The sequence below is a fragment of the Ideonella benzenivorans genome, assembly GCF_020387415.1.
In the GTDB taxonomy this organism is placed as follows: domain Bacteria; phylum Pseudomonadota; class Gammaproteobacteria; order Burkholderiales; family Burkholderiaceae_C; genus Ideonella; species Ideonella benzenivorans.
Genome location: NZ_JAGWCB010000010.1, coordinates 1 through 109,497, shown reverse-complemented (window position 1 = coordinate 109,497; position 109,497 = coordinate 1). Strand labels below are relative to the sequence as shown.

At 68.8% G+C, this 109,497-nt stretch carries 110 protein-coding genes, 3 tRNA genes and 1 riboswitch (1 of these 114 only partly in view); of the genes, 60 read left to right on the top strand and 53 right to left on the bottom strand.

Translation table 11 applies throughout. The features are described from left to right. The 3 genes from KGA65_RS09120 to KGA65_RS09110 form a co-directional block, all read right to left on the bottom strand. Window positions 1-2,334 carry the 5' portion of a GspE/PulE family protein gene (locus KGA65_RS09120; RefSeq protein WP_225862835.1) on the bottom strand. The gene continues 198 nt to the left of window position 1, outside the view, so only the first 2,334 of its 2,532 coding nucleotides appear in the window; its start codon is at window positions 2,332-2,334; the stop codon falls past the left edge of the window. A gap of 140 nt (window positions 2,335-2,474) precedes the next feature. Beyond that, window positions 2,475-2,699, bottom strand: a complete 225-nt coding sequence (locus KGA65_RS09115; protein ID WP_225862834.1) for an anti-sigma factor family protein — start codon at window positions 2,697-2,699, stop codon at window positions 2,475-2,477. Window positions 2,700-2,722: 23 nt separating this feature from the next. Next, window positions 2,723-3,289 carry a sigma-70 family RNA polymerase sigma factor gene (locus KGA65_RS09110; protein WP_225862833.1) on the bottom strand — a complete coding sequence of 189 codons (567 nt, stop codon included), beginning with the start codon at window positions 3,287-3,289 and terminating at the stop codon, window positions 2,723-2,725. Window positions 3,290-3,407: 118 nt separating this feature from the next. Between KGA65_RS09110 and KGA65_RS09105 the strand changes: the two genes are divergently transcribed. From KGA65_RS09105 to KGA65_RS09090, 4 genes are read left to right on the top strand one after another with little or no spacing between them, the layout of a single operon-like run. Continuing rightward, window positions 3,408-3,686 carry a BufA1 family periplasmic bufferin-type metallophore gene (locus tag KGA65_RS09105; RefSeq protein ID WP_225862832.1) on the top strand — a complete coding sequence of 93 codons (279 nt, stop codon included), beginning with the start codon at window positions 3,408-3,410 and terminating at the stop codon, window positions 3,684-3,686. Continuing rightward, window positions 3,683-4,582, top strand: a complete 900-nt coding sequence (locus KGA65_RS09100; protein ID WP_225862831.1) for an MbnB/TglH/ChrH family RiPP precursor modification enzyme — start codon at window positions 3,683-3,685, stop codon at window positions 4,580-4,582. Before KGA65_RS09105 ends, KGA65_RS09100 begins: the two co-directional genes overlap by 4 nt. After that, on the top strand, window positions 4,558-5,394 hold the full coding sequence (locus KGA65_RS09095) for a hypothetical protein (protein ID WP_225862830.1): 837 nt from the start codon (window positions 4,558-4,560) through the stop codon (window positions 5,392-5,394). Before KGA65_RS09100 ends, KGA65_RS09095 begins: the two co-directional genes overlap by 25 nt. Before the next feature lie 2 nt (window positions 5,395-5,396). Further along, window positions 5,397-5,861 carry a DoxX family protein gene (locus KGA65_RS09090; protein WP_225862829.1) on the top strand — a complete coding sequence of 155 codons (465 nt, stop codon included), beginning with the start codon at window positions 5,397-5,399 and terminating at the stop codon, window positions 5,859-5,861. Here KGA65_RS09090 and tolA read toward each other — a convergent pair. From tolA to ribD, 10 genes are all read right to left on the bottom strand, one after another. After that, on the bottom strand, window positions 5,845-6,996 hold the full coding sequence (tolA, locus tag KGA65_RS09085; RefSeq protein ID WP_225862828.1) for a cell envelope integrity protein TolA: 1,152 nt from the start codon (window positions 6,994-6,996) through the stop codon (window positions 5,845-5,847). The genes KGA65_RS09090 and tolA overlap by 17 nt on opposite strands. Window positions 6,997-7,000: 4 nt before the next feature. Then, a complete protein-coding gene (locus tag KGA65_RS09080; protein WP_225862827.1) occupies window positions 7,001-7,429 on the bottom strand; it encodes a biopolymer transporter ExbD in 429 nt (142 codons plus the stop codon). A 15-nt stretch (window positions 7,430-7,444) separates the two neighbouring features. Then, window positions 7,445-8,131, bottom strand: a complete 687-nt coding sequence (gene tolQ, locus KGA65_RS09075) for a protein TolQ (RefSeq protein ID WP_225862826.1) — start codon at window positions 8,129-8,131, stop codon at window positions 7,445-7,447. Next, window positions 8,128-8,544: a tol-pal system-associated acyl-CoA thioesterase gene (ybgC, locus tag KGA65_RS09070; RefSeq protein WP_225862825.1), complete on the bottom strand. Its 417-nt coding sequence runs from the start codon at window positions 8,542-8,544 to the stop codon at window positions 8,128-8,130. The genes tolQ and ybgC overlap by 4 nt, the downstream gene beginning before the upstream one ends. A 57-nt stretch (window positions 8,545-8,601) precedes the next feature. Further along, the gene (locus KGA65_RS09065; protein ID WP_225862824.1) at window positions 8,602-9,645 is read right to left on the bottom strand and encodes a serine/threonine-protein kinase; all 1,044 of its coding nucleotides are present in this window, start codon (window positions 9,643-9,645) and stop codon (window positions 8,602-8,604) included. Between the two features lie 71 nt (window positions 9,646-9,716). Further along, window positions 9,717-10,901, bottom strand: coding sequence for a pyridoxal phosphate-dependent aminotransferase (locus tag KGA65_RS09060; RefSeq protein ID WP_225862823.1), 1,185 nt, complete (start codon window positions 10,899-10,901; stop codon window positions 9,717-9,719). A 57-nt stretch (window positions 10,902-10,958) separates the two neighbouring features. Beyond that, window positions 10,959-11,441 (bottom strand): transcription antitermination factor NusB, encoded by a 483-nt coding sequence (gene nusB / locus KGA65_RS09055; protein WP_225862822.1) that lies wholly within the window; start codon window positions 11,439-11,441, stop codon window positions 10,959-10,961. Further along, complete coding sequence (ribH, locus tag KGA65_RS09050) at window positions 11,438-11,902, bottom strand: 6,7-dimethyl-8-ribityllumazine synthase (protein ID WP_225862821.1); 465 nt, start codon at window positions 11,900-11,902, stop codon at window positions 11,438-11,440. The genes nusB and ribH overlap by 4 nt, the downstream gene beginning before the upstream one ends. Window positions 11,903-11,919: 17 nt before the next feature. Continuing rightward, window positions 11,920-13,020, bottom strand: a complete 1,101-nt coding sequence (gene ribBA, locus KGA65_RS09045; RefSeq protein ID WP_225862820.1) for a bifunctional 3,4-dihydroxy-2-butanone-4-phosphate synthase/GTP cyclohydrolase II — start codon at window positions 13,018-13,020, stop codon at window positions 11,920-11,922. 20 nt (window positions 13,021-13,040) lie between these two features. Then, window positions 13,041-14,180 carry a bifunctional diaminohydroxyphosphoribosylaminopyrimidine deaminase/5-amino-6-(5-phosphoribosylamino)uracil reductase RibD gene (gene ribD / locus KGA65_RS09040; RefSeq protein ID WP_225862819.1) on the bottom strand — a complete coding sequence of 380 codons (1,140 nt, stop codon included), beginning with the start codon at window positions 14,178-14,180 and terminating at the stop codon, window positions 13,041-13,043. 156 nt (window positions 14,181-14,336) lie between these two features. Between ribD and KGA65_RS09035 the strand changes: the two genes are divergently transcribed. The 7 genes from KGA65_RS09035 to KGA65_RS09005 all read left to right on the top strand — a co-directional run bounded on the left by KGA65_RS09035 (window position 14,337) and on the right by KGA65_RS09005 (window position 21,875). Beyond that, window positions 14,337-14,915 carry a GspH/FimT family pseudopilin gene (locus tag KGA65_RS09035; RefSeq protein ID WP_225862818.1) on the top strand — a complete coding sequence of 193 codons (579 nt, stop codon included), beginning with the start codon at window positions 14,337-14,339 and terminating at the stop codon, window positions 14,913-14,915. 85 nt (window positions 14,916-15,000) lie between these two features. Continuing rightward, window positions 15,001-15,585: a GspH/FimT family pseudopilin gene (locus KGA65_RS09030; protein ID WP_225862817.1), complete on the top strand. Its 585-nt coding sequence runs from the start codon at window positions 15,001-15,003 to the stop codon at window positions 15,583-15,585. A gap of 35 nt (window positions 15,586-15,620) precedes the next feature. Further along, on the top strand, window positions 15,621-16,127 hold the full coding sequence (gene pilV / locus KGA65_RS09025; RefSeq protein WP_255650495.1) for a type IV pilus modification protein PilV: 507 nt from the start codon (window positions 15,621-15,623) through the stop codon (window positions 16,125-16,127). 10 nt (window positions 16,128-16,137) lie between these two features. Then, window positions 16,138-16,989, top strand: coding sequence for a PilW family protein (locus tag KGA65_RS09020; protein ID WP_225862815.1), 852 nt, complete (start codon window positions 16,138-16,140; stop codon window positions 16,987-16,989). A 23-nt stretch (window positions 16,990-17,012) separates the two neighbouring features. Continuing rightward, a complete protein-coding gene (locus KGA65_RS09015) occupies window positions 17,013-17,564 on the top strand; it encodes a pilus assembly PilX family protein (RefSeq protein WP_225862814.1) in 552 nt (183 codons plus the stop codon). A gap of 40 nt (window positions 17,565-17,604) precedes the next feature. Further along, entirely contained in the window at window positions 17,605-21,417 is a 3,813-nt protein-coding gene (locus tag KGA65_RS09010; protein WP_225862813.1) for a pilus assembly protein, read from the top strand. Window positions 21,418-21,437: 20 nt separating this feature from the next. Beyond that, window positions 21,438-21,875: a type IV pilin protein gene (locus KGA65_RS09005; protein ID WP_225862812.1), complete on the top strand. Its 438-nt coding sequence runs from the start codon at window positions 21,438-21,440 to the stop codon at window positions 21,873-21,875. 30 nt (window positions 21,876-21,905) lie between these two features. On the opposite strand, the gene nrdR is transcribed toward KGA65_RS09005, so the two are convergent. From nrdR to KGA65_RS08990, 3 genes are all read right to left on the bottom strand, one after another. Then, on the bottom strand, window positions 21,906-22,349 hold the full coding sequence (nrdR, locus tag KGA65_RS09000) for a transcriptional regulator NrdR (protein WP_225862811.1): 444 nt from the start codon (window positions 22,347-22,349) through the stop codon (window positions 21,906-21,908). A 122-nt stretch (window positions 22,350-22,471) separates the two neighbouring features. Then, entirely contained in the window at window positions 22,472-23,722 is a 1,251-nt protein-coding gene (glyA, locus tag KGA65_RS08995; protein WP_225862810.1) for a serine hydroxymethyltransferase, read from the bottom strand. A gap of 62 nt (window positions 23,723-23,784) precedes the next feature. After that, window positions 23,785-23,940, bottom strand: a riboswitch (ZMP/ZTP riboswitch). A gap of 11 nt (window positions 23,941-23,951) precedes the next feature. Then, window positions 23,952-24,887: a lytic transglycosylase domain-containing protein gene (locus KGA65_RS08990; protein ID WP_225862809.1), complete on the bottom strand. Its 936-nt coding sequence runs from the start codon at window positions 24,885-24,887 to the stop codon at window positions 23,952-23,954. A 266-nt stretch (window positions 24,888-25,153) separates the two neighbouring features. Here KGA65_RS08990 and KGA65_RS08985 point away from each other — a divergent pair, with 266 nt between their 5' ends. The 3 genes from KGA65_RS08985 (at window position 25,154) to msrA (ending at window position 31,372) form a co-directional block, all read left to right on the top strand. Further along, the gene (locus tag KGA65_RS08985; protein ID WP_225862808.1) at window positions 25,154-26,710 is read left to right on the top strand and encodes a UbiD family decarboxylase; all 1,557 of its coding nucleotides are present in this window, start codon (window positions 25,154-25,156) and stop codon (window positions 26,708-26,710) included. Window positions 26,711-27,011: 301 nt separating this feature from the next. Then, complete coding sequence (locus KGA65_RS08980) at window positions 27,012-30,800, top strand: DUF748 domain-containing protein (RefSeq protein ID WP_225862807.1); 3,789 nt, start codon at window positions 27,012-27,014, stop codon at window positions 30,798-30,800. A 26-nt stretch (window positions 30,801-30,826) separates the two neighbouring features. Further along, window positions 30,827-31,372, top strand: coding sequence for a peptide-methionine (S)-S-oxide reductase MsrA (gene msrA / locus KGA65_RS08975; protein ID WP_225862806.1), 546 nt, complete (start codon window positions 30,827-30,829; stop codon window positions 31,370-31,372). A 20-nt stretch (window positions 31,373-31,392) separates the two neighbouring features. On the opposite strand, the gene pdxH is transcribed toward msrA, so the two are convergent. After that, a complete protein-coding gene (pdxH, locus tag KGA65_RS08970) occupies window positions 31,393-32,031 on the bottom strand; it encodes a pyridoxamine 5'-phosphate oxidase (protein WP_225862805.1) in 639 nt (212 codons plus the stop codon). A gap of 110 nt (window positions 32,032-32,141) precedes the next feature. On the opposite strand from pdxH, the gene KGA65_RS08965 reads away from it, so the two are divergent. The 3 genes from KGA65_RS08965 to KGA65_RS08955 all read left to right on the top strand — a co-directional run bounded on the left by KGA65_RS08965 (window position 32,142) and on the right by KGA65_RS08955 (window position 35,296). Further along, window positions 32,142-32,690 carry an NTP transferase domain-containing protein gene (locus KGA65_RS08965; RefSeq protein ID WP_225862804.1) on the top strand — a complete coding sequence of 183 codons (549 nt, stop codon included), beginning with the start codon at window positions 32,142-32,144 and terminating at the stop codon, window positions 32,688-32,690. Window positions 32,691-32,779: 89 nt separating this feature from the next. Continuing rightward, complete coding sequence (edd, locus tag KGA65_RS08960) at window positions 32,780-34,621, top strand: phosphogluconate dehydratase (protein ID WP_225862803.1); 1,842 nt, start codon at window positions 32,780-32,782, stop codon at window positions 34,619-34,621. 42 nt (window positions 34,622-34,663) lie between these two features. After that, window positions 34,664-35,296, top strand: coding sequence for a bifunctional 4-hydroxy-2-oxoglutarate aldolase/2-dehydro-3-deoxy-phosphogluconate aldolase (locus tag KGA65_RS08955; protein ID WP_225862802.1), 633 nt, complete (start codon window positions 34,664-34,666; stop codon window positions 35,294-35,296). An 8-nt stretch (window positions 35,297-35,304) separates the two neighbouring features. On the opposite strand, the gene KGA65_RS08950 is transcribed toward KGA65_RS08955, so the two are convergent. The 26 genes from KGA65_RS08950 to KGA65_RS08815 form a co-directional block, all read right to left on the bottom strand. Then, a complete protein-coding gene (locus tag KGA65_RS08950) occupies window positions 35,305-36,279 on the bottom strand; it encodes an MBL fold metallo-hydrolase (RefSeq protein WP_225862801.1) in 975 nt (324 codons plus the stop codon). Window positions 36,280-36,287: 8 nt separating this feature from the next. Further along, window positions 36,288-37,484, bottom strand: coding sequence for a hypothetical protein (locus tag KGA65_RS08945; protein ID WP_225862800.1), 1,197 nt, complete (start codon window positions 37,482-37,484; stop codon window positions 36,288-36,290). Between the two features lie 137 nt (window positions 37,485-37,621). After that, window positions 37,622-38,044 (bottom strand): ExbD/TolR family protein, encoded by a 423-nt coding sequence (locus tag KGA65_RS08940; RefSeq protein WP_225862799.1) that lies wholly within the window; start codon window positions 38,042-38,044, stop codon window positions 37,622-37,624. Between the two features lie 11 nt (window positions 38,045-38,055). Beyond that, window positions 38,056-38,484, bottom strand: a complete 429-nt coding sequence (locus KGA65_RS08935) for an ExbD/TolR family protein (RefSeq protein ID WP_225862798.1) — start codon at window positions 38,482-38,484, stop codon at window positions 38,056-38,058. A 108-nt stretch (window positions 38,485-38,592) separates the two neighbouring features. Beyond that, window positions 38,593-39,429, bottom strand: a complete 837-nt coding sequence (locus KGA65_RS08930; RefSeq protein ID WP_225862797.1) for a MotA/TolQ/ExbB proton channel family protein — start codon at window positions 39,427-39,429, stop codon at window positions 38,593-38,595. Between the two features lie 84 nt (window positions 39,430-39,513). After that, the gene (locus KGA65_RS21050; protein ID WP_310740950.1) at window positions 39,514-40,200 is read right to left on the bottom strand and encodes an energy transducer TonB; all 687 of its coding nucleotides are present in this window, start codon (window positions 40,198-40,200) and stop codon (window positions 39,514-39,516) included. Window positions 40,201-40,563: 363 nt separating this feature from the next. After that, complete coding sequence (locus KGA65_RS08910; RefSeq protein WP_225862796.1) at window positions 40,564-41,667, bottom strand: acyltransferase family protein; 1,104 nt, start codon at window positions 41,665-41,667, stop codon at window positions 40,564-40,566. Between the two features lie 66 nt (window positions 41,668-41,733). Next, window positions 41,734-43,527 carry a glutamine--tRNA ligase/YqeY domain fusion protein gene (locus tag KGA65_RS08905; protein ID WP_225862795.1) on the bottom strand — a complete coding sequence of 598 codons (1,794 nt, stop codon included), beginning with the start codon at window positions 43,525-43,527 and terminating at the stop codon, window positions 41,734-41,736. 167 nt (window positions 43,528-43,694) lie between these two features. Then, window positions 43,695-44,150, bottom strand: coding sequence for an acyl-CoA thioesterase (locus KGA65_RS08900; RefSeq protein ID WP_225862794.1), 456 nt, complete (start codon window positions 44,148-44,150; stop codon window positions 43,695-43,697). Window positions 44,151-44,196: 46 nt separating this feature from the next. Continuing rightward, window positions 44,197-44,952: a glycosyltransferase family 2 protein gene (locus KGA65_RS08895; protein ID WP_225862793.1), complete on the bottom strand. Its 756-nt coding sequence runs from the start codon at window positions 44,950-44,952 to the stop codon at window positions 44,197-44,199. Between the two features lie 19 nt (window positions 44,953-44,971). Beyond that, window positions 44,972-45,742 (bottom strand): lysophospholipid acyltransferase family protein, encoded by a 771-nt coding sequence (locus KGA65_RS08890; RefSeq protein WP_225862792.1) that lies wholly within the window; start codon window positions 45,740-45,742, stop codon window positions 44,972-44,974. Beyond that, window positions 45,732-46,760 (bottom strand): chorismate transformation FkbO/Hyg5 family protein, encoded by a 1,029-nt coding sequence (locus KGA65_RS08885; protein WP_225862791.1) that lies wholly within the window; start codon window positions 46,758-46,760, stop codon window positions 45,732-45,734. The genes KGA65_RS08890 and KGA65_RS08885 overlap by 11 nt, the downstream gene beginning before the upstream one ends. A 4-nt stretch (window positions 46,761-46,764) precedes the next feature. After that, window positions 46,765-47,505 carry a 3-oxoacyl-ACP reductase FabG gene (gene fabG / locus KGA65_RS08880; protein WP_225862790.1) on the bottom strand — a complete coding sequence of 247 codons (741 nt, stop codon included), beginning with the start codon at window positions 47,503-47,505 and terminating at the stop codon, window positions 46,765-46,767. A gap of 8 nt (window positions 47,506-47,513) precedes the next feature. Further along, entirely contained in the window at window positions 47,514-47,951 is a 438-nt protein-coding gene (locus KGA65_RS08875; RefSeq protein WP_225862789.1) for a hotdog family protein, read from the bottom strand. After that, window positions 47,948-48,742: a beta-ketoacyl synthase chain length factor gene (locus KGA65_RS08870; protein ID WP_225862788.1), complete on the bottom strand. Its 795-nt coding sequence runs from the start codon at window positions 48,740-48,742 to the stop codon at window positions 47,948-47,950. Before KGA65_RS08870 ends, KGA65_RS08875 begins: the two co-directional genes overlap by 4 nt. Continuing rightward, window positions 48,739-49,932, bottom strand: coding sequence for a beta-ketoacyl-[acyl-carrier-protein] synthase family protein (locus KGA65_RS08865; RefSeq protein WP_225862787.1), 1,194 nt, complete (start codon window positions 49,930-49,932; stop codon window positions 48,739-48,741). Before KGA65_RS08865 ends, KGA65_RS08870 begins: the two co-directional genes overlap by 4 nt. Before the next feature lie 218 nt (window positions 49,933-50,150). Next, complete coding sequence (locus tag KGA65_RS08860) at window positions 50,151-50,981, bottom strand: polysaccharide deacetylase family protein (protein WP_225862786.1); 831 nt, start codon at window positions 50,979-50,981, stop codon at window positions 50,151-50,153. Next, on the bottom strand, window positions 50,971-53,322 hold the full coding sequence (locus KGA65_RS08855) for an MMPL family transporter (RefSeq protein WP_310740949.1): 2,352 nt from the start codon (window positions 53,320-53,322) through the stop codon (window positions 50,971-50,973). The genes KGA65_RS08860 and KGA65_RS08855 overlap by 11 nt, the downstream gene beginning before the upstream one ends. Beyond that, window positions 53,319-53,945 (bottom strand): outer membrane lipoprotein carrier protein LolA, encoded by a 627-nt coding sequence (locus KGA65_RS08850; protein WP_225862785.1) that lies wholly within the window; start codon window positions 53,943-53,945, stop codon window positions 53,319-53,321. Before KGA65_RS08850 ends, KGA65_RS08855 begins: the two co-directional genes overlap by 4 nt. Continuing rightward, window positions 53,908-54,834 carry a lysophospholipid acyltransferase family protein gene (locus tag KGA65_RS08845; protein WP_225862784.1) on the bottom strand — a complete coding sequence of 309 codons (927 nt, stop codon included), beginning with the start codon at window positions 54,832-54,834 and terminating at the stop codon, window positions 53,908-53,910. The genes KGA65_RS08850 and KGA65_RS08845 overlap by 38 nt, the downstream gene beginning before the upstream one ends. A gap of 4 nt (window positions 54,835-54,838) precedes the next feature. Next, window positions 54,839-55,144 carry an ApeI family dehydratase gene (locus KGA65_RS08840; protein WP_225862783.1) on the bottom strand — a complete coding sequence of 102 codons (306 nt, stop codon included), beginning with the start codon at window positions 55,142-55,144 and terminating at the stop codon, window positions 54,839-54,841. A 3-nt stretch (window positions 55,145-55,147) separates the two neighbouring features. Further along, on the bottom strand, window positions 55,148-56,506 hold the full coding sequence (locus KGA65_RS08835; RefSeq protein ID WP_225862782.1) for an AMP-binding protein: 1,359 nt from the start codon (window positions 56,504-56,506) through the stop codon (window positions 55,148-55,150). 13 nt (window positions 56,507-56,519) lie between these two features. After that, window positions 56,520-57,176 carry a COG4648 family protein gene (locus KGA65_RS08830; protein WP_225862781.1) on the bottom strand — a complete coding sequence of 219 codons (657 nt, stop codon included), beginning with the start codon at window positions 57,174-57,176 and terminating at the stop codon, window positions 56,520-56,522. Beyond that, the gene (locus KGA65_RS08825; protein ID WP_225862780.1) at window positions 57,173-57,463 is read right to left on the bottom strand and encodes a phosphopantetheine-binding protein; all 291 of its coding nucleotides are present in this window, start codon (window positions 57,461-57,463) and stop codon (window positions 57,173-57,175) included. The genes KGA65_RS08830 and KGA65_RS08825 overlap by 4 nt, the downstream gene beginning before the upstream one ends. A 78-nt stretch (window positions 57,464-57,541) precedes the next feature. Continuing rightward, a complete protein-coding gene (locus tag KGA65_RS08820; RefSeq protein ID WP_225862779.1) occupies window positions 57,542-58,141 on the bottom strand; it encodes a phosphatase PAP2 family protein in 600 nt (199 codons plus the stop codon). A gap of 120 nt (window positions 58,142-58,261) precedes the next feature. Beyond that, window positions 58,262-59,860, bottom strand: coding sequence for a helicase HerA-like C-terminal domain-containing protein (locus KGA65_RS08815; protein ID WP_225862778.1), 1,599 nt, complete (start codon window positions 59,858-59,860; stop codon window positions 58,262-58,264). Between the two features lie 131 nt (window positions 59,861-59,991). On the opposite strand from KGA65_RS08815, the gene KGA65_RS08810 reads away from it, so the two are divergent. The 28 genes from KGA65_RS08810 to KGA65_RS08675 all read left to right on the top strand — a co-directional run bounded on the left by KGA65_RS08810 (window position 59,992) and on the right by KGA65_RS08675 (window position 84,999). Further along, entirely contained in the window at window positions 59,992-60,714 is a 723-nt protein-coding gene (locus KGA65_RS08810) for a YebC/PmpR family DNA-binding transcriptional regulator (protein WP_225862777.1), read from the top strand. A gap of 3 nt (window positions 60,715-60,717) precedes the next feature. Continuing rightward, complete coding sequence (purD, locus tag KGA65_RS08805) at window positions 60,718-62,007, top strand: phosphoribosylamine--glycine ligase (protein WP_225862776.1); 1,290 nt, start codon at window positions 60,718-60,720, stop codon at window positions 62,005-62,007. Between the two features lie 57 nt (window positions 62,008-62,064). After that, the gene (gene hemF / locus KGA65_RS08800; RefSeq protein ID WP_225862775.1) at window positions 62,065-62,985 is read left to right on the top strand and encodes an oxygen-dependent coproporphyrinogen oxidase; all 921 of its coding nucleotides are present in this window, start codon (window positions 62,065-62,067) and stop codon (window positions 62,983-62,985) included. Window positions 62,986-62,996: 11 nt separating this feature from the next. Continuing rightward, window positions 62,997-63,599, top strand: a complete 603-nt coding sequence (gene nadD, locus KGA65_RS08795; RefSeq protein ID WP_225862774.1) for a nicotinate-nucleotide adenylyltransferase — start codon at window positions 62,997-62,999, stop codon at window positions 63,597-63,599. Next, window positions 63,600-64,328 carry a ribosome silencing factor gene (gene rsfS / locus KGA65_RS08790; protein ID WP_225862773.1) on the top strand — a complete coding sequence of 243 codons (729 nt, stop codon included), beginning with the start codon at window positions 63,600-63,602 and terminating at the stop codon, window positions 64,326-64,328. A 20-nt stretch (window positions 64,329-64,348) separates the two neighbouring features. Then, on the top strand, window positions 64,349-64,816 hold the full coding sequence (gene rlmH / locus KGA65_RS08785; RefSeq protein WP_225862772.1) for a 23S rRNA (pseudouridine(1915)-N(3))-methyltransferase RlmH: 468 nt from the start codon (window positions 64,349-64,351) through the stop codon (window positions 64,814-64,816). 8 nt (window positions 64,817-64,824) lie between these two features. After that, complete coding sequence (locus KGA65_RS08780) at window positions 64,825-65,430, top strand: Maf family protein (RefSeq protein ID WP_225862771.1); 606 nt, start codon at window positions 64,825-64,827, stop codon at window positions 65,428-65,430. A gap of 49 nt (window positions 65,431-65,479) precedes the next feature. Further along, window positions 65,480-66,961 (top strand): ribonuclease G, encoded by a 1,482-nt coding sequence (gene rng / locus KGA65_RS08775; protein WP_225862770.1) that lies wholly within the window; start codon window positions 65,480-65,482, stop codon window positions 66,959-66,961. 56 nt (window positions 66,962-67,017) lie between these two features. Next, window positions 67,018-67,980, top strand: coding sequence for a cation diffusion facilitator family transporter (locus tag KGA65_RS08770; RefSeq protein WP_225862769.1), 963 nt, complete (start codon window positions 67,018-67,020; stop codon window positions 67,978-67,980). 9 nt (window positions 67,981-67,989) lie between these two features. After that, entirely contained in the window at window positions 67,990-70,524 is a 2,535-nt protein-coding gene (locus KGA65_RS08765; RefSeq protein ID WP_225862768.1) for a cation-translocating P-type ATPase, read from the top strand. A gap of 268 nt (window positions 70,525-70,792) precedes the next feature. Beyond that, window positions 70,793-72,067 carry a Tol-Pal system beta propeller repeat protein TolB gene (gene tolB, locus KGA65_RS08760; protein ID WP_225862767.1) on the top strand — a complete coding sequence of 425 codons (1,275 nt, stop codon included), beginning with the start codon at window positions 70,793-70,795 and terminating at the stop codon, window positions 72,065-72,067. 87 nt (window positions 72,068-72,154) lie between these two features. After that, on the top strand, window positions 72,155-72,700 hold the full coding sequence (gene pal, locus KGA65_RS08755) for a peptidoglycan-associated lipoprotein Pal (RefSeq protein ID WP_225862766.1): 546 nt from the start codon (window positions 72,155-72,157) through the stop codon (window positions 72,698-72,700). 4 nt (window positions 72,701-72,704) lie between these two features. Next, a complete protein-coding gene (gene ybgF / locus KGA65_RS08750) occupies window positions 72,705-73,475 on the top strand; it encodes a tol-pal system protein YbgF (RefSeq protein ID WP_225862765.1) in 771 nt (256 codons plus the stop codon). Next, window positions 73,472-74,239, top strand: a complete 768-nt coding sequence (locus KGA65_RS08745) for a tRNA threonylcarbamoyladenosine dehydratase (protein WP_225862764.1) — start codon at window positions 73,472-73,474, stop codon at window positions 74,237-74,239. Before ybgF ends, KGA65_RS08745 begins: the two co-directional genes overlap by 4 nt. A 56-nt stretch (window positions 74,240-74,295) precedes the next feature. Next, window positions 74,296-74,371, top strand: a tRNA-Lys gene (locus tag KGA65_RS08740). A gap of 34 nt (window positions 74,372-74,405) precedes the next feature. Then, window positions 74,406-74,481, top strand: a tRNA-Lys gene (locus KGA65_RS08735). A gap of 236 nt (window positions 74,482-74,717) precedes the next feature. Next, the gene (soxC, locus tag KGA65_RS08730; protein WP_225862763.1) at window positions 74,718-76,097 is read left to right on the top strand and encodes a sulfite dehydrogenase; all 1,380 of its coding nucleotides are present in this window, start codon (window positions 74,718-74,720) and stop codon (window positions 76,095-76,097) included. Further along, on the top strand, window positions 76,081-77,172 hold the full coding sequence (locus tag KGA65_RS08725; RefSeq protein ID WP_225862762.1) for a c-type cytochrome: 1,092 nt from the start codon (window positions 76,081-76,083) through the stop codon (window positions 77,170-77,172). The genes soxC and KGA65_RS08725 overlap by 17 nt, the downstream gene beginning before the upstream one ends. A 70-nt stretch (window positions 77,173-77,242) precedes the next feature. After that, window positions 77,243-77,701, top strand: coding sequence for a thiosulfate oxidation carrier protein SoxY (soxY, locus tag KGA65_RS08720; protein WP_225862761.1), 459 nt, complete (start codon window positions 77,243-77,245; stop codon window positions 77,699-77,701). Between the two features lie 52 nt (window positions 77,702-77,753). After that, entirely contained in the window at window positions 77,754-78,065 is a 312-nt protein-coding gene (gene soxZ / locus KGA65_RS08715) for a thiosulfate oxidation carrier complex protein SoxZ (protein ID WP_225862760.1), read from the top strand. Window positions 78,066-78,132: 67 nt separating this feature from the next. Beyond that, the gene (gene soxA / locus KGA65_RS08710; protein WP_375142633.1) at window positions 78,133-78,933 is read left to right on the top strand and encodes a sulfur oxidation c-type cytochrome SoxA; all 801 of its coding nucleotides are present in this window, start codon (window positions 78,133-78,135) and stop codon (window positions 78,931-78,933) included. A gap of 19 nt (window positions 78,934-78,952) precedes the next feature. Then, window positions 78,953-79,606: a sulfur oxidation c-type cytochrome SoxX gene (gene soxX / locus KGA65_RS08705; RefSeq protein WP_225863442.1), complete on the top strand. Its 654-nt coding sequence runs from the start codon at window positions 78,953-78,955 to the stop codon at window positions 79,604-79,606. A gap of 71 nt (window positions 79,607-79,677) precedes the next feature. Next, a complete protein-coding gene (gene soxB, locus KGA65_RS08700) occupies window positions 79,678-81,414 on the top strand; it encodes a thiosulfohydrolase SoxB (RefSeq protein WP_225862758.1) in 1,737 nt (578 codons plus the stop codon). Between the two features lie 8 nt (window positions 81,415-81,422). Further along, on the top strand, window positions 81,423-81,950 hold the full coding sequence (locus KGA65_RS08695) for a GlcG/HbpS family heme-binding protein (RefSeq protein WP_225862757.1): 528 nt from the start codon (window positions 81,423-81,425) through the stop codon (window positions 81,948-81,950). Window positions 81,951-81,974: 24 nt separating this feature from the next. Then, window positions 81,975-82,388 carry a DsrE family protein gene (locus KGA65_RS08690; protein ID WP_225862756.1) on the top strand — a complete coding sequence of 138 codons (414 nt, stop codon included), beginning with the start codon at window positions 81,975-81,977 and terminating at the stop codon, window positions 82,386-82,388. Window positions 82,389-82,396: 8 nt separating this feature from the next. Beyond that, window positions 82,397-83,521 (top strand): YeeE/YedE family protein, encoded by a 1,125-nt coding sequence (locus tag KGA65_RS08685; RefSeq protein ID WP_225862755.1) that lies wholly within the window; start codon window positions 82,397-82,399, stop codon window positions 83,519-83,521. 3 nt (window positions 83,522-83,524) lie between these two features. Continuing rightward, a complete protein-coding gene (locus KGA65_RS08680; RefSeq protein ID WP_310740948.1) occupies window positions 83,525-84,481 on the top strand; it encodes an MBL fold metallo-hydrolase in 957 nt (318 codons plus the stop codon). Then, complete coding sequence (locus tag KGA65_RS08675) at window positions 84,478-84,999, top strand: TlpA disulfide reductase family protein (RefSeq protein ID WP_225862754.1); 522 nt, start codon at window positions 84,478-84,480, stop codon at window positions 84,997-84,999. The genes KGA65_RS08680 and KGA65_RS08675 overlap by 4 nt, the downstream gene beginning before the upstream one ends. A 30-nt stretch (window positions 85,000-85,029) precedes the next feature. Here KGA65_RS08675 and KGA65_RS08670 read toward each other — a convergent pair whose 3' ends face one another. Continuing rightward, window positions 85,030-86,145: a YeeE/YedE family protein gene (locus tag KGA65_RS08670; RefSeq protein ID WP_225862753.1), complete on the bottom strand. Its 1,116-nt coding sequence runs from the start codon at window positions 86,143-86,145 to the stop codon at window positions 85,030-85,032. A gap of 155 nt (window positions 86,146-86,300) precedes the next feature. Between KGA65_RS08670 and KGA65_RS08665 the strand changes: the two genes are divergently transcribed. Next, window positions 86,301-86,672, top strand: coding sequence for an ArsR/SmtB family transcription factor (locus KGA65_RS08665; RefSeq protein ID WP_310740947.1), 372 nt, complete (start codon window positions 86,301-86,303; stop codon window positions 86,670-86,672). Window positions 86,673-86,709: 37 nt separating this feature from the next. Continuing rightward, window positions 86,710-87,252 carry a TlpA family protein disulfide reductase gene (locus KGA65_RS08660; RefSeq protein ID WP_225862751.1) on the top strand — a complete coding sequence of 181 codons (543 nt, stop codon included), beginning with the start codon at window positions 86,710-86,712 and terminating at the stop codon, window positions 87,250-87,252. Between the two features lie 11 nt (window positions 87,253-87,263). Here KGA65_RS08660 and KGA65_RS08655 read toward each other — a convergent pair whose 3' ends face one another. Beyond that, window positions 87,264-88,463 (bottom strand): porin, encoded by a 1,200-nt coding sequence (locus KGA65_RS08655; protein ID WP_225862750.1) that lies wholly within the window; start codon window positions 88,461-88,463, stop codon window positions 87,264-87,266. Window positions 88,464-88,902: 439 nt separating this feature from the next. Here KGA65_RS08655 and KGA65_RS08650 point away from each other — a divergent pair, with 439 nt between their 5' ends. The 4 genes from KGA65_RS08650 to KGA65_RS08635 all read left to right on the top strand — a co-directional run bounded on the left by KGA65_RS08650 (window position 88,903) and on the right by KGA65_RS08635 (window position 93,206). Next, window positions 88,903-90,606: a cation:proton antiporter gene (locus KGA65_RS08650; RefSeq protein ID WP_225862749.1), complete on the top strand. Its 1,704-nt coding sequence runs from the start codon at window positions 88,903-88,905 to the stop codon at window positions 90,604-90,606. Window positions 90,607-90,680: 74 nt separating this feature from the next. After that, window positions 90,681-90,756: transfer RNA gene (locus KGA65_RS08645), tRNA-Lys, on the top strand. A 246-nt stretch (window positions 90,757-91,002) separates the two neighbouring features. After that, the gene (locus tag KGA65_RS08640; RefSeq protein ID WP_225862748.1) at window positions 91,003-92,820 is read left to right on the top strand and encodes an OPT/YSL family transporter; all 1,818 of its coding nucleotides are present in this window, start codon (window positions 91,003-91,005) and stop codon (window positions 92,818-92,820) included. A gap of 23 nt (window positions 92,821-92,843) precedes the next feature. Beyond that, the gene (locus tag KGA65_RS08635; RefSeq protein ID WP_225862747.1) at window positions 92,844-93,206 is read left to right on the top strand and encodes an ArsC family reductase; all 363 of its coding nucleotides are present in this window, start codon (window positions 92,844-92,846) and stop codon (window positions 93,204-93,206) included. Between the two features lie 6 nt (window positions 93,207-93,212). On the opposite strand, the gene KGA65_RS08630 is transcribed toward KGA65_RS08635, so the two are convergent. Continuing rightward, the gene (locus KGA65_RS08630) at window positions 93,213-94,721 is read right to left on the bottom strand and encodes a Ppx/GppA phosphatase family protein (protein WP_225862746.1); all 1,509 of its coding nucleotides are present in this window, start codon (window positions 94,719-94,721) and stop codon (window positions 93,213-93,215) included. A 113-nt stretch (window positions 94,722-94,834) separates the two neighbouring features. Between KGA65_RS08630 and KGA65_RS08625 the strand changes: the two genes are divergently transcribed. After that, complete coding sequence (locus KGA65_RS08625; protein ID WP_225862745.1) at window positions 94,835-95,740, top strand: dienelactone hydrolase family protein; 906 nt, start codon at window positions 94,835-94,837, stop codon at window positions 95,738-95,740. 42 nt (window positions 95,741-95,782) lie between these two features. Here the strand turns inward: KGA65_RS08625 and KGA65_RS08620 are convergent, their stop codons facing one another. The 3 genes from KGA65_RS08620 to KGA65_RS08610 all read right to left on the bottom strand — a co-directional run bounded on the left by KGA65_RS08620 (window position 95,783) and on the right by KGA65_RS08610 (window position 98,134). Beyond that, on the bottom strand, window positions 95,783-96,217 hold the full coding sequence (locus KGA65_RS08620; RefSeq protein ID WP_225862744.1) for a universal stress protein: 435 nt from the start codon (window positions 96,215-96,217) through the stop codon (window positions 95,783-95,785). A 122-nt stretch (window positions 96,218-96,339) separates the two neighbouring features. Beyond that, on the bottom strand, window positions 96,340-97,194 hold the full coding sequence (locus KGA65_RS08615; protein ID WP_225862743.1) for a sulfurtransferase: 855 nt from the start codon (window positions 97,192-97,194) through the stop codon (window positions 96,340-96,342). A 40-nt stretch (window positions 97,195-97,234) separates the two neighbouring features. Beyond that, a complete protein-coding gene (locus KGA65_RS08610; protein ID WP_225862742.1) occupies window positions 97,235-98,134 on the bottom strand; it encodes a DMT family transporter in 900 nt (299 codons plus the stop codon). Between the two features lie 62 nt (window positions 98,135-98,196). Here KGA65_RS08610 and purN point away from each other — a divergent pair, with 62 nt between their 5' ends. The 3 genes from purN (at window position 98,197) to KGA65_RS08595 (ending at window position 101,542) form a co-directional block, all read left to right on the top strand. Next, window positions 98,197-98,823, top strand: coding sequence for a phosphoribosylglycinamide formyltransferase (gene purN, locus KGA65_RS08605; RefSeq protein ID WP_225862741.1), 627 nt, complete (start codon window positions 98,197-98,199; stop codon window positions 98,821-98,823). A 49-nt stretch (window positions 98,824-98,872) separates the two neighbouring features. Beyond that, a complete protein-coding gene (locus KGA65_RS08600; protein WP_225862740.1) occupies window positions 98,873-100,132 on the top strand; it encodes an RsmB/NOP family class I SAM-dependent RNA methyltransferase in 1,260 nt (419 codons plus the stop codon). A gap of 189 nt (window positions 100,133-100,321) precedes the next feature. Beyond that, window positions 100,322-101,542, top strand: coding sequence for a DesA family fatty acid desaturase (locus KGA65_RS08595; RefSeq protein WP_225862739.1), 1,221 nt, complete (start codon window positions 100,322-100,324; stop codon window positions 101,540-101,542). A gap of 163 nt (window positions 101,543-101,705) precedes the next feature. On the opposite strand, the gene rpmG is transcribed toward KGA65_RS08595, so the two are convergent. The 3 genes from rpmG to trxB all read right to left on the bottom strand — a co-directional run bounded on the left by rpmG (window position 101,706) and on the right by trxB (window position 103,298). After that, window positions 101,706-101,876, bottom strand: a complete 171-nt coding sequence (gene rpmG / locus KGA65_RS08590) for a 50S ribosomal protein L33 (RefSeq protein WP_022979437.1) — start codon at window positions 101,874-101,876, stop codon at window positions 101,706-101,708. Window positions 101,877-101,899: 23 nt separating this feature from the next. After that, the gene (rpmB, locus tag KGA65_RS08585) at window positions 101,900-102,133 is read right to left on the bottom strand and encodes a 50S ribosomal protein L28 (protein ID WP_022979438.1); all 234 of its coding nucleotides are present in this window, start codon (window positions 102,131-102,133) and stop codon (window positions 101,900-101,902) included. 208 nt (window positions 102,134-102,341) lie between these two features. Further along, on the bottom strand, window positions 102,342-103,298 hold the full coding sequence (trxB, locus tag KGA65_RS08580) for a thioredoxin-disulfide reductase (RefSeq protein WP_225862738.1): 957 nt from the start codon (window positions 103,296-103,298) through the stop codon (window positions 102,342-102,344). A 149-nt stretch (window positions 103,299-103,447) separates the two neighbouring features. On the opposite strand from trxB, the gene KGA65_RS08575 reads away from it, so the two are divergent. The 3 genes from KGA65_RS08575 to lolA are packed head-to-tail and all read left to right on the top strand — an operon-like array spanning window position 103,448 to window position 107,166. Next, on the top strand, window positions 103,448-104,110 hold the full coding sequence (locus KGA65_RS08575) for a Crp/Fnr family transcriptional regulator (protein ID WP_225862737.1): 663 nt from the start codon (window positions 103,448-103,450) through the stop codon (window positions 104,108-104,110). A 58-nt stretch (window positions 104,111-104,168) separates the two neighbouring features. After that, on the top strand, window positions 104,169-106,475 hold the full coding sequence (locus KGA65_RS08570) for a DNA translocase FtsK (protein ID WP_225862736.1): 2,307 nt from the start codon (window positions 104,169-104,171) through the stop codon (window positions 106,473-106,475). A 49-nt stretch (window positions 106,476-106,524) separates the two neighbouring features. Further along, window positions 106,525-107,166: an outer membrane lipoprotein periplasmic chaperone LolA gene (gene lolA, locus KGA65_RS08565; protein ID WP_225862735.1), complete on the top strand. Its 642-nt coding sequence runs from the start codon at window positions 106,525-106,527 to the stop codon at window positions 107,164-107,166. Between the two features lie 10 nt (window positions 107,167-107,176). Here the strand turns inward: lolA and KGA65_RS08560 are convergent, their stop codons facing one another. After that, window positions 107,177-107,683: a chemotaxis protein CheW gene (locus KGA65_RS08560; RefSeq protein WP_225863440.1), complete on the bottom strand. Its 507-nt coding sequence runs from the start codon at window positions 107,681-107,683 to the stop codon at window positions 107,177-107,179. Window positions 107,684-107,857: 174 nt separating this feature from the next. On the opposite strand from KGA65_RS08560, the gene KGA65_RS08555 reads away from it, so the two are divergent. Together KGA65_RS08555 and KGA65_RS08550 are read left to right on the top strand one after the other, a co-directional pair. Then, window positions 107,858-109,261, top strand: a complete 1,404-nt coding sequence (locus KGA65_RS08555) for a replication-associated recombination protein A (RefSeq protein ID WP_225862734.1) — start codon at window positions 107,858-107,860, stop codon at window positions 109,259-109,261. Between the two features lie 109 nt (window positions 109,262-109,370). Next, window positions 109,371-109,497: ABC transporter permease subunit (locus tag KGA65_RS08550; RefSeq protein ID WP_445666955.1), on the top strand; the 127-nt coding region annotated here is incomplete at its 3' end.

The window sequence follows — 109,497 nt, the reverse complement described above, 5'->3', positions numbered from 1 at the left end:
GTGCAGGCCGGTCTTGTCACACTTTTCGCAGCCGGGGCTGTGGTAGTGCATCAGCACCCCCTTGGCGCCGTGGCGGCGGATCCAGTCCTGCTTCAGCGCCGCGCGGTCGGGGGCGCCGGTGTGGCCTTCCCAGGCGTGCAGGTAGTCGTCCAGCAGCTCTTCCACCCACTCGTCCGGGGCGGGCTCGGCGCGCCGGCAGTTGCTGCACAGGCGCCGCACCAGCCGCTGGGCCAGCACCGCCAGCAGCGAGTCGGCGAAGTTGAACGGGTCCATGCCCATGTCGAGCAGACGGGTCACGGTCTCGGCGGCGCTGTTGGTGTGCAGCGTCGAGAGCACCAGGTGGCCGGTCAGCGAGGATTCGATCGCGATGCTGGCGGTCTCCTCGTCGCGGATTTCGCCCACCATGATCACGTCCGGGTCGGCGCGCAGGAAGGCGCGCAGCGCCTTGGCGAAGGTCCAGTCGATCTTCGGGTTCACCTGCACCTGGCGCAGGCCGGCCTGGGTGATTTCGACCGGGTCTTCGGCGGTCCAGATCTTGCGCTCGGGCGTGTTGATGTAGCTGAGCGCCGAATGCAGCGTGGTGGTCTTGCCGGAACCGGTGGGGCCTACGCACAGCACCAGGCCGTAGGGACGACCGATCGCGTCCTTCAGGGCCAGCAGGTTCTGCGGTGACAGGCCCAGCTTGTCGATGGGCAGGGCCTTGGCCGAGGCCAGCAGGCGCAGCACCACGTCTTCCAGCCCGTTGTTGGTCGGGATGGTGGCCACGCGCAGCTCAATCGGGCAGGAGGGCACGAAGCGCGCGAAGTTGATCTTGCCGTCCTGCGGCCGCCGGCGCTCGGAGATATCCAGGTCGCACATGATCTTGATGCGGGCGACCAGGGCATTGCGGTAGGTGTGCGGCAGCTCCAGGTAGGGGTGCAGGATGCCGTCGCGGCGAAAGCGGATGCGCAGCTTCTCGCGGCCGGGCTGGGGTTCGATGTGGATGTCGGAGGCACCCTGAGCCTGGGCCTCGACGATCATGGTGTTGATCAGCCGCACCAGCGTGTTGTCCGACTGCTCGATCGGCGGCTCGTCGGGGGTCTCCTGCTCCGACGTGCGGGTCTGCTCCAGGTCGGCCAGCAGGCGCTCGGTGCCGGCCTCGTCGAACGAGAGCCCGGACGGGTCGAAGGCGCTCAGCGAGATCGCCTCCTCGTAGCCGTGCTTCTGGTAGGCGCCGGAGATGAGTTGCTGCAGGTTGTCGCTGGCCGGCAGCACGGGCACCACCTTGCCCTGGGCGAGGAAGGACAGCTCGTCGAGCACGTCGGTGCGCGACGGGTCCTCCAGCGCCACCACCAGACGGCCGGGCAGGGACTGCAGCGGCAGCACGTTGAGGCGGCGTGCCACGCTCAGCGGCACCTGCTTGAGGGCGATCGGGTCGATCGGATAGTCTTCCAGCTGGACCACCGGGTAGCCCATCTTGCGGGCCAGGGCGGAGCGCAGCGCGCTGCGCTGGATGTGGCCGGCCCGCACCAGCAGCTCGCCCAGGGGCACGGCGCGGTTCTCGCGCTGTTCGGACAGCGCAGCATCCAGCTGGCCCTGGGTGATGTAGCCCAGCGCGATCAGCGCCTCGCCGATGCGCACCATCGGCATGCGGGACTGGGTCTCGAGCGCGGATTCCAGCTGCTCGCGGGTGACCACGTTCTGGCCCAGCAGCACATCGCCCAGGCGGCGCTCGCGCAGCTGGTTCTGCTCGGCCAGCACTTCGGCGATCTGGGCCGGGCTGGCGGTGTCCTCGGCCACCAGCATGCTGCCCAGGGCGGCCCCCAGCTGGTAGCGGGCATAGACGCCGCGCGGGCAGAACAGGCGCTGCACGGTGCCGCCATCGTCCAGCGGCGGGAACAGAAACAGGCCTTCCGTAGTTTCCATGTGGCCCACGGTGCGGCCGCTCAGGGTGCTGCCGTCGGCCAGGTCCACCCGGTAGTCGACCGAGGGGTGAAAGTCCATCAGCTCGGCGGGCACCGCGCCGCGGTCCATGAAGGACGGCCGCAGCGGAGTGAGCAGCGTGATGCGGCGGAACTGGCTGGGGCGCAGCGGCATGGCCGTGCGGGCCGGCGGCACCAGCACCTGGATCACGTTCTGGCCTGGCCAGAAGCCCAGCATCGTGGCCTGCATGACCTTGCCGTTCAGCCCTTCGATCTCGCAGGGCTCGGGCTCCTGCTGCGGCAGGCTGGTGGCGTAGATGGCGTAGGGCGGGGTGGGCCAGGCGAACGATTCCTGCGCACCGGTCGACGGCAGCAGGGCCGGGTCGTCGGTGCCCGACGTCACGGAAGGCGGCAGATGCGAAAGGTTGCTCATGGCCTGCATAAAGGGGCAGGCCCGATGAGGCCTGTATGTCGTGTCATCCTAGAAGGGACAGCCGCACGGGCATGGCGCGATAAGGCGTCAGAATGCCTGCCAGCTTGCCCATTCGACGTTCGCAAGTCCTTGTCAAACCGTTATTTTTCTTCAGAAACCGGGCCGTCGTCCGGTGCTGCATCGCGGTAGTGCTTCCAGCGGTCCACGGCGCGGTGCATCACCGTCACCTGGCGCAGGAAACGCGGGCAGGGGTCGCACAAGGTCAGGTGCAGGCGCAGGCGCAGGCGTTCGCCGCGGGTGAGCGTGCGGTCTTCGGCCTGGAGGATCAGGGCGGTGGCCTGACGGCAGGAGATCTGGAACAGCATGGCAGGTCCGTGGCGGGGAGGGGTCAGGCCTGCGCGGCCGGTGGGAACCAGCGCGTCTGCAGACAGTCACGCAGGCGCAGCCGCGCCCGGTGCAGCAGCACCCAGAGGTTGGCAGCGGTGATGGCGAGCTCCTGACAGATCTCCTCGGTGTCCAGCTCCAGCCAGACCCGCATCAGGAAGACCCGGCCCTGCACCGGGGGCAGGTGCTCCATGCAGGCGTCCAGCACCTGCAGGAACTGCTGCTGGCCCAGCAGGGCCTCGGGATGGCCCTGCCAGTCGGCCGGCGTTTCCCGCCAGTGGCCGGTCTCGTCGAACAGCAGCGCGTCCAGATCCTCGGCGTCATCGGCCTGCAGCACGGTGGCTTCGCGCGCATGGCGACGCAGCTGGTCCACCAGCTTGTGTTTGAGGATGCCCACCAGCCAGGTCTTGAGCTGCGACTGGCCGGCAAAGGCCTGGGGCCGCTCGAGCGCCGCCAGCAGGGTGTCCGACACCGCGTCCTCGGCCCAGGCCTCGTTGCGCAGCTGCGAGTGGGCGTAGCGCATCAGCTGCGGGCGCAAGGCCTGCACCGCCTTCTGGAATTCGTCTGGCATGCGCGGGGATCGGGAATGGCAACACCTTCAGTGTAAGGAATGCGCGCCGCCCGCGACCACAGACCTGACAGCTGCGCACAGGGCGTGGCTGCAAACCCCCTTCCTTCCAGGAGCTCCCATGCATTCGCACCACCTGCTCGTCTCCACCGCCCTGACCGCCGTGATGGCCCTTGGCCTGGGCGCGACGGCCCAGGCCGAATCCGGCCCCAAGGAAAAGTGCTTCGGCATCGCCAAGGCCGGCGCCAACGATTGCGCCAATCTGTCGGGCTCGCATTCCTGCGCGGGCCTGGCCAAGACCGACCACGGGGCCGACGAATGGAACTACGTGGCCAAGGGCAGCTGCCATGCGCTGCATGGCCGCACGCTGGACGAGGCCAAGATGGATCTGAAGAAGTGAGCCCGTCCGCTGCCTCGGCTCTGCCGCGGCGCCAGCCGGTGGGCATCGGCTGGCGCACGCCGCACGGGCGTGCCCTGCTGCAGCGCCGCCCGGCGCTGGATTTCATCGAGGTGCACTCGGAGAACTTCTTTGCCGCCGGTGGTGCGGCACGTGCGGCACTGCGGGCCGCGGCGGCGTGCTATCCCCTCAGCCTGCATGGTGTGGGGCTGGGGCTGGGGTCGGCCGCCGGGCTGGATGCCTGGCATCTGGACCGGCTGGCCGACCTGGTGCGGGACGTGGCGCCGCGCCATGTCTCGGACCACGCAGCCTTCACGCAGGTGCGTCGTGGCGGCAAGGCGGTGCATGCGGGTGACCTGCTGCCCATCGGTTTCAACCAAGCCTCGCTGGCGCTGATGGCGCAGCAGGTGGACCAGGTGCAGACCCGACTCGGGCGGGTGCTGGCGGTCGAGAACATCAGCACCTGTCTGTGGCGCGCAGACGACGAGATGGCGGAGCCGGACTTCTTCAACGCCTTGACGCGCTGCACCGGCTGCCATGTGCTGTTGGACCTGAACAACCTGGTGGTGAATGCCCTCAACCGGCGCGAACCCGACCCGGTGCGAGCCGCCTGTGATGGGGTGGATGCGCTGGACCCGGCCAGTGTGGAGGAAATCCACCTGGCCGGTCACGATGCCAGCGGCCCGCTGGTCATCGACGACCACGGCAGCGCGGTGGGCGAGGCGGTCTGGACGGTGTACCGGCATGCGCTGGCCCGGCTGGGGCCAGTGCCCACACTGATCGAGTGGGACACCCGCTTGCCGTCGCTGGACACCTTGCTGCAGGAGGCGGCGCGGGCCGCCGCCTGCCGGCCGGAACACCATGGGGAGGCCCCATGGGCACGGCGGCAGGCCGCCTGACCGCGGCGGCGCGGGCGGAACACCGCCATCAGACAGCGTTGCTGGCGGCGCTGCAGGGCGGGGCACAGGCCTGGCCGACGGGCTGGTGCGGCCCGGCGGCGGCCCTGTCGTCCCACCGGCAGCATGCCCGGGCCACCGCGGCCCGCACGCTGACCGTGGCGTATCCGGTGCTGGCCGGCCAGCTGGCGCCGGCCGATGTGGCTGCCGCGGCCTGGGATCTGTGGCAACGGCATCCGCCGCGCCAAGGGGATCTGGGCACCTGGGGCGGCCACTGGGCCGGTTGGCTGCGCAGCCCGGCAGGGCGGGCGCGGTGCCCGACGGTGGCTGGTTGGGCCGCGGACCTGGCCCGCTTGGAATGGGGGGTGCACCAGGCCAACCGGGCCGAGGACGCGCCAGAGGGCTGGCCGGCGGGGCTGGCCCTCTTGCACACCACGGATCCGGTCCGGCTGGTCCTGCAACCCCGGCCGGGGCTGGCGGTGCTGAGCCTGTCCACCGCGGCGCTGGCCCTGTGGCAGACCCAGACCCAGGGGGATGTCCCAGCGGCCGAGGTTCAGCCGCCACCCCCGGCCGGCCGCGGACGCACGGCGGTGGTGGTCTGCCGCCGCGGCCTGGCGGTGGGCGTGCGGCCGCTGCCCGCGGACCAGGCGCGCTTCACCCGCCACCTGCTGCGTGGCGAGAGCCTGGGGCAGGCCCTGGCCCAGGCCGCCCCACACGATTTCCAGGCCTGGCTGCAGACGGCCCTGACCGACGGCTGGTGGACGGCCGTGGACTGCCTGTCGGCCGTGGACCTTTCGACCCATGAGGAACCTTGACCATGTCACTTCACACCTTTCTGCCCGGCGGCGCCTGGGCCCAGCGCGCCGAGCGGCTGCTGCAGGCCTTGCAGGCCCCGGCCCAGCTGGCGGCGCGTGTCTATGTGGGGGCGGTGTTCTTCCGCTCCGGCCTGACCAAGCTGCGCGACTGGGACATCACGCTGGCGCTGTTCCAGGACGAATACCACGTGCCCCTGCTGCCGCCCGACGTGGCGGCCGTGGCCGGCACCGCGGGGGAGCTGGCCTTGCCGGTGCTGCTGGTGCTGGGGCTGGCCGGGCGTTTCGGCGCAGCCGGGCTGAGCGTGGTGAACGCGGTGGCCGCCATCAGCCTGGCCGAGCTGGCGGACGCGGCGCTGACCCAGCACCAGTTCTGGGGCAGCCTGCTGCTGGCCTTGCTGTTGTGGGGGCCGGGCGCCTGGTCGGTGGATGCCTGGTGGCGCCGGCGCCGCCTCACTCGCGGGGTTTGAAGTGGATTTCCATCGTCGGCGGCACCCGGCCGTCGACGTCACGCGGCAGCTTGCCGGTGCGGTCGATCGCGCGCAGCACGGTGTCGTCCCAGTCCTTGTTGCCGCTGGCATGGGTCAGGCGCCGGCCGATGATGGTGCCGTCCGGCGCGCAGCGCACTTCCACCACCGCTTCCGGGTTGCCGTCGATGCTGTCGATCTGGACGATGTTGGGCTTGATGTAGGCCTTGATGCGGCCGGCGTAGTTGGCCGAGGGGCCGGAACTGCGCTGTGCGGTGCCGGTGCTGCCGGACGGGCCGTTGGCGCCGGCCACGCCGGTCGGGCTGCCCAGCTGGGCGGCCATGCGGCGCAGTTGGTCCTGGCGGGCGGCGGCCGCGGCCTTGGCCTGGCGGGCCTGCTCCTGCGCGGCCTTTTCCTTGGCCGTTTTCTCTGCCTTGTCCTTGGCGGCCTGTTCGGCCTTGTCCTGCGCCGCCTTCTCCTTGGCAGCTTCTTTGGCCGCCTTCTCCTTGGCCGCCTTGTCGGCTTTGTCTTTGGCGTCCTGGGCTTCCTTGGCAGCCTTTTCCTTGGCGGCTTTCTCTTCGGCGGCCTTTTCGGCCTTGTCCGCCTTCTCTTTCGCGGCTTTCTCCTTGGCCGCTTTGTCCTTGGCACGCTGATCCCGCTCGCGGGCCAGCTCGGCATCGCGTTCTTCCTGGGCCTTCTCGGCAGCGGCCTTCTGGGCCGCCTTCTGGGCGGCGGCCTTTTCAGCGGCCTTTTCGGTGGCCTTTTCCGCCGCTTTCTCGGCCGCCTTCTCAGCGGCTTGGGCCGCCGCCTGGGTGGCAGCGCGCTGCTGGGCTGCTTCCACCTGGGCTGCCGGCGGGGTCGGTGGGGTGGGCTCGGCTTGATCGGACGAGGGCGGGGCCGCATCCGGCTGGCCATCGCGTTGGCCCAGCGGTTCGGCGGCGATCTGCGGCACGGCCGACCACAGTTCGGCCGAGACCCCCGCGGGGTCGGAGGTGTGCCACTGCACGCCCAGGGTCAGGGCTAGCACCAGCAGGGCATGGGCCAGCACCGAGATGAGCCAGCCCACGCGCGGGTTGTCCGCACTGGGCGGATGCAGCGCGTCACGGGGCGTGGACCAGGGCTGCAGCGGACTGCTCACGGACTCAGCCTCCCTGTTTGACCGAGAGCCCCACGCGCTGCACGCCATGGCGCTGCAGCGTGTCCATCACCTTCATCACGCTGTCGTAGCGCACCTGCTTGTCGGCCGAGATGATCACCGGCACGTTGTCGCTGCCGTTCTGGGCGCTCAGCACCTGGTCGGCCAGGGCACCCAGCGTGATCGGTTGGGACGGGCCCTGGTCGATCTTCAGTTCGAGCTTGTCATCGCTCTGGACGACCACCTCGACCACGCTCTGCGGCCGGGTCTTGGCCTTACCCACGCTGGGCAGGTCCACCAGGCCGGTGGTGATCATCGGCGCGCTGACCATGAAGATGATCAGCAGCACCATCATCACGTCGATGAACGGGACCATGTTGATCTCGTTCATCGCGCGGCGTCGACGGCCGCCGCTGCGGGAGGCAACTGCAGGCATCTCGCGTCCCCCGCCTCAGTGCAACGAGCCGCCCGCGGTGCCGGCGTTGCGTTGCAGGATGTTCAGGAACTCGTCGACGAAGCTCTCGAGCTGGATCGCGATGCGGTCGATCGTGCGGGCGAAGTGGTTGTAGGCCAGCACCGCGGGGATGGCCGCGAACAGGCCGATGGCGGTGGCCACCAGGGCCTCGGCAATGCCGGGGGCCACGGTGGAGAGCGTGACCTGCTGCAGGTTGGACAGGCCGACGAAGGCGTGCATGATCCCCCACACGGTGCCGAACAGGCCGACGTACGGGCTGATGGAGCCGACCGAGGCCAGCAGGCCAATGCTGCCTTCCAGCGCATCGAGCTCCCGCTGCAGCGTGGCCTTCATGGCGCGGCGCGCACCGTCGAGCTGGCTGCCGGCATCCAGGTGGCGTTCACGCAGCTTCATGAACTCGCGCATGCCGCTGGCGAACAGGCGTTCCATCGGGCCGCTGTCGGGCGTGTTGCTGGCCGAGCGGTAGAGGTCGTTCAGATTGCGGCCGGACCAGAACTCCTGCTCGAAGGCCGCGTCGCGTTCGCGGGTGCGGGAGAGTCCGACCATCTTCGAGAAGATCACGCTCCAGCTGGCCAGCGAGATCAGCAACAGGATGCTGACGACCACCTGGACGATCAGGCTGGCATGCACCAGCAGCGAAACAATGGAGAGGTCCTGGTTCATGGGAGGAGTCGTTCGAGGACTTCGGAAGGAATGCGGCGGGGCCGGAAATCGGCCTGGTCCACGCAGGCGATCTCGATCTCGCCCTCGCAGAGCAGGGTCTCGCCCCGCCAGGCCTGCTGGAACACGGTCATGCGGGCCCGGCCGGTGTCGGCCCGGTCCACGCTGATCTGCAACGCGTCATCGAGCCGGGCGGGGGACAGGTAGCGCAGCCGGGTGGCGGCGACCACGAAGAGGGCGCCGGTGCGCTCGCGCAAGTCCTGCTGGCCGGTGCCGGCGGCGCGCAGCCACTCGGTGCGGGCGCGCTCGAAGAACTTGAGGTAGTTGGCGTAGAACACCACCCCGCCGGCGTCGGTGTCTTCCCAGTACACGCGCACCGGGAGCAGAAAGAGGGGAGCGGTCGAGGCAGCGGACATGAAACCGCCAATGATACGCCGACCCCTGCCCGCCCGCCGGCGGGCGGGGAGACCCGCTCAGCCGCGGTCCCCGCGCAACCAGGCCAACAGGCTGCGCTGGTTGGCGGCTGGCGGGGGCGGTTCGGCCTCGCCAGCGTGCTTCCATTCGCGCAGGGCATTGGCCAGATGGCGGGCCGAGGCAAAGCGCGCGTCGCGATGGCGGGCCATGGCCCGGGCCGCGATGGCAGACAAGCCCTCGGGCGCCTGGGGAGCCCACTGGCAGGCCACCGGCTGGGGGGCCTTCAACACGGCCTGGCTGATCTCGTCCATCGAATGCCCGGTGTAGGGCACCCGCCCGGTCAGCAGTTCGAACAGCACCACGCCCAGGGCATAGACATCGCAGCGGCGGTCGATGAGGCCCTGGGTCAGCTGCTCCGGGGCGAGGTAGTGGGGCGAGCCGACCGAGGCCGCCAGAACCGCGCTGCCATCGCCACGGGCCAGCCGGGCGATGCCGAAATCCAGCACCTTGGGCATGCGCCGGTCCACCATGAAGATGTTGGCGGGCTTCACATCGCAATGGATGACACCCTTGCCGTGGGCGTAGGCCAGGGCCTCGGCCACGCGCCGCACCAGGCTGGCCGCTTCCTGCGGGCTGGGGCGCCAGCCCTGGCGCAGCATCTGCCGCAGGTCCAGGCCGTGCAGCGGCTCCATGGCGATGTAGATGCCCTGCGGGGAGCTGCCCGCGTCAAAGACCGTCACGATGTGCGGGTGTGACAGCCGGGCCGCGGCGCGGGCCTCGTGCAGCGTCAGCTCCTCAGGCGACGGCATGCCCGCCTCCGCGGTCTGTGGCAGGGCCTGGCTTTTCAGCATCTTGACCGCCACCCGGCGCGACAGCAGCGGGTCCCAGGCGCCATAGACGGTGCCCAACCCCCCTTCGCCCAGCACGGTGCGCAGTTCGTAGCGGCCGACGGTGCCCAGCGGCGCGCAGCCCTCTTCCTCCTGGAGAAGGGCATGCAGCGCGTCGAACTGACTACGGGCCCGGTCTTCGATGACCGTGCGCTGAAACGTCGACGAGGCGCCGTCGGTACTGCCTTGACGCGTCTTGAAGGGGTTCCAGGACATGAGGGCGGAGCATAAGCAATTCCGCTCGCGCTGGGCAGCGTGTCAACGCAAATGCCCTGGCCGGTGCTCGCTCAGCTTGCAACGAAATGTGAGAGCCGTCGGGCGGCTTCCTGCAGCTGTTCCAGGCTGCTGGCAAAGGACAGGCGCAGGTAGCGTTCGGCCGCGGCCGGGCCGAAGTCCTTGCCCGGCGTCAGTGCCACATGGGCTTCGCGCATGGCGCGCAGGCAGAAGTCCCAGCTGCTGTCGGTGAAGCGGCTGCAGTCGGCCCAGGCGTAGAAGGCACCATCGGGGGCCACCGGCACCGTCAGACCCATCGCGTTGAGGGCCGGCACGATGAAGTCGCGCCGGGCCCGGAAGGCCTGGCGGCGGCGTTCGAACTCGGCCAGCGTGTCGGGCTCGAAGCAGGCCAGCGCGGCATGCTGGGCCACGGTGGAGGCGCAGATGTAGAGGTTCTGCTGCAGCTTCTCCAGCGCCGGCACCAGGGCCGGCGGCACCACCAGCCAGCCCAGGCGCCATCCGGTCATGCCGAAGTACTTCGAGAAGCTGTTGACCGAGATGATGTCCTCGCCCAGCGCCAGGGCGCTCTGGCCATAGCGCTCGTCGTAGGACAGGCCCAGGTAGATCTCGTCGACCACGGTGACGCCGCCGCGCTGGCGCACCTCGCGGGCGATCGCCGCCAGCTCTTCCGGCATGATCGAGGTGCCGGTCGGGTTGGACGGCGAGGCCAGCAGCACGCCGCGCGTGGCCGGGGTCCAGTGGGCCGCGACGGTGGCGGCATCCAGCTGGAAGCGCTGGGCCGCACTGGCGGGCAGCGAGACGGCGGTGGCACCGGCCGCGGCGACGAAGTGGCGGTTGCAGGGGTAGGCCGGGTCCGGCATCAGCACCTCGTCGCCCGGCTCGAACAGGGCCAGGCTGGCCAGCTGCAGCGCGCCGGAGGCGCCGGCGGTGATCACGAAGCGTTCAGGTGCGATGTCCAGACCGAAGCGCTGCCGGTACCAGCCCGACAGGGCCTCGCGCAATGCCGGCAGGCCGTTGGCGTCGGTGTACTGGGTGCGGCCGGCACGGATCGCGGCCTCGGCCGCAGCCTGCACCGAGGCGGGCGCGGTGAAGTCCGGCTCACCGATGTTCAGGTAGATCATCGGCGTGCCGCCTCGCGCCGGGTCGCATTCGGGCAGGCGGGCGATCTCGTTGGCCGCCTTGGCGCACTCCATGACATAGAACGGGGCGATGTGGTCGAGGCGGCTGGCGAGTTTCATGGCGGAGGAAAGAAACGCGGGGCGCCTGGCGCCCCGCGGTGCTGGGATGGAGAAGGTTCAGCGGCGCGCGGCGCTGGTTTCGGCCGGCCGCAGCACGGCCGCCGATTTGTCGAGCACGCCGTTGACGTACTTGTGGCCGTCGGTGCCGCCAAAGCTCTTGGCCAGTTCCACGGCTTCGTTGATGGCGACCTTGTAGGGCACGTCCAGGCAGTGCTTGAGCTCGTAGGCGCCGATCAACAGCACGCCGTGTTCCACCGGCGAGAGCTCGGTCGTCGGGCGGTCCACATGGGCGGCCAGCACACTGTCCAGGTCGGCGGCTTCGGCGATGCAGCCATGCAGCAGCGCATCGAAATGGGCCTGGTCGCAGCGCTCGAAGTCGCCTTGCTCGCGCATGTGGGCGTCGATGGTGCCAGCCTCGGCACCCGAGATCAGCCATTCGTAGAGGCCCTGCAGGGCCAGCTCGCGCGAGCGGCGGCGCGCGGACTTGGGCGCCGTTCGCTTGTGGGCGGGACGGGCCGGGGAAGAAGAGGTGTCGCTCACGGCAGTTCGTTCAACAGGTTGGCCATCTCGACGGCGACGCGGGCGGCATCACGGCCTTTTTCTTCCGCGCGGGCCCAGGCCTGGGCCTCGTTCTCGACGGTCAGGATGGCATTGGCAATGGGGATCTGGTGGTCCAGGCTGACGCGGGTCACGCCCGCGCCGCTTTCGTTGGACACCAGTTCGAAGTGGTAGGTCTCCCCGCGGATGATGCAACCCAGGGCGATCAGCGCGTCGTAGTCGTCGCTGTCGGCCAGGGCCTGCAGGGCCAGCGGCACCTCCAGCGCGCCGGGGACGGTCACCACCTGGATGTCCTCCTCGCGCACGCCACAGGCCGCCAGCTCGGCCAGACAGGACGCGGCCAACTGGGCGGTGATCGCGTCATTGAAGCGGGCGCGCACGATCCCGATGGCCAGCGTCTGGCCGTCCAGCGAGCCGCTCTGGCCCTTGTCTGCACCTTGCATGGGGTTCCTTCCGGGGGTCAGGGTTGTTCGTTGGGGCGCACGAAGCCGGTCACTTCCAGCCCGTAGCCGGTCATGCTGGGCATGCGGCGCGGGTTGGCCAGCAGCTTCATGCGGGTCACACCCACGCTGCGCAGGATCTGGGCGCCCACGCCGTAGGTCCGCAGGTCGAAGGCGTGCGGCGTGTGGTCGCCTTCACCGGGCAGCAGGCGGTCCAGCAGCAGCTCGCTGCTGTCCTTGGCGCAGTTGAGCAGCACGGCCACGCCCTTGCCGGCCTGTTGCAACGTGGTCAGCGCCTGCGGCAGGGGCCAGGAGTGGGCGCAAGGGCCGGCGTCCAGCAGGTCCAGCACCGACAGGGGCTCGTGCACCCGCACCAGCACCTCTTCGCCCGGCGCCCACTGGCCGCAGGTCAGGGCCAGGTGCACGCCACCGGTGCGGTCGCGGAACACATGGGTGTCGAATTCGCCTTGCGGCGTCTGCAGCACGCGGCGGCCCGCGGGGGCCACCAGCGTCTCGTTGCGGCTGCGGTACTGGATCAGGTCGGCAATGGTGCCGATCTTCAGCCCGTGTTCTTCGGCAAAGCGCTGCAGCTCGGGCAGCCGCGCCATCGTGCCGTCGTCGTTCATCACCTCGCAGATCACGGCGGCTGGGGTCAGGCCCGCCATGCCAGCCAGGTCACAGCCGGCTTCGGTGTGACCGGCGCGCATCAGCACGCCGCCGTCCTGCGCTTGCAGCGGGAAGATGTGCCCGGGTTGCACCAGATCGCTGGGCTTGGCGTCGCGGGCCACGGCGGCCCGCACGGTGCGGGCGCGGTCGGCGGCCGAGATGCCGGTGGTCACGCCTTCGGCCGCCTCGATCGACACGGTGAACGCGGTGCCGTGCGGGGCGCCGTTGTGGGCGGTCATCGGCCGCAGCTGCAGGCGCTCGCAGCGCTCGCGGGTCAGCGTCAGGCAGATCAGCCCACGGCCGTACTTGGCCATGAAGTTGATCGCATCCGGGGTGACATGGTCGGCGGCCAGGATCAGGTCGCCTTCGTTCTCCCGGTCTTCTTCGTCAACCAGGATCACCATGCGACCGGCGGCCAGCTCGGCCACCAGCTCGGGAACAGGGGAGATGGGCATCCCCCGATTGTAGGCGGCCGTCAGTCTGGCGTGCGGGTCCGCCGGCGCAGCCGCAGGCGCAGGTCGGCCCCGATCGGGGTCTGGTCGTGGAAGGCGTAGCACCAGGCGCCGTCGAGGGTCGTCAGCGCGGGCAGGGCGGCCATGCCGCGCCCGGCCCCCAGCAGCATCGGGGCCAGGTAGACCAGACACTCATCGACCAGATCGGCGCTGATCAGGCTGCCGTTCAGGCGGGGGCCCGCTTCCACATGCAGCTCGTTGATCGGCCGGCGCGCCAGGTCGGCGAGCACGGCGGCCAGGTCCACCCGGCCGGCGGTGGCGGGCAGCAAGATGACCTCGGCACCTTGGGCTGTGAGGGCCGCGACCCGCTCCGGGGCGGGCGCGGCGGCATAGAAGACCAGCGGGCCTTCAGCCTCGAACAGGCGGGCGGACGGCGGCGTGTCCAGCCGGGCGTCCACGATGGCGCGCAGCGGCTGACGCGGCGTGGGCACCAGCCGCACATCCAGCCGGGGGTCATCCGCCAGCACCGTGCCCACGCCGGTGAGCAGGGCACCGGCGCGGCGGCGCCAGGCATGGCCGTCGCGCCGGGCGTCCAGGCCGGTGATCCACTGGCTGACGCCGTTGTCCAGCGCCGTGCGGCCGTCCAGCGAGGCGGCGACCTTCAGCCGCACCCAGGGGCGACCGGTGCGCATGCGGTGGAAGAAGCCAATGTTCAATGCCTCGCAGGCTTCGACATGGGGCGCGCTCGCCTGGACCACGGTGGTGCCGGCGGCGCGCAGCCGCGCCAGCCCCTGGCCGTTCACCAGCGGGTTCGGGTCCCCCGCGGCAACCACCACCCGTCCGACGCCGGCGGCGATCAGGGCGTCGCAGCAGGGGGGCGTGCGGCCATGGTGGGCACAGGGCTCCAGCGTCACATAGGCTGTGGCGCCGCGCACGTCCCGACCGGCGGCGGCCGCGGCGCGCAAGGCCATCACTTCCGCGTGGGCCTGGCCAGCCGCCTGGGTGTGGCCCTCGCCCAGCACCGTGCCATCCGCTGCCGTGATGACACAGCCGACCCGTGGGTTGGGCTCCGTCAGGCCCACCGCCTGCTCGGCCAGGGCCTGGGCGCGCGCCATCCAGGCTGCGTCGGCAGGGGAGAACTCGGGGGGCAGGGCGGGGTTCATGGCGGCAGGGATCCGGCGTCGGGCGGCGCATTCTCCCCCCGAAAGTGGGACTACCGCGGAGGGATGACCGAAGCGATCCCTGTTCACACAATGTGTCTCGGAAACCGACAAGGGGGCGCTGTACGGCCCATCAGACACACCGCAAGGGGGGAATTGATGGCTGGCAAGTGGGGGAACAAGGGCGGGCGTCGCGTGGCCCGTGGGGTGACGCTGGTCGAGACGATGGTCACGGCCAGCCTGGCCGCGGTGATCATGGGGATCGCGGTGCCCTCAATGGTGGCGATGCAGCACCGGCAGGCCGTGGCGGCCGAGACGGCATCCTTCCGCCAAGGGGTGCACCGGGCGCGATCAGAGGCGCTGCGGCGCGGGGAGACCGTCACCCTGTGCGCCTTGGCACCTGAATCGGTGCCGACCGGCGAGCCGCAGTGTCTGGAGAGCGGGCGCGACTGGAGCACCGGTTGGCTGGTGTTCATCGACCGGGGCAACACCGGCATCCGAGAGGTCGATGACCCGGTGCTGATGGTGCACCTGCAGCGGGCCGCGGCGGGCAGCGTGGCGGCCACGGTGAAGGCCTTGACCTTCCATGCGCAGGGGTTCTCCAGCAACGCGGCCTCGCATTTCCGCTTTGTGCCGCCAGGGGCTGCGCCGGACAGCCGGGGGGTGCCTGGCAGCCTGCTGGTGTGCGTCAACAAGCCCGGGCGAGTCCGCCAGACCGAGGCCGACGACTGCGCCTGAGTGGCGGTGACCGTTTGTCCGCTGGCGTGTGCCGTTCATCGCCAGCCCGCTGCGCGCGCGGGAACATTTGGGGCACCATGTGAAGATGGTTTGCTTGTCTGTGCCCCATTCGTTCACTCCGGCACGTGTCCGCGTCCGGGGGGTGACCTTGATCGAATTGATGGTCACGGTGGCGGTGGCCGTCATTTTGATGAGCGTGGCCGCACCGGCGATGCAGTCATTCGTGGCCGCACGGGCCGCCTCAGGGGCGGCCGACGATTTGTGGCAGGCCCTGCGGCTGGCCCGTTCAGAGTCGCTCAAGCGTCTGGCACCGGTCACCATCTGTGCGACGAACGATCCCAATGCGGCCAGCCCGAACTGTCATGGATCGGACTGGAAGAGCGGCTGGCTGATCTTTGTCGACAACGACCGGGATGTGGACGTGGGCGCCCATGAGGTGGTGTTGCGGGTGGGCAGCCCCACTTCCAAGGTGGGCGGGCTGGCTGAGGACAGCGCTACCGCGGCGGTGACCTTCGAGGCCAATGGCTTGGCCGGTGGCGTGATGAAGTTCACCGTGACGCCCCGTGTGGCGGACACCAGCAGCAGCACCTACACCTCCAATGTGCGGCACGTCTGCGTGACGGTGGCCGGGCAGATCCAGGTCAAGAAGGGGAGTGGCAACATATGCTGAGGCAGGTGTCCCGCCGGCGGGTTGCCGGTGCGTCCTTGATCGAGGTTCTGGTGGCCATCCTGGTGGTGTCTCTGGGCATCCTCGCGATGGCGGGGCTGCTGGGGGTGGCCACGCGCTTCGGCAAGACCACCGAGTTCCGGTCCGTGGCCACCTTGCTGGCGGCGGATATGGCCGACCGCATGCGGGCCAACTACACCGGGCGGGCCGATTACTTTCTCAACAATGCGACGCTGGCGCTGGGGGCGCCTGCCGAGGCGGCCTGTGCCAATCCGGATGCCTGCACCAAGGATGAGATGGCGGCCGTGGATCTGGCCGCCTGGCAAGCCACGCTCTACAAGTCTCTTCCCAGCGGAACGGGCTACATCAGTCCCTCCGACGCCGACAGCACCTTGTTCGATCTGTGGGTGATCTGGCGGGACCCCGACGCGGAAGGTACCAACGTGGTGGGCAATGCGAGCAATGTGGCCGGTGCATCGGCCTGCCCCCCGAAATTCTCCACCGCAGCGGCGCCGCGCTGCATGCATTTCCGGATCGGCCTGTAGAGGACGCATGATGTCTGGGCATTCCCTGCCGCGCATGCGCGGCTTCACATTGGTCGAGCTGATGGTGTCACTGGCCATCGGTCTGGTGGTGCTGGCGGCGATGTACGCCAGCTACCAGGGCGCCAGCCAGACGACCCAGGTGGGGCGGGCCCTGGCCCAGATCACCGAGGACGCCAGCGCCGCCATGGGCATCTTGCGCACGCAGGTGAGCAATGCGGCCTACAGCGCGCCGACAGGGGGGCCGGTGGGCGCCGGCACCGGGTTCACCCGCAACGCCGTGACCGACAACTGGGTTCGGGGTTGTGATACTGATTTTGCAGACCTGTCCAAAGACATTGACCAGCTCACCTGCGCAGCCACGGGCCGGAATGCGCTGGCCGTGGCCTTCGAGGCCAACGAGTTCAACAGCATCACCAAGACGGTGGCTGGGGTGAAGGTGCCACTGGATTGCCTGGGCAATACGCTGGCGCTGACAAGCGGCTATTACCTGCAATACAGCCGTTTCTACATTTCCAATGGGGCGCTGTTCTGTCGGGGGCCAGGCAATGCCAGTGGGCAGGCCTTGGTGGAGAACATCAGTGACATGCAGGCCACCTACGGGGTGGCGGCCCCTGGTGCCAACGTGGCCAGCACCTACAAGACGGCGACGGAGGTCACAGCAGCCGGCACCTGGCCCCAGGTGGTGTCGGTGCGGGTGTGCCTGATCGTGCGCAGTGCCGACCCGGTGCTGACTGCACCGACGGCTTACCAGGGCTGCGATCCTTTCGCAGCCGCCACCACGCCAGCCGCGGGCGATCGGTACATGTACCGGGCGTTCACCTCCACCTTCCTGATCCAGAACCGCCGGGGGACCGCGCTGTGAACTCGAGGCGATCTGCCACTGCGGTGGCTTCTCAGCGGGGTGCAACCCTGATCGTCGCGCTGGTGATGCTGGTGATCATCGCGCTGATGTCGGTGGCGGTGATGCGTGGGGCGCTGACCTCCGATCTGATCGCGAACAACGCCCGCGCACAAACCCAGGCGCAGCAGTACGCCGAGCTGGCTTTGCGGTACTGCGAACGGTGTTCGGGCCATGTGGTCAATCCAGCCACCTATCCCAATTGCGGTACTGCTGGCTTTGCCATCCTGCCGCCACTGCCGGACGATAACGGTAACCCGGCCGATGGGCTGCCGACGCGTTGGGGCACGTTCTCCAACTGGTTTGGGGTCGGCGCCGTGGCCACCACGGTGCCCAATTCGGTGCTGGTGTCGTCGGACAGCTCGATCAAGCCACCCCCCCCGCAGTGCCTGGCGGAATACACCGTGCTGAACGATGGCACAACCCAGGCCCTGCTGGTGACGGCCCGCGGATTCAGCCCGGATTTCCAACAGGACGCCCAGGGGCGAACGACGGCCGGTTCCGTCGTCTGGCTCCAGTCCATCTCACGCATCAACTGAAGCCGGAATGGCCACCGCGCCGTTCCTGGGGAGACGTCTCATGAGCACGACCCTTCGCCATTTCCTTCTTCAGCGGCCGACGTGGGCAGGCCCCTTGGCCCTGAGCCTGGCGGCCCTTGCCGCGACCGTGGCAGGCGCCACAGAGCCTTCGCAGAGTCCATTGACCAGCAGTGCAGGGGCTGTGCCTCCGCCGAACGTGATGATCACGATCGACGATTCGGGATCGATGCTGTTTGACGCCATGCCGGAAGGGGCCTTCACGCTCAACGGCTATTCGGTGACCGTGTTTGATCAATGGGCTGGGGCCTTTCCGGGTGATCCGCGCAAACGGGTTAGCACTCCCCAGGGTACCTATAACTACGAACCTTGTGTTGCGCCGGCCGAGCCCACTGCGAGATACGTGTATCAGATGCAGTTTCGGTCGCCGGACGTCAACACCATCTACTACAACCCAGACATTCACTACCTGCCTTGGGTGAATCCCACTCCCAACGGCAGTGGGGTCTTCGTCCGCCGGGGCAATATCATCGATGCCACTCGAGCTCCTTGGGATCCTGCGGGGCTGGTTTCTGGGACCTACAACCTGGTCACCACCAAAACGATTACCGGCGGGACGTGGTGCACGGATGCCAGAACCATCGTGAACGATGGGCAGAAGTCAAGGCAATTTGCGCCTGGTCTGGTATATCGGCTGAAGGCCGGTGCGGACCCAACCAAAACTAGCAGCTACACCGCTTATAACGTCAATGCGACAAACGGAAGCCATGCCCCAGCGGTGTCGGCGGCTGGGCGGGATGATTGCCGGGATGCCAGTGGGCAGCAGGTCAAGTGCACGCAGAAGCAGGAGCTGCAGAACTTTGCCAACTGGTTTTCCTACTACCGGATGCGAGAGTTCATGGCCAAGGCGGCCATTTCGGAGTCCTTCACCAATTTCAAGGATCAACTGAGGGCGGGATGGGGGCGAATCAACAAGACTTCTGCCTCTACCGTCGAGGGCGGCGGTTCCGCGTCCTTTAAGGTGATTGAGCTGGGTGTGGCCCAGTTGGATGCCAACTGGTTGGGAAAGGTGCTCACGGGTGTTCAGAGCATCGAATCCACCGGGGGGACGCCGCTGCGCACGGCAGTGGATGCCGTGGGCGGGTATTTCTACAACCGGAAATCCGATGCCTACAGCCCATGGGCCACGGTGCCTGGGGCGACAACGGCGCCTGGGAATGAACGTTTGGCTTGCCGGCGGTCTGTCAATGTGCTGACCACGGATGGTTATTACAACGACGATTACACTGCGGCAGGGGATCTGGACACTTCGACCAATACCTACAGTTATCCCTATAGTTCCACCAATCCTGGACAAAACCCCAACAGCTATACGCCTTATCAGTACGTTCCGGGGCGTCCTTACAGTGACGCGCCAAAAAAATATTCCAATACGCTGGCGGATGCAGCCATGCGATGGTATATCCGGGACTTGGATACCAGTATTGCAAACAACATCACGCCCGTGGATGGTGATATTGCGTTCTGGCAGCATTTGAGCCAATTCACGGTGGGGATCGGCGTCAAGGGGACTTTGGATGCCTCCACGGATGCCGCAAAGGCATCGACGCTGGCGCAGCTGGCCAATGGCACCATTGGTTGGCCAGATCCTCTTCCAGGCCAGAACACTTCAAATCCAGAAAAAATTGACGATCTCTGGCATGCGGCGGTTAATACCGGGGGCGATTTTGCGTCTGCCAAAAATGTGACCGAACTGACAAACGCCTTGTCCAATGCCTTTGGCAAGGCCGTGGGCAATGACGGACGGGAAGCCGGTGTAGCAACCGTGGCCTCCACCCTGGTGCAGGACAACATCAAGTTCGTCCCGACCTATCGCTCCGGGGCGTGGACGGGTGATGTCCTGGCCTATCGCTTGGATACCAATGGCAGCGTGCTGGGCGGGGCCAATGCCGCGCCCGTGTGGCAGGCTTCGAAGGTGCTGCCGGATCTGGCCAGCCGCAATCTTTTCACCTGGAGTGGTTCGTCTCCCGAGGCCTTTTCGGTCAACGGCCTGAGCACGTCTGACAAGAGCCTGATCGTGGGCTCTTCGGGTTTTGACGGTGACGCGTTGGTCAATTACATCCGGGGCGACACCAGCAATGAGGGGGCAGCCAAGACCTTCCGCTCACGTGGCGGCCAGTTGCTCGGCGATTTCATCAATTCACCGCCGGTCTATGTCAAGAACTTGGTGAATCTGGGTTATGACAAGCTGAGCGATACCACTTGGAACGCCGGGTATGCCGGCTATTTGGCCCAAAAGGCGGCCCGGTCCGAGGGGGTGGTTGCGGTGGGGGCCAATGCGGGCATCTTCCATTTGTTCCGCGGCAGCGACGGCAAGGAACTGTTCGGCTATGTGCCGCGGGTCGGCTTCCCGAACCTGTCCTTGGTGGCGTCGAAGACCTATGGCACCACGACGAACTACCATCATTTCTTCGTCGACGGCCCGACGGTGGAGTCCGATGCCTACATCACCCCGCAGGGCGAGAACAGCCCACGCTGGACCAATGTCTTGGTGGGCAGCATGGGGGCGGGCGGACGAGGGGTGTTTGCCTTGAACCTGGCCACCACCGACCCCACCGGTGCTCTGGGCAGCAACACGGTGCAGTGGGAGCTGACCGACAACGACCTGGGCTATGTGCAGGGTGACATGCGGGTCGGTCCCATTCAGGGGGGCAAGTTGGCGGGGCAGTCCGGTTGGTATGCCTTCATTGGCAATGGCCCGTACAGCGCGAATGGCCGTGCGGCGCTGCTGGTTGTCGATGTGCAGACCGGCAGCGTGGTCAAGTCGATCCAGGTGCCGACCGGCACGGGCAATGGGCTGGGTGGGGTGTACCTGCTGCGCAATTCGCACCAGGAGGTGTACGCCGCTTATGCGGGGGATCTGCTGGGGAATCTGTGGCGCTTCGACTTCACTGACGGGACGGACACGTCAACCTGGAAGGTGTCGTTTGGTGGGGCGCCGTTGTTCACGGCCCAGGATGGCGCGAACAATGTGCAGCCCATCACGGCAGCGCCGATTGTGATGGCGCACCCGACCCAGGGCTATGTGGTGCTGTTCGGCACCGGCAAGCTGTTTGATGCGGCCGATGCCACCAGCACCGGCATGCAGTCTTTCTATGGGGTGTGGGATTCCACAGCCCGGGGGGCTGCTGGGGGAACCGTCAGCCCGTTCAACGGGGTGACCGCCCCTCAGCGCAACGTGCTGGTTCAACAGACCATTGACACGGAACATCCCGTGACGGTGGACCAGACAGCGAACGGCAAGACCGTGACCAACACCTACTACAAGTTGTCGTCGAACGCGGTGGACTGGACCGTCAGGAAGGGCTGGTACCTGGACCTGAACATCATGGCCGGTCAGCGGGTGGTTTACGCCCCGCAGAGCATCCTGAGCGTGGTTTATTTCAGCTCCATCGTGCCGGCGGCACCGGCGGCCATGTGCGAAAGCAACGTGGGGACTGGCTACAACTTCATTGTGGACGCCGTGAGCGGTGCGGCGCTGACCTCGCCGGTGTTCGACACCAATGGGGATGGCGTGGTCAACGGTTCCGACACGGTGGTGGCCGGCATGAAGAGTACGGCGGACGGCATCGACAAGCTGCTGTCCAATCAGGAGGGGGTGGTGGGCGATCAGCCAAATGTCACCCAGTGCCTGCCTGATCCGGGCCATAAGTGCGGCGAGGGCTTCTGCTTGACCGTGATCGTCAACACCAGCAATGAGGCCGAGGAGCTCTGCGTGCCCGGGCCGCCGCGGCCCGCCGGGAATGTCATCACCGACCGCGTCTGGCGTCAAATCCTCAACCCGCCCACGCCATGAGCCAGCGAGCCAGGAACCCTATGTCGAACTCTGTCGTTGACCGGCCCTCGGCCCACCGCGGTTTCACCCTGATCGAACTGATGATTGTGGTGGCCGTGGTGGCGATCCTAGCGGCCGTGGCCTACCCGAGCTATGTGAGTCAGGTGCGCAAGGGCCGGCGTGCCGATGCGGAGACGGTGCTGCTGCAAGCCGAGCAGTTCATGCAGCGCTACTACAGCACCAGCCTCCAGGGCTACACCGGCGCGGTGCTGCCGGGCAACCTCACGACTTCGCCGGCGGGGGCCTCGGACAGCGCCAAGTACTACACGATCTCGGTGGAGATCTCGGGCACCGGCCAGGGTTACACGCTGAGCGCCGAGCCGACCCAGTCGGGTGACCCCTGCGGCACCCTGACCCTGACGAGCACCGGCGCCAAGGGGCAGGACACTGACGCCACGACGGCGCAGTGCTGGCAGTGAGCCTGCGCGTCGGGCCGTGACGGCGCGGGTTCAGATTTCCTTGATCAGGCGGCTGAACTCGTCTACGTCCTCGAAGCTGCGGTACACCGAGGCAAAGCGGACGTAGGCCACCTTGTCCAGGCGCTTGAGCTCGCGCATCACCAGTTCGCCGACCCGGGTGGACGGGATCTCGCGCAGGCCGCTGGCCAGCAGCTTGTCCTGGATGCGTTCGATGGCGGCATCCACCTGTTCGATGCTCACCTGCCGCTTGCGCAGCGCCAGGGTCATCGAGGCGCGCAGCTTCGCCGGGTCGAACTCCACCCGGGCACCGCTTCGCTTGACGACCGCGGGCAGCGAGATTTCCGCCCGTTCGTAGGTGGTGAAGCGCTTGTCGCACTTGGTGCAGCGCCGGCGCCGGCGCACCACATCGCCTTCATCCGATTCGCGGGTTTCGACGACCTGGGTTTCGTCGTGGGCACAGTAGGGGCAGCGCATGGGAGGCTCCGACTCAAATGAGGATGACTGGCGCCGGATAGGCGACGGGCCCGCCAACGTCTGGCGTTGGCGGGCCCGCGTTCATGCTGGGGAGGGCAGCGCCTGCCGCTCCCTGGCACAACTCAGCGATAGACCGGGAAGTCGCGCGTGAGGGCCGCCACCTGCTCGCGCACGCGGGCGATGTTGGCTTCGTCATGCGGGTTGTCCAGCACATCGGCGATCAGGTTGGCGGTGGCGCGCACCTGCTCTTCCTTGAAGCCGCGGGTGGTCATGGCTGGCGTGCCCAGACGGATGCCGCTGGTCACCATCGGCTTTTGCGGGTCGTTGGGGATGCCGTTCTTGTTGCAGGTCATGTGGGCGGCGCCCAGGATGGCTTCGGCTTCCTTGCCAGTCAGACCCTTGGGACGCAGGTCCACCAGCATCACATGGCTTTCCGTGCGGCCGGACACGATGCGCAGGCCGCGCGAGATCAGGGTCTCGGCCAGCACCTTGGCGTTCTTGACCACCTGTTCCTGGTAGGCCTTGAACTCGGGGCTCAGCGCTTCCTTGAAGGCCACGGCCTTGCCAGCGATGACGTGCATCAGCGGGCCACCCTGGATGCCTGGGAAGATCGCCGAGTTGATCTTCTTGGCGATGTCCTCGTGGTTCATCAGGATGATGCCGCCACGCGGGCCGCGCAGGCTCTTGTGGGTGGTGGAGGTCACCACGTCGGCATGCGGCACCGGGTTCGGGTAGACGCCCGCAGCCACCAGGCCGGCGTAGTGGGCCATGTCCACCATGAAGTAGGCGCCGATTTCCTTGGCCACCTTGGCAAAGCGCGCGAAATCAATGCGCAGCGCGAAGGCCGAGGCGCCGGCGATGATCAGCTTGGGCTTGTGCTCACGCGCCAGGGCTTCCATGGCGGCGTAGTCGATGTCCTCGTTGGCGTCCAGGCCGTAGCTCACGACCTTGAACCACTTGCCCGACATGTTCAGCGGCATGCCGTGGGTCAGGTGGCCGCCTTCGGCCAGGCTCATGCCCATGATGGTGTCGCCGGGCTGCAGCAGGCCGAAGAACACGGCCTGGTTCGCTTGCGAACCGGAGTTGGGCTGCACGTTGGCGAAGTTGGCGCCGAACAGCTGCTTGACGCGGTCGATGGCCAGTTGCTCAACCACGTCCACGTTCTCGCAGCCACCGTAATAGCGCTTGCCGGGGTAGCCTTCAGCGTACTTGTTGGTCAGCTGGCTGCCCTGGGCCTGCATCACGGCGGGCGAGGTGTAGTTTTCCGAGGCGATGAGCTCGATGTGCTCTTCCTGGCGTTGGTTCTCGGCCTGGATCGCGGCCCACAGCTCGGGGTCGACGTTGGCGATCGTCGATTGGGTACGGTCGAACATGGAAGCTTCCTTCAAGTCGGGGCGAGTTCACCCGGCGGCCTGCGTGTCAACGAAAAGCAGGTGCGGGTTGCCCAGGCGAACGGCAGATCGATCACCCCGTGGGCCGCATCCGCGGCGCCCGGGGGCTTCACGCTTCCCGGTGGTGATCCACCTCGCAGGCGGGGCGGTGAGCATCGGTGCCCGCCGACCACCTTCTATCGCCAGTTGCGTGAAGGCTGCTAGTGTAACTTCAGCCCGTCACCAGCGCGACATGGTCGTTCTTGTCCTGCAGGTGGCCCACCGGCGGCTCGCTCTTGGCCGGCGCGGGGGCGGCGTTCAGGTCGGCGTGGGACGCTGGTGCGGGCGGTGCGGTTGCGGCCGCCACGGCATTCTGGGCGTTCACCGAGATCTTCTGTCCAGCCGCCACCCGGCGCAGCTTGTCCTGCTCGGCCAGCACGCGCCCGGCGTAGCCACCATCGTTGTCGGCGTTGGCCGCTCCCACGTAGTAGCGCAAACCGGCCTCGACGCCGCCGGCACGGGAGATGCACTCGCGCAGCACCTGGACACCCACCCGCAGGTTGGTCACCGGGTCGAAGGCCGTCAAGGCACCGCCAAAGGCCTGGTACTTCTGGTTGTGCACGCGGGTCATCACCTGCATCAGCCCCTGGGCGCCCACAGCACTCTGGGCGAAGGGGTTGAAGCTGGACTCGACGGCCACCACGGCCAGGATCAGGGTCGGGTCCATGCCCGTGCGCTGACCGACGTGCCAGGCTTCCTGCACCAGGCGCGCCACGGGCTCTGGCGCCACCTTGTAGCGGCGGGCCAGCCAGTTGGTCACCACCACCTGTTGCCGGCTGAGAGTCTTGGGGTCGATGGCCATGGCGTTGGCCAGGCTGGTCGTGCCGGGGTCTTCCGGCATCTGGACGTCTTCGGTGTCGTCGCCGGCATCGGCCCCATCTTGCGGCGCCAAGCGCGCCTGCAGCCAGCCATAGGCCTGCTGCTCAATGGACGCGCGCAGGTCAGCCCGGCCGGCCAGGAAGATGGCGGCCGAAACGACCACCAATCCCACCAGCGCCAGCATGTTGTGGCTGACATCCAGCAGTCCGCGGCCCACATCGCGCAGGAACACTCCTGTGCTGCGGGACACTGCGTCGGTCATGCGCTGCCACCATTGCGGTTCAGTCATGTCCTTCCTTTCTTCTCGGGTCGTCACCCATTCGCGGGTCTGTGCGGCATCGCGCCGTCGGTCAGACCAGGGTGGCGATAATCGGATGCTCTGCGGTGCCGGGGCTTGTGCTCGCCGGCCTTCACGTCAGAACGGAAGGTTTCCCTGTCACGGCACCCCAGGGCGGGGCGCGGGCAAACCTGGAACTTGAGTTGACAGCCGGGATTGTAGGAAGAGCAAAAATAACCGGTCAAGTATATGAGCTTTATCTTTCATAACTTAAATGTATGAAATATCGTGATCTGAGAGGCTTCATCCAGGGCCTCGACCAGCTAGGGGAACTGCGTCGCGTGTCCCAATCCGTGTCGCCCCGGTTGGAGATGACGGCCCTGGCGGACCGGGTCTTGCGTGCCGAGGGACCGGCCCTGCTGTTTGAGCAGCCGACCGGGCACACCGTGCCTGTGCTGGCCAATCTGTTTGGCACGCCGCGGCGGGTCGCCTTGGGGATGGGGGCCGAGACGCTGACCGACCTGCGCGAGGTGGGGCGGCTGCTGGCTGCCTTGAAGGAGCCGGAGCCACCGCGCAGCCTGCGCGAGGCCGGCAAGCTCTGGGACATGGCCAAGGCGGTCTGGGACATGAAGCCCGCGAAGGTGGGATCGCCAGCCTGCCAGGAGGTGGTGATCGAAGGGGCCGCGGTGGACCTGAGCCGCTGGCCGATCCAGCACTGCTGGCCAGGGGACGCGGCCCCGCTGATCACCTGGGGCCTGGTCGTGACGCGGGGGCCACAAACGGTGCTGCAGCCACGCCTGCGCCAGAACCTGGGCATCTACCGTCAGCAGGTGATCGGCCGCAACGAGGTCATCATGCGCTGGCTGGCGCATCGGGGCGGGGCGCTGGACTTCCGCGAGTTCGGTCGGGTCAACGCGGGGCAGCCGTTTCCGATCGCGGTGGCGCTGGGGGCCGACCCGGCGACCACGCTGGGCGCGGTCACGCCGGTGCCGGACACACTGTCCGAGTACCAGTTTGCCGGCCTGCTGCGCGGTGGTCGTACCGAACTGGCCGACACCCAGGTGGGGGAAGGCCCGCTGAAGCTCCAGGTGCCGGCCACGGCCGAGATGGTGCTGGAGGGGCACATCCCCACCGCCCCGGCGGGGTTCACCGGGCACAGCGAGCATGGTGTGCCCACCAAGGAGATCGGGGGCTACCTGCATGCGCTGGAGGGGCCCTATGGTGACCACACCGGCTATTACAACGAGCAGGACTGGTTCCCGGTGCTGCGCATCGACCGGATCACCCACCGGCGTGACCCGATCTACCACTCCACCTACACCGGCAAGCCGCCTGACGAGCCGGCCGTGCTGGGCGTCGCCTTGAACGAGGTCTTCGTACCCCTGCTGCAAAAGCAGTTTCCGGAGATCGTCGACTTCTACCTGCCGCCCGAGGGTTGCAGCTACCGCATGGCCGTCATCTCCATCCGCAAGGCCTACCCCGGCCATGCCAAGCGGGTGATGTTCGGGCTGTGGAGCTTTCTGCGGCAGTTCATGTACACCAAGTTCATCGTCGTGACCGACGAGGACGTGAACATCCGCGACTGGAAGGAAGTGGTCTGGGCGATCACCACCCGGATGGATCCGGTGCGCGACACCACATTGGTGGCGCAGACACCGATCGACTACCTGGACTTCGCCTCGCCAGTCAGCGGCCTGGGCGGCAAGATGGGGTTGGATGCCACCAACAAGTGGGCCGGCGAGACCTCGCGCGAGTGGGGCCGGCCGATCGAAATGGACGCCTCGGTGCGCCAGCGGATGGATGTCCTGTTCGACCGCCTGATGGCGGGAGGCTGATCCACCGCGCAGACCAGGGTCTGTGCGGAGGTGTCGCGTGTTGCCAAGCGGGGGCCACCGCAGTACGCTGTGCAGGCCTCTTCGGAGGCGATCCTCGAAGGCGCCATCGGCGTGCCTTGGGGCCCAGGCCCGATTCTCGTCTGTGCCCCGATGGGTGAGCATCTCACCCCGGGCCCCTCTGAACCTTTGGGTGCAGAGGGGCCTTGTCTTTGCTGGCTCCGAACAGGCCCGACAGGGATGGGCCAAGCGGGTGCGGGAGGGGCCTATAGTGACGGTCATCTCCGGGTTGTGCCTGTTTCTCATGTCTGTTGCCTCCGCTGTTTCGTCCACCTGTCTTCGCCCTGGCTGGCGGCGTCGCCTGACCGTCACGCTGGTCACCCTGCTCGCCCTGGCCATCTTGGCGGCCCTGGCTGTGCCCTGGGGTTTGCGGTGGGCGGTGCAGACCTATGCGCCCCAGGCGCTGGGGCGTCCGGTCCAGGTCCAAGCCGTGCGGTTCAACCCCTTCACCCTGCGCTTGCGGGTGACGGGGCTGCAGGTGGGCGCCGCCCAGGCTGGCCAAGCGCCTCAGCTCACGGTGGACGAACTGTCGTTGGCGCTCAGCGCCGCCTCGCTGTGGCAGCGGGCTCCGGTGGTGCGGACCCTGGTGCTGCAATCGCCCCACCTGCAGCTGGCCCGGACGGCGAACGGGCATTACGACGTGGACGATCTGCTCAAGCGCTGGCAGTCCCCAGCGTCCCAGCCGGCCTCCTCGGAGCCGGCCCGCTTTGCGCTCTACAACCTGCAGGTTCTGGATGGTCGCGTCGATTTCGATGACCGTCCGCTGGCCCAGAAGCACCAGCTCAGCGGTCTCCAGTTGGACCTGCCCTTCATCTCGACGCTGAGCCAGTCGGACGAGACGGCCGAGGTGCAGCCGCGCCTGAGGTTCGACCTGGATGGCAGCCGCTTCGACACCGGCGCCCGCCTGACACCCTTTGACCCCAAGCGGCCGGAGCAGGTGCATCTGCATTTGGATCAACTGGACCTGGCCCGCTGGACCCCCTACCTGCCTGCGAGCTTGCCGTTGCGTCCGACCGAAGGGCGCTTGACGCTGGAGCTGTCGCTGGGCATCGAACAGGGTCCCCAGGGGCTGGGCTGGCGGGTGGCAGGGCAACTGGGCTTGCAGGGGCTGAGCGTGCAGGCACCGGCGCAGGCGCGGGCGCTGACCCTGCAAGATCTGCAGGTTTCGCTCAATGCCTTGGCCTGGCCCCAGCGCCGGCTGGACGTGAAGACCATGAGCCTGAAGGGCCTGCGGGTGGCCACCCAGCGCGATGCGCAAGGCCGCTGGAACTGGCAGTCCTGGGCTGCGGCACCAGTGCAGGTTCAGCCGCCCAAGCCCTCGGCTTCGGCCGCCCAAGCGGCCCCCACCGCGCCCGCCTGGCAGCTGGCGCTGGGTCAGCTGACACTGGAGGACGCCCAACTGGCGGTCCAGGATGGGGCGGTGCGCCCGGCCGGTCAGTGGACATTGGCCGTGCCGAACCTGACGCTGCACGATGGCCGTTGGCCGCTGGCCGAGGCGGCCCATCCGAGCCGGCTGGACGTGCGCTGGCAGCTCCTGTCTGGCAGCGCAGCCCAGCCCGTGGGCGAGGCCCAGGCCCAGGCCGAGATCAGCCGAGCCGCGGGCCAGGTCACGGTGAAGGCCGATGGCTGGGCCGTCAACGCCTGGCAGCCTTACCTGGCCCATTGGATCGTCCCGCAGCTGGAGGGGACGCTGAGCGCTCAGGCCAAGCTCCATTGGCAGGGCGAGCCGGGAGCACAGCCGCTGCAGGTGGAATTGCCGGCCGTGACGCTGGACCACTGGAAGGTGAACGAAGGCGAGGGCCGTGCCCGCCGGACGGCGCTGGCCTGGGACCAACTGGCGGTGCAGGACGTGGCCCTGGACACCGGCGCACGGACGGTTTCGGTGGGGGAGCTCCGCTGGGCCCAGCCGGTCGTGCAGGCGGCCCGCGATGCGAAGGGGCAGATCAACCTGGCCCAGTGGCTGAAGCGGGGCCCGGCCGCGCCCGCTGCCCGGCCTGGGCCGGCCACCCGGTCGGCTGCGGACGATGGCGCGGCCTGGCACCTGACCCTGGCCAAGACACATCTGGAAGGGGGGCGGCTGCAGTGGCGTGACGAGACCACCGGGACCGAACCGGTTCTCATCAAGCTCGATGGCATCGGCTTGCGGGCCGGCAGCCTGCAATGGCCGGCCGGGAAGGGGGCGGCCCTGCCGCTGCAGGGTGAGTTGCGCTGGCTGGCGGCGGGCCGTGCCCAGAAGCTTGGCACGCTGCGCTGGGATGGACAGGTGGGCCTGGCACCCTGGGGTTGGAAGGGCCGTGTTCGCGCCGACCAACTGCCCTTGTCCACGGCCGCGGCCTATCTGGATGGCGGCTGGCCGGTGTCGGTGGACCACGCGGTGGCCAGTGCCCGGCTGCAGACCCGTGCGCAATGGAAGCCCACCGGGCTGGCGCTGGGCATCCAGGGCGAGGCCCGGATGAACGATTTCCGGCTCAACAGCCGCCTGGGGGGGGGCAATGCCACAGCTTCCGAGGCCGATGAACTGTTGAGCTGGCAGGCGCTGGGCCTGCAGGGGCTGGACCTGCGCCTGACCCCAGGGCAGGCACCCCATGTGGAAGTGGGGCAGGTCCGCCTGTCGGACTTCTTCGCCCGGCTGGTGGTCACCGAGCAGGGCCATCTGAACCTCAATGACCTGGCGGCGCGGCGCGCGGCGGGGCTGGCACCGCCGGAGGGCGCGACCGCCGCGCCGGTCGTGGTCGCGGCGGCCCCAGCCTCGGCGGTCGCCGTGCGCCCGGGGGCCTCGGCCGCGGCAGGGGGATCAGCCTCGGTTGACACCGGTTCCTCGGCCCAGATCATCGTCGGCGGGGTGGAGCTCACCCGGGGCCGGGTGGATTTCGAGGACCACTTCATCCGCCCCAACTACCGGGCGGACCTGACCGAGCTCAACGGCCACATTGGTGCCTTCCGTTCGGATGCGACGCAGATGGCCACGGTCCAGCTCAGCGGGCGGGCGGCCGGCACCGCGCAGTTGGAGATCCAGGGCGAGGTCAATCCGCTGGCCCGTCCCCTGGCATTGAATCTGAACGCCCGGGCCAGCGACCTGGAGCTGGCACCGCTGTCGCCCTATGCCGGCAAGTACGCCGGCTACGCCATCGAGCGCGGCAAGCTGACCATGGACGTGGGCTACCGCATCGACCCGGATGGCAAGCTCGATGCGCGCAACCGGATCGTGCTGAACCAGCTCACCTTCGGGGAGCACATCGACAGCCCGGACGCCACCAAGCTGCCGGTGCTGCTGGCGGTGGCGCTGCTGAAGGACCGCAACGGGGTGATCGACCTCGACCTGCCGATCAGCGGCTCGATCAACGACCCGCAGTTCAGCGTGGGCGGGCTGATCGTGAAGGTGATCGTCAATCTGCTGGTGAAGGCGGTGACAGCGCCCTTCGCCTTGCTGACCGGCGGCGGCGGGCCCGACCTGAGCCAGGTGGCCTTCGTCCCCGGCACGGCCACGCTGGTCACGGGGTCGGATGCGGCCCTGGACAAGGTGGCCAAGGCCCTGCAAGACCGTCCCGGTCTGCGCATGACCGTGACCGGCACGGCGGACCTGGCGGCCGAGCACGATGCCGTGCAGGCGGCCTGGGTGCAGGAGCGCGTGCTGGCCGAACAGCGGCGTCGGGCCCTGCGCGAGGGCGAGGCGCCCGACGCGGTCCTGCCGGCCCTGACCCCCGCGCAGCGGGAGGCCCTGGTGCGTCAGCTCTATGCCGACACCAAGTTGCCTGGCAAGCCGCGCAACCTGATCGGTCTGGCCAAGGACATTCCCGTGGCCCAGATGGAGGCGCTGTTGCGCAAGGCCGCACCGGTCAATGACGACGTGGTCCGGCAGCTGGCGCTGGCCCGCGGCATCGCGGTGCGTGACGCGCTGTTGGCCCGCGGGCTGCCCAGCGAGCGCCTGTTCCTGGCCGCGCCGCGGGCCCATGCCCCGGCGGCCCCGGCTTCCGGGGGGGACAGTGCTTCGGCCTGGAAGCCCAGCGCCGAACTCAGCCTGGCCACCCGTTGATTCCCAACCCCGAGGGCTTGCAGACCATGAACACCGATGCGCACGACACCATCACCCTGGCCGGCGGCTGTTTCTGGTGCCTGGAAGCGGTCTACGAACAGGTGCGGGGCGTGCAGTCGGTGACCTCGGGTTATGCCAACGGTCGGCTGCCGTCCCCCAGCTACGAACAGGTCTGCAGCGGCACCACCGGCCATGCGGAGGTGGTCCGGCTGGTGTTCGACCCGCGCCAGGTGAGCCTGCGTGAGCTGCTGGAAGTGTTCTTCCTGATCCACGACCCGACCACGCTCAACCGCCAGGGGCATGACGTGGGCACGCAGTACCGCTCCGGCATCTACCTGGAGCGGGACGACCAGCGTGCCGTGGCCGAAGCCGTGCTGGCCGAGGTGCAGCAGGCCGTGCCGGACCCGGTGGTGACGGAGCTACAGCCCTTGCAGCAGTTCTGGCCGGCCGAGGCCTACCACCAGCACTACTTCGCCCAGCACCCGGGGCAGGGCTACTGCGCCTATGTTGTCGCCCCGAAGGTCGAGAAGTTCCGCCACACGCTGGCCCATCTGCTGCGCGAGCCGGGTTGAATCGTCCGCGGGCGTTGCTTTCAGGGCGCGAGCCGCTCCCGCTGCCAGACGCCGTCCACCAGCCGGTAGCGCAGCCGGTCATGCAGACGGGACTTGCGGCCCTGCCAGAACTCCCAGGTGTCCGGCACCAGCCGGAAGCCGCCCCAGTGCGGCGGGCGGGCCGGGTTCAGGCCGTGCTGGGCGGCGGCCTTGGCTGCGTTGGCCACCAGCACTGCCCGGGAGCTGATCACCTCGCTCTGCGGTGAGGCCCAGGCACCCAGCCGTGAATCCAGCGGGCGGGAGGCGTAGTAGGCGTCCGACTCGGCATCGCTGACCTTCTCGACCTTGCCTTCGATGCGCACCACGCGCTCCATCTCCACCCAGTGGAACTGCAGCGCGGCATAGGGGTTGCCGGCCAACTCGCGGCCCTTGCGGCTGTGGTAGTTCGTGTACCAGACAATGCCCCGCTCATCGAAGGCCTTGACCAGCACCACCCGGGTGGAGGGGCGGCCTTCGGGGGACACGGTGGCCACCGTCATGGCATTGGGTTCGGGGACGACGCCTGAGGCCAGGGCCTCCTTCATCCACTGTTCGAACTGCAGCAAGGGGGCCGACGCCGCCTGCGCCTCCTCCAGCACGTCGCGTTCGTAGCTCTTTCGCAGATGTCCGAGGTCACTCATACCGACAGTGTAGGCCCTGGGGTGGGGCCTTAAGTGATGCTCCCATTGCCGGCAACCGGGCCGGGCCCGAAGCTGAAGGCCTGTTCTGCCTTCCGGGTCTTCATCCTGCCATGCCGCCAACACCCACCGTCCTTGTGCTGGGCGTGCAAGCTGGTTCGCACCGCCACGGCCTCCATGCCCGCCCGTCCGAGGCCCAGGGGCTGCACAGCGTGCTGGTCCACACGCTGCACAACGCGATGGCCAGTGGTCTGCCCGTGCTGGCCGTGACCCGGCCCGAGCTGGCCGAGGAGGCCGGGCGCTGGGTGGCCCGGCGCGACGTGCTGGTGGTGGATCCTCCCACCGAAGACGCGGATGGCACGACCACTTTCCTCGCCGCCGGGGTGGCGGCGCGGGCCACCGCCGATGGTTGGCTGATGCTGCCGGCTGACATGCCGATGGTCGGCCCGGCCCTGTTGCTGGCCGTGGCCGGGGCGCTGCAGCACCATGCGGTGGCCTGTGCCTCGCACCGGGGGCACCGGGGCCATCCAGTGGGCTTCGGCACCGAGTTGTTCTCGGAGCTGGTGCAGCTGCGGGGCCCCGGGGCGGCGCGTCGCCTGCTGATCCGCTACCCCTCGGCCAGCATCAGCGTGGACGACCCGGCGGTGCTGGGCCGGCACTGAAGGCCTCCGGTTTGACCCTGAGGGGCGGCACCTCAATAATGGCCCGACCGGTTGCGCTTTGTGGCCGGCGCCAGTGACGGATGCCTGCCATGAGTACCTTGCACCCCGTTCTTGCCGCGGTGACCGACCGCATCCGCGAGCGCAGTGCCGATCTCCGCAGCGCCTACCTGCGGCAGGTCGACACCCTGCGGCAGCGGCCGCCCGGCGTGCAGCGCATGGGGTGTGCGAACCTGGCCCATGCCTTTGCGGCCATGCCGGGGGACGATCGCCTGCGGGTGGTGGCCGAGCGCGCACCCAACCTGGGCATCGTCACCGCCTACAACGACATGCTCTCGGCCCACCGGCCGTACGAGTGTTTTCCGGACTTGATCCGCCAGGCGGCGCACGCTGCGGGGGCGACGGCCCAGGTGGCCGGCGGTGTGCCGGCGATGTGCGATGGCGTGACCCAGGGGCAGCCCGGCATGGAGCTGTCGCTCTTCTCGCGCGACACCATCGCGATGGGCACGGCCATTGCCCTGTCGCACGATGTGTTCGACGGCGTGCTGCTGCTGGGCATCTGCGACAAGATCGTGCCGGGGCTGCTGATCGGTGCGCTGCACTTCGGCCATCTGCCCTGTGTGTTCGTGCCGGCCGGGCCGATGACGTCCGGCCTGTCCAACGAGGCCAAAGCCAAGGTGCGTGAGCAGGCGGCCCAGGGCCTGGTGGGGCGGGCCGAGCTGCTGGCGGCTGAGCAGGCGGCCTACCACGGCGAGGGCACCTGCACCTTCTATGGCACCGCCAATTCCAACCAGATGCTGCTGGAGGCGATGGGGCTGCATGTGCCGGGGGCGGCCTTCGTGCACCCGCACACGCCGCTGCGCGAGGCGCTCACCCGCGAGGCCGTGGCCACGCTGCTGGCGCAGCGGGCGCGTGGCGGCTGCATCGGCCACCAGGTGGATGAGCGCTGCATCGTCAACGCCATGGTGGCCTTGCTGGCCACTGGTGGCTCCACCAACCATCTGATCCACTGGGTGGCGGTGGCCCGCTCGGCCGGCATCCTGATCAACTGGACCGACTTCGCCGACCTCTCGGCCGTGGTGCCGCTGCTGGCGCGGGTCTATCCGAACGGCGCGGCCGACGTGAACCAGTTCCAGGCCGCAGGCGGCACGGCCTTCGTGATCCGCGAACTGCTGGCGGCCGGGCTGATGCACGGCGAGGTGGCCACCGTGACCGACCGCGGGTTGGAAGCCTTTGCCACGGTGCCCGCACTGGATGCGGCCGGTCGGGTGCAGCACCGCCCCGTTGCCGCGCAGAGCGGCGATGAGCAGGTGCTGCGTCCGGTGGCGGCACCGTTCTCACCCGTGGGGGGGCTCAAGCTGCTCACCGGCAACCTGGGCCGTTCGGTCATCAAGGTGTCGGCTGTGCCGCCAGACCGCCATGTGATCGAGGCACCGGCCCGGGTGTTCGACGGCCAGGAGGCCTTGCAGGCGGCCTTCCAGGCGGGCGAACTGACGGGGGATTTCGTCGCGGTGGTCCGCTTCCAGGGGCCCCATGCCAACGGCATGCCCGAACTGCACAAGCTGACGCCGCCGCTGGCGGTGCTGCAGGGGCGGGGGCAGCGGGTGGCCCTGGTGACCGATGGCCGAATGAGTGGCGCGTCGGGCAAGGTACCGGCAGCGATCCATGTCAGCCCGGAGGCCTTGGCCGGCGGGCCACTGGCCCGGGTGCGGGATGGCGACCGCATCCGGCTGGATGCCGAGGGCGGCACGCTGGAGGCCCTGGTCCCGGCCGAGGAATGGGCTGCGCGCACGCCGGCCCCCCGGCCTGCCGCGCTGGCTGCCGAATCCGGGCACGGTTGGGGGCGGGAGCTGTTCGCCGGATTCCGGCAGCGGGTGGGCACGGCCGAGGAAGGTGCCTGCACCTGGTTGCCCGCCGCAGCGGCCCAGCCCTGAGCTGGCCCCTTCTTCTTTTTTTCGACCGCAGGAGCCTTGACCATGCTGGACACCCTGGAACTGGCCGTCTCCGGCCCCGTGATTCCCGTGCTGGTGATGGAACGGTTGGAAGACGCGGTGCCGCTGGCACAGGCACTGGTCGCCGGCGGCGTGCGGGTGCTGGAGGTGACTCTGCGCACCCCGGCCGGGCTGCCGTCGATCGCAGCCATCGCGCGGGCGGTGCCGCAGGCCATCGTGGGGGCGGGCACCCTGCGCACCGCGCAGGATGCGGTGGCCGTCCGAGCGGCCGGGGCGCAGTTCGCGGTCAGCCCGGGTTTTTCCCCGGTGCTGGCCGAGGCCTGCCAGGCCCAGGGCCTGCCGCTGTTGCCGGGGGTGGCCACACCCTCCGAGGTGATGGCGGCGCTGGAGGCGGGCTTTCGCTTCCTGAAGTTCTTTCCGGCCGAGGCCGCTGGCGGGGTGTCGATGCTCAAGAGCCTGGCCGGGCCCTTCCCGGATGTGGCTTTCTGTCCCACTGGTGGGATCCAGATCGGCAATGCGGCCAGCTACCTGGCGCAGCCGAATGTGCGGGTCTGCGGCGGCTCGTGGCTGACCCCGTCGGAGGCGGTGCGGGCTGGCGACTGGGCCCGCATCACGGCCCTGGCCCGGCAGGCCAGTGCGCTGCGCCCCCCGGGCTGAGGGGCGGTTCAGGCGGGCAGGCGGTCCAGCCAGACGCCCATGCCCTGGGCGTTGAGTTCGATGTCCATGTCGAGCAGGCGGTCGATCTCGGCCCCGGGCAGCGTGCTGCCGGTGGCCAGCAGGCTGGCGCGGTAGATCTGCGCCAGGCCCTGCTTGAGGGCCTCGTGTCGCTGGGGGGCGTGGCGCAGGCGCAGACCCAGGGTCTCGACCTTGTCCAGCAGACCCAGCAGTTGGCGGGCCATCGGCTCCACCGGGGCACAGCGGCCATAGTGGGTGAGGTACATGCACTCGGGCTGGCTGGCCATCAGCCGGGCGATGGTCTGGCGCAGGGCGGCCGGGTCGAACTGCACCGGCGTGGTGGTGGGCAGGACCCAGGGCTGGCCGTCGACATCCAGTTCACGGTAGCTCAGGCCGAAGGTGTCGCCGGTGAACCAGCCGCGCGACACCGGATCCCAGATCGCGTGGTGATGCTTGGCATGCCCCGGGCTGTCGATCAGCGTGAGCACCCGCTGGCCCAGCGGCAGCTGCTGGCCGTCCTCGCTTTCAACGACCCGCTCGGCAGGCACCGGCACCAGGGTGCCATAGGAGCGGTCCATCTCCTCCTGGCCATAGACGGCCAGGGCGCCCTGGTAGAGCGCGCTGGGGTCGATCAGGTGCCGGGCCCCCCGGGGGTGGACCAGCGCGCGCGCCGCGGGCAGCTGCTGCATCAGCGGGCCAACGCCGCCTGCGTGGTCCAGGTGCACATGGGTGGGGATCACCCAGTCCACCTGCTCGCGGCGCAACCCCAGGGCTTCCAGGGCCGCCAGCAGGCGGGGCACGGCCAGGCCGGTGCCGGTGTCGATGAAGGCCGCGTGGCCGTCATCGACCACCAGGTAGGCCGCATCGAAATGGGCCCGGTGGAACAGAGTGTCCACCTGGTAGACGCCATGCCCCAGTGGCACGACCCCATCCGATTCGGCCGACAGGGGAGACATGGACGTCATGGCAGACCTCAGGACTGGCTGGCGAGGATGGCGTACAGACGGGCGATGTCGGCCACGCCGTCGGCGCCCTGCACGCTGCGCAGCACCTGCAGGGCGCGCGCCTTGTTCTTCTTCAGCAGAGCCTGGCCCAGGCGCAGCTTGGCGTCGGCGGGCTTGCGCAGCTGGTCCTTGGCAATCCCCTGCTCGATCAGCGCGATGCCCTGATCCAGCTGGCCGTAGGACACCAGCCGGGTCCCGGCCTGGACCATGGCGTTGCCGTCGCGGGCCTGGGCCACTTCGTTGGCGATGGCGGCTTTGCCGTCCTTCTCCTGCTGGACCGCCAGGTCCAGCAGCCGCTTGTGGCGGGTCGCCTCGGCGCCGGTGCCCAGGATGCCGGCGGCCAGACCCTTGTCGACCACGGCCTTGCCTTCGCTGGGCAGGCCGGCCTGCATCGCCAGTTGGGCCAGCTCCATGTAGTCGTTGGCGCTGCTGAGGTTGCCGGTGGCCAGCTTCAGGCGCAGCACGTCAATGCCGAAGCGATCCGAGAAGCCCGGCTTGCGTTGCAGGCGGCCCAGCAGCGCGGCCCAGTAGTCCTTTTTCGGATAGTTGGCGACCAGCTTTTCCAGCGCGGCCGACTGGCCGGCCGCGTTGTTGGTGTGCTGGTAGGCATCGGCCAGGCGCAGCAGGTCGGCCTCTTCAGGTCGCTTGCCGGCCTGTTCGGCGGCGGCGACAGCCGCCGCAGCGCTCTTGGCGATCGCGTTGTAGTCGCCGCTGGAAGATTGCAGATAGGCCGCCAGTTGCTTGAGCTGGGCGCTGTTGTTGCCCAGGGCCTGGGCCTTCTGCACCCATTGGCTGGCCTTGGCGTTGTCCTTGAGCTGGGAGTAGGCGAAGGCCAGCGATTCGGCGATCTGTCCCTGTTCGGTGGTGTTCAGCTTGCCGGAGGCGAACACCGCCTCGAAGGCCTTGGCAGCCGTGGCGTTGTCGCCCGCGCGCTGGGCGGCGGCCCCGCGCATGCGCTCGATCATCAGCGTTTCCTGGGCGGATTTGTTGCCGGCACGGTCGGCTTCGTTGACCTTGGCCAGGGCTTCCCGGGCCTTGCCAGCGCGCAGCAGGTCGCTGGCCTGTTGCAGCGGCTTGCCGACTTCAGGGCGCAGGCTCTGGGCCTGCACGGCAGTGAGGCTGCCCGCCAGCAGCAGCGCGGTGGCGAGGTGTCGCAGCGTGATCATCAGAGGGGTCTTCCTTGTGAAGGGAGTCCAGGAAACAAATCGGGGTTCGATCCTGACGGAACGAACCCCGATTCTCCGGCAAGCGGTGTGCGGGCGGGCCCGGTGGTGTTCCCGTGGCCAGACCTGCCCGCGCAGGGTCAGTTCATGAACTGCTCGTTGCCGATGATGCCGATCTTGGTCACGCCCAGGCGTTGCGCCTCGGCCAGCACCATGGCGACATACTTGTAGGTCACCAGCTTGTTGGGGCGCACATGCACCTCGGGCTGATCCGGCAGCAGTGACAGGCGGTAGAGCCGCGCTTCGAGATCGCCACGACTGGGGACTGTCTCGCCGTTCCAGCCGATGGTGCCGTCGAAGTCGATGTCGATGCGCACGATCTCGGGCGGCTTCGGGGGCGGCGAGTTGTGGGAGTTCACCGGCATGTTCATCTTCACCGCGTGCGTCTGCACGGGGATGGTGATGATGAACATGATCAGCAGGACGAGCATCACGTCGATCAGCGGCGTGGTGTTCATCTCGACCATCATGTCGTCTTCGGACGACCCGACACTCATGGCCATGGGGCTTCCTTTCAGTTCTTGGCCGGCGGCTCGGTGATGAAGCCGACCTTGGCGATGCCAGCGCGCTGGCAGGCCACGATCAAGCGGCCCACCGACTCATAGCGGGCATTCTCATCACCGCGGATGTGCACTTCGGGTTGCGGCACCTTGACCGCTTCCTTCTTGAGCATCTCGACCAGGGTGTCGGTGTCGGGGATGTACTTGGTGGACCAGTACACGTCGCCATCCTTGGTGACCGCGAGCAGGATGTTTTCCGGCTTGGTCTGCGTCGGGACGTTGATTTCCTTCGGCAGGGTCAGGTTGACGGACTGGGTGACCACCGGGATGGTGATCAGGAAGATGATGAGCAGCACCAGCATCACGTCCACGAGGGGCGTGGTGTTGATGCTCGAGTTCATCTGCTCTTCATCGCCATCGGCGGAGCCAACGCTCATTGCCATCTTGCGTTCCTTTGTGCGAGCGGACGGTTCGTCCGGCGCCACCGGGGATCAGCCCGGGGCCACCGGGGTCGCGGCCCGTGGACGGTGCCGTGGCACCGCCCCGGAAAATCACTGCTTGCCGGCCAGCAGCACGTTGTGCACGTCGCCCGAGAAGGCACGGACCTTCTCCATCACCGACTTGTTGCGGCGGATCAGCCAGTTGTAGCCCATCACCGCCGGCACGGCCACGGCCAGACCGAAGGCGGTCATGATCAGGGCTTCACCGACGGGGCCGGCCACCTTGTCGATCGAGGCCTGGCCCGAGATGCCGATGGCGGTCAGGGCGTGATAGATGCCCCACACGGTACCGAACAGGCCCACGAACGGGGCAGTGGAGCCGACCGTGGCCAGGAAGGCCAGACCGTCCTGCAGACGGCTGTTGATGTTGCCGACGGCGCGCTCGACGCTCATGCCGATCCAGGTGTGCAGGTCGATGTTGTCGACCAGCGTGCCCTCGTGGTGTTCGGCGGCCTTGATGCCTTCATCGGCCATGTAACGGAAGGCCGAGCCTTCTTCCAGCGTGGCGGCACCCTTCTTGACCGAGCCCGACTTCCAGAAGTCGTCGGTCACGGCCTTGGCGCTCTTGAACATCTTGTGCTGTTCCCAGAGCTTCGTGAAGATGATGTACCAGCTGCCCATCGACATCAGGATCATGATGATCAGCGTGCCGCGGGCGACGAAGTCCCCCTGGCTCCACAGCGCATCCAGGCCGTAGGGGTTGTCGATCGTTTCCTTCTTGGTTTCCGGGGTCGGGATCGATTCGGGGGCCGGGGCGGTCACATCGGTCGAGGCACCAGCGGCCGGGGCGGAAGCGGTCTCCTGCGCCAGGGCGGACAACGGCAGGGTGCCGGTGAAAGCGATGGTGGCTGCCAGCAGGGGCGCACGCAGAAGTTTCAGAAAGGACATGTTCACTCCAAGGGGTATCCAGGGGGAGGGGATGAGCCCATCGCGCCGACGGGTCGTCGTGCGGACGGGCGGTTCAAAAAAGGTTTACTGCAGCGTCCAGACGTAGTCGACTTCGAACGTGCCACCGGCGGGGTGGCCGTTCTCGTCCACACCGGGGCGGAACGTGCATTCACTCAGCTTCTCGACTGCGATGCGGTCGAGCATGCGGTGCTCGCGGGACGGGCCGGCGGACCGCACGACCTCGGCCTTGGCCAGCTTGCCGCCGGCGTCCACAGTGAAGCGCACGCGGGTGGTCCCGGTGGCCTGGGCGCGGGCTGCGGCGGCAGGGTAGTCGGAACCCTTGGGCGCGCAGGCTGAGACGTCTGCAATCGCCGGGCGGGCGGCTGCCCGTGGCGGTGCGGGCGGCGCCGGGGGGGCCTGCACGGCGGGGGCCGCTTGGGAGATTTTCACCTCTTGCGGCGGCGGTTGCACATTGGTCGTGGTGATGGTGGGGGCCTGCGGTTGCTGGGCCACCTGGACCTCCGGCGGCGGCACGAAGGCCGGCGGCGGCGGCGCAGTCTTGGGCGGCGGCGGCAGGTTTTCCGGGGGCGGGGGTGGCGGCGGCTTCACCTCCTCGATGATTTTGGTCTCGATCGGGGCCTTCACGACCTCCACCACCTTGCGTGCCAAGCCACTGAGCAGGGCCCAGCCCAGCAGCAGGTGCAGCACGATCACGATGATCAACCCGACAGGATGCTTGCCAGGGTTGCGCTGCGATTCAGCGAAATCCACTCGTATCCTCCAGTCGCCTTTCAGCGCTGTCTCTTGTCGACGGCAACCTTGTGAGTTGCCAAAGGGCGCCACTATAGCGTCCAACTTCGTTCACTTCACAAGGGCTTGACCCTGAGAAGGTTTGGGAAAACACGTACAAAACAGGCAATGTGACGTGTCAGGACCACCGGTTGCCGATTTCTGCAGTACAGAACCGGCTTCCGGCCGTAACCACCGAACCAGCGAGTTCCGTGCCAGGGTCATGCACCAGTATGGACAGTTTCACCGTCGGCGCCCACCCCCAAGGCAGGGCGTGGACAGGGTGGACGGCTTGGGGGCAGCGGCCGCGGGGGAGGGGCGCGCGACGGTGCGCGGCGCGCCCCATCAGTGGGAGGCCTGCGGTGCCACCGTGGTGCGCTGAGGCCTCATCCAGGCCTTGACCTGCTGCTCGACGCCCACGTGCAGCGCCCAGCCCGCCAGCAGGGCCAGCGTCCAGGTGATGAGCAGGCCCAGCACACTGAAGAAGGTCGTTTCGGGCCAGAAGGTGCTGACCACGGCGCCGGTGAGCACGCAGACGGGGTAGTGGGCCAGGAACACCGCGTACGAGGTGCGCGCCAGCCAGGGCAGCGGGCCCCAGGCCGCCAACCGGCTCCAGAGGGGGCCGTTGATCCATGGGCTGGCCAGACACAGCGCCGTGAGGCCTGCGACCAGCAGCCGGTCACGCCAGGCCAGGCCCAGGGCGGCCACCACCACGGTAGCGAGGAAAGCCTGCCCCAACCACGCATGGTGGCGGTGGCGTGCATGGCGGATCCAGGCGGCCAGCATGCCCAGCCCGTAGCTGCCGAAGAAGTAGAGCCCCCAGGCATCGAGTTCATGGCGCAGGTTGAAGCCGAACAGCGAGGCCAGCGTCAGCCCGAGCACCAGCCCGATGGTCAGGCCGTTGCGCCAGGCCGCGTGGTGGCGCAGGGCCACGATCAGCAACAGCAGGCCAAAGAGCTGCAGGTCGATGGCCACGTACCAGAGGCCGGCGTTGAGCGCATCCTGGCCCAGGATGTCCTGCAACAGCAACAGGTTGACCAGCCACTGGTCCCAGGTCGGGGCGGGGGGCAGGTTGGGGTCGTCGCTGATCATCCGGGCCAGCTCGGCGCTGAGCACCGCAGCCCCCAGGGCCACCATGCAGGCTGGCACCAGGCGCAGATAGCGCTGCCACAGCGCGCGGGGCAGCGCGGCCGGGGGCAGGCGGTCGCCCGCGTCGGGGTGGGGCAGCCACTGCATGGCGGCCAGGTAGCCGCCCATGACCAGGAAGATCTGCACCGCCATGCGGGCCGGATCGGCCAGCCAGTCCCACAGCGAGGGGGCCAGCGGGTCCAGCTGGGCCTGCAAGGGGCTGTAGAGGGTCAGGTGGTGCCAGACGATGAGTTGCGACGCCAGCACGCGGCCGAGGTCGATCAGCGGCACCGAGGCCGCACGGACAGAAGGGCGAGACATGGGAGGGCCAATGCGAAAGGCGCCCGAGGGCGCCTGCGCAGCGGAGAGCGGGGGCGAAGGCGGGGCTTACTTGCCCCAGCTGTCCCGCAGGCCGGTGATGCGGTTGATCACCGGGCGCTCGGCGCGGTGATCCAGGCGGTCCGTCACGAAGTAGCCGTGACGCTCAAACTGGAAGCGCACCTCCGGCGGCGCATTGGCCAGCGAAGGCTCCAGGTAGCCCTGGACCACCTGCTTGCTGTTCGGGTTCAGCACCGAGAGGAAATCGCGGCCGCCGGCATCGGGCTGGGCCTCGGTGAACAGGCGGTCGAACAGGCGGATCTCGGCGGCCACGCCGTCGTGCACGCCCACCCAGGTGAGCACGCCCTTGACCTTGATGGCATCGGCGCCCGGGGTGCCGCTCTTGGTGTCGGGCACCACGGTGGCCGTCACGGCGGTGACGGTGCCCTCGGCGTCCTTCTCACAGCCGGTGCACTCGACGACGTAGCCGTACTTCAGGCGCACCTTGTTGCCCGGGAAGAGCCGGAAGAACCCCTTGGCCGGCACCTCGGCGAAGTCCTCGCGCTCGATCCACAGTTCCGGGCCCAGGCTGAAGCTGCGCTGGCCCAGCTCGGGGTGGTGCGGGTGGGCCGGAGCGCTGCAGGGCTCACGGTGCTCGGCGCTGCCGAAGATCTCGGCGTAGTTGGTCAGCTTCAGCTTGACCGGGTGGATCACCGCCATCGCGCGGGCGGCCTGCTCCTCCAGATCGGCCCGCAGCGCGATGTCCAGCGCCGAGTAGTCGATCCAGATGTTGGTCTTGGAGGCGCCGGTGTCGTCGGCCATTTTGCGGATCGACGCGGGCGTGTAGCCGCGCCGGCGCATGCCGGCCAGCGTGGGCATGCGCGGGTCGTCCCACCCGCTGACGTGCTTTTCATCGACCAGCTGCTTGAGCTTGCGCTTGCTGGTGATGACGTAGCTGAGGTTCAGCCGGCCGAACTCGTACTGCTTGGGCAGCGGGCGGGCCAGCAGGCCGGCATCGGCCAGGTTCTCCAGCAGCCAGTCGTAGAACGGGCGTTGGTCCTCGAACTCCAGCGTGCAGATGCTGTGGGTGATGCGCTCCAGCGCGTCCTCGATCGGGTGCGCGAAGGTGTACATCGGGTAGATGCACCACTTGTCGCCGGTGTTGTGGTGGGTGGCGCGGCGGATGCGGTAGATGGCCGGGTCGCGCAGGTTGATGTTGGGCGAGGCCATGTCGATCTTGGCCCGCAGCACCATGCTGCCGTCGGCATGCTGGCCGTCGCGCATCTCGCGGAAACGCGCCAGGTTCTCCGCCGGCGTGCGGCCCCGGAAGGGGCTGTCGGTGCCGGGCGTGGTGAAGTCGCCGCGGTTGGCGCGCATCTCTTCGGGCGTCTGCTCGTCCACGTAGGCCAGGCCGCGTTCGATCAACGTCTCGGCCGCCCGGTACATGAAGTCGAAGTAGTTGCTGGCGTAGTACTTGTGGACGGTGCCGAAGGCGGTCCAGTCCCAGCCCAGCCACTTCACCATCTCCTCGATGGCGTCGACGTATTCCTGCTCTTCCTTCTCCGGGTTGGTGTCGTCGAAGCGCAGGTGGCAAACGCCGCCGTAGTCTCGCGCCAGGCCGAAGTTCAGGCAGATGCTCTTGGCATGGCCCACGTGCAGGTAGCCGTTGGGCTCGGGCGGGAAGCGCAGCCGCACCTTGGCCGGGTCGGGCTGGCCGGCCGCGTGGTGGGCGGCGTCACCCGGGGTACCGCCGTAGGGGCGGTGGGCATAGGTACCGGCTTCGAGGTCGCGCTCAATGATGGCGCGCAGGAAGTTGGCAGGCTTGACGGCCTCGGGGGCTGGGGCGTTCTTGTGGTCGCTCATGAAGCGCGGAGGTTCCTGGATGCAGGGGCCGGCAATGGCCCGATGATCTGTTCGATTGTAGCGACGGGCCTTGGCCTGTGCTGCGGGGCACCAGGACCCTTCCCATGGTGTGGAAGCAGACCGTGGCGAACGGTCCGGCGGGCGAACCAGATCACCGGCAGGCTCGCTCAGGAACCCGGCGTCCGCCGCCAGGCCGCCAGCAGCGCATGGGCGTCTTCGGGCCAAAGGCAGGGCGCCTGCGTGCGGCGGTCCACACACACCTGACGCACACGGGCGACCAAGCGCTCCTGGCCCTCGTCCGGTCCGCTCAGCAGCAGATTGAGCCGGATGGATGAACGCTGCAAGGCCTCCAGCCAGAGCGTGGCCACGAGTTCATCGCCCATGCGGGACGGCCGCAGGAACTGGGTCTCCAGGTGGGACAGCGGCGTGAACAGCCCGCGCCGGGGAAGCTCCTCGTGCCAGGACAGGCCGATGTGGGTCCACCAGTCCTCGATGACCGAATTGAGCAGATCGAGGTAGCGCGGGTAATAGACGATGCCGGCCGGGTCGCAGTCCCCAAAGCGCACGCGGCGCGGCACCTGGAACAGGGGGCGGTCCTTGGGGGGCGTCAGGGTCAGGGGCATCGGTGCGCCTGGATTGGTGCGGACGTGTCGGACATGGGGCGGCGATTCAGCGGTGCAGCAGACGACGTCCGACCAGGGCGGGCAGGCGCAGCGCGAAGCCAAGCATGAGCCGCAGATGCATCCAGGTGAGCAGCCGGTTGTCACGCCAGTAGTTGAAGTGGGAGACGCCACCTTCCGAGGCGGTCAGGTACTTCACCGGGGCGGGCAGGTTGAGGGGGCGCACACCGCGCCAGGCCAGGCGCACCACGGCTTCGGGGTCGAAATCGAAACGGCGCATCCAGCGCTGGCCGTGCATCACCTGGCGCAGCGGCTCGATCGGGTAGACGCGAAAGCCGTACAGCGAGTCGCCGATGCCGGCCCAGAGCGTCTCCAGATTGGCCCACCAGTTGGAGATCTTGCGGCCCTGCACCCGCAGGGCCGGGGCGCTGGCGTCGAACACCGGCACGCCCAGCACCATGGCGGCCGGATTGGCCTGGGAGGTCTCCATGAACTGCGGGATCAGCATGGCCGGGTGTTGTCCGTCCGAATCCATGCACAGGGCGTGGGTGAAGCCCAGGCGCTGGGCTTCGTCCAGGCCGTGCAGCACGGCCGCACCCTTGCCGCAGTTGCGCGGCAGCACCAGCACGCGCAGCCCCGGGTCGGTGGCGGCCATGCGCTGCAGTGTCTGGGTGGTGCCGTCGGTGCTGCCGTCCACCACCACCCAGACCGGCGTCCACTGGGCACGGGCGGCCTGCACGGTCTCATAGACCTTGGGGCCGGGGTTGTAGCTGGGGATGAGGACCAGGTGGGTGTGGGATGTCATGGTGTCATGGCTCGGGCGTTCAGACCGTGAATTCCGGGTCGATCGCCGAGGTGGGCAACTGCTGTCGGAAGGCATTTTGCAGTTGCGTCAAGGTGTCGCTCGCGTTGCGGGGGGCCGGCAGGCAGGGGCCCAGGCGGGCCTGGTACACCACGGGGAAACGCGGCGCACGCCAGATCGGCCAGCCCTTGCACAGATAGCGCGAGTTGGTGCGCAGGATGACGACCTGCAGGGGGGCCTGCGCCAGCTTGGCGATCAGGCCTGCCCCGGGCTTGAGCGGATTGATCGGGTCCTCGACGGTGCGGGTGCCTTCCGGGAAGACCAGCAGGCGCTGGCCTCGGCGCACCGCCCGTGTCGCCGTGCGGATCAGGTGTTCGGGACGGCTGTTGTTGACATAGCCGGCCAGCCGGGCGCCCACCGCCAGGAAGGCGTTGGTCACCAGGTCGGCCTTCATCAGGCAGAGGGCCTCGCGCACACGCGACAGGACCAGGAACACGTCGATCATGCTCGGGTGGTTGGCCAGGATCAGCATGCCGCCGGGGCGCTGGTTGAGCTCGTCGAGGGCCGTCAGGTCCAGCCGCATCAGGCCGCAGCGGGTGCAGCCGGCCAGGAAGAGCCGGAACAGGGCACTGATCAGTCGCTGCATGAGGGGCTGCCGAACGCGTGCGGGCACGAGCGCCAGCGGCAGGCAGAACAAGTTGCCGGCCAGCAGCATGCCGCCCAGCCACAGCAGCAGCAGGTAGAACAGCAGCACCTGCCCGGCCCGGCGCAGGCCCCGCGTCTCAGCCGGCATGGGTCACCCAGCCCTCCGCCTCGATTTCCACCAGCAGTTCACGGCGGCACACCTCGGCCTGCAGCACGCTGAAGCCCGTCATGCCGCGCGCGACCAGACGGTCCAGCACCCGGGGCACATCGGCCGGGTGGCGGACATAGACCCGGCCGCTGAGTTCAGACAAGGACAACGCCGGGCGCCCCGCGCAGGCCTGCGCCAGCAGGGCCTCGATGTTGCGCAAGGCCTCCTCGGTCTGGGCCTGTACATCGCCTTCGTGCAGGCTCTGGTGGCCCACGATGCTGGCGGTGCCGCTGATCAGCAGCAGGTCGCGGCCGAAGGGCAAGGGCAGCAGCGCGGCGCGCGAGAACACGGGCGGGGTCCGCCCATACTGCGCGGGGTAGTGGTAGGCGCTGACCTGGCGCGGGTTCTCGATCGCACGGGGCGCCTGGGCCCCGCTGAGCACCGCCACGCGCAGTCGCCCTTCTCGGTTGCCCAGCGCACAGGCGGCGGGAGCCCCTTCGGTGATGGCGCAGCCCAGGGCCTGCATGGCCTCGCGGCGGCCCTGGTTGAAGCGCCGGTAGCGCTCTTCACCGTCCTCGGTGCCGTGGATGTCGGCCAGATAGTTCCAGAAGCGGATGGGGTGGGGGTGGCCACTGCCACGCAGCGCGCCGAGCACGGCGGTGTAGAGGTGGCGGGCCTGGGTGGCCAGCGGTCCGTCCACGCGGGATTCGGCCAGCAGGAACTGGGCATCGCGGGCGACGCGGGCGTGCAGGTGCACCCCGGTGTCGGTGCTGTGCTGCCAGGCCGAGACCGGTCCCGGCAGGCACCAGAGCTGGCTGGCGAGTTCGCTGCTGCCCAGCAAGGGCATGTTCAGCGGCAGCCAGGGCGCGCTCCCCGCATCGGCGGGCACGGATGGGCTGAGCCCACCCAAGGGCGTCAGGCCCACGACCTGGGCCCGGCGTTCTGCTTCGGCGGGCGTCGGGGCGAGGAGGAAGGCCAGGCCAGAGGTCAGGGCGGTCGGCGTCGCGATCGCGCTCATGGGATCAGACCATGCCCCCGTTGACGGAGATCACCTGTCCCGTGATGTAACGGGCCTGTTCGCTGGCGAGGAAGCCCACCAGATGGGCCACATCGTCCGGGCTGCCCGCGCGTTTCATCGGCACCAGGCGGGCGATGGTCTCCGGGTCGAACACGCCGGCCGACATCTCGGATTCGATGATGCCGGGGGCCACCACGTTGACGGTGATGTGGCGGCTGGCGAGTTCCTGGGCCAGGGATTTGCTGGCGGCATGCAGGCCGGCCTTGGCGGCCGCATAGTTGGTCTGGCCCCGGTTGCCGGTCAGCGCGGCGACCGAAGACACCGAGATGATGCGGCCCCAGCGGCTGCGGACCATGGGCATGGACAGTGGCTGCGTGACGTTGAAGAAGCCATGCAGGGACACGTCGATCACGCGGTGCCATTGCAGGGCGGACATGCCCGGAAAGGCCGCGTCGTCGTGGATGCCGGCGTTGTTCACCAGCACCTGCACCGGGCCGTCGGCCAGCACCGCCTCCAGGGCCCGCTGGCAGGCCTCGCCATCGGTGACATCGAACTGCACCCAGTCGGCCGTGGCGCCGCTGTCGCGCAACTGCTCACACAGGGCCTGGGCGGCAGCCGCCTGCCGGTTGGCGTGCACCAGCACATGCAGGCCGTCCGCGGCCAGGCGGCGGCAGATGGCCGCGCCGATGGCGCCGCTGCCACCGGTCACCAGGGCCTTGCGCCGGGGTTTCTCGGGAGTGTTCATCGGGAAAGTCAGAGCTTCTCGGCGTCCAGCACCACGGTGGCGCGGCCGCTGAGCAGATTGTGCCCATCGGCGGCCAGCCAGAAGCGGTACAGCACCGTCATGCCGTTGGCCGAGAGGCGTTCGGCGTGGACTTGCAGCGGCGAGTCCACGGTGTCGAGCCGGGGCTGTTGCCACTGCACGTCGCGCACGCTGGTCAGATAGCCCTGCCGGGCGGCGGCGGCCTCGGGGGTGGTGAGGGCGCCGTGCACCGCCATGGCCTGGGCCGCGTATTCGATGCCGGCCGTGATCTCCAGGCCGCGCGTGGTCCGCAAAGGGTGGTCGGGGGCCCGATGGCTGCTGGCGGTGCAGACGATGTGCTCGTCGTCCCATTCAGAGACGGCGTCGAGCAGGCACATGCGTCCCTGGTGCGGGATGTGGGCCGCGATCCAGGCGTGGTCGTGGCTCATGCCTGCACGCTCACCCGCAGCTGCAGGTCTTCAAGATAGTCCAGCACCCAGTGGCCGGCGGTCTGCCGGGCCAGGCCCTGCAGCAAGGGCAGTGCGCGTGCGGCGGGCACCGCGGTGCGCAGCGTCTCCAGCGCCGGATCGGCCAGGGTGTCCGGCGGGGCCTGGGTGAGTTCCAGCTGCAGGCGCGGGCCGGTGGTCGGCTCGGGGCTCAACAGCAGCGCGACCCCGAAGGCGTAGGGGATGGGGCGGACCTGGCGCAGCGGCTCGGGATAGGCCGTGTCAAAGGCCACGAGCAGACACGGCTGCGCGCTGGTCTGCACCTGCGTGAAGGCCTCCAGCAGGCCGGCGGCAAAGGTGGCGTCGTAGGCGCACAGGCTGGTGGAGGGAGCCAGGCAGTGGCTGGCGATGCCCCAATAGCCGGCGGGCATGTTGTGCACCGAGTTGTGGAAGCGGGTGGGCGACACGGCGCGGTCGGCGGAGGCCAGCGTGTCCAGCAGGTGGTGGCAGTTGTCGCAGTCGCCCCCGGTGGAGGAGAAGACCGTGGCCAGCGTGTGGGCGTCGGCACCGGCGGCCTGCACGGCATCCAGGCCGGTGGCCATGGCCAGCTTCAGCGCCACGCCGACGCGCCGTCGCTCTGCCGGCGGCAGCGAGGTGGGGGCGGGCAGCTCGGTCGGGGTCAGCGTCAGCGGCTGTTCGCCGCGCAGCACCGGCAGGGCCTCGGCCCAGCCGCTCATGCCGGGGCCGTACAGACCGATGCTTTGCAGATGGACCGTGGCGAGTGGCTCGCTCATGCGACCTCCCTGGACAGCAGGACGCTGCAGTTGCTGCCGCCGAAGCCGAAGGAGTTGCCCAGCACATGCCGCAAGGGGAGGCGCAGGTTGTCCAGCAGGTAGCGCGAGGACAGGGTCGGGTCAAGCTGTTGGGTGCCGACGCCGGCGGGGGCCAGGCCGTGCGTCAGGGCCAGAGCCCCCACCACGGCATTGACGATGCCGGCGGCGCCCAGCGTGTGGCCGGTGTGTCCCTTGAGGGAGCTGCAGGGCACGGTGCCGGCCCCGAACAGGCCGACCACCGCCTTGTCCTCCGCGGCGTCATTGGCCGAGGTGGAGGTGCCGTGCAGCGCGATGTAGTCCACATCCTCGGGGCGCAGACCCGCGGCGTCGAGGGCGCCCTGCATGGCCAGCCGGGCCCCCAGGCCCTCGGGATGCGGGGCGGACATGTGGTGTCCGTCGCTGGATTCGCCCACGCCGGACAGCAGGATGGCCCCGGGCGTCGGGGTCTCTGACCATTCCAGCAGGGCGAAGCCGGCCGCCTCGCCGATCGAGAGGCCGTTGCGTGCGGCATCCCAGGGCCGGCAGGGGGCCTGGGCCACCAGTTGCAGCGAGGTGAAGCCGTACAGCGTGGTCAGGCACAAGGAATCGACCCCGCCGACCACAGCGGCGTCGATGAGACCAGCGCGCATCATCCGCTGTGCATTGGCAAACACCTTGGCACTGGAGGAGCAGGCGGTGGAGACCACGACGGCGGGGCCCTTCAGACCGAAGTGGTGCCGCACGAAATCGGCCACGGAGTAGGTGTTGTGGGTGTGGCGGTAGTCCAGCCAGGCTGGCAGATGGCCTTCGGCGTCGCGCTCGCGATAGGCCAGCTCCGAACTCAGGATGCCGGAGGTGCTGGTGCCCAGGAACACCCCCACCCGGTGGGCGCCATGGCGTGCGATGGCTGCGTGCACGGCCGCTTCGAAGCCATCCTGTCGCAGGGCCAGCAAGGCCAGGCGGTTGTTGCGGCAGTCGAAGGCCTGCCATGGGGCGGGCACCGGCAGGTCGTCCAGGCCCTCCACCTCACCGATGCAGGTGTCCAGGTCCACGGTTTCCCAGGCGCGTCGGGCCAGGCCGCTGCGCTTGGATTGCAGGGCGGCCCAGGTGGCATCCAGGCCAGCGCCCAGGGCACTGGTCAAGGTGTAGGAGGTGAGTTCAATGGCCGGCACGGAGAACCTGCAAGCGTGAGTCGAGAACGGGGAAGAGAGCCGGTCGGTGGGGTTGCGCAACCCGCCGCATCACATTCTGCTGAGACGGTGTCCTTGGGCACAGGACAGGCCCCGGTCCACCCACTGGCTGACCCGCCAACGCAGCCTCGCCGAGGCATGGCGCATCCGGGTGAGGCGAATGCCTCCGAGGGGCTTGGCCGCACGCAGGCGAGTGAACGTCAAGGGGGCGTGCATGCCTGCGAGAGTGTAACGGGCCTCAAACCCTGCGAGGCCAGCCGCGCCAGCAGGCGGGGCAGCACGGCCAATACCACCGGCTCGCCCTGGGGCGTGCGGGCGCCATGGCCATCGTGCAGCAGGAGGATGTCGCCGGCCGCGAGCCGGTGCGTCAGGCGCCGCAGGACCACGTCAGGGTCGCCGCAGCGGGTGTCGTAGGCGCGCCGGGTCCAGGCCGCCAGTTGCAGGCCCAGCCGGTGCAGGACGGGGGCCAGAAAGGGGTTGCGCAGTCCCGCCACGGCTCGGTAGAAACGCGGGGTTTGCGCGGTCAGGCGGTGAAGGGTCGCCTGCCCTTGCGAGATTTCGTCGCGCCAGCCGCCAGGCCCCATGAAGGACGCGTGCCACGGGTGCCGGTGCCCATGGTTGCCGACTTCGTGGCCGGCATCGACCAATGCTTGGCAGAGTTCAGGGTGAGCTGCGGCCCGCTGCCCGATGCAGAAGAACGTGGCGTGAACGCCGTGTGCAGCCAGCAGGGCCAGGACCTGGGGCGTGACCTCCGGGTCCGGGCCATCGTCGAAGGTCAGGGCCACTTCGCCGCGCTGCCGCGCGGCCTCCGGCAGGCGCACCAGGGTCGGCCCCAGCCAGCGGCAGCGCGGCAGCAGGCCGCACAGGCTGATCAGCAGGTGATTGAGCAGCAGCAGGCCGAGACCCCACGGCCAGAGCACGGGGCGCAGGCAGACCGTCCCCAGCAGGGCCAGGTGCAGCAGGCCGCTGGCCACGAGCAGGGGCGCAGGGCGCCAGGCGGGCTGACTGTTGCCGTTGGCGTCACCGGGCATGGCGTGCCCCCCGCGGGCTGCAGAGGATGGCGGAGAACAGCAGGGCCAGCAGGGCACCCGGGGCCACCGTGCTGCCCATGGCCGCCAACAGGGGCACCTTGGACAGTCCCAGGGTGGCGAAGCTGCAGACGGTGGTGAGGTTGGCCACCGCGAGCGACACCAAGGTGCGGCCTTGCTCCTGCGGGCTGCCCTGGCCCAGGCCGCTGTCGAAGAACAGGGCGTAGTTCGACCCCACGGCCACCACCAGCAGCAGGCCCACCAGGTGCAGGATGGTGAGCGGGTGGCCGCTCCACACCAGACCGCAGGCCACGGTCAGGACGGCGCAGGCCAGCGGCAGGGCCACACGCAGCACACGGGGACCGTTCCGCAGATGCAGGACCAGCAGCACCAGCACCGCCAGCATGCCCAGGCCCGACATGCGCAGGGCCTCGTGCAGGTAGTGGTCGAAAACGCTGGTGGTCTCGGCCAGCAGGTCGATCACGGTGATGTTGGACACCTGGGCTGCCTGCAGGGCCTGCGCGATGCGCGCCACGTCCAGCTCGCCATCGGCCTGGCCGGGCGCTGCGTGCAGGGGCAGGAGGGCGAGCACGTCATGCCCGCGGTGCACCAGCAGCGAGTCCACCAGCATGCCGGCCGAACTGTCCTGCAGGTCGGCCCGGTGAATCAGGGGCGCCTGGCGGGACCGCGCCACGTCCTCCACGAAGCCCTGGAGCCGCTCGGCCTTGAGCGGTGAGCCCTGCAGCGCCTCGGTCAGCCGGCTGCGCAGGGTGTCGGCCGGTGGCAGGGCGGCCCGGCGCGCCTGTTGGGTGGCCTGGCTGGGCAGGGCCAGCGTGGGTGAGCTGACGCCGCCCAGCCACTGCGCGTCCTGCAGGTGGCGCAGCACCTGCGCGGCCTGTTCGGCCCGTTGCAGAGCGGTTTCCTCGTCGGGCGCGGAGATGCTGGCGATGTAGCGCAGGTCGGGAGCGCCCAGATCGGCGCGCAGGCTGGCGTCCAGGGCCTGATCGGCCTGCGACACCGGGCTGAGCGCGGAGAGTTGCCGGTTCCAGATGTGATCATGGCGCCAGGCCAGCAGGCCGCTGGCCAGCACCAGCAGCACGACGACCCCGGGCCGCAGCCGGGGCAGCTTCCGCAGCGCGCCCAGCAGAACCTGTCCCATCGGGGCCAGGTCACGCAGGGGCAGCACCGCCGGCATCAGCCGGGGCAGCACGAACCGGGTCACCAGCACCGCGGCCAGCAGGCCGGCAATGGAATACAGACCCAGCTGGGCCAGACCGGGGAAGCCGGACAGGAGCATGGCCGCGAAGCCGACGATGGAGGTGAGGACCCCCAGGCGGATGGTGCGCCAGAAGTGGGCCGGGGCCTGCCGGTCGGCCCGCTGCACGAAGAGGTAGATGGAGTAGTCCACCGCCTCGCCGATCAGGGTGGTGCCGAAGCCCAGGGTCAGGCCATGCACCTGACCGAAGCCCAGGCTGACCGCCGCCACCCCGGCCACGGCGCCGCTGAGCACCGGCAGCAGGCCCAGCAACAGCAGCCGCGGCGAGCGGTACACCGTCAGCAGCAGGCCCACGACCAGCACCAGGCTCACTGTGGCCAGCCGGCTCACCTCCGACTGGATGGTGGCGCGGGAGGCCACGGAGAACACGCCGGTGCCGCTCATCACCAGCCGGGCGTCCGCCGGCCGGTCCGGCAATTGGGCGAACAGGGTGCGGATGCGCTGCTGGGCGGCCGCCTGCGCGTCGATGTCGGATCCGGCGGCGCGCGTCTGCAGCAGCAGGATGGCCCGTTGCCCGTCCCGCGACGCCCAGGCCCCTTCCAGGCTGGCCGGCTGCGACTCGCCGTTGAACTGGGCCAGCAGGGCCAGGGTCTCGCCGGAGGGATCCCGGGGCAGCAGGCTTTTCAACAGCAGGCCACCGTTGCCCGCCAGGCCCTGCAGGGATTCGTCGATGGCCTGGCGCAAACCCTCCACGGTGAAACGCTCGGGGGTCACCGCGGGGCTCAGCAGGTAGCGGTGCTCGAAGAAGAAGCTGCGGTCGCGGTCCTGCAGTTCGGCGTCGCCGTTCTGCACACCTTGGAAGGCGGGGTCCTGCCGCAGCTGCTGCCCCAGCGTGCGGGAGAGGCGGGCGCGGCTGCTGGCGTCGCCGCCCTCGATGCCGACCATGATGAGCCGGGCCACGATGCCATCCTGCAGCTGGTCGAGCAAGAGCTGCTGCCGCTCGGTGGGCAGCCGCGGCATGAAGGCCGAGAGGTCGGCCACGAAGCGGGTCTGCGCGATGACGCCTGCGCCCAGGGCCAGCAACAGGACCCAGAGCCCGACCGGCCAGGACAGCCAGCGGCGCATCATGGGTTGGGCACCGGCGTGATCTGCATTTCCGAGCGGTCGCCGTCGGCCTGTTCGAACACGATCAGACGCACCGAGGTCCCGCTGCCCTCCATGCGGATGCGGCTGACCAGCTTGGCCATGCGCGCCTGCTGTGGCACCAGCAGCAGCTTCCAGCGTGCCTCGCTGCCGTTGAGTTCGAGGCTGTAGTACTTCTGCAGTGCCGCCAGGTCGCCTGCCAAGGTGCCGCGAATGCTTTCCACGAAGGCCGCGGCCTCGGGGCTGCTGTTCAGGCTCAGGGTCATGCGGCGCTTGTTGGCGTCGTCCACCGTGAGCGTGTCGCCCTGTAGCACCAGGGATTCCGGGCGGGGCGAGAGCGTGCGCTTCTCCAGCCGGTCGGGGGCGGTGAACGACAGCTCACCGCGCGATTCCACGGGCTGGTCCAGCACGGCGAGGTACTTGCGTTCGACGAAAGTGGCCTTGGCCGACTTGTGGGTGGCCAGGGCCTGCATCAGTGTCGACGGGGTCCAGGGCTGGGCCCAGGCGGGGGCGAGGCAGCCCAGGCCCAGGGCCAGGATGCCGGCGTGACGACGGACCCAGGCCTTGAGCTCAGGCTTGGGGAGAAGCGGGCGATTGCCAGAAATCATAGAAGTTGAACCAGTTGTAGGGCGCCTCACGGCAATACCGCTCCAGCCGGGCGACGTACTGCGCCATCAGGGCATGGATCTGGGCCTCGCGGTCCCGGCCCAGGGCGGGGTCAAGGTGCAGAGGCTCGAAGTGCAGGTCGTAGCGGCGACCCCCTCGGTACAGGCCGGTCATGAAGAAGATCGGCTGCTGCAGCATGACGGCGAGACGGAACGGGCCGCAGGGGAAAGGGGCCAGCCCACCCAGAAAAGACATCTCAAGGTATTGGTCCGAGCCGGAGGCCCGGTCCGCCAGGACGCCGACCATGCGGCCCTCCTGGAGCCGCTGATGCAGGGTGAGGATGGCTTCAAGCTGGCCCAGGGCAATGATGTCGGGGGCTGCTGCCGGGTTGATCGCCGCCAGTGTGTCGTGGATCTGGCGTGCGTTCTCCAGGTACATGGCCACGCTCAGCTGAAACTGGCTGTGGTGACGCGCCAGCGCTCGCAGGGCCTCGAAACTGCCCAGATGCGCCCCCAACAGCAGCAGGCCCTGGCCTTCGCCGTTGAGCTGACCCAGCGCCGCATGCCCCGTGGGGCGGATGTCGAACAGCTCGAAGCGATCGTTGAGCAGGTAGACCCGGTCATGGACCGTGGAGGCGAAGGCATGCATGTGGCGATAGAGGTCTCGCCAGGTGGCCGGGCGACCCAGGCAGCGGGCGAGGTAGCTGGCCGACGCCCGCCGGGCCGCCGTGGCCGTGAGCAGGAAGTACAGGGCGATGAGGGCCACGACGGGTCGGGTCAGTCGGCGGCCGAGCCTGAGCGAGAGCCAGGTCATGATGCGCAGCAGCGTGAGACTGCCGCGTTCCTTCTGGCTCATCCACTCGGGCCGCGGGGTTGAACGGGAGGGCGTCATCGGCTCAGCCCCCCGCACGCGGCGTGCGCAGGAAGCGGCCACTGGCCACCAGCGTTTCGCCGTCTTCCCGATGCAGCGAGAAGCTCACACCGGTGTCGGTGGCGGTGGACGTGAGCCAGACCGCTTCGCCCGGACCCAGCGGGCGCAGGAACTTGGCCGAAGCCAGGCCGGCGAAGACCTCGCCGAACTGGGCTTCCAGGGCCTGCTGGGCCAGGGCCAGGAGCACCACGCCCGGGACGATGGGGTGGGTCGGGAAATGGCCCGCGAAGGCCGGGTGATCGGCCGGAATGCTGAGGGCGGTCCGGGTCATGTCTCAGGCGCCTCCCAGGTGCTGCGCCACCAGGGTCTGGACCACGGCCGACGTGATCTTGCCGTTCACGTCGTGGGGCAGATGATCCAGCAGGACGAGCGGGCGAGGCAGAAACACGGGATCCAGGTGCGCTCGCAGGGCGTTCAGCACGTCGGCAGCCTGCAGTTCAGGTGCCACCACGAACGCCGCGAGCCGGGCATCGTCGTTCGACTCCCGGCCGGGCGGCAGGCAGAACACCCCATCCTGCACGCCGGGCAGGCTGTTCAGCAGCTGGTTGAGGTAGGTGAGCGAGGTGCGCTTGCCCACGATGTTCACCAGGTTGCCCGGGCGATCGATCAGCTCGAAGCTGTCCGGGCCGGTGATCTCGATGACATCGTGGACCGGCTGGGGGCGTGCCTGGGAGGTGCCATGCATGGTGAGGCCGCCCCGTTCGTCCTGGCGCAGTTCACAGCCTGCCAGCAGTTGCCAGCGCGGGCCCTGGGTGGTGCGGCGCGTGGCCACCTGGCCCATCTCGGTGGCCCCGTAGATCTCCAGCAGCGGCGCGTGCAACTGGGCCTCGGCCCGTTCGGCCAGCGCACGGCCCAATGGGGCCGTCGCCGACAGCAGCAGATCGACCTGGGGGGCGGGCTGTTCGGCTTCGAGCAGCTTGCGCAGGTGAAAGGGCGTGGTGACGAGCAGGCGGCGGCCCGGCGCGCGCGTCAACGCGGCGGCAATGTCCGCCGGAAAGAAGGGCAGTTCGTCCGTCAGCACGCCCGCGCCCCGCAGGGGCAGCAGCACCGTGGACTCCAGCCCGTACATGTGCCGGAAACTGACCGTGCCGATCACGCTGCAAGGGCCACCGGCCTGCTGCCACAACCGGCTGGAGGCGGCCTGCACGCTGGCCGCCAGGTGCCCCCACTGCTTGTCATGGGACTGGGGGTGGCCCGTGGAGCCTGAGGTGAAGACCCGTGCGACCACCTGCTCGGCCGGGACCATGACCTCCTCATCCGGCAGGGGCAGCGCCGGCAGGTCCAACAGTGCGTGGATGGCGATGACCGAGGCGGGGCAGTGGCTCAGGTCGGCAGGCGGGGTGTCCCACAGCGCAGGGGCCTGGGGGGCCTGGCTCCACACACCGGCCAGGGACTCCGGGGCCAGCGAGTGCGGCAACAGACTCCGAATGCCGCGTGCCACGCAGGCCAGAAAGCTCACGCTGAACCCGTAGCGGTCCTGGCAGAGGTTGACGACCTCGGGCACCTCCGGCAATCGGGCGGCCAGTTGCCGGACCTGGTTCAGGAAGTCTTGGCGGGTCACGGGGGCCGAGCGTCGCCAAGCGACGATCGCGTCCGCGGGCTGAGCCGCAAGCAGGGGCAGATGGGCGGGCATGACGGGGCGCAATTCAGCGTTGGGCCTGGCGGAAGCGCTGGTAGGCCTGGATGGTCTGGCGCACATCCATGTGGGGGCGATCAGGCAGCACCCGCAGGCGCACCAGGTACTCGGCGACGAACAGGCTCCCCACCAGTGCCGGCGTGAGGACATTGGCCAGCAGGGACCACCACCAGAGGCGGCCACTCAGGAACAACGCCGTCGACAGGCCGAACATGAGCGCGAAGAACGTCGTCCAGGCACAGGTCACCTGCCAGGTGTAGCGCAGGTAGCGGGCGTCCAGGGGCTCCGGGGTGATGAATGCAGCGATGCGAGAGCACAGGGCCCGGTCATGGCCCTGTCCCAGCGTGTGGCCAAACATCAGGCCCAGGAACCCCATGGCCCCGACGTGCTGCAGGAAGAACACGGTGGCCACATGGCGGCTCAGGGCGCTGAGCTGGAGCCCCACGCCGACCACCAGCAGCCCCCACAGCGTCAGCAGCACACTGCGCCTCCAGCCGGACTGGTGCCAGGCGAAGACCAGCGCCATGAAGGCCATGGGGGCCAGGCTGACCACCACGGCGAGCAAGGGAGGGTGATCCGAGGCACCGGCCAGAAAGCTCAGCACCAGGTACAGCGCCGCCAAGGCCGCGGCGGCCAGCCGCTTGGCCAAGGGCGGCAGGGGAATCATTGAGGGCGATGCTGTCCGACGTACTGGGCCAGACTGCGAAGAGAGCCAAAGATGCGGAAGTTGTCGGCGTTGTCGGCCTTCATCTGAACGCCGTACTTCTTGCCGATCAGCAGGGCCACCTCCAGGATGTCGATGGAGTCCAGCCCCAGGCCGTCACCGTACAGCGGCTGGGTGGGGTCGATGTCCTGGGCGCTCACTTCCAGGCCCAGCTCGGTCACGAGCATCTGTGCAAGTTCGGTTTCCAGCGCCGGCTGAATCGTGTCGGCTTGCTCGTCGGGCAGGGTCATGGTACTCGGGGACGGAAATTATCAGTTCTGACAAGGCTTTATGTCAGATTGTAGCCGAGCGCCTCCAGGCAACGCAGCTCAGGCATGCCGGTGCGTTCGGTGGGGGCTGGTGACGGGATGGGTCAGCCAAGCCACGCCCAGCCCCAGCAGGCCGCCGGCCAGCACGTCCACCACCACATGTTGACGGGTGGCCACGGTGGAATAGCAGATGGCCAGGCACCACAGGCCGTTGCCCCAGCGGGTCCGCCGCCCCAGCCCCAAGGTGGGCAGCTGGTGATGGATCCAGAAGGCGGCAAACACGGCCGTGGCCACATGCAGCGAGGGGCAGGCATTGCCGGCGGCATCCACGCCTTTGAGAAAACCCATGCCGGGATAGCGGGCCCAGTCGACGTGAGCCGGGGGGACGGCATTGGGCCAGAACCAGAACACCAGCAGCCCAATCAGGCAGACGAGGGCGATGCGCCAGCCGAAACCGACAATCTCGCTGCGTCGGGTCATCAGGGTGGGGGGGATCGAGAGATACACCCAGAGCGACAGGTACACCGGCAGCGCGAGCGGCGAAAAGGGGATTCGTCCGTCCAGCCAGATCTGCGGCATCGTCGTGACCGGCCCGCTGGGGTGCTTGAGCAGGTGGAGGTAGGCCACGAAGAACAGCGCCGTGAAGCTGGAGATGCCCACGGTCTTGAACCAGAACAGCGGTCGTGCCCTCGACCACAGATGCTGGGGCAGTGAGCCGGTGGGAGGGGATGCCGGGCCATCCGTGATCCCGACCCTGTCACGCTGGAGGCGCTGCATTCCTCATTTTCGGCGTGAGCTGCCGCCCAGCAACCCACCCAGCACGCCGCGCACGATCTCCCGCCCCACGCTGGAGCCGATGGTGCGGATGGCGGATTTGGCGGCCGCTTCGGCCAGCCCCTCCCGTCGGCCGCCGCGCGGACCGGTGGAACCAAACAGGATGTCGCCCAGGCCGCCGAGCAGGCCGCCACCATTGCCCCCGCCTGTCTGTGGGGTCGGGGCGGGCGCCGGGGCCCCGCCGCGGAAGACCTGGCCGGCTTCGTCGGCCAGGCTACCACCGCCCTGCGGGGTCTGCGGTTGCATCTGGTCGCGCGTGTCGGCCGTGGCGGCGGCGCGGCCCTTGAGCTTCTCGTAGGCGGAGTCGCGGTCCACCGCCTTTTCATAGACACCGGCCACCAGCGAGCCCTGGATCAGTGCCTGGCGCTGGGCGGGGGTGATCGGGCCGATCTGGCTGCCCGGGGGCAGCACGAAGACACGCTGGGTGACGCTGGGGCGGCCCTTCTCGTCGAGGAAGCTGATCAGCGCCTCGCCCACGCCCAGCTCGGTGATGGCGGTGGCGATGTCCAGGCCCGGGTTGGCGCGCATCGTGTCGGCGGCGCTCTTGACGGCCTTCTGGTCGCGCGGGGTGAAGGCGCGCAGCGCATGCTGCACCCGGTTGCCCAGCTGGCCCAGCACGGTGTCGGGCACATCCAGCGGGTTCTGGGTCACGAAATAGACGCCCACGCCCTTGGAGCGCACCAGGCGCACCACCAGCTCGATGCGCTCGACCAGGGCGTCGGGTGCGTCCTTGAACAGCAGGTGGGCCTCGTCGAAGAAGAAGACCAGCTTGGGCTGGTCCAGGTCACCCACCTCGGGCAGGGTCTCGAACAGCTCCGACAGCATCCACAGCAGGAAGGTGGCGTACAGCCGCGGCGCGTTCATCAGCTTGTCGGCCGCCAGGATGTTCACCACCCCCTGGCCATCGACGGTCTGCATGAAATCCGCGATGTTGAGCATGGGCTCGCCAAAGAACTGGTCGCCGCCCTGTTGCTCGATCTGCAGCAGGCCGCGCTGGATGGCGCCGATGGAGGCAGCGCTGACGTTGCCGTACTCGGTGGTGAACTGGCTGCCGTTGTCGCCCACGTACTGCAGCATGGCGCGCAGGTCCTTCAGGTCCAGCAGGGCCAGGCCGTGGTCGTCGGCGATCTTGAAGACCAGGTTCAGCACGCCGGACTGGGTTTCGTTGAGGGCCAGCATGCGCGACAGCAGCAGCGGGCCCATGTCGGACACCGTGGCCCGCACCGGGTGGCCTTGCTCGCCGAAGACGTCCCACAGCGTGGTGGGGCAGGCGATGGGGGCCGGCGTGGGCAGCCCGCGTTCCTTCAGGAGGCCGGCCAGCTTGTTGCCGATCTGGCCGGCCTGGCTGATGCCGGTCAGGTCGCCCTTGACGTCGGCCATGAAGACGGGCACGCCGATCTTCGAGAAGTTCTCGGCCAGGGTCTGCAGGGTGATGGTCTTGCCGGTGCCGGTGGCGCCGGTGATGAGGCCGTGGCGGTTGGCCAGCGCGGGCAGGAGGCGGCAGGAAATGTCGCCGTGCTGGGCCACCAGGATGGGTTCGGCCATGAAATCCTCCGGGAAAACGCGATGGGGAAGGGCCAGCCCGGCAGGCGGGCGCAGCGCCCCAACGTAAAATCGCAGTCTATCCAAGAAACCCCAAGACTCCGGCGACCGTACCGGAGCAGGAGAAATCTGCCATGGCTGGGCACTCGAAATGGGCCAATATCCAACACCGCAAGGGCCGTCAGGACGAAAAGCGGGGCAAGGTCTGGACGCGGGTGATCCGCGAAATCATGGTGGCGGCACGCCAGGGTGGCGGTGACATCAACGCCAACCCCCGCCTGCGTCTGGCAGTGGACAAGGCCAAGGCGGCCAACATGCCGGCCGACACGGTCAAGCGCAATATCGACAAGGCCACCGGCAACCTCGATGGCGTGACCTATGAGGAAATCCGCTACGAAGGCTACGGCATCGGCGGCGCGGCCATCATCGTCGACTGCATGACCGACAACCGGGTGCGCACCGTGGCCGAGGTGCGCCACGCCTTCAGCAAGAACGGCGGCAACCTGGGCACCGAGGGCTCGGTGGCCTTCCAGTTCAAGCACTGCGGCCAGCTGATCTTCGCCCCCGGCACCTCGGAGGACAAGGTCATGGAGGTGGCGCTGGAAGCCGGCGCCGAGGACGTGATCACCGACGACGAGGGCGCCATCGAGGTGCTGACCGCGCCGGGCGACTTCGAGGCCGTGAAGAACGCGCTGGAGGCCGCCGGCCTGAACGCCGAGGTGGCCGAGGTGACGATGCGTGCCGAGAACACCATCGAACTGAGCGGCGAGGATGCCGAGCGCATGCAGAAGCTGCTGGACGCGATCGAGGACCTCGACGACGTGCAAGAGGTCTATCACAACGCCGAGCTGGGCTGATCCATGAACATCCTTGTCATCGGCAATGGCGGCCGTGAGCATGCCCTGGCCTGGAAGCTGGCCCAGAGCGAGCGTGTGCAGCGCGTCTTCGTGGCGCCGGGCAATGGCGGCACGGCGCTGGACAAGCGCCTGACCAATGTTGCCATCACCGACCCGACGGCCCTGGCGGATTTCGCCATGGCCGAGAAGGTCGGGCTGACGGTGGTGGGCCCCGAGGCCCCGCTGTCGCAAGGCGTGGTGGACATCTTCCGCGCCCGCGGCCTGCGCATCTTCGGCCCGACGCAGGCGGCCGCCCAGCTGGAATCGTCCAAGGCCTTCGCCAAGGACTTCATGAAGCGGCACGCCATCCCGACGGCCGCCTACGAGACCTTCTCCGACCCGGCCGCGGCCCATGCCTACATCGACCGGCTGGGCGCCCCCATCGTGATCAAGGCCGATGGCCTGGCCGCCGGCAAGGGCGTGGTCGTGGCGATGACGCTCGACGAAGCCCATGAAGCCGTGCGCTTCATGCTGGAGGACAACACCCTGGGCGTGGTGCACAACGCCGGCGGCGCCCGCGTGGTGATCGAGGAATTCCTGCAGGGCGAGGAGGCCAGCTTCATCGTGCTGTGCGATGGCAAGAACGTGCTGCCGCTGGCCACCAGCCAGGACCACAAGCGCATCGGCGATGGCGACACCGGCCCCAACACCGGCGGCATGGGCGCCTACTCGCCCGCGCCGGTCGTCACGCCCAATGTGCATGCCCGCGCGATGCACGAGATCATCCTGCCGACGATCAACGGCATGGCCAAGGATGGGATCCCGTTCACCGGCTTCCTGTATGCCGGGCTGATGATCGACGCCGAGGGGCGGCCCAAGACGCTGGAGTTCAACACCCGCATGGGCGACCCGGAGACCCAGCCGATCATGATGCGCCTGAAGAGCGACCTGGTGGAGGTGCTGCTGCACGCCACCGACGGCACGCTCGACACGGTGGAACTGAACTGGGACCGCCGCTTCGCGCTGGGCGTGGTGATGGCCGCCGCCGGCTATCCGGCCAGCCCGCGCAAGGGCGATGTCATCACCGGCCTGCCGGCCGATCCGATGGGCACGGCCGACAGCATGGTCTTCCACGCCGGCACGGTGCAGAAGGACGGTCAGGTCCTGACCAGTGGTGGCCGCGTGCTGTGCGTCACCGCGCTGGGCGACTCCGCCCGCACGGCGCAGCAGCGGGCCTACGAGGTGTTGCGACAGGTTCATTTCGACGGCGCCCAGTGGCGCACCGACATCGGTCACCGCGCGATCAAGCGCTGAGACCGGCTCCAAGCCCGGTGGTGTCCAGCCGCCGGGCTTTTTCCTTTAGAGGTTCCCATGGACAGCGAGGCGCTCAGAGCCTATTTCTTTGAACTGCAGGACAACATCGTCAGCACCATCGGCGGGCTCGATGGACGGCCGTTCCAGGCCGTGGCCTGGCGACGCGAACCGGGCGAGCGGCTGGAAGGCGACGGCCTGACCCGGGTGCTGGAGGGCGGTGACCTGCTGGAGCGGGGCGGCTGCAATTTCAGCCACGTCCACGGCCGTTCGCTGCCGCCCTCGGCCACAGGGCATCGCCCGGAGCTGGCCGGGGCGTCCTTCGAGGCCATGGGGGTGTCGCTGGTGTTCCACCCGCGCAACCCCTATGTGCCGACGGTGCACATGAATGTGCGCGTCTTTGCCGCGCTGCCCTCGGGCCGCGACCCGGTCGTGTGGTTTGGCGGCGGCATGGACCTGACGCCTTACTACGGTTTCGAGGAGGATGCGGTGCACTTCCACCGCACCTGCCGTGACGCGCTGGCCCCCTTCGGCGCCGACCTGTACCCGCGTTTCAAGACTTGGTGCGACGAGTACTTCTTCCTGAAGCACCGCAACGAACCGCGCGGCGTGGGCGGCATCTTCTACGACGACTTCAACGAGGAAGGCTTCGAGCACAGCTTCGCGCTGACCCGGGCCGTGGGCGATGCCTTCCTGCAGGCTTACCTGCCCATTGTGGAGCGCCGGCGTGACATGCCGTATGGCGAGCGCGAGCGTGAGTTCCAGGCCTATCGGCGGGGGCGCTATGTCGAGTTCAACCTGGTGCACGACCGCGGCACGCTGTTCGGCCTGCAATCCGGTGGCCGCACCGAGGCGATCCTGATGTCGATGCCGCCGGTGGCGAACTGGCGCTATGACTGGCACCCAGAGGCCGGCACGCCAGAGGCCCAGCTCTACAGCGACTTCCTGCGCCCGCGCGACTGGGCGGCGGAGGGCGCCTGAGCCACCAGCACATGCGGCGCGTCGGGCTCTTCGGCGGCAGTTTCAACCCACCCCACCAGGCGCACCGCGCGCTGGCCCTGCAGGCTTGCGAGACGCTGGCGCTGGACGAATTGCGCTGGTTGCCGGCGGGGCAGCCCTGGCAAAAGCCCGCGGGCGAACTGGCTTCGCCCGAACACCGCCTGGCGATGGTGCAGACCCTGATCGCCGGAGAGGGGCGGTTTGTGGTGGACAATCGCGAACTTTCCCGCCAGGGGCCCAGCTACACGCTGGACACCGTGCGCGAACTGACCGCCGAGCAGCCGGGCACCGATTGGTTCCTGGTCATCGGGCAAGACCAGTACGCGCGCTTTGCCACCTGGCATGGCTGGCGGGAACTGCTGGCCGCGGTGACGCTGGCCGTGGCGGCCCGCGAGGGGCAGACCGTCCAGGTGCCGCCAGCCCTGGCCGGGGTGCCCCACCGTTGTGTCGTGCTGCCCCTGCCACGGCACGACATCAACGCCACCGACATCCGTGCCCGGGTGGCGCGAGGCCTGCCGATTGCACCCCTGGTGGGGGAAGCGGTGGCACGCTATATTGATCAACACAGCCTCTACCGGGCCGCGCCCGGCCACTGAATGGACATTCGAAAACTGCAACGCGCCATCGTCGATGGCCTGGAGGACGTGAAGGCTCAGGACATCCTGGTCTTCAACACCGAGCATCTGTCGCCGCTGTTCGAGCGCGTGATCGTGGCCTCGGGCACCAGCAACCGCCAGACCAAGGCGCTGGCCTCCAGCGTGCGCGAGTCGGTCAAGGCCGCCGGCCTGCCGGTGCTGCGCACCGAAGGCGAGGACAACGGTGAGTGGATCATCGTCGACTGCGGGGCGGCGGTGGCCCACATCATGCAGCCGGCCATCCGCGACTACTACCGCCTCGAGGAAATCTGGGGCGGCAAGCCGGTCAAGCTGAAGCTCAGCGACGGCCAGACCCGTCTGGTCAAGGCCTCCGAGCCCGAAGACGAGGACGAAGCACCGGCCAAGCCCGCCAAGAAGCCGGCCGCGAAGAAGGCCAAGGCCGCCACCGAGCCGAAGACGGTAGCCGCCAAGCCGACCGCCGCGCGCAAGGTCAGCAGCGGAACCGCGAGCGCCGCCAAGAAGGCCGCGCCCGCCAAGAAGGCGGCCGCGAAGGGCGCAGTGGCCAAGGCGCCGGCCAAGAAGGCGGTGACGCGCAGCAGCGGCACCACCCGTCGGGCCGTGGAGGCCAAGCCGGTCCAGACCATCGTGGTGGGCAAGCCCGCCAAGAAGGCGTCCTCGACGAAGAAGGCGGCTCCAGCCAAGAAGGCGGCCCCCAAGCGGTCTGCCTGACGCACTGTCCGGCCTGAGCCATGCAGTTGATCATCGCCGCGGTCGGCCAGCGCCAGCCGGCCTGGGCTGACGCGGCCTACGACGACTTCGCCAAGCGCTTCCCGCCCGAGATGCGTCTGACGCTGAAGGCGGTCAAGGCCGAGCCGCGCGGCGGCAAGAGCACCGAACAGCTGATGGCGGCCGAGGCGCATCGCCTGGAGGCAGCCTGCCCCAAAGGCGTGCGCCGCGTGCTGCTGGACGAGCATGGCACCCGCCTGACCACCGCCCAGCTGGCGCAGCGTTTCGAGTTCTGGCTGGGGGATGGGCGCGATGTGGTGTTCCTGATCGGCGGCCCCGACGGGCTGGATGCCCAGCTCAAGGGCACGGCTGATGAGAGCCTGCGCCTGTCGGACCTGACCCTGCCGCACGCCTTCGTGCGCGTGCTGCTGGCCGAGGCGCTCTACCGGGCCTGGTCGCTGCGCAACGGCCATCCCTACCACCGCGAGTGAGGGCGGCGTTGGAACACGACTTCATCTACCTGGCGTCCCAAAGCCCGCGTCGCCGTCAGCTGCTGGACCAGCTGGGCGTGCGCCACGAACTGCTGCTGCCCGACCCGGACGAAGACGCCGAGGCCCTGGAGGCGGAGCGCCCCGGCGAGGCACCGGCCGACTATGTCGAACGGGTGACCCGGGCCAAGCTGAAGGCGGCGCGCGCCCGCTGGAAGGCCCGTGGGCTGCCGTTGGCGCCCATCCTGTGCTCTGACACCACGGTGGCGCTCGGGCGGCGCATCCTTGGCAAGCCCGCCGATGCGGCCGAAGCCACCGACACGCTGACCCGCCTGTCCGGCCGCAGCCACAAGGTGCTGACCGCGGTGGCCCTGTGGGACGGCCGCCGGCATCACCTGGCGGTGAATGTCTCGACCGTTCGCTTTGCGCCGCTGCCGGCCGAGGTGGTGGCCCGCTACGTCGACAGCGGCGAGCCCTTCGGCAAGGCCGGTGCCTACGCCATCCAGAGCTCGCTGGCCGGCTGGATCGAGCGCATCGCCGGAAGCTACTCCGGTATCATGGGGTTGCCCCTCTACGAGACAACCCAGTTGCTGCGGCAGGCTCGCGTCCGCGTCTGACCGTCGTGCCCGCGGCCTGCTGGGCACAACGCCAATACCGCGGCCGCACATGCATGACATCCTGATCAACTGGGCTCCCCAGGAAACCCGTGTCGCTCTGATCGAGAACGGTGCCATCCAGGAGCTGCACATCGAGCGCACGCTTGAACGTGGCTTGGTGGGCAACGTCTACCTGGGCAAGGTGGCCCGGGTGTTGCCGGGCATGCAGAGCGCCTTCATCGACATCGGTCTGGAGCGCGCGGCCTTCCTGCACGTGGCCGATCTGCACACCGCCCACGCCCCCGGGGTGCGTGACAGCCACCCGCCCACGCCGATCGAGAAGCTGGTGTTCGAGGGCCAGACCCTGATGGTGCAGGTGGTCAAGGACCCGATCGGCACCAAGGGCGCCCGCCTGTCCACCCAGGTCAGCATCGCCGGCCGCCTGCTGGTGTTCCTGCCGCAGGACACCCACATCGGCATCTCGCAGAAGATCGGCTCGGTCGAGCACCGTGAACAGCTGCGCCAGCGCATGGTGGCCCTGGTGGGCAAGCCCGAACCGGGCAGCAAGGAGGGCCCGGGCGGCTTCATCCTGCGCACCAATGCCGAGGAAGCCAGTGACGCCGAGCTGTCGGAGGACATTGCCTATCTGCGCAAGACCTGGGCCCAGATCCGACAGCGTGCGTTGTCCCAGCCGGCCGGCACCTTGCTGCACCAGGACCTGTCGTTGAGCGAGCGGGTGCTGCGCGACCTGGCCACCGAGCAGACCGCCGCGATCCGCATCGATTCGCGCCAGCAGTACGAACAGCTCAAGGCCTTTGGGGCAGCCTACACCCCGGCCTCGGTGGGCAAGCTGGAGCACTACCGTGGCGAACGGCCGATCTTCGATCTCTTCAACATCGAGGAAGAGATCGCCAGGGCGCTCGGCCGGCGGGTCGAGTTGAAATCCGGGGGCTACCTGATCGTCGACCAGACGGAGGCGCTGACCACGATCGACGTCAACACCGGCGGCTATGTGGGCGCCCGCAACTTCGACGAGACGATCTTCAAGACCAACCTGGAGGCCGCGCAGGCCATCGCGCGCCAGCTGCGGCTGCGCAACCTGGGCGGCATCATCATCATCGACTTCATCGACATGGCGCGCGAGGAGCACCAGCAGGCTGTGCTGGCCGAGCTGCGCAAGCAGCTCGCGCGCGACCGCACCAAGACCACGGTGAGCGGCTTCACCCAGCTGGGGCTGGTCGAGATGACCCGCAAGCGCACCCGCGAGAGCCTGGCCCATGTGCTGTGCCAGCCCTGCCCCACCTGCGAGGGGCGCGGCCAGGTCAAGACCGCGCGCAGCGTCTGCTACGACATCCTGCGCGAGATCCTGCGCGAGGCACGCCAATTCGACCCCAAGGAATTCCGCGTGGTGGCCAGTGCGGCGGTGGTGGAAATGCTGCTCGACGAGGAAAGCCAGCACCTGGCCGATCTCTCGGCCTTCGTCGGCAAGCCGATCTCGCTGTCGGCCGAGGCGACGATGAACCCGGAGCAGTACGACATCGTGTTGCTGTGAGGCGGCGGTGGCGATGGCTTCAGACAAGAATCAGCCTGGGCGGGTAGGCTAACGGGATGCAATTCAAGAACCACGACAACGACGCCGACGAGCACAGCCTGTACACCGCGGTGGAACGGGCCAAGGCCGCCAACCGCAGCACCTGGGTCAGTGTGGCGGTCAATCTGGTGCTGTCGACCCTGCAGATTGCGGTGGGTCTGGTGGCCCGCTCGCAGGGCCTGGTGGCCGACGGTCTGCACTCGCTGGCCGATCTGGTGTCCGACGCCGTCGTGCTGGTGGCCGGGCACCAGGCCCGCAAGGCCGCCGACGATGACCACCCCTATGGTCACCAGCGCTTCGAGAACGCGGCCTCCATGGTGCTGGGTGTGCTGCTGCTGGTGGTCGGGGCGGGCATGCTGGTGTCGGCCTTCCAGAAGCTGCACGCGCCGGCGGATCTGCCGCCGGTGCACGCGGTGGCCTTGTGGGTGGCCCTGGGCACGCTGGTGGCCAAGGAAGCGCTGTTTCGCTACATGCTGGCGGTGGCCAAGAAGGTGAAGTCCAGCCTGCTGGTGGCCAATGCCTGGCACGCGCGCTCGGACGCGGCCTCCTCGCTGGTGGTGGCGCTGGGTCTGGTGGGCAATCTGGCCGGCTATCCCATCCTGGACCCGATCGCGGCCCTGATCGTCGGCCTGATGGTCGCGAAGATGGGGGTGGAGTTCGGCTGGAACGCGCTGCACGACCTGATGGACCGGGCTGCCGACGACGAGGAGGTCCAGGCCATCCGCCAGACGCTGATCGAAACCCCGGGCGTGGCCGGGGTGCACGATGTGCGCACCCGCAAGATGGGCGACATGATCGTGGTCGATGCCCACATCGAGGTGGATGCCGCGATCACGGTGGAACAGGGGCATGACATCGCGGTGGCGGCCCGGCAGCGTGTGCTGCAGCGCCATCGGGTGCTCAACCTGATGACCCATGTGGATCCCTGGCACCGGCCGGACCTGGACCATGCGCCAGTGAAGCCGGCCGTCCCAGTCTGAGGCCACGCGATGGACACCGGGCTCACGGCTGCCGAAGCGGCCCGTCGGCTGCGCGACGAGGGCCCGAACGAGCTGGCAGACACCTCGCGCCGGCCGCTGTGGCGGCTGGTGCTGTCGGTGCTGACCGAGCCGATGTTCGGCCTGCTGCTGGCCTGTGGCGCACTGTATGCGCTGCTGGGCAATGCGCAGGAAGCCTGGACGCTGATGGGCTTCGTGATCGTCGTGATGGCGATCAGCCTGGTGCAGCAACGCCGGGCCGAGCGCTCGCTGGCGGCGCTGCGCGCCTTGTCGGCACCGCAGGCGCAGGTCTGGCGTGATGGCCAGGCCTGTCGCGTGCCCAGCCGCGAGCTGGTGCGGGGCGACGTGGTGCTGCTTGAGGCCGGGGACCGGGTGCCGGCCGATGTGTGCCTGCTGGCCGCCACGGGGGTGTCCGTGGATGAATCCCTGCTGACCGGTGAGTCGGCTCCGGTATTCAAGTCCGTGCCGGCGACGGCGGATGCCGCGGCGCCCGCACCGGCGCCGGGCGCCGAGGCCGGCGGCTGGTTGTTCGCCGGCACGCTGCTGACCGCCGGGACGGCCCGGGGCGCGGTGGTGGCCACCGGGCCGCGGAGTGCGCTGGGCCGCATCGGCGCCTCGCTGCAGGCCACCGAGGCGCCGGCCAGCCCGGTGCAGCAGGAAACGGCCCGCATCGTGCGGGTGGCGGCGGTGACGGGCTTGTCGCTGGCCGCCTTGCTGGCCGCGCTTTATGCCTGGCGGCAGCACGATGTGCTGCAGGGCCTGCTGGCCGGCCTGACGCTGGCCATGGCCATCCTGCCGGAGGAGCTGCCGGTGGTGCTGACCCTGTTCCTCGGCCTGGGGGCCTGGCGGCTGGCCCGGGCGCGGGTGCTGGTGCGCCAGATGGCCGCGGTGGAGTTGCTGGGGGCCGCCACGGTGCTGTGCGTGGACAAGACCGGCACGCTGACCCTCAACCGCATGGCGGTGCGCCGGCTGTGGTCGCCCACGGGCGAGCACGACCTGGTGAGCGAGCGAGACTTGCCGCTGCCGGAGTCGGTGCACGAGACCCTGGAGTACGCGATCCTGGCCAGCCACCGGCAGGCCGTGGACCCGATGGAGCAGGCCCTGCGCGAGGCTGGCGAGCGCGAACTCGCCCACACCGAGCACCTGCATGCCGACTGGACCCTGGTCGAGGACTATCCGCTGTCGGCCGAGCTGCTGGCCATGTCGCGGGTCTGGCAGTCGCCGGACCGGCGTGAGCGGCTGATTGCGGCCAAGGGGGCGCCGGAAGCGGTGATCGACCTGTGCCATCTGGATGCGGCCCATCAGTCGCGCATCGTCGGCCAGGTGGCCGCGCTGGCCGACCAGGGCTGGCGGGTGCTGGGCGTGGCGCGGGCGGTCTTTGCCGCCGACCGCCTGCCGCCGATCCAGCACGACTTCGACTTCGAGTTCCTGGGGCTGGTGGCCCTGGAAGATCCCTTGCGGCCCGAGGTGCCCGCGGCGATCGCCGAATGCCGCGAGGCGGGCATCCGGGTCGTCATGATGACGGGCGACCATCCCGCCACGGCGTTGTCGGTGGCACGGCAGGCGGGGCTGGATGTGGCGGGCGGCGTGGTGGCCGGTGGCACCCTGGAGGGCCTGGACGATGCCGGCTGGCGGGCCCAGGTGGCGCAGACCAGCGTGTTCTGCCGTGTGCAGCCGGAGCAGAAGCTGCGCCTGGTGCGGGCCCTGCAGGCCCAGGGCGAGGTGGTGGCCATGACCGGTGACGGGGTGAACGACGCGCCGGCCCTGCGCGCGGCCCACATCGGCGTGGCCATGGGGGCCCGTGGCACCGACGTGGCCCGAGAGGCCGCCGCCCTGGTGCTGATGCAGGACAGCCTGGCCGGGCTGGTGACCGCCGTGCGCCACGGGCGCCGGGTGTTTGCCAACCTGCGCAAGGCCATCGTCTTCGTGCTGGCGGCCCATGTGCCCATCATCGGGCTGACCTTCCTGCCGGTGCTGCTGGGCTGGCCGATGCTGCTGCTGCCGGTGCATGTGCTGTGCCTGCAGCTGGTGATCGACCCGGCCTGTTCGCTGGTCTTCGAGGCCCAGCCGGCCGAGCCGAACCTGATGCGCCTGCCGCCGCGCCGGCCGCAGGCGCGCCTGTTCGACCGCCAGGTGCTGGCCCGAGGGCTGTGGCAGGGCGCGGGGCTGTTGGCCTGCTGCCTGGCGGTCTATGCGGGCGGCCGGGCGTTGGGTGAGTCCGAGGCCGGTGGGCGGGCCATGAGCTTTGCCGTGCTGGTGCTGGGCAGCGTGCTGCTGATCCTGGCCAACCGGCAGTGGTCCCGCGGCGGCTGGCTCCGGCATGTCGGCGACGGGCTGGGTTGGCTGGCGCTGGCAGCCAGTCTGCTGCTCGCGCTGTCCTGGAGCGTGCCGGCCTTGCGCGCCGCCTTCGGCTTTGCGGTGCCACAGTGGCCGGCCTTGCTGCTGGCCGGCGGCTGGTTGGCGGTGGCCGGGTTGTGGTTCGGGCGGGTCAAGCGGCCGCCGTTCGGGCCAAGACCCTGCCGCTGACATCAGTATTGGGGCGCTTGCGTGGGGCAAGGGCGGGCGAGGCCGGGTCGGTCGTTGCTGCAGCGCAACGTGAAACATGCCGAAACATGCGCGGCGCGGGGGGCGGTGCCGATGGAGGGCTCGCCAACGAGCCCAGGACGCTTCAGCCCTGGGATTGGCCATACTTCAATGTGGCAACCGTCCTACAATTCTGACTTGCCAATCGGTCAGCCTGCACGGTTTTTATGTGCGGAACTTCTGACCGTGCTGGCGCATCAACCACCGACACATGTGGAATAGACGACACGCATTGGGCACCCTCGCCGCCCTGGGAGGGCTGAACCTGCTGCCCGCTCGCGCACAGTTTCGGGTCGAGATCGCCGGTATCGGCGCGACGCAGCTGCCGATTTCCTTGCTGCGGTTCCGCGGCGAGAGCAGTTGCCCGCAGCCGATCTCGCAAATCATCCGGGCTGACCTGGAGCGCAGTGGGCGCTTCCGCTTTGTCGACACCAGCCAGATGTTCGACGAAACCGGTACCCCGGCCTTCGCCGACCTGCGCACCCAAGGCTCGGACGCCATTGCCGCCGGCTCGGTGACCAAGCTGGTCGATGGCCGCTACGACGTTCGCTACAAGCTGTGGGACGTGGTCAAGGGGGCTGATCTCGGGGGACAGAGCTATCCCGTCCCGACGGGTGACCTGCGCTTGGCCGCACACCGCATCGCCGATGCCATCTACGAGAAGCTGACCGGCGAGCGCGGCGTGTTCGCCACCCGCATCGTCTACGTCACCAAGGGCGGTGGTCGCTACAGCCTGCGCGTGGCCGACGCCGATGGCGAAGGGGGGCAGGTGGCGCTGGTCAGCCCCGAACCGATCATCTCGCCGAGCTGGTCCCCCAACGGGCTGGAGCTGGCCTATGTGTCCTTCGAGGACCACAAGCCGGTGGTCTGGGTTCAGAACACCGCGACCGGGGCCCGCCACCGCGTGGCCAATTTCCGGGGCTCCAACAGTGCGCCGGCCTGGTCGCCCGATGGGCAGACCCTGGCCGTGACGCTGTCACGCCAGGGGGGCTCGCAGATCTACCTGATCAGCAAGAACGGCGGCAGCCCGCGGCGCGTCACCCAGAGCATGGCCATCGACACCGAGGCCACGTTCGCCCCCGATGGCCAGACGCTGTACTTTGTCAGCGACCGTGGCGGCTCGCCGCAGATCTACCGGCAGCCGGTCAACGGTGGCTCGGCCACGCGCGTGACCTTCTCCGGCAACTACAACGTCAGCCCGGCGATCAGCCCGGATGGCAAGACCCTGGCCTATGTGCAGCGCCAGGGGGGCCTGTTCAAGGTCATGACGATGGACCTGGCCAGTGGATCTGGCCAGTCGATCAGCGACACCGATTACGACGAGCGGCCCAGTTTTTCGCCCAACGGCCGGCTCGTGATGTACGCCACCCGCACCGGGGGGCAGGAAGTGTTGATGACATCCACCGTGGACGGCAAGGTGAAGACGCGCCTGCTGTCCAGCGGACAGGACATTCGAGAGCCCGACTGGGGCCCCTACGGTCGTTGAGCGATGCAGCCTCGAGGTTGCACCGCTCTGCCTGGCATGCCGGCATGAGGCCGGCCTTTTCATCTGCTGTTCTTTGAAGGAAACACCATGTTTGCCCAATCCATCCTGTCCCGTCGCCTGGGTCTGAGTGCCGCCGTCGCGGTGGCCGCCCTGGCCACTGGCTGCGCTTCCAACGTGAAGCTGCACGACACCCCGGTCGAGACCCGCACCCCGGCCGCCGCCGAAAGCACCCAACCGGCCCAAAGCTCGGTCGCCACGGTGGACCTGGCTGCGCAGAAGAACGCCGAACTGCTGGCCGCCGCCCAGAAGGGCCGTGTGGTGTACTTTGACTTCGACAGCTTCGTCGTGAAGGACGAGTTCCGTCCGGCCCTGGAAGCCAACGCCAAGTACCTGGCCAACAACAAGAAGGCCCAGATCATCATCGACGGCCACACCGACGAACGCGGCAGCCGCGAGTACAACCTGGCCCTGGGCCAAAAGCGTGCCGAAGCCGTGCAAAAGGCCCTGGTGGCCCTGGGCGCTGCCGACAGCCAACTGGAATCGGTGAGCTACGGCAAGGAACGTCCGGCCGTCGAAGGCCACAACGAAGCCGCCTGGTCCAAGAACCGCCGCGCCGAACTGAAGGACCGTTGAGATCATGACGACCCGCTTGCTCCGACCACTGATGCCGGCCGTTCTGGCCGCTTGCGGGCTGTGGCTGGCCGTGTCTCCGGCGCGGGCGGGCCTGTTCGATGACGACGAAGCGCGCCGGGCCATCCTGGACCTGCGCGCCAAGGTCAGCCAGAACGAGCAGCAGATCAAGCAGCAGGCCGACCAGATCCAGTCGCTGCAGCGCAGCGTGCTGGATCTGTCCAACCAGACCGAGCAGCTGCGCGAAGACCTGGCCAAGCTGCGCGGCCAGGACGAACAGCTGCTGCGCGATCTGGCCGACCTGCAGCGCGCCATGCACGACCTGAAGTCGGGCGTGAATGACCGCATGCGCAAGCTCGAGCCGCAGCAGGTCAACGTCGATGGCAAGGACTTCACCGTCGAAGCCGACGAGAAGGCCGCCTACGACGATGCGATGAACAGCCTGCGGGGGGGCGACTTCGACCGGGCCGCCAGCGCGCTGGCCGGCTTGCTCAAGCGCTACCCGAACACCGGCTACGCCGATTCGGCCCGTTACTGGCTGGGCAATGCCCAGTACGGTCAGCGTGACTACAAGGGTTCGCTGGCCACCTTCAAGGCCTTCCTGGCGGCGGCACCGGACCATCCCCGTGCGGCCGAGGCCATGCTGGCGGTCGCCAACTGCCAGGCGGAACTGAAGGACACCAAGGGCGCCAAGCGCACCTTGGAAGACCTGATCAAGCGCTATCCGAAGTCCGAAGCGGCCCATGCCGCGAAGGAACGGCTGGTGGCGCTGAAGTGAACGGCGACGCGACGCTGGACGCCGATCTGGAACGCCGTTTCGGCGGCTTGCGCCGCCTCTACGGTGACGCGGCCTACGCCCGCCTGCGCGCCCTGCGCGTGGCCGTGGTGGGCGTGGGCGGGGTCGGCTCCTGGGCGGCCGAAGCCCTGGCCCGCAGTGGCGTGGCCACACTGGTGCTGATCGACCTGGACCAGGTCGCCGAGTCCAACATCAACCGGCAGATCCAGGCCGTGGGGGCCACGGTGGGCCAGGCCAAGGTGCAGGCCCTGGCCGCCCGGGTGGCCGACATCCACCCCGCCTGCCGCGTGCTGCAGGTCGAGGAGTTCGTCGAGCCCGAGCTGTGGCCCGCGTTGCTGCCCGAGCCGGTGGATGTGTTGATCGACGCCTGCGACCAGGTGCGCGCCAAGGCCACGCTGGCAGCCTGGGGCCGTGCCACGGGGGTGCCGGTGGTGTGCTGTGGGGCCGCGGGTGGCAAGCGGCAACCTCAGCGCCTGGAGGTGGACGACCTCTCGGCGGTGACGCACGACCCGTTGCTGGCTTCGCTGCGCAACCGTCTGCGGCGCGAGCATGGCGCACCGCGCCAGGGCCGCGTCGGGCTGCGCTGTGTGTTCTCGCGCGAAAGCGTGGCGCCTCCGGCCGGGGGCGCCTGCGACACCGATGGCAGCCTGAACTGCCACGGCTATGGCTCCTCGGTGATGGTGACCGCCAGCTTCGGCATGGCGGCCGCGGCCGAAGCCGTGGCCAGTGCCTTGAAAGGGCTTTGAACGACAGAACGCTTGGCATGGTGTCAAAACCGTGCCATAATCGCTGACTCTGCCGGGGGTTGTTAGCTCAGTCGGTAGAGCAGCGGACTTTTAATCCGTTGGTCGCAGGTTCGAATCCTGCACAACCCACCAGTTTTCCTGTGGTCCCGGCAACGGGATGCGCAGCGGGCTCTTAGCTCAGTTGGTAGAGCAGCGGACTCTTAATCCGTTGGTCGAGTGTTCGAGTCACTCAGGGCCCACCAACTTCCTGTCAAAGGCACCCACGCATGGCGTTGGGTGCCTTTTGCTTTTGGGCGCGCCAAAAGGCAAGACCCCGGGCACGATCGGGTCAAACCCGGGCGGGGAATCCACCCATCCCTGACGAGATCTGTCATCACTAATATTCGCTTAAGCGCATATTGTGATGAAAGGATGTGAATCCATCGGTTCCATCCGCCGCCACAGCTGCGCGTCCACCGGTCAGACCCGAGGAGCGAGCGTGAGCCTTGACCCCCAGCACGCCGGGCGCCTGCGCAAGGCGCCCGAGAATTTCGTTGATCAGGACGGCATCCGGACCGTGTGCCGTGAAGCCAAGGATGGGCGCCGGGACTTCATCCGCGGCGCGTTTGCCGCGGCCATGGCCAGTGCTGCCGCGCCCGCCGTGCTGGCCCAGTCCAACCCGGTGCCCAGCGAGGGGGGGGACCCCAACATCCTGAACCTGCCAACGTACAGCAAGGGCCTGGGCTCGCCGGTGGCCGCGGAGGGCGGCTACGGCAAGCCTTCGCAGTACGAGTCCAATGTGCAGCGCCGCCCCAGCCCGGGCCTGACGCAGACCACCCAGGCTTCGGTGTCCTTCGCGCCGCTGCAAAGCCTGTTCGGCATCGTCACGCCCAGTGGCTTGCATTTCGAGCGCCATCACCAGGGCTGGTGGGACATGGACCCGTCCAAGCACCGTCTGATGCTCAACGGCTCGGACGAGAAGATGCTCAAGCGTCCGATGGTCTTCACCATGGACGAGATCATGCGTCTGCCTTCGGTGAGCCGCTTCCACTTCATCGAGTGCGGCGCCAACACCGGCATGGAGTGGGGCAATGTGGCGGTGCCCACCGCCCAGTACACCCACGGCATGCTCAGCTGCAGCGAGTTCACCGGCGTGCCGCTGAAGGTCCTGCTGGACATGGCGGGCGCCGACTACAAGCGCGGCCGCTACCTGCTGGCCGAAGGGGCCGACGGCTCCAGCATGACCCGCACCATCCCGATGGAGCTGGTGGAAAGCGGCGAGGTGCTGGTGGCCTATGGCCAGAACGGCGAGATGCTGCGTCCCCAGCAAGGCTACCCGCTGCGTCTGGTGGTGCCGGGTGTGCAGGGAGTGAGCTGGGTGAAGTACCTGCGGCGCATCGAGGTGGGGGACAAGCCCTATGCCACCAAGGACGAGGCGGTCCACTACATCGACCTGCTGCCCGGCGGTCAGCACCGGCAGTACACCAGCACGCAGGAGTGCAAGAGCGTGGTGACCACGCCCTCGGGTGGCCAGGTGCTGCTGGACAAGGGCTACTACCAGATCAGCGGCCTGGCCTGGTCGGGCCGCGGCAAGGTCAAGCGCGTGGATGTGAGCGTGGATGGTGGCCGCAACTGGCGCACCGCGCGCCTGCAGGATCCGGTGATGAGCAAGTGCCTGACCCGCTTCACGCTGGACTGGGCCTGGGACGGCAAGCCGGCCCTGGTGCAGAGCCGCGCCATGGACGAGACCGGCTACGTGCAGCCCAGCTATGCGCAACTGCGTGCGGTGCGCGGCACCCGCTCGATCTACCACAACAACGCCATCCAGACCTGGCTGGTCCAGGAAAGCGGGGAGGTGAAGAATGTCCAGCTCTCTTGAGCGCCTGCTGTGGACCGTCGTGCTGGCGGGCGCCGGCATGGGCACGGCCGCGGCACAGTCCACGGCCTATCCCGGCATCGGGCGCGACACCACGTCCAAGGAAGTGGCGGCCTGGAACATCGATGTGCGGCCGGACTTCCAGGGCCTGCCCAAGGGCTCCGGTTCGGTCAGCCAGGGCCAGGATGTGTGGGAGAGCCATTGCGCCTCCTGCCACGGTGTGTTCGGTGAGAGCAATGAGGTCTTCTCGCCCCTGATCGGTGGCGTGACCGCCGAGGATGTGAAGACCGGCCATGTGGCGAGGCTGAACGACCGCAGCTTCCCGGGACGCACCACCTTCATGAAGGTGGCCACCGTCTCGACCATCTGGGACTACGTGAACCGGGCCATGCCCTGGAACGCGCCCAAGTCCCTGAACACCGACGAGGTCTACAGCGTGGTGGCCTACCTGCTGAACATGTCGGGCATCGTGCCGGACGACTTCGTGCTGTCGGACACCACCATCGCCCAGGCCCAGGCGCGCATGCCCAACCGCAATGGCATGACCACCGACCACGGCCTGTGGCCCGGCAAGGGCATGGGCAACGGCGGCAAGCCCGACGTGAAGGCCGTGGCCTGCATGAAGGACTGCCTGGCCGAGCCCAAGGTGGCGTCCTTCCTGCCGGACCATGCCCGCAACAACAACGGCAACCTGGCCCAACAACAGCGCCTGGTCGGCCCGCAGCGCGGGGTGGACACCAGCCGGCCGGCCGGCAGCGACGTGGTGGCCGCGGCCACCGCAGCGGCCGCCGCACCCCAGCCGGCCGCTGGCGACGGCCAGTCGGCCCAGGTGCAGGCCCTGCTGCAGAAGTACGCCTGCGCGGCCTGTCACGGCGTGGACCGCAAGATCGTCGGACCGGCCTTCAAGGATGTCGCCGCCAAGTACCGCGACCGTGCCGACGTCCAGACGTACCTGGCCGGCAAGATCCGATCGGGCGGGCAGGGCCTGTGGGGCAGCATCCCGATGCCGCCGCAGACGCTGCCGGACGCCGATCTCCAGCTCATCGCCAAGTGGCTGGCCGCCGGAGCCTCCAAGTAAACCCCCAGGGGTTCTCACGCTCCTTGCCCTGAAGAATCTTCATTAACTTCATTCCCTCAGAGGAGTTCACATGATCAACCGACGCGACATGCTCTCCCGCTCGGCCGCCGTGGTGGCGATGCTGGGTTCCGCCGGCCTGCTGCCCACTGCGGCACAGGCGGCCTACAACGCCGCGGTCTTCGACATGAAGACCATGGCCGAGGTGGTCAAGGCCCTGGGCGGCAGCGCCCCGACCGAGAGCAAGGACGTGACCATCACCGGTCCGGACATCGCCGAGAACGGGGCCGTGGTGCCCATCGGCGTGGCCTCCACGCTGCCGGGCGTCAAGCGCCTGATGGTGATGGTCGAGAAGAACCCCAGCGTGCTGTCGGCGATCTTCGACGTCAGCGACGCGGTGGAGCCGAACTTCGCCACCCGCGTGAAGATGGGCCAGTCCTCGAACGTCATGGCCGTGGCCCTGATGAACGACGGCAAGGTCCTGTTCGCGCAGAAGGAAGTCAAGGTCACGCTGGGTGGCTGCGGCGGCTGAGCCCGCCCCCAAACCGACCCGCATTCCCCATTCACAGACACAGGAGAGAACCATGGCAGACCCGATGCGCATCCGCGCCAAGGCCGAAGGCGACAAGACCACCGTGCGCGTGCTGATGAGCCACGAGATGGAAACCGGACAACGCAAGGATTCGGCGGGCAAGGTGATCCCCGCCTGGTACATCCAGGAGGTCACGGCCACCCTCAATGGCAAGCCGGTGCTGACCGCCCAATGGGGCCCGTCCATCTCGAAGAACCCCTACCTGCAGTTCGCGGTCAAGGGCGCGAAGGCGGGCGACAAGATGGCCGTGAGCTGGAAAGACAACCACGGCGACACGCGGACCGACGAAGCCACGGTGTCCTGACCCCGGGCCCGGCGTCGCATCCTCCCCTCCACCCCCCTTCACCGCGAGAAGCATGCACACCTCCAGAATGATCGCAGGCGGCCTGGCCGCCCTGGTGTCGCTCGGCACGCTGGGCACCGCCGCCGCGCAGCAGAAGTCGGCCGCCGACGGCATCGCCGAGTACCGCAAGATGCTCGAGGACGGCAACCCCGCCGAGCTGTTCGAGGCCAAGGGCGAGGACCTGTGGAAGACCCCGCGCGGGCCCAGGAAGGTGTCGCTGCAGCGCTGCGATCTGGGCCTGGGCCCGGGCGTGGTGAAGGGCGCCTGGGTGCAGCTGCCGCGCTGGTTCGCCGACACCGGCCGGGTGCAGGATCTGGAATCGCGCCTGCTGACCTGCATGGACAAGATCCAGGGCTTCAACGCCGCTGAGATCGCCGCCACGCCTTTCGGCAAGGGTGAGCAGGCCACGCTGGAGGCCTTGTCCGCCTGGATTTCCGCCGAGTCGCGCGGCATGAAGATCGCGGTGCCCCAGGGCCATGCCGAGGAGCGCCGCTACTACGAACTGGGCAAGCGGGCCTTCTTCTACCGTGGCGGGCCGATGGACTTCTCCTGCGCCAGCTGCCATGGCGAGGATGGCAAGCGCATCCGCCTGCAGGACCTGCCCAACCTGACCCACAACCCGGGTGACGGCGTCGGCTTTGCGGCCTGGCCCGCCTACCGGGTGTCCAGCGGCGAGATGTGGAGCATGCAGCGCCGGCTCAACGACTGCTTCCGCCAGCAGCGCTTCCCGTACCCCGGTTTCGCCTCCGACGTGACGATCGCTCTGGGGGTGTTCATGGGCGTCAACGCCAAGGGCGCCGAATCGATCGCCCCGGCCCTCAAGCGCTGAGCAGACAAGGATGACTCGCATGCAATGCCACCATGTTCTCCTCTCGGCCTCGGCCGTCGCCGCGGTGTCCCTGCTGGTGATCGGCTGCGCCAGTGCACCGACGGCCGCCGACCTGGATCAGCAGACCCAGGCCATGATGCACGCCTCCTTCCAGGCCAAGGGCATCGCCGGGCTTGACCGTCTGGACCAGGATGCCGTGCAGGCGGCCTGTTCCAGCCCGACCGGCGCGCCCGAGGCCGCGGTCAAGCAGATCGAGGCGGCGGAGTTCGCCCAGATCCGCTGGCCTGAGGGTGGCCGCTACATCGGCGACTGGAAGGTGGGTGAGAAGCTGGCCCAGAACGGCCGCGGCATGACCTGGACGGACAAGAGCACCGATCCGGCCACCAACGGCGCCCAGTGCTACAACTGCCACCAGATCACCAAGCAGGAGATCTCCTACGGCACGATCGGGCCCAGCCTGTACAACTACGGCAAGACCCGCGGGGTCAAGAACCTCAACGACCCGGCCTCGGCTCCGATCATCCAGTACACCTGGGGCAAGCTGTGGGACAGCAAGGCGTATTCGGCCTGCTCCACCATGCCGCGCTTCGGTCACGGCAAGCTGCTCAACGAGCAGCAGCTGCGCGACGTGATGGCGCTGCTGCTGGACCCGCAGTCCCCCGTCAACCAGTGACCGTCGCTCGACCGCACGGCCCGGCGCCGTGCGGTCTGAGGCCGGTCCTTCACATCGGTGCTTGCTGAATCATGAATCTTTCGCGCCGCGAATTCCTGAACGTGATGGCCTCGGCCTCGGTGGCTGGCATGGCCTTGGGCCGCTATGCCGATGCCGATGCCGCCACCGCCGAGCAGGGGCTGTACGAGCTGCCGCGCTTCGGCAACGTCTCGCTGCTGCACATGACGGACTGCCATGCCCAGCTCAAGCCGATCTACTTCCGTGAGCCCAGCGTCAACCTCGGTATCGGGAGCATGCGGGGCCAGTTGCCGCACCTGGTGGGTGAGCAGCTGCTGAAGGCCGCGGGCATTCCTGCGGGCGGGCCGCTGGCCCATGCCTACACCTGCCTGGACTTCGAGAAGGCCGCCCGGCGCTACGGCCAGGTGGGTGGTTTCGCGCACCTGGCCACGCTGGTCAAGCGCATGAAGGCCAGCCGCCCCGGTGCGCTGCTGCTCGATGGTGGCGACACCTGGCAGGGCTCGGCCACCTCGCTGTGGACCCATGCCCAGGACATGGTCGACGCCTGCAAGCTGTTGGGCGTGGACGTGATGACCGGCCACTGGGAGTTCACCTACGGCATGGACCGGGTGATGGAGATCGTCCAGAAGGACTTCAAGGACAAGATCGAGTTCGTCGCCCAGAACGTCAAGACCAACGATTTCGGCGATCCGGTCTTCAAGCCCTACACGCTGCGCAACATCAACGGCGTGCCGGTGGCCATCATCGGCCAGGCCTTCCCCTACACCCCCATCGCCAACCCGCGCTACATGGTGGCGGACTGGGGCTTCGGCATCCAGGACGAGAACCTGCAGAAGATGGTGGACGAGGCCCGCGGCAAGGGGGCCCAGCTGGTGGTCGTGCTCTCGCACAACGGCATGGACGTGGACCTGAAGATGGCCAGCCGCGTGCGCGGTGTCGATGCCATCTTCGGCGGCCACACCCACGACGGCGTGCCGGTGGCCATCCCGGTCAAGAATGCCGGCGGCATCACCCTGGTCACCAATGCCGGCAGCAACGGCAAGTTCCTGGCGGTGATGGATGTCGACGTCAAGGACGGCAAGATGGCGGACTTCCGCTATCGCCTGCTGCCGGTCTTCTCCAACCAGCTCGCGCCTGATGCAGAGATGCAGGCCCTGATCGACCGGGTGCGTGCGCCCTACGAGGCCAAGCTCTCGGAGAAGCTCGCCGTCACCGACGGCCTGCTGTTCCGCCGCGGCAATTTCAACGGCAGTTGGGACCAGCTCATCTGCGACGCGCTGATGGACACCCAGGGGGCCGAGATCGCCTTCTCGCCGGGCTTCCGCTGGGGCACCACGCTGCTGCCGGGCGACACCATCACCCGCGAGCTGATGATGGACCAGCTGGCCATCACCTACCCCTACGCCACCCTGACCGAGATGAGCGGCGCCACCATCAAGACGGTGCTGGAGGATGTGGCCGACAACCTCTTCAACCCCGACCCCTACTACCAGCAGGGCGGCGACATGGTGCGGGTGGGCGGCCTGCGCTACGCGATGGACCCGGGCGCGGCCATGGGCCGGCGCATCAACGACATGCGGCTGGGAGGCAAGCTGATCGAGGCCGACAAGACCTACAAGGTGGCCGGCTGGGCGCCGGTGGCGGAATCCGCCAAGACGGCGCCGGGTGTCAAGCCTGTCTGGGAGCATGTCGAGGCCTGGCTCAAATCGCAGGGCGGCCGTGTCAAGCCGCGGCGCATCAACACCCCGTCGCTGGCCGGCATGCAGGGCAACCCCGGCATGACCGCGTGAGACCGACCATGGCAAGCACCTCCTGGCAACACGGCGCGGCGCTGGCGCTGGCCGGCCTGCTGGGCCTCGGTGGCACGGTGGCCGTGCAGGCCGCCGACACCCCGGCCGCCACCTTCACCGTGCGTCAGCTCACACCCGAGACCGCGCTGCGGGCGGTGCAGGCCGCCCTGACCCATTGCCGCGGCCTGGGCTACCAGGTCAGTGCCGTGGTGGTGGACCGGGCCGGCCTGCCGCAAGCCCTGCTGCGCGACCGGCTGGCCGGTGCCCACACGCCGGACGTGGCCACCCGCAAAGCCTGGACGGCGGTCAGCATCAAGATGAGCAGCGCGGGCTTTGCCGCCGAAACCCAGGCCGGCAAGCCGATGAGCGGTCTGCGGGGCGACCCGCGTTTCATGGCCGCCGGCGGCGGGCTGCCCATCGAGGCCGGTGGCAGCCTGCTGGGTGCCATCGGCGTCTCCGGGGCTCCCGGGGGCGACGCCGACGAGGCCTGTGCGGCCAAGGGCCTGCAGGCCATTGCCGACGACATCGAGTTCTGATTCCAACCCCACAAGGAGACGACGATGCGCTTCAAGTCCTTTCTGCTCGCCCTGGCGATGTCCTTCTTCGCCTGCGCCGGCTGGGCCCAGGATCTGGTCGTCTACCACATCGACAGCGCGGTGGCCCAGGGCCTCAAGGGTCTGCGCAACCTGCGCAACCACATGGATGCCGACCCCGAGGCCAAGATCATCGTGGTCACCCATGCGGAAGGGGTGGACATGCTGATGGAGGGCGCCCAGGCGCCCGACGGCACCGAGTTCGCGCCCCTGGTGTCGGCCCTGCGTGCGCGCGGCGTGCGCTTCGAGATCTGCGAGATCACCCTGAAGAACCGTGGCCTCAAGAAGGATCAGTTCATCCAGGAGGCCGATTTCACGCCTTCTGGCGTGGTGCGTCTGGCCAAGCTGCAGCAGCAGGGCTACGCCTACATCAAACCCTGAGGTGGCACATGGGCCTGGAAACGCTGCTGGAGCAATGGGGTGAGGACCGCGTCCTGGCCGCAGGCGCGCTGCTCATCGGCGTGGTGTTTGGCTTCATGGCGCAGCGCTCGCGTTTCTGCCTGCGTTCGGCCGTCATCGAGTTCGCCCGCAACCTGCTGGGCGGGCGATTGACCGTCTGGCTGTTCGCCTTCGCCACCGCGGTGGGCGGCACCCAGCTGCTGGCCAGCCTGGGCTGGTTCGATGCTGGCAACGCCCGCCAGATCGCCGCCCGCGGCAGCCTGTCCGGCGCGGCGGTGGGCGGTGCGCTGTTCGGCATCGGCATGATCCTGGCCCGCGGCTGCGCCAGCCGGCTGCTGGTGCTGGCGGCTCAGGGCAATCTGCGCTCGGTCGTCTCCGGGCTGATCTTCGCGGTCACCGCCCAGTCCGCGCTGACCGGGGCCCTGTCGCCGTTGCGCGAGTGGATTTCCGGCTGGTGGACCATCGACGGCGGTGGCGCCCGCGACCTGATCGCCCGCACCGGCATCGGCCACGGCGGCGCCATGCTCTTCGCCGGCTTCTGGCTCGCGGCAGCCATCGTCTGGGCCCGGCGGCAGCAGGTGTCGTTCTGGGGCTGGGCCGGCGCGGTGGGCGTGGGGCTGAGCGTGATGGCGGGCTGGTGGTTCACCTACGCGGTTTCGCGCCTGGCCTTCGACGCCCACCCCATCCAGTCCCTGAGTTTCACAGGCCCCTCGGCCGAAATCCTGAGCCGGGTGCTCTTCGTCACCGACAAGCCCCTGTCCTTCGACGCCGGGCTGCTGCCGGGCGTGTTCCTGGGCTCCTTCCTGTCGGCTGCGCTGGCCCGTGAGCTCAAGCTGGAGGGCTTCGAGGGCGGGCCGGGCATGCGGCGTTACATCGTCGGCGCGGTGCTGATGGGCTTCGGGGGCATGTTGGCGGGCGGCTGCTCGGTGGGGGCGGGGCTGTCGGGGGCGGCCGTGTTCACCGCCACCGCGTGGGTCACCTTGGGTGCGATGTGGGGCGCCGCCGCCATCACCGATCGGCTGCTGGACCACCATCCCGGCGACACGGTGACAGAGCCGGGGGGCCAGACGCTGCCGAGCAAGCCTTTGGCCGCCGCGGCGGCCTCCCGGGGCTGAGGGATGTGGGCGCGTCTGCTGTGCGGGCTGGCGGTGGGCGGGCTGATGGCCACGGCGGCCACCGCCCAGGCCACCCCGCCGGAGGCGGTCGCGCCGCTGCCGCTGCAGCAGGTGGCCGACAACGTCTGGTTCGTGCAGGGCCAGGCGGCGCTGGGCTCGCCGGCCAACCGCAACTTCATCTCCAACGCGGGGTTCATCGTTACCCGCGACGGCGTGGCGGTGGTCGATGCCCTGGGCTCCCCCGACCTGGCGCGGGCACTGCTGACCGCCATCCGCCGCGTCACCGATCAGCCGGTGCGCTTCGTCATCGTCACGCACTACCACGCCGACCACATCTATGGCCTGCAGGTGTTCAAGGCGCAGGGCGCGACCATCATCGCCCGGCAGGAGGGGCGCGAGTACCTGAACTCCGAGACGGCCCAGCGCCGGCTCGAGGCCAGTCGGCAGGAACTGGCGCCCTGGGTGGACGCGAGGACGCATCTGGTGCCGGCCGACCGCTGGCTGGACGCCGACACCACGCTGACCGTGGGCGGCGAGCGCCTGCAGTTGCGCCATGTCGGCCCGGCTCACACGCCCGAGGACCTGTCGGTGTTCGTCGAAAGCAGCCGGGTGCTGTTCGCGGGTGATCTGGTGTTCCGCGGCCGGGTGCCCTATGTGGGCACGGCCGACAGCCAGGCCTGGATCACTGCGCTCAGCGGCCTGATCGATCTGAAGCCGGCGGTCATCGTGCCCGGCCACGGGGCGCTCTCGCGCGAGCCCCTGGCCGACCTGACCCTGACGCGCGACTACCTGCAGTACCTGCGCAAGAGCATGGCGGAGGCGGCGGCCAACCTCGAGCCCTTCGAGGACGCCTACGCCCGCACCGACTGGTCCGCCTTCGAGCACCTGCCGCTGTTCGGTGTGGCCAACCGCATCAACGCCTACAACACCTACCTGCTGATGGAGCAGGCCGGGCGATGAGCGGGGCAGGCCGCCTTCGTCCGCTCGGCGCCTGGTGGCTGTGCACCGCGCTGACCTGGTCGACCTGGCCCGCCGTGGCCCAGGAAGGTGCTGCCTCCATCGCCTGGCCCGCCCTCACCACCTTGAACGGGCAGGTCCTGCCGTCCACGCGCTGGGCCGGCGTGCCGGCCGTGGTGGTGTTCTGGTCGACCGACTGCGGCTACTGCAAGCGCCACAACGACCGGGTCGCGCAGCTCCATGCGACGGTGGACCCGCGGCGCCTGCAGGTGCTGGGCGTGGTGGAGGGCGGCGATGCCGAGGGGGCGCGGCAGCTGGCCGCCACGCGGGGCTGGCGGTTCCCGATCGTGCGCGACGAGGTGGGCTTGCGGGGGCGCTTCACGCCGCGCCGGGTGGTGCCGATGACCTGCGTGCTCAACGCCGATGGCCGGCTGCGCCAGTGCATCCCCGGCGAGATGAGCGAGGCCGATGTAACGGAACTGGCGCAGCGGGCCGCCGCACCGGCCCCGGTGGGCCACTGAGGCTGCGGACAAACGATGCGGATGGCGGCCTCAGCCCATGCGCTCGATGCGCCAACGCTGGTAGCGCAGACCCAGCAGGCCCCCGGCCACGATGCCGGCCACGGCCAGCCCGCTGCCCAGCGACAGGGTGGACAGCCCCGACACGCCTTGGCCGATGGTGCAGCCCATCGCCACCACGCCGCCCACCCCCATCAGGCTGCCGCCCACCAGGTGCAGGGCCAGGTCCTGCGGGCCGCCGAAGCCCTCCCAGCGGAAGCTGCGTTCGAGCAGGGCCGAGGCGGCCGCGCCCAGCGGCACGCCGGCCACGCAGACGATCCCCAGCGTCAGGGTCTTGGACTGGTCGCTGAAGAACAGCAGCCAGTCCAGCGCATAGGCCAGCGGCGAGGCCATGCTCAGCGCCTCCATGCGGTGGCTGTTGGTGGCCAGGAAGGTCGGCTCCAGCGTCTGCGGGTCCTCGGGCACATAGCCCAGCACGCCGGACACCCACCACACCGCCGTGATCACCGCGCCGATGCCCAGGCCGCCCAGCAGGGCCGCAGGCCGGCGACCCTCGGGGCGCCACAGTGCCCAGCCGCCCAGCAGCAGCGCCACCAGCGGCCCCAGCACCGCGGCCGTCCGGGGCACGCTGGCGCCGCCGGCCTGGGCCAGCAGCGAGGGCAGGTCCTGGCCAGCGGGCAGGTCCACGAACAGCCGCTCCACGGTTGCCACGCGCAGCACGGCGGTGAGGCCCTTGAGCGTGGCGAACGAGGTGACGGCCATCACCAGCAGCACCACCAGCGACTTGAGGTTGCCGCCGCCCAGCCGCACCAGGTTGCGGCTGCCGCAGCCCGAGGCCAGCACCATGCCGACGCCGAACAGGCCGCCCCCCACCAGGGAGGACAGCCAGAGCAGGCGCGTGCCCGCGTAGATCGACTGGCGGGCCTCGATCCAGCCCAGGGCCACCATGCCGTTGAAGCCCAGCGTGGCCACGGCCGCGGCCAGGGCCCACATGCGGGCCCGTTCCCAGTCGCCCATGCTGGAGACATCGGCGATCGCGCCCATGGTGCAGAAGCGACTGCGGTGCGCGATGAAGCCGAAGACGAGGGCCAACCCGAAGGCGGCCCAGAGCACCTGGGTGGCCAGGCGGGCGATGTCGACATCCGTCATGGGGGGCACGGGCTTTCCTGAGGTGAGGCCGATTGTGCAGGGGGCCGGCCCGGCCGGCCACGGTGGAATGCCCGAGGCGGCAGGGCCCTTACCGTGGTGGACTGGGCCCGCCTCTTGGTGTGTGCGCATCTGCTGATAGAGTGATGGAGGATTCCATGGCAGAGGTCAATGTGGCCGAGACGAATGATCAGGACCGGGTGTTCGAGAGCGCGGCGGAGCTGTTCGGCCTGCTGTCCACCCCGGTGCGTCTGAAGATCATCAGTGCCGTGTGCAACGGCGAGCGCAACGTCTCCGAACTGCTCGGCGAGATCAACACCACCCAGCCCAACATGTCACAGCACCTCTCCACGCTGTACCGCGCGGGGGTGCTGGGGCGCCGCCGCGAGGGCACGCAGGTGTTCTACCGACTGCAGAGCGAGCGGGTGGCCCAGTTGTGCCGGGCCGTCTGCACCCAGATCGCGATCGAGCTCGATGATGTGGGCGAGCTGCCCACCGAAGAGCAGTTGCTCGGGGGCCGCCGGGTCTGAACGCCGGCGCCCGGCGCTTCCTTCCGAAAGGCCGGACATGGATGACACGACGAGGCCCGCGAGCGGGCTGGACGCGGGCCGCCGCCGTTGGCTGCAAGAGGCCCTGACGGTGGCCGCTGCCACGCCGGGCTGGGCCCGGGGCGCGCCATCACCCGCGGCCCCCTGGGCCACCGTGGGGGCGCCGCTGCGGCTCATGGATGTGCCGCTGCTCGAAGGCGGTGTGTTCCGCGCGGCGCAGGCCGAGGGGCAGGTGCTGGTGCTGTACTACTGGGCCAGCTGGTGCCCGTTCTGCGCTCAGCAGACACCCTGGATGGAGAAGCTCTGGCAGGCCCAGCGTCCGCACGGGTTGCTGGTGCTGGGCCTGTCCATCGACGCGCAGGCGGCCGATGCCATCGCCGACCGGGCCCGCAAGGGCTACACCTTCCCTTGTGGCCTGCTGGCCGGGGAGGTGGCCCGTGCGCTGCCCAAGCCCAAGGGCTTGCCGGTGACGATCGCCCGTGGGCGCGATGGCCGGGTGACTGCCGCGGAAACCGGGCAGCTCTTTCCCGAGGACGTCGAGGCGCTGGCGCGCTTTCTCTGAACCGGGCGGGTTCAGAAGAACACGATGCCGCCCACCGACAGGGTGCGCACCTTGGAGTCGGTGGCATCGTTGGTCTGCTTCTCGTGGTTGAACTCGCCCACCAGGGTGATGTACTTGTTCAGCGTGTGATAGACGCCCAGCGTGAACGCCTTGCGCACGTTCTTCGGCCCGCCGAAGACGGCCGCGGTGGCGCCGTTCTCGTCGGTGCTCTGGCCGTAGTTGACGCCCAGCTTGGTGTCACCCAGCTTGTAGGTCAGCTGGGCCAGGTAGCCCTTGGAGTCGGTGCGCTGGCCGGCGCCATCGCTGCCGCCCAGGAACTGGGCGCCGATGGTCGACAGGCCCAGCCCCTTGGCCTTGAAGCCGTAGAGCACGCCTTCGAAGCCGTTCAGGCCGGCCTTCACGCCCAGCTCGTAGCCCTGCGCGGTGAAGGGTTCGGTGGTGCAGCTGCCGCCCGAGCAGCTGGTGCTTTGGTGCACCAGGCCGGTCCAGATCTTGCCCGGGGCGGCCCCCTCCCAGCTGTAGCTGGCGCTGGCCTGCAGGCTGGGTGACTTGGTCTCGTCACCGGCGTACTTGCTGGGCTGGAAGATGCCGATCGCCCCTTGCAGGCCGTTGAGCTTGGGGGTGTTGTAGCTGATCTGCGGCTGGAAGCCGGTGTACATGTAGCCGTGGCCGATCATGCCGAAGGTGGTGTTGAACGGCATCGCCGCATTCGAGGTGCCGCCCACGCCCAGCAGCGTCATGTCCGACAGCACGACGTCCTGGGCGAACAGGCCGATGTCGCGGCCCAGCTTCAGGTGGCCCCAGCCCTCGTTGCCGAACTGGAAGTAGACGTTGCGGGTGTCGATCTGCGAGTAGGCGCCGGGCGTGTTGCCGGCGGCGCCATCGGGCAGGCCGACGACGGTGGAGTTGTTGACGATGCCCGGCGCGAAGCCGAAGTGCACCTTGATGTCCTGGTCCGCCGCCTTGGCCGTGGCCACGAAGTTCAGCCAGCCCGGCAGCAGGCCGTTGGACACCATGCTGTTGGTGGAGCTGGTCTCGGTGCCGGTGGCCTTGTCGGTGACCTTGTCCTCGCGGTTCAGGTAGAAGCCGTTGACCGTGCCGTTGATGTCCAGCGTCACATCGCCTTGGGTGAAGCCGACAGCGTGGGCCGACAGGCCGGCGCTGGCCAGCAGCGTGAGGATGGCCCCACGGGCCAGGGGGGTGGTGTGCATGGTGTGTCTCCGTTCGAATGGGTGGGTTGTCCCCTGCGCTGGGGCAGGTGCCCCGGCCCTGGCGCCAGTTCCATGCCACCCGCTCCCTCCGGCTCGGGGACGGTTTTTCGGGGGTTAACCCGGCGCGCTGGGCGCGCGGCGTCGCAAGCCGGAACAGCCGGGCCTGATACAAACGGGGTGGGTGTGTGCCAGCGGCGGCTTGTCCATTCGGGGCCGCCCTGGGGCGGCGCGCCATTTCGCGACGTGATGCCGGCGGTGTCGTGGCCTGGACGGTGGCCGGCGGATCGTGTCTCGGTGTAAATCCCGACCGTGGCCTGCGGCGTCGGTGGGATGGAACTCACCGGCCCCTTGTGTTTCCCACCGTGTGCGTGCGGGTGTCTGCGCGAACGGTGTCCCGTGTCTTCTCTCTCTTCATTCGCCTTTGCCCATGCACCCTCACATGCCTCTTATCGTCACCCTGGCCGCCGCGCTGGGCCTGGCCCTGCTGCTGGGCTTCGTCGCGCTGCGTCTGCGCCTGCCCGCCTTGGTGGGCTACCTGGTGGCCGGCATGGCGCTGGGGCCGCACACGCCGGGCTATGTGGCCGACATGGGCCTGGCCTCGCAACTGGCCGAGATCGGCGTGATGCTGCTGATGTTCGGCGTCGGTCTGCATTTCTCCGTGGCCGACCTGCTGGCCGTGCGCAAGGTGGCGGTGCCGGGCGCGGTGGTGCAGATGGGGGTGGCCACTGCGATGGGTGCCGGTCTGGCCTGGGCCTGGGGGTGGCCGGTGGCCGGGGCGGTGATCTTCGGGTTGGCGCTGTCCGTGGCCAGCACAGTGGTGTTGCTGCGGGCGCTGGAAGCCCGCGGCGCGCTCGATTCGCACGAGGGGCGCATCGCGGTGGGCTGGCTGGTGGTGGAAGACCTGGCGATGGTGCTGGTGCTGGTGCTGCTGCCCCCGCTGGTGGGCCTGGCCACGGTGGGGGCGCCGGCCGGCGAGGACAGCGGGCCGTCCCTGGGGTGGACAGTGCTGCGCACCCTGCTGGCCGTGGGGGCCTTCGTGGCCCTGATGCTGCTGGTGGGCCGCAAGGTCTTGCCGCGGCTGCTCTGGCAGATCTCCCGCACGGGCTCGCGCGAGCTGTTCACGCTGGCGGTGATCGCCGCGGCGGTGGGCATCGCCTACGGGGCGTCGGCCTTTTTCGGGGTTTCGGTTGCGCTGGGGGCCTTCTTTGCCGGGCTGGTGCTGCGGGAGTCGGAGTTCAGCCACCGGGCGGCCGAGGAGTCGCTGCCGTTTCGCGATGCCTTTGCGGTGCTGTTCTTCGTTTCCGTCGGCATGCTGTTCGACCCCAGGGTGCTGCTGGAGCGGCCGCTGCAGGTGCTGGCGGTGGCGGCCGTGATCATGGTGGGCAAGTCGATGGCCGCGATGGCGCTGGTGCTGCTGCTGCGCTATCCGCTGAAGACCTCGCTGACCGTGGCGGCCAGCCTGGCGCAGATCGGCGAGTTCTCGTTCATCCTGGTCGGCCTGGGCGCCGCGCTGCAGGTGGTGCCCCCCGAGGCGGAGAGCCTGGTCGTGGCCGGGGCTTTGCTGTCGATCGCGCTCAACCCGGTGCTGTTTTCGATGGTGGAGCCGCTGCGGCGGGCCGTGCGGGCCCGTTCACGCTGGGCGAGGGCGTTGGATGCCCGGCCCGACCCGTTGGCTGAGTTGCCGGCCAGCACGGCCGAGCGCTACCTGGCGCGCCAGGTGGTGGTGGTGGGCTACGGTGCGGTGGGGCGCCAGCTGGTGCAGGCGCTGGTGGCCCATGATGTGCCCTGTGTGGTGGTCGAGCAGCGACGCGAGCGGGTCGAGGCCTTGCGAGCCAGCGGTCTGTCGGCGGTGGCTGGCGATGCGGCCGAGCCGGAGACCTTGATCCAGGCCCATCTGCACCAGGCGCGGCTGCTGGTGGTCACGGCCCCGGACACCACCGACACCTGCGCGATGATCCGCACCGCCCATGCGCTGCAGCCGGATCTGCCGGTGCTGGCGCGGGCCCACAACGATGCCGAAGCCGCGCTGCTGCAGGAAGCCGGGGTGAGCTCGGCCATCCAGCCCCGCGAGGCCCTGGCCACGGTGCTGTTCGAGCGGACCATGGACCGGCTCCGGCGCGACGATGGGGTTGCGGCGTCTTGACCGGCGGTGCTTGCAGAAGCCAAAACTTCGGTGCTAGAATGTGAGCTTCAGTCGATGGCACCCATCGACATGAAGGGCTCTTAGCTCAGTTGGTAGAGCAGCGGACTCTTAATCCGTTGGTCGAGTGTTCGAGTCACTCAGGGCCCACCAACTTTCCTGAAAAAGGACCTGCCGTGAGGCCGGTCCTTTTTTGCATTTGGGCTTCGGGGGGCTTGGTGGTTGGGGTGCAGGGGGCTGGCATGGTTCTGGCTGTCCCCAGGTTGGTACCCTGGCGCGCCAGTCGGCTTCGTCCGACACTCCAGGGCTTTTGCCCCTGGCGGCCCGTGGAACACACCCTGGTTCCAGTGCCGGGTCCGCCGGGCTGTCGGCCACCCGCCGTTTTGCTGCATTGACCCGATGACGACCCTGTCTTCTCCCGCCGCCGGAACCCCGGACGGACAACGCTGGGCCTGGCTGCCACGCCAGGGCACCTGGAAATACCACGCGCTGCTGGGTGCCCTGGGCATCCTGGTGCTGGGGCCCCTGGGCGGGGTCACCGCCGCCTACATGAACTTCGCCGTCGGCTTCTTCGTCGGCGGCCAGGTGCTGGCCGGCCTGTTGGGCTCGGTGGTCACCTTCGGCTATGGGGCCGAGGGCAAGCATGGCGCCAACTTCATCCAGACGGCGGCCGCCTCGGTGGCCAGCATGAGCGCGATGTGCGTGCTGATCCAGGCCATGGTCTGGATGGGCCTGCCGCAGCCGCCGGTGTGGCAGCTGATGCTCTACATGCTGTGCATCGGTATGTTCGGCGCGGGGGTGGGCATGCTCTACACCCCCATCGTGGTCGACCGCCTGCAACTGACCTTCCCGTCGGGCCTGGCGGTGGCCAACATCCTGCGCGCGCTGACCGATCCGCGGCTGCTGCGTCAATCGGTCGGTCGCCTGGGCGGCGGCATCGCCCTCGGGCTGGCCGGCGGCATTGGCGCGGCCAAGATCGCGGCGGTGGCCGCCCTGGAACTGTCCACCTCCACACTGGGGGCCGGGCTGGTCGTGGGCGCGCGCATCGGCATTCCGGCCGTGGTAGCCGGCCTGACCGGTCTGGCCCTGTCGCCGTACTTCCTGTCGATCGGTTGGCTGCACGAGGGCGATCCGCCGCGCAAGATCATGTTCCTGATCGCGCTGGGCACCATCATGGGCGCGGCGCTGATCGACATCAGCCTGATCCTGCGTGAGGCCGTGCAGCGCCTGCAGGGCCGCGCGCCCGCCCGCGAGGCGGCACCGCAGCAGGACTGGCAGCGCATCCGCATGGGTCGGGTGCTGGCCTGGGTGGCGTTCTGGGGCATCGGCGTGGCGCTGTGCGGTCACTTCGTGCTGGGCCAGCCCTTCAAGTACCTGCTGATCGCGATCGCGCTGGTCTTCGTATTCGGCCTGGTCAACGGCATCGCGCTGGGCATCAGCGACTCGACGCCGATCTCCTCGGCCTTCGTGGTGGCGGTGGTCATCATGGCCTCGGTCGGCCTGAAGGACCCGGTGATCGGCCTGATGGCGGGGGCCGTGCTGCTCACGGCCGTCGCGGTGGCCGGCGACATGCAGCAGGATCGCTCCACCGGCTGGCGCCTGGGCACCAACCGGGCGCTGCAGTTCCGCTACCAGGTGCTGGGCATCCTCGTCGGGGCGGTGCTGGCGGTGGGTTTTGCCCGCCTGTTCATGGCCGCCTACCCGGTGCTGCAGCTGGACCAGACGATCATGAAGGGCAGCGAGCAGCCGGCCAACTGGAGCGCGGCGATGACCTACAAGCTGGTGGGCGTGCTGCGCAGCCTGACCGAGGACAAGCCCTACCAGCGCACGGCCATCTGGATCGGTGTCGGCCTGGGCTTCGGGGTGGAGCTGCTGCGCAAGATCATCAAGTCCCGGGCGGGCTACCAGCGTTTCGTGGCTGGCGGCAAGCTGGGCCAGTCGACGGACTTCCTGCTCGACGCGGTGGTGCTGCCGTCGCCCTACGCCTGGTCCTTCGGCGGCTTCCTGAACCTCAGCACCTCGGTCTGGTTCGGGTTGGGTGGCGTGATCTCCAGCCTGATCAATGCGCTGCCGCAGAAGAAGCCGGCACCGGGCGAAGAAGAACTGCCGGCCGACATGAGCAGCACCTCGCTGATCGGCGGTGGGCTGATCGCCGGCGACGCCTTGGCTGCCCTGGGCCTGGGGGTGATCGGCCTGCTGGCTACACTGGCGGGCTGATTCCCTTGCCCTTTTGTCCGGCCATGACCCAGCGCACCGTCACCCTCTACGGCATTCCCAACTGCGACACCGTCAAGAAGGCCCGCACCTGGCTGGCCGAGCAGGGCGTGGCCGTGCAGTTCCATGACTTCAAGAAGCAGGGCGTGCCGGCCGACCATCTGTCGGCCTGGGTGGCGGCCGTGGGCTGGACGCCGCTGGTGAACCGGCAGGGCACGACCTGGCGCAAGCTGGATCCGGCCGCACAGGCCGCCGTGACCGATGCCGCCAGCGCGATGGCGCTGATGCGTGAGCAGGCCAGCGTGATCAAACGTCCGGTGGTGGAGTGGCCGGACGGGGCGGTGACGGTCGGTTTCTCTGCCAGCGATTGGGACGCCCGGCTGGGCTGAGCGGCCTCAGGCGATGTGCAGCGTCAGCGGCAGCTCGGAGCGGCCCCAGGCGCTTTCTTCCTCTTCCAGCAGATGCACGGTGCGGGGGTGGGCTTCGGCCCAGTCCTTCTTCAGCACCAGCCGGGCGATGCGGCCCTGGCGTTGGAGCTTCAGCGCCGCGGCCGGCACATCGGTGCGGGCATGGCAGCCGATGACGGCCAGACGCAGGCACAGCAACTGCCACAGCATCAGCTCGCTGCTGACCTGGGCCTCCAGCTTGCGCAGGCCCCCGCGCTGACCCAGCACCAGATCGGCCAGCCGACGCTGCTGGCTCTGCGAGAAGCCGGCCGCATCCACATGGCCCAGCAGGTAGGCGCTGTGGCGGTGGTGGTCGTGGTGGGACACCATCTGGCCGATCTCGTGCAGCAGCGCGGCCCAGCGCAGTTCGGTCAGCTCGTCTTCGCCGCTGTCCTGCGGGACCACCATCCGGAACAGGGTGGTGGCCAGCTGGGCCACCCGCTGGGCCTGTTCCGGGTCGGCGCCAAAGCGCTGCTGCAGCACCTTGACGCTGTCCTCGCGCAGGTCGCCGCCATGCTGGCGCTGGCGGGCCAGCAGCCGGTCATGCAGGTCCACGATCACGCCCTGGCGCAGGGCACCCTTGGCCGGGCGCAGGGCTGCGATGTCGAAATGCGTGGCCAGGGTGTAGAGGATGGCCAGGCCGCCGGCCAGCACCGGCCGCCGGTCGGGCTTCAGGCCGGGCAGGTCCAGGCGGTCGGCCGAGCCGGCCTCGATGCACTGCTTCATCAACCAGCGCAGGCCATCAGGGGTGATGCTGCCATCGGTCTCGCCGCAGGCCTGCAGCACGTCCGACACCGCACCGGCCGTGCCCGAGGAGCCGAGCGCATGGTCCCAGCGGGACGGCTCGAACGGCGCCAGGGCCTCCTCGAACTCCGCCCCGGCCGCGATCTGCGCGGCGCGAAAGCCTTCGGCGGTGAAGCGGCCGTCGGGGAAGTAGCGCATCGACAGGCTGACACTGCCGACGCGGAAGGACTCGGCCTCCAGCGGCTGGCGCTTCAGGCCGAGGATCAGTTCGGTGGAGCGGCCGCCGATGTCCACCACCAGCCGCGGCTGGGAGGAGGGCTGCAGGTGGGCCACGCCGGCATAGATCAGGCGGGCTTCCTCGCGGCCGGAGATCACCTCAATCGGGAAGCCCAGCGCGGCCTGGGCCTGGTGCAGAAAGGCATCCCGGTTGCGGGCTTCGCGCAGTGTCTGGGTGGCCACGGCGCGCACCTGCAGCGGATGAAAACCGCCCAGGTTGCGGCCGAACTGACGCAGACAGGTCAGGCCACGTTCGGCCGCGTCGGCGGTGAGCATGCCTTCACTGTCCAGCCCGGCGCCCAGACGGACGGTTTCCTTCAGGTAGGCGTGGCGCCGATAGCGGCCATCGCGCAGGTGGCCGATCTCCAGGCGAAAACTGTTCGACCCCATGTCGATCCCGGCCAGCAGGCCGGTGGGGGAGGGCAAGGCGATGGGCATGGCTGGATTGTGCCCCGTGCCCGTGACATGCCCCCGCGGTTCCCGTGGGCGAGGCCCCGACTTCTAGAATCGGCAGCAGTCCTTCGCCCCCTCTGTCGCCAGGAGAGCACACCATGTCCGATCCCACACCTTTGTTCGACGATGCCCAGGCCTTGCTGCAGCAGGCAGCAGGGCAGGAGGGAGCGCCTCGCCGACGCGCGGTGGTCCAGGCCGGGGTGGGGCTGGGGTTTGCCGCGGCGACCTTGCCGGTGGCCGCCCAGACCGTGGTCCACACGCCCGCGCAGGGCCTGACGGCGGGGCTGGTGCAGATCCCCGTGGGGGATTTCCAGATGCCGGCCTACCGGGCGATGCCGCAAGGCGGGGGCGCCCATCCGGTGGTGCTGGTGATCAGCGAGATCTTCGGCGTGCACGAGCACATTGCCGATGTGGCCCGGCGTTTCGCGCACCTGGGCTATTGCGCCATTGCCCCTGATCTGTTCAAGCGCCAGGGCAACCCGGCCGCCTACACCGACATCGCGGCGCTGATGTCCGAGCTCGTCTACAAGGTGCCCGATGCCCAGGTGATGGGGGACCTGGATGCCACCGTGGCCTGGGCGAAGGCCCAGGGGCAGGACACCGCCCGGCTGGGCATCACGGGCTTCTGCTGGGGGGGCCGTATCACTTGGCTGTTTGCCGAGCACAGCCCGGCGGTGCGCGCCGCGGTGGCTTGGTACGGTCGGCTGACCGGCGGGGTCAACCTGCTGCAGCCGCGTCATCCACTGGACTTGGTCGGCGACCTGAAGGCGCCGGTGCTGGGCCTTTATGGTGGCCAGGACACCGGCATTCCCCTCGACACGGTGGAGACCATGAAAAAGGCGCTGGCCCAGGGCAACGCCGCCGCACGGGCTTCCCGCTTCGTGGTCTATCCCGACGCGCCGCACGCCTTTCATGCGGACTACCGACCCAGCTACCGCCGGGCCGATGCCGAGGATGGCTGGGGCCGCTGCCTCGCCTGGTTCAAAGACCACGGCGTGGTCTGACCCCTCACCCCGGAGGGACCGGGGCAAGCGGTGCTGCCGTCCTCAGCGGACGACCAGCACCGGGGTGGGCGAGTGGGTCAGCACCTTCTGGGTTTCGCTGCCCAGCAGCAGGGCGCTGACGCCACGGCGACCGTGCGAGGCCATCACGATCAGGTCGACACCCTTGTCCTTGGTCAGGTCCACAATGGCCTCCCAGGGGTGGACCGCTTCGACGGTGTAGGCATTGCAGGTCAGGCCCGCCGCCTTGCCAGCATCCACCACCGCCTTCACGCGGGCGGCGGCAATGCGTTCCTGCGCGTCGTAGAACTCCTGCGGCGGGACCGGCTGCATTTCGCTGATCGCGCTGTACGGGAACGGTTCCTTGACGCTGATGGTGCTGAGTTGGGCCCCGAAGAGCTTGGCCAGCGACACAGCCGTTTCCACAGCCTTGGCGCTGATGTCCGAACCGTCGGTCGGCACGAGGATGTGCTTGTACATGGTGGATCCTTTCCTTCGATGGGAGAGTGGGGGCCTCAACACCCCCGATGGCGTCAGTGTTGCGCGTCGCGCGCTCTGCAGCTTGACATGAGTCAAGCGTCTGCGGTTTGCCGAGCCCGGAATCAGTTGCCCTGGGCGATGGGCCGTGACGGGTCGGCCGACCATTCGCTCCAGGAGCCGGGATAGAGCCGGGCGCCGGTCAGGCCGGCCTGCGCCATCGCCAGCAGGTTGTGGCAGGCGGTCACGCCCGAGCCGCACTGGTTCACCACCCGCTCGGGGTGCAGGCCCAGCGCCAGGAACTCGGCACGCAGCTGGTCGGCCGTCTTGAAGCGGCCGGTTGGGTCCAGGTTGAGTTGGAAGAAGCGGTTGCGCGCCCCCGGGATGTGGCCGGCTCGAGCGTCCAGCGGCTCCACCTCGCCGCGAAACCGTTCCGGGGCACGGGCATCCAGCAGCTCCACGTGGTCCAGGTTCGCCTGCAGCGTGGCGGCGTCCACGGTGCCCATCGCGGGCGGCAGCGTGGGGTAGGGCGGTGCCGGCGGGACGGTGGGCGCAGTGGTCTCCAGCGCGCCGCCGGCCGCCTGCCAGGCGGTCACGCCGCCGTCGAGCACACGCACAGCGTCGTGGCCCAGCCAGCGCAGCAGCCACCAGGCCCGCGCCGCAAACGGGCCACCCTGCCGGTCATAGCAGACCACGGCCTGGCCGGGACGCACTCCCCATTGGCCGGCACGCTCGGCCAGCAGGGCGCGGCTGGGCAGCGGGTGGCGGCCGCCTTCCCGGGCGCCTGCGGGCGACTTGGGGCCCGAGAGGTCGCGGTCCAGGTGCAGGTAGCGGGCGCCGGGCAGGTGCCCGGCCTGGTAGGCCTGCTCGCCCGCGGCGGTGTCGGCCAGGTCGAAGCTGCAGTCCAGCAGCAGCGGCCCGGGCGGTGAAGCCAGCGAGGCCAGAAGTTCGGAAGCGGCGATCAGCGGGGCAGTGGACATGGCGGACCTTGGCGCAACAGGAAGGAAAGGGGTTCGTCCCTCAGGACTCGGAGGGGTTGGCGGCATCGGGCACGGCCTTGGTCCGCAGCAGCGTGGCGGTCAGGCCGGCGGCGACGATCAAGCCCATGCCGGCCAGCGCGACCAGCGTGACCGGGTCGCCGAAGATCGTCACCCCGAACAGAAAGGACCAGGCGATGCCCAGGTACTGCAGGCTGGCGTTGGACAGGGCCCGGCCGATCGCATAGGCCCGGGTCATCAGGATCTGCGCCGCGGTGGCCAGCACGCCGGTGGCCACCAGAACACCCAGACCGACCAGCGTGTGGGTGTGGAAGCCGCTGGTCAGGGCGATGGCCGCGCCCACTACCGCAGTGCCCAGTGAGAAGTAAAACACCACGCGGTACTCGGGCTCGCCCACCCGCCCCAGGGCGGTGACTTGCAGATAGGCCATGGCGGACATCATGCCCGAGCACAGCCCGGCCAGTGCGCCCGGCCATTGCTCGGGGGTGAGGGACGGGCGCAGCACCAGCGCGACGCCGACGAAGCCGGTGAGCACGGTCAGCACCAGGCGCATGTCCACCCGGTCGGACGAACCGACCAGCACGGCACCGCCGATCAGGAACAGGGCCATCCAGATCGAGGACATGTAGTTCAGCGTGATGGCCGTGGCCAAAGGCAACTGGCCGATCGCATAGAACCAGAGCGCCATGGCACCCACGCCCACGATGCTGCGGCTCAGGTGCATGGTGGGATAGCGGGTGCGCAGGCTGCCACCGCGCCAGACGACCAGGCCGGTGATGAACAGCGCGCCAACCAGGCCGCGGTAGAAGACGATCTCGCCCGAACCGTAGCGGGCCGAGGCCAGCTTCACACACACACCCATCAGGGCAAACAGAAAAGACGATCCCATCATCAGCAGGGAGGCTTGCAGCTGGGGATTCATGCGTGGCGTGGGGTAATGCGGGGATCGGACCATTCTGGCAGAGCCTTACACTCACGCCCCTCATGAAGCGAATCGTCATCCTCCTCTCCGGCCGGGGCAGCAACATGCAGGCCATCGTCGAGGCCTGTGCCGCCGAAGGCTGGCCCGCCGAGGTGGCGGCCGTGGTGAGCAACAAGGCCGAGGCCGCGGGCCTGGCCTGGGCCGCCGAGCGGGGCCTCGCCACCGCGGTGGTGGACCACCGGGGCCATCCGGACCGGGCGCATTACGACGCCGAGCTGATCCGGGTGATCGATGGGTTCGCCCCCGACCTGCTGGTGCTGGCCGGCTTCATGCGCATCCTGAGTGCGGGCTTCGTGCAGCATTACGAGGGTCGGCTGCTGAACGTCCACCCCTCGCTGTTGCCGGCCTTCCCCGGCCTGCACACCCACCGCAGGGCGATCGAGCAGGGCTGCAAGCTGGCGGGGGCCACGGTGCATTTCGTCACGGCCGAGCTGGACCACGGCCCCATCGTGGCGCAGGCGGCCGTGCCGGTGCTGCCCGACGATGACGAGGACAGCCTCGCGGCCCGCGTGCTGGTGCAGGAGCATGTGATCTACCCGCAGGCTGTGCGCTGGTTCGTCGAAGGCCAGCTGGAGCTGGCGGATGGGCGGGTGCGCCACCGCGGCGGCGTGGCGCAGTGGGCACTCTGAGCGCCGCCCGCACAGCCCCCTTTCGGGCCGGGCTGGGATAATCCAGCCCATGCACCCGAATGCCCTGTTGGACCTGGCCACTGATCTCGTGCGCCAGGTGCTCAAACTAGACCAACCGGCCGACACCATCGTGTCGGCCTTTTTCCGCAAGCACCGCAACCTGGGGCCGCGCGAACGCCACAGCCTGGCCGAGACTGCCTACGCGGTGCTCCGCCGTCGCCTGCTGTGGGCCCATCTGGCCCAGAGTGGCACGGGCGCCCTGGAGCGCCGGCTGGCCATCCTGGCCTGGCAGGGCAGCGAGACCTTTCTGCGTGGGGCCCTGGGCTCCAACGAGCAGCAGTGGCTGACGCAGGTCCGCGAGGTGGACCCGGCCAGTCTGCCCGAGAAGGTGCGGTTCAATCTGCCCGACTGGCTGGCAGGCGCGCTGAAGACCGAACTGGGCGAGGAATTCCCGGCCCTGGTGGCGGCCATGGAAGAACCGGCACCGCTGGATCTGCGCGTCAATCTGCTCAAGGCCAAGCGGGAGACCGTGCTGGCCGAGCTGAAGGAAGCCGGCATCGAGGCCGAGCCCACGCCGTATTCCCCCTGGGGCCTGCGGGTGGAGGGCAAGCCGGCCCTGCAGAAGCTGCCGCTCTTCCTGCGCGGCGATGTGGAGGTCCAGGACGAAGGCAGCCAGTTGCTGGCCCTGATGCTGGGGGCCAAGCGGGGCGAGATGGTGGTCGACTTCTGTGCGGGCGCCGGTGGCAAGACGCTGGCGCTGGGCGCGGCCATGCGCAACACCGGCCGGCTGTATGCCTTCGATGTCTCCGGCTACCGGCTCGACGGGCTCAAGCCCCGTCTGGCGCGCAGCGGCCTGTCCAACGTCTATCCGGCCCAGATCGCGCACGAGCGTGACGAGCGCATCAAGCGCCTGGCCGGCAAGATCGACCGGGTGCTGGTGGACGCCCCTTGTTCGGGACTGGGGACGCTGCGGCGCAACCCGGACCTCAAATGGCGGCAGTCGCCCAAGGCGATTGAGGAACTGACGGCCAAGCAAGCGGCCATCCTGGACAGCGCGGCCCGGCTGGTGAAGCCGGGCGGGCGCCTGGTCTATGCCACCTGCAGCCTGTTGCGGCGCGAGAACGAGGAGGTGGCGCTGGCCTTTGCGGCCGCCCATCCCGACTTCGAACTGCTGCCGGCCGCCGAGCTGTTGGGAGTCGCCCAGGTCGCCGACGCCGCGGCGCTGGACCGTGACGGCATGCTGCGCCTGTGGCCGCACCGCCATGCCACCGATGGTTTCTTCGCTGTGGCCTGGCAGCGCCGGGCTTGAATCCCGAGGCCGCGTCCACAGATGGGGAATGTCGGCAAAAGTCGTCGAAATGGCTTTGAACAAACGTGTTTGGCCGCCAAGTTGCCTCGAAATAGGCTGACTGGCACGGTCCAATACCACGGATGCGCGAAGTCTCATCCACTATAATGGGGAGTTGTCCCGCACATGGCGGGCGCATCAAGGTAGGCAATGGATCAACTGAACATGGTGTTTTCTGCAGTTCTGGATTGGGCTGCGAACGGCCTCACGCATGCCACGTGGTGGCAGGTCGTGTTGTACGCGGCGGTGATGACGCACATCACGATCGCCGGCGTCACCATCTTCCTGCACCGCTCGCAGGCGCACCGTGCGCTGGAGCTGGGGCCCATTCCTTCCCACTTCTTCCGTTTCTGGCTGTGGATGACCACGGGCATGGTCACCAAGGAATGGGTGGCCATCCACCGCAAGCACCACGCCAAGTGCGAAACGGTGGAAGACCCGCACAGCCCGATCACCCGCGGCCTGGGCACGGTGATGCGCCAGGGCGCCGAGCTCTACCGCGCCGAAGCCAAGGTGGATGAGACGCTGACCAAGTACGGCCACGGCACGCCCGATGACTGGATGGAGCGCAACGTCTACACCAAGCACAGCGCGCTGGGCATTCTGATCATGTTCCTGATCAACATCACCCTGTTCGGTGCGATCGGCATCACCATCTGGGCCATCCAGATGGCGTGGATCCCGTTCTGGGCGGCTGGTGTGGTCAACGGCGTGGGCCACTACTGGGGCTACCGCAATTTCGAGGCGCCCGACGCTTCGACCAACATCTCGCCCTGGGGCATCATCATCGGCGGCGAGGAGTTGCACAACAACCACCACACCTACCCGACCTCGGCCAAGTTCTCGGTCAAGCCATTTGAATTCGACATCGGCTGGGGCTACATCCGCGCGATGGAGATGCTGGGCTGGGCCAAGGTGCGCAAGACCGCGCCGCAGCTGCAGCTGGGCCCGCTGAAGCCTGAGGCCGATGCCAAGACGTTGGAAGCCATCATCGCCAACCGCTACGAGGTGATGGCCAACTACGCGAAGGAAATGCGTCGCGTCTGTGCCGGTGAAGTGGCCCGGGTGAAGGCCCAGGGCAGCGGCAATTCGGCCTGGACCAACCTGCGTGTCGCGCAACGCTGGCTGCACCGTGATGCGGACAAGATCCCCTCGGATCTGCGCCCGCAAGTGGACAGCGCCGTGGCCACCTCGCCGGTGCTGCAGAAGCTGGTCACGATGCGTGAGGAACTGCGTCAGCTGTGGACCCGCACCAATGTGTCGGCCGAGCAGCTGGTGGCGGATCTGCAGGACTGGTGCCACCGTGCCGAAGGCAGTGGCGTCGCGGCCCTGCGCGAGATTTCGCTGCAGCTGCGCTCCGCCCGCGCCTGACGTCTCTCCGATGTCGTCCGCAAAGCCCGCCTTGTGCGGGCTTTTTCATGCCTGTCGTTCGCTGTTCCCGCCGCCCCGGCAGCAGAGAAGAGGGGCGCCGCACACAGACATGAAAAAACCCGCCGTGCAACGCAGGGCGGGTTCTGAGGGGAAGGGGGCTGAATTACTTCAGCTTCACTTCCTTGTACAGCACGTGCTTGCGTGCTTTCGGGTCGAACTTCATGAATTCCAGCTTTTCGGGCGTGGTCTTCTTGTTCTTGTTCGTGGTGTAGAAGTGGCCGGTCCCCGCAGTGGATTCCAGCTTGATCTTCTCGCGTCCGCCTTTGCTTGCCATGGTGTCGCTCCTCTGTCTGTGGATTAGGCTTGACCGCGGGCACGCAGATCGGCCAGAACGGCGTCGATGCCCTTCTTGTCGATCAGACGCAGGGCGGCGTTGCTGATGCGCAGGCGCACCCAGCGGTTTTCGCTCTCAACCCAGAAACGACGGTATTGCAGGTTCGGCAGGAACCGACGCTTGGTTTTGTTGTTGGCGTGGGAAACGTTGTTCCCGACCATGGGCTTCTTGCCCGTGACTTCGCAGACGCGTGCCATGAGGACACTCCTGTCATACAGCCAGGCACTTGACTGGTCCGCGGACCCTGTCAGCCACCTGGCCTCACCTCGCCAAAAGGGTGGCGGTAACCCATTCTTGTCCGAGTGCCCTGGCTGCAGGCCGCGTCTCCCGTGAGATGAAGCGCGCTTCCTGTCCGTGGTCTTCGCAAGAAAACCAGCGATTATAGCGAAAGTGCGCCGGTGCGGCTCAGAGGCCTTGTTCCAGGAAGCGCTGGGCGTCCAGCGCCGCCATGCAGCCGGTGCCCGCCGAGGTGATGGCCTGGCGGTAGATGTGGTCCTGCACGTCGCCAGCGGCGAACACGCCGGGCACGCTGGTCATGGTGGCAAAGCCGTTCTGGCCGCCACGGGTCACCAGGTAGCCGTCCTTCATTTCCAGCTGGCCCTGGAAGATGTCGGTATTGGGCTGGTGGCCGATGGCGATGAAGCAACCCTTCACGGTGACTTCCTCGTCGGCACCGCCCGCGACGTCCTTCAGGCGCACGCCGGTCACACCGCTGGCGTCGCCCAGCACCGCGTCCAGCGTCTTGTGCAGATGCAGCACGATCTTGCCGGCGGCCACCTTCTCCATCAGCTTGTCGATCATGATGGCCTCGGCGCGGAACTTGTCGCGGCGGTGGATCAGGTGCACCGTGTTGGCGATGTTCGACAGGTAGAGCGCTTCCTCCACGGCGGTGTTGCCGCCGCCCACCACGCAGACCTCGTCACCACGGTAGAAGAACCCGTCGCAGGTGGCGCAGCCGCTCACGCCGCGGCCCATGAACTCCTGCTCCGAGGGCAGGCCCAGGTACTTGGCGGAGGCGCCGGTGGCGACCACCAGCGTGTCGCAGGTGTAGGTGCCCGAGTCGCCGGTCAGCGTGAACGGGCGCTTGCTCAGGTCGACCGCATTGATGTGGTCGAACACGATCTGGGTGTTGAAACGCTCGGCGTGCTGCTGGAAGCGCTGCATCAGGTCCGGGCCCTGCACGCCCATCACGTCGGCCGGCCAGTTGTCCACCTCGGTGGTGGTCATCAGCTGGCCGCCCTGGGCCAGGCCGGTGACCAGCAGCGGCTTCAGGTTGGCGCGGGCCGCATAGATGGCCGCGGTGTAGCCGGCCGGGCCGGAACCGAGAATCAGGACCTGGGCATGGGTGGAGGTGGTGCTCATAGGGGACGCTCGCTGAGGGCGCGCCACCGAGGGCGCCGGGGAACCGGATATGCTCGGGGGTGCGCAGGAATGACGAAAAGGCATTCTAGAGAACAGGCTGTCCGGGCGTGCCGGAGGGCCATCAAATACAGAGTTCAAGGGGGTGATTGATGTCGATGCTGACCAACCTGGACTTGATCCGTCGGGTACCGCTGTTCTCGATGCTGACGGACGAGCAGGCCCAGCTGGTGGCCGACGGGGTGGTCAAGCGCCGCTACCGCCGCGGTGAACTGGTGGTGGAGCAGGGCAAGAAGAGCAATGCGCTGTTCATCCTGCTCAATGGCCGGGCCCGGGTCCTGACCGCCGACGAGCGCGGGCGCGAGGTCATCCTCGCGGTGCTGGAGGCCGGCGACTACGTGGGCGAGATGAGCCTGATCGACAACCAGCCCCATTCGGCCTCGGTGCGCTGTGAGATCCAGTGCGACATGCTGATCCTGGGGCGGCCCGAGTTCGCCCGCTGCCTGCCCGAGAATTCCAGCCTGTCCTACGCCATCATGCGTGGCCTGGTGACGCGCCTGCGCAGCGCTGACCGACAGATCGAATCGCTGGCCCTGCTGGACGTCTACGGCCGCGTGGCCCGGGCCCTGCTGGACATGGCCGAGGACGACAACGGCGAGAAGGTGATCCGCGGCAAGGTGTCGCGCCAGGACCTGGCCAAGGTGGTCGGGGCCTCGCGCGAGATGGTCAGCCGGGTGATGAAGGATCTGACCGAGCGCGGTGTGATCGAGAATCTGGCGTCAGGCGGGGTGCGGCTCAAGCACCATGTGTCCTGAGGAGTTGAATGTCTGATCGAGAGACGGTGCGCCTCGTGCGCGGCGAGGTGAGTTGTTGATGCGGCGTGCCGTACCCCTGGGCAGCCCGCCGGAGGGCAGTCCGCCCCCGGCGACGGGCCGCTTCCTGTTGCGTCTGCGGCTGCTGTTGGGCGGCGCGCTGTGGCTGCTGGCCGCGCTGGCGCTGGCCAGCCGCAGTGCGGGCGACCCGGCGTTCACCACCTCCGGCAGCGGGGCGCCGTTGCACAACTGGCTCGGGGCGCCCGGCGCTTGGCTCGCGGATGTCGGCCTGATGCTGTTCGGCTTTTCCGCCTGGTGGCTGCTGGTGGCCGGCGCCCGGGCCTGGCTGGCCGGCCTGGCCACGCTGCTGCGCGAAGGCCGCGTCGAGCGACCTGCCTACCGCTGGGTGACCCGCAGCGTGGGCCTGCTGTTGTTGATGATGGCCAGCTGCGCACTGGAGTGGACCCGGGTCTACGGCTGGGAAACCCGCCTGCCGGGGCATGCCGGCGGTGCGCTGGGCTACACCCTGGGGCCCTGGTCCATGACCTGGCTGGGCTTTGGCGGCTCCGGCGTGCTGTGGATCGCGATGCTGGTGCTGGGCCTGCCGATGGCGCTGGGTTTCTCCTGGCTGCGACTGGCCGACACCCTGGGCGGCTGGATCGACGGCGTGCGGGAACACCACCACCAGCTGCGCGAGCAGGCCGAGGACATCCGCCTGGGCGAGCGCGCCCAGCGCGAGCGCGAGGCCGAGGTGGAGGTGGCCGCGGAGCGCGAGGTCGAGCAACAGATCCAGGCCCCGCTGGTGATCGAGCCGCCGGTGCTGGAGGTGCCCAAGTCCGAGCGGGTGAACCGTGAACGCCAGAAGCCGCTGTTCCATGAGCTGGTGAACACCAAGCTGCCGCAGATCGACCTGCTGGACAAGGCACCCGGCCGGGTGGAGACCGTGACGCCTGAGTCGCTGGAGATGACCAGCCGGCTGATCGAGAAGAAGCTGTCGGACTTCGGCGTCGAGGTGCGTGTGGTGGCGGCCCAGCCCGGGCCGGTGATCACCCGCTACGAGATCGAGCCGGCCACTGGCGTGAAGGGCTCGCAGATCGTCAACCTGGCCAAGGACCTGGCGCGTTCGCTGTCGCTGGTCTCGATCCGGGTGGTGGAGACGATCCCCGGCAAGAACCTGATGGCGCTGGAGCTGCCCAATGCCAAGCGCCAGACCATCCGCCTGGCCGAGATCCTGGGCTCGCAGGTCTACAACGACGCCGCCTCGATGCTGACACTGGCGCTGGGCAAGGACATCATCGGCGCGCCGGTGGTGGCCGACCTGGCCAAGATGCCGCACTGCCTGGTGGCCGGGACCACCGGCTCGGGCAAGTCGGTGGGCATCAACGGCATGATCCTCAGCCTGCTCTACAAGGCCGAGGCGCGCGACGTGCGCATGATCCTGGTCGATCCGAAGATGCTCGAAATGAGCGTCTACGAGGGCATCCCGCACCTGCTGTGCCCGGTGGTGACCGACATGAAGCAGGCCGGCAACGCGCTCAACTGGTGCGTGGGCGAGATGGAGCGCCGCTACAAGCTCATGAGCAAGATGGGCGTGCGCAACCTGGCGGGCTTCAACAAGAAGATCGACGAGGCCAAGGCGCGCGGCGAACTGATTCCCAACCCCTTCAGCCTGACCCCGGAAGAGCCGGAACCGTTGGAGCGTCTGCCCTACATCGTCATCATCATCGACGAACTGGCCGACCTGATGATGGTGGTGGGCAAGAAGATCGAAGAACTGATCGCCCGCCTGGCGCAGAAGGCGCGTGCGGCCGGCATCCACCTGGTGCTGGCCACCCAGCGCCCCTCGGTGGACGTGATCACTGGCCTGATCAAGGCCAACATTCCGACCCGCATGAGTTTCCAGGTCAGCAGCAAGATCGACAGCCGCACCATCCTCGACCAGATGGGGGCCGAGGCCCTGCTGGGCATGGGCGACATGCTCTACCTGGCGCCGGGCACCGGCCTGCCGGTGCGGGTGCACGGGGCCTTCGTCTCGGATGACGAGGTGCACCGGGTGGTGGAGTCGCTGAAGGCCCAGGGCGAGCCCAACTACATCGAGGGCATTCTCGAAGGGGGCACGCTGGACGGCGAGGCGGCTGGCGGTGGCAGCGGTGGCGCAGCGGATGCCGAATCCGACCCGATGTACGACCAGGCGGTGGCGGTGGTGCTGCAGCACCGCAAGGCCTCCATCTCGCTGGTGCAGCGCCATCTGCGCATCGGCTACAACCGGGCGGCCCGTCTGCTGGAACAAATGGAGCAATCCGGGCTCGTATCATCCATGGCTGGCAATGGCAACCGCGAGATCCTCCTGCCCCCGCGCGAGGAGTGAGGCGGTCGGCCGTGCTGCCGTTTCGGCCCGCCTGGACGGGCATCTCCCCATGAATTCACATCACTCTGTTTCCCGCCGGGCCCTGTTGGGCCTCGGTCTGTGTCTGGGTCTGGGCGTGAGCGAGGTCGCCCTGGCGGCCGGCGCCGCCGATGCGCTGCGCGCGTTCGTCCATTCGGCCAAGGCCGGCCGGGCCAGCTTCACCCAGACGGTGCATGCGCCCAACAGCAACCGCACCAAGGTGTCTTCCGGTCGCTTCGAGTTCTCGCGCCCGAACCGCTTCCGCTTCGTCTACCAGAAGCCCTATGCCCAGACCATCGTCAGCGATGGCGAGAAGGTCTGGTTCCATGACCCGGACCTGAACCAGGTCACGGTGCGCAAGCTGGGCGACGCGCTGGGCAACACGCCGGCGGCCATCCTGGCCGGGCAGGCCATCGAGCGGGATTTCGACCTCAAGGATCAGCCCGACAGCGAGGGCCTGAGCTGGGTGCTGGCGACGCCGCGCCAGAAGGAAGGCACGATCCAGTCGCTGCGGGTCGGTTTCAAGGGGCGGACGCTGGCGGTGATGGAGATCGCCGACAGTTTTGGCCAGCGCTCGGTGCTGCAGTTCTCCGAACTGCAGATCCTGCCCAGCCTGCCGGTGGACACTTTCCATTTCAGCGTGCCGGCGGGCGCCGAGATCTCGGCGCCCTGAACCCGCGCGCTCAGTGCATGAGCGCGTCGCTGTCCATCAGGCCCATGTCGGGCGCGGTCATCATCTGTTCGATGTCCATCAGGATCAGCATGCGCTCGACGTCGCCATTCTTGATCGTGCCCAGGCCGGTGATGTAGGCCGCGTCGATCGCGCCATGGAACTCCGGTGCCGGCTTGATGGTTTCGGCCGGCAGTTCCAGCACGTCGCTGACCGAGTCGACCACCATGCCGACCGTGCGGTGCGCGACGTTCAGGATGATGACCACGGTGAAGCTGTTGTACTGCGCGTCGGGCAGGCCGAAGCGCAGGCGCATGTCAATGATCGGCACGATCACGCCGCGCAGGTTCACCACGCCCTTGATGAAATGGGGGGCATTGGCGATGCGGGTGGGGTTCTCATAGCCGCGGATTTCCTGCACCTTCAGGATGTCAATGCCGTATTCCTCGGCGCCCAGCTTGAACGACAGGTACTCACGCGGGGCACCCGTCATTGGCGCGTTCCCTGCCGGGGTGGCCATGCTGGAAGATTCGGTCTGGACGGTGGCGCTCATCGAAAAAGACTCCTGCTGCGGACGGTCTGTCACTGCGATACCCCTCAGTGTGCGTGAGCGTCCGACCCGCTAGGCGCTGAAAAGCGGCGCGCTCCCCGGCTTTTTCGGGCGGGTGTGGCGCAGGGCTGCGACAATTGAACGATGACGACGAGCCGCCAGGACGCGCTGTTCGGTCCTTCTGACCTGCCTGCCGAGCCACTGGCCGCCCCCGACGCGGCCGCGCTGGCCCCACCCGATGCCGCCGCACCGCTGGCCGAGCGCCTGCGGCCGCACCACCTCGACGAGGTGATCGGCCAGACCCATCTGCTGGGCCCGGGCAAGCCGCTGCGGGTGGCTTTTGAGCAGGGCCGGCTGCATTCGATGATCCTCTGGGGCCCGCCGGGCGTGGGCAAGACCACGCTGGCGCGGCTGATGGCCCAGGCGGTGAAGGCGCATTTCGTCGTGCTCTCGGCCGTGCTGGCCGGGGTCAAGGACATCCGCGAAGCGGTGGTCGAGGCCGAGCGTGCCCGCACCGCCGGCCAGCGCACCATCGTCTTCGTCGACGAGGTGCACCGCTTCAACAAGGCCCAGCAGGACGCCTTCCTGCCCCATGTCGAATCGGGCCTGTTCACCTTCATCGGCGCCACCACCGAGAACCCGTCCTTCGAGGTCAACTCGGCCCTGCTGTCCCGAGCCACCGTGCATGTGCTGCGGGCGCTGGAGCCGGCCGAGCAGCGGCAACTGCTGGCCCGGGCCGAGGAGGCCCTGCAGGCCCCGCCGTTGACCGAGGCCGCGGCCGAGCGCCTGATCGGCTATGCCGATGGCGATGCCCGCCGGCTGCTCAACGCCTACGAGAACCTGGTGGCCCAGGCCGGGCCGGTGACCACGCTGGACGAAGCCAGTCTCGAGCGCTCGCTGGGTGAGCAGCTGCGCCGTTATGACAAGGGCGGCGACCAGTTCTACGACACCATCTCCGCGCTGCACAAGTCGGTGCGCGGCTCGGACCCGGATGCGGCCATGTACTGGCTGGCCCGCATGCTGGACGGCGGCGTGGACCCACGCTACATCATCCGCCGTCTGGTGCGCATGGCCAGCGAGGACATCGGCAATGCCGACCCGCGGGCGCTGCGCATCGCACTGGACGCGGCCGAGACCTACGAGCGCCTGGGCAGCCCGGAAGGGGAGCTGACCCTGGCCCAGGCGGTGGTCTATCTGGCGGTGGCACCCAAGTCCAACGCCGTCTACACCGCCTGGAAGGCGGTCCGCGCCTTTGTGGCCCAGGACGGCACCCGGCCGATCCCGATCCACCTGCGCAATGCACCCACGAAGCTGATGAAGAATCTGGGCTATGGGCGCGCATACCGCTACGCGCACGACGAGCCCGGAGCCTTCGCTGCGGGCGAGTCCTACTGGCCCGATGGCCTGGCGCCACCGCCGTTCTACCAGCCGGTGCCGCGGGGGCTGGAGCTGCGCATCGGCGACAAGCTCGCCGAGCTGCGGCGCCTCAACGAGGAAGCCCGGCAGGCGGATGGCACGCCATCGGCACCGCCCGAGGCCGGCCACTGACCTCGGTTTCCCCTGGCATGGCACCCGACTTGCATGCCCCGTTCCAGACGGGCATGCCAGCTTCGGGGGTCTGCCCCTTTTTTGAACACGTTGCAGGAGCAGTCTGCAGATGGATATCTTCGTTCAACAGATCATCAATGGTTTGGTGCTGGGGAGCATGTACGCTCTGGTGGCGCTGGGCTACACGATGGTGTACGGGATCATCAGCCTGATCAACTTTGCGCACGGCGAAGTGC

What these genes read in the sequence shown, in the direction of transcription:
- KGA65_RS08650 (WP_225862749.1), top strand. Translation starts at nt 88,903, where the DNA reads ATGCCTCTTATCGTCACCCTGGCCGCCGCGCTGGGCCTGGCCCTGCTG.
- KGA65_RS08615 (WP_225862743.1), bottom strand. Translation starts at nt 97,194, where the DNA reads ATGTCCACTGCCCCGCTGATCGCCGCTTCCGAACTTCTGGCCTCGCTG.
- KGA65_RS09115 (WP_225862834.1), bottom strand. Translation starts at nt 2,699, where the DNA reads ATGCTGTTCCAGATCTCCTGCCGTCAGGCCACCGCCCTGATCCTCCAG.
- KGA65_RS08870 (WP_225862788.1), bottom strand. Translation starts at nt 48,742, where the DNA reads ATGAGCGAGCCACTCGCCACGGTCCATCTGCAAAGCATCGGTCTGTAC.
- KGA65_RS08930 (WP_225862797.1), bottom strand. Translation starts at nt 39,429, where the DNA reads ATGTCCTTTCTGAAACTTCTGCGTGCGCCCCTGCTGGCAGCCACCATC.
- KGA65_RS08860 (WP_225862786.1), bottom strand. Translation starts at nt 50,981, where the DNA reads ATGCCCGGTGACGCCAACGGCAACAGTCAGCCCGCCTGGCGCCCTGCG.
- KGA65_RS08665 (WP_310740947.1), top strand. Translation starts at nt 86,301, where the DNA reads ATGGCAGAGGTCAATGTGGCCGAGACGAATGATCAGGACCGGGTGTTC.
- KGA65_RS08675 (WP_225862754.1), top strand. Translation starts at nt 84,478, where the DNA reads ATGAGCGGGGCAGGCCGCCTTCGTCCGCTCGGCGCCTGGTGGCTGTGC.
- KGA65_RS09030 (WP_225862817.1), top strand. Translation starts at nt 15,001, where the DNA reads ATGGTTTGCTTGTCTGTGCCCCATTCGTTCACTCCGGCACGTGTCCGC.
- KGA65_RS09020 (WP_225862815.1), top strand. Translation starts at nt 16,138, where the DNA reads ATGTCTGGGCATTCCCTGCCGCGCATGCGCGGCTTCACATTGGTCGAG.
- rng (WP_225862770.1), top strand. Translation starts at nt 65,480, where the DNA reads ATGCATGACATCCTGATCAACTGGGCTCCCCAGGAAACCCGTGTCGCT.
- ybgC (WP_225862825.1), bottom strand. Translation starts at nt 8,544, where the DNA reads ATGTCCGCTGCCTCGACCGCTCCCCTCTTTCTGCTCCCGGTGCGCGTG.
- KGA65_RS08935 (WP_225862798.1), bottom strand. Translation starts at nt 38,484, where the DNA reads ATGGCAATGAGCGTTGGCTCCGCCGATGGCGATGAAGAGCAGATGAAC.
- KGA65_RS09095 (WP_225862830.1), top strand. Translation starts at nt 4,558, where the DNA reads ATGGGCACGGCGGCAGGCCGCCTGACCGCGGCGGCGCGGGCGGAACAC.
- lolA (WP_225862735.1), top strand. Translation starts at nt 106,525, where the DNA reads ATGAATTCACATCACTCTGTTTCCCGCCGGGCCCTGTTGGGCCTCGGT.
- ribD (WP_225862819.1), bottom strand. Translation starts at nt 14,180, where the DNA reads ATGAACCCCGCCCTGCCCCCCGAGTTCTCCCCTGCCGACGCAGCCTGG.
- KGA65_RS08620 (WP_225862744.1), bottom strand. Translation starts at nt 96,217, where the DNA reads ATGTACAAGCACATCCTCGTGCCGACCGACGGTTCGGACATCAGCGCC.
- fabG (WP_225862790.1), bottom strand. Translation starts at nt 47,505, where the DNA reads ATGAACACTCCCGAGAAACCCCGGCGCAAGGCCCTGGTGACCGGTGGC.
- KGA65_RS08560 (WP_225863440.1), bottom strand. Translation starts at nt 107,683, where the DNA reads ATGGCCACCCCGGCAGGGAACGCGCCAATGACGGGTGCCCCGCGTGAG.
- KGA65_RS08895 (WP_225862793.1), bottom strand. Translation starts at nt 44,952, where the DNA reads ATGACATCCCACACCCACCTGGTCCTCATCCCCAGCTACAACCCCGGC.
- KGA65_RS08690 (WP_225862756.1), top strand. Translation starts at nt 81,975, where the DNA reads ATGCGCTTCAAGTCCTTTCTGCTCGCCCTGGCGATGTCCTTCTTCGCC.
- KGA65_RS08855 (WP_310740949.1), bottom strand. Translation starts at nt 53,322, where the DNA reads ATGATGCGCCGCTGGCTGTCCTGGCCGGTCGGGCTCTGGGTCCTGTTG.
- KGA65_RS08575 (WP_225862737.1), top strand. Translation starts at nt 103,448, where the DNA reads ATGTCGATGCTGACCAACCTGGACTTGATCCGTCGGGTACCGCTGTTC.
- ybgF (WP_225862765.1), top strand. Translation starts at nt 72,705, where the DNA reads ATGACGACCCGCTTGCTCCGACCACTGATGCCGGCCGTTCTGGCCGCT.
- purD (WP_225862776.1), top strand. Translation starts at nt 60,718, where the DNA reads ATGAACATCCTTGTCATCGGCAATGGCGGCCGTGAGCATGCCCTGGCC.
- KGA65_RS08600 (WP_225862740.1), top strand. Translation starts at nt 98,873, where the DNA reads ATGCACCCGAATGCCCTGTTGGACCTGGCCACTGATCTCGTGCGCCAG.
- KGA65_RS08695 (WP_225862757.1), top strand. Translation starts at nt 81,423, where the DNA reads ATGGCAAGCACCTCCTGGCAACACGGCGCGGCGCTGGCGCTGGCCGGC.
- KGA65_RS08845 (WP_225862784.1), bottom strand. Translation starts at nt 54,834, where the DNA reads ATGACGCCCTCCCGTTCAACCCCGCGGCCCGAGTGGATGAGCCAGAAG.
- KGA65_RS08635 (WP_225862747.1), top strand. Translation starts at nt 92,844, where the DNA reads ATGACCCAGCGCACCGTCACCCTCTACGGCATTCCCAACTGCGACACC.
- KGA65_RS09105 (WP_225862832.1), top strand. Translation starts at nt 3,408, where the DNA reads ATGCATTCGCACCACCTGCTCGTCTCCACCGCCCTGACCGCCGTGATG.
- soxB (WP_225862758.1), top strand. Translation starts at nt 79,678, where the DNA reads ATGAATCTTTCGCGCCGCGAATTCCTGAACGTGATGGCCTCGGCCTCG.
- KGA65_RS08660 (WP_225862751.1), top strand. Translation starts at nt 86,710, where the DNA reads ATGGATGACACGACGAGGCCCGCGAGCGGGCTGGACGCGGGCCGCCGC.
- KGA65_RS09035 (WP_225862818.1), top strand. Translation starts at nt 14,337, where the DNA reads ATGGCTGGCAAGTGGGGGAACAAGGGCGGGCGTCGCGTGGCCCGTGGG.
- ribH (WP_225862821.1), bottom strand. Translation starts at nt 11,902, where the DNA reads ATGCAAGGTGCAGACAAGGGCCAGAGCGGCTCGCTGGACGGCCAGACG.
- KGA65_RS08945 (WP_225862800.1), bottom strand. Translation starts at nt 37,484, where the DNA reads ATGATCACGCTGCGACACCTCGCCACCGCGCTGCTGCTGGCGGGCAGC.
- KGA65_RS08900 (WP_225862794.1), bottom strand. Translation starts at nt 44,150, where the DNA reads ATGCCCCTGACCCTGACGCCCCCCAAGGACCGCCCCCTGTTCCAGGTG.
- nrdR (WP_225862811.1), bottom strand. Translation starts at nt 22,349, where the DNA reads ATGCGCTGCCCCTACTGTGCCCACGACGAAACCCAGGTCGTCGAAACC.
- KGA65_RS09005 (WP_225862812.1), top strand. Translation starts at nt 21,438, where the DNA reads ATGTCGAACTCTGTCGTTGACCGGCCCTCGGCCCACCGCGGTTTCACC.
- soxA (WP_375142633.1), top strand. Translation starts at nt 78,133, where the DNA reads ATGATCGCAGGCGGCCTGGCCGCCCTGGTGTCGCTCGGCACGCTGGGC.
- KGA65_RS08950 (WP_225862801.1), bottom strand. Translation starts at nt 36,279, where the DNA reads ATGACGTCCATGTCTCCCCTGTCGGCCGAATCGGATGGGGTCGTGCCA.
- KGA65_RS08985 (WP_225862808.1), top strand. Translation starts at nt 25,154, where the DNA reads ATGAAATATCGTGATCTGAGAGGCTTCATCCAGGGCCTCGACCAGCTA.
- KGA65_RS08990 (WP_225862809.1), bottom strand. Translation starts at nt 24,887, where the DNA reads ATGACTGAACCGCAATGGTGGCAGCGCATGACCGACGCAGTGTCCCGC.
- KGA65_RS08815 (WP_225862778.1), bottom strand. Translation starts at nt 59,860, where the DNA reads ATGGCCGAACCCATCCTGGTGGCCCAGCACGGCGACATTTCCTGCCGC.
- rpmG (WP_022979437.1), bottom strand. Translation starts at nt 101,876, where the DNA reads ATGGCAAGCAAAGGCGGACGCGAGAAGATCAAGCTGGAATCCACTGCG.
- tolB (WP_225862767.1), top strand. Translation starts at nt 70,793, where the DNA reads ATGTGGAATAGACGACACGCATTGGGCACCCTCGCCGCCCTGGGAGGG.
- KGA65_RS08835 (WP_225862782.1), bottom strand. Translation starts at nt 56,506, where the DNA reads ATGCCCGCCCATCTGCCCCTGCTTGCGGCTCAGCCCGCGGACGCGATC.
- purN (WP_225862741.1), top strand. Translation starts at nt 98,197, where the DNA reads ATGAAGCGAATCGTCATCCTCCTCTCCGGCCGGGGCAGCAACATGCAG.
- KGA65_RS08910 (WP_225862796.1), bottom strand. Translation starts at nt 41,667, where the DNA reads ATGTCTCGCCCTTCTGTCCGTGCGGCCTCGGTGCCGCTGATCGACCTC.
- KGA65_RS08955 (WP_225862802.1), top strand. Translation starts at nt 34,664, where the DNA reads ATGCTGGACACCCTGGAACTGGCCGTCTCCGGCCCCGTGATTCCCGTG.
- edd (WP_225862803.1), top strand. Translation starts at nt 32,780, where the DNA reads ATGAGTACCTTGCACCCCGTTCTTGCCGCGGTGACCGACCGCATCCGC.
- KGA65_RS08890 (WP_225862792.1), bottom strand. Translation starts at nt 45,742, where the DNA reads ATGCCGGCTGAGACGCGGGGCCTGCGCCGGGCCGGGCAGGTGCTGCTG.
- KGA65_RS08625 (WP_225862745.1), top strand. Translation starts at nt 94,835, where the DNA reads ATGTCCGATCCCACACCTTTGTTCGACGATGCCCAGGCCTTGCTGCAG.
- KGA65_RS08725 (WP_225862762.1), top strand. Translation starts at nt 76,081, where the DNA reads ATGTCCAGCTCTCTTGAGCGCCTGCTGTGGACCGTCGTGCTGGCGGGC.
- KGA65_RS08810 (WP_225862777.1), top strand. Translation starts at nt 59,992, where the DNA reads ATGGCTGGGCACTCGAAATGGGCCAATATCCAACACCGCAAGGGCCGT.
- KGA65_RS08830 (WP_225862781.1), bottom strand. Translation starts at nt 57,176, where the DNA reads ATGATTCCCCTGCCGCCCTTGGCCAAGCGGCTGGCCGCCGCGGCCTTG.
- KGA65_RS08630 (WP_225862746.1), bottom strand. Translation starts at nt 94,721, where the DNA reads ATGCCCATCGCCTTGCCCTCCCCCACCGGCCTGCTGGCCGGGATCGAC.
- KGA65_RS08610 (WP_225862742.1), bottom strand. Translation starts at nt 98,134, where the DNA reads ATGAATCCCCAGCTGCAAGCCTCCCTGCTGATGATGGGATCGTCTTTT.
- KGA65_RS08655 (WP_225862750.1), bottom strand. Translation starts at nt 88,463, where the DNA reads ATGCACACCACCCCCCTGGCCCGTGGGGCCATCCTCACGCTGCTGGCC.
- KGA65_RS09060 (WP_225862823.1), bottom strand. Translation starts at nt 10,901, where the DNA reads ATGAAACTCGCCAGCCGCCTCGACCACATCGCCCCGTTCTATGTCATG.
- rsfS (WP_225862773.1), top strand. Translation starts at nt 63,600, where the DNA reads ATGGACATTCGAAAACTGCAACGCGCCATCGTCGATGGCCTGGAGGAC.
- hemF (WP_225862775.1), top strand. Translation starts at nt 62,065, where the DNA reads ATGGACAGCGAGGCGCTCAGAGCCTATTTCTTTGAACTGCAGGACAAC.
- KGA65_RS08670 (WP_225862753.1), bottom strand. Translation starts at nt 86,145, where the DNA reads ATGACGGATGTCGACATCGCCCGCCTGGCCACCCAGGTGCTCTGGGCC.
- KGA65_RS09080 (WP_225862827.1), bottom strand. Translation starts at nt 7,429, where the DNA reads ATGCCTGCAGTTGCCTCCCGCAGCGGCGGCCGTCGACGCCGCGCGATG.
- soxY (WP_225862761.1), top strand. Translation starts at nt 77,243, where the DNA reads ATGATCAACCGACGCGACATGCTCTCCCGCTCGGCCGCCGTGGTGGCG.
- KGA65_RS08905 (WP_225862795.1), bottom strand. Translation starts at nt 43,527, where the DNA reads ATGAGCGACCACAAGAACGCCCCAGCCCCCGAGGCCGTCAAGCCTGCC.
- KGA65_RS08885 (WP_225862791.1), bottom strand. Translation starts at nt 46,760, where the DNA reads ATGAGCGCGATCGCGACGCCGACCGCCCTGACCTCTGGCCTGGCCTTC.
- ribBA (WP_225862820.1), bottom strand. Translation starts at nt 13,020, where the DNA reads ATGCCCATCTCCCCTGTTCCCGAGCTGGTGGCCGAGCTGGCCGCCGGT.
- soxZ (WP_225862760.1), top strand. Translation starts at nt 77,754, where the DNA reads ATGGCAGACCCGATGCGCATCCGCGCCAAGGCCGAAGGCGACAAGACC.
- KGA65_RS08940 (WP_225862799.1), bottom strand. Translation starts at nt 38,044, where the DNA reads ATGGCCATGAGTGTCGGGTCGTCCGAAGACGACATGATGGTCGAGATG.
- msrA (WP_225862806.1), top strand. Translation starts at nt 30,827, where the DNA reads ATGAACACCGATGCGCACGACACCATCACCCTGGCCGGCGGCTGTTTC.
- KGA65_RS08765 (WP_225862768.1), top strand. Translation starts at nt 67,990, where the DNA reads ATGGACACCGGGCTCACGGCTGCCGAAGCGGCCCGTCGGCTGCGCGAC.
- KGA65_RS08680 (WP_310740948.1), top strand. Translation starts at nt 83,525, where the DNA reads ATGTGGGCGCGTCTGCTGTGCGGGCTGGCGGTGGGCGGGCTGATGGCC.
- KGA65_RS08980 (WP_225862807.1), top strand. Translation starts at nt 27,012, where the DNA reads ATGTCTGTTGCCTCCGCTGTTTCGTCCACCTGTCTTCGCCCTGGCTGG.
- KGA65_RS09065 (WP_225862824.1), bottom strand. Translation starts at nt 9,645, where the DNA reads ATGTCCTGGAACCCCTTCAAGACGCGTCAAGGCAGTACCGACGGCGCC.
- KGA65_RS08770 (WP_225862769.1), top strand. Translation starts at nt 67,018, where the DNA reads ATGCAATTCAAGAACCACGACAACGACGCCGACGAGCACAGCCTGTAC.
- KGA65_RS08685 (WP_225862755.1), top strand. Translation starts at nt 82,397, where the DNA reads ATGGGCCTGGAAACGCTGCTGGAGCAATGGGGTGAGGACCGCGTCCTG.
- KGA65_RS09010 (WP_225862813.1), top strand. Translation starts at nt 17,605, where the DNA reads ATGAGCACGACCCTTCGCCATTTCCTTCTTCAGCGGCCGACGTGGGCA.
- pal (WP_225862766.1), top strand. Translation starts at nt 72,155, where the DNA reads ATGTTTGCCCAATCCATCCTGTCCCGTCGCCTGGGTCTGAGTGCCGCC.
- rlmH (WP_225862772.1), top strand. Translation starts at nt 64,349, where the DNA reads ATGCAGTTGATCATCGCCGCGGTCGGCCAGCGCCAGCCGGCCTGGGCT.
- KGA65_RS08640 (WP_225862748.1), top strand. Translation starts at nt 91,003, where the DNA reads ATGACGACCCTGTCTTCTCCCGCCGCCGGAACCCCGGACGGACAACGC.
- KGA65_RS08850 (WP_225862785.1), bottom strand. Translation starts at nt 53,945, where the DNA reads ATGATTTCTGGCAATCGCCCGCTTCTCCCCAAGCCTGAGCTCAAGGCC.
- KGA65_RS08840 (WP_225862783.1), bottom strand. Translation starts at nt 55,144, where the DNA reads ATGACCCGGACCGCCCTCAGCATTCCGGCCGATCACCCGGCCTTCGCG.
- rpmB (WP_022979438.1), bottom strand. Translation starts at nt 102,133, where the DNA reads ATGGCACGCGTCTGCGAAGTCACGGGCAAGAAGCCCATGGTCGGGAAC.
- nadD (WP_225862774.1), top strand. Translation starts at nt 62,997, where the DNA reads ATGCGGCGCGTCGGGCTCTTCGGCGGCAGTTTCAACCCACCCCACCAG.
- pdxH (WP_225862805.1), bottom strand. Translation starts at nt 32,031, where the DNA reads ATGAGTGACCTCGGACATCTGCGAAAGAGCTACGAACGCGACGTGCTG.
- tolQ (WP_225862826.1), bottom strand. Translation starts at nt 8,131, where the DNA reads ATGAACCAGGACCTCTCCATTGTTTCGCTGCTGGTGCATGCCAGCCTG.
- glyA (WP_225862810.1), bottom strand. Translation starts at nt 23,722, where the DNA reads ATGTTCGACCGTACCCAATCGACGATCGCCAACGTCGACCCCGAGCTG.
- trxB (WP_225862738.1), bottom strand. Translation starts at nt 103,298, where the DNA reads ATGAGCACCACCTCCACCCATGCCCAGGTCCTGATTCTCGGTTCCGGC.
- KGA65_RS08825 (WP_225862780.1), bottom strand. Translation starts at nt 57,463, where the DNA reads ATGACCCTGCCCGACGAGCAAGCCGACACGATTCAGCCGGCGCTGGAA.
- KGA65_RS08570 (WP_225862736.1), top strand. Translation starts at nt 104,169, where the DNA reads ATGCGGCGTGCCGTACCCCTGGGCAGCCCGCCGGAGGGCAGTCCGCCC.
- KGA65_RS08555 (WP_225862734.1), top strand. Translation starts at nt 107,858, where the DNA reads ATGACGACGAGCCGCCAGGACGCGCTGTTCGGTCCTTCTGACCTGCCT.
- KGA65_RS09090 (WP_225862829.1), top strand. Translation starts at nt 5,397, where the DNA reads ATGTCACTTCACACCTTTCTGCCCGGCGGCGCCTGGGCCCAGCGCGCC.
- KGA65_RS08875 (WP_225862789.1), bottom strand. Translation starts at nt 47,951, where the DNA reads ATGAGCCACGACCACGCCTGGATCGCGGCCCACATCCCGCACCAGGGA.
- KGA65_RS09110 (WP_225862833.1), bottom strand. Translation starts at nt 3,289, where the DNA reads ATGCCAGACGAATTCCAGAAGGCGGTGCAGGCCTTGCGCCCGCAGCTG.
- KGA65_RS08595 (WP_225862739.1), top strand. Translation starts at nt 100,322, where the DNA reads ATGGATCAACTGAACATGGTGTTTTCTGCAGTTCTGGATTGGGCTGCG.
- KGA65_RS08965 (WP_225862804.1), top strand. Translation starts at nt 32,142, where the DNA reads ATGCCGCCAACACCCACCGTCCTTGTGCTGGGCGTGCAAGCTGGTTCG.
- soxX (WP_225863442.1), top strand. Translation starts at nt 78,953, where the DNA reads ATGCAATGCCACCATGTTCTCCTCTCGGCCTCGGCCGTCGCCGCGGTG.